This window comes from Variovorax sp. HJSM1_2 (assembly GCF_049316285.1).
In the GTDB taxonomy this organism is placed as follows: domain Bacteria; phylum Pseudomonadota; class Gammaproteobacteria; order Burkholderiales; family Burkholderiaceae_C; genus Rhodoferax_B.
The window spans coordinates 1-114,411 of record NZ_JBMOXA010000008.1 but is presented as its reverse complement, the minus strand read 5'-3'; the positions used below and the strand labels follow the sequence as shown (position 1 = coordinate 114,411).

At 61.5% G+C, this 114,411-nt stretch carries 104 protein-coding genes and 3 tRNA genes (1 of these 107 only partly in view); 38 read left to right on the top strand and 69 right to left on the bottom strand.

Annotated features, from left to right (window positions below; translation table 11 throughout):
* From hisF to ACFQ95_RS11000, 19 genes are all read right to left on the bottom strand, one after another.
* Positions 1 to 451: the 5' portion of an imidazole glycerol phosphate synthase subunit HisF gene (gene hisF / locus ACFQ95_RS11090; protein ID WP_422830931.1), read on the bottom strand. It extends 329 nt beyond the left edge of the window; only the first 451 of its 780 coding nucleotides appear in the window; its start codon is at positions 449 to 451; the stop codon falls past the left edge of the window.
* A 42-nt stretch (positions 452 to 493) separates the two neighbouring features.
* A complete protein-coding gene (locus tag ACFQ95_RS11085) occupies positions 494 to 1,375 on the bottom strand; it encodes a D-hexose-6-phosphate mutarotase (RefSeq protein WP_422830929.1) in 882 nt (293 codons plus the stop codon).
* A gap of 74 nt (positions 1,376 to 1,449) precedes the next feature.
* Entirely contained in the window at positions 1,450 to 2,190 is a 741-nt protein-coding gene (gene hisA / locus ACFQ95_RS11080; protein WP_422830927.1) for a 1-(5-phosphoribosyl)-5-[(5-phosphoribosylamino)methylideneamino]imidazole-4-carboxamide isomerase, read from the bottom strand.
* Between the two features lie 39 nt (positions 2,191 to 2,229).
* Positions 2,230 to 2,901, bottom strand: coding sequence for an imidazole glycerol phosphate synthase subunit HisH (gene hisH / locus ACFQ95_RS11075; protein ID WP_422830926.1), 672 nt, complete (start codon positions 2,899 to 2,901; stop codon positions 2,230 to 2,232).
* Positions 2,902 to 2,946: 45 nt separating this feature from the next.
* Entirely contained in the window at positions 2,947 to 3,552 is a 606-nt protein-coding gene (hisB, locus tag ACFQ95_RS11070) for an imidazoleglycerol-phosphate dehydratase HisB (protein ID WP_422830924.1), read from the bottom strand.
* Positions 3,549 to 4,682: a histidinol-phosphate transaminase gene (gene hisC, locus ACFQ95_RS11065; RefSeq protein WP_422830923.1), complete on the bottom strand. Its 1,134-nt coding sequence runs from the start codon at positions 4,680 to 4,682 to the stop codon at positions 3,549 to 3,551. The genes hisB and hisC overlap by 4 nt, the downstream gene beginning before the upstream one ends.
* A complete protein-coding gene (gene hisD, locus ACFQ95_RS11060; protein WP_422830921.1) occupies positions 4,679 to 6,031 on the bottom strand; it encodes a histidinol dehydrogenase in 1,353 nt (450 codons plus the stop codon). Before hisD ends, hisC begins: the two co-directional genes overlap by 4 nt.
* A gap of 37 nt (positions 6,032 to 6,068) precedes the next feature.
* A complete protein-coding gene (gene hisG, locus ACFQ95_RS11055; RefSeq protein WP_422830919.1) occupies positions 6,069 to 6,731 on the bottom strand; it encodes an ATP phosphoribosyltransferase in 663 nt (220 codons plus the stop codon).
* Positions 6,732 to 6,745: 14 nt separating this feature from the next.
* Positions 6,746 to 8,050: a UDP-N-acetylglucosamine 1-carboxyvinyltransferase gene (gene murA, locus ACFQ95_RS11050; protein WP_422830917.1), complete on the bottom strand. Its 1,305-nt coding sequence runs from the start codon at positions 8,048 to 8,050 to the stop codon at positions 6,746 to 6,748.
* Positions 8,051 to 8,128: 78 nt separating this feature from the next.
* Complete coding sequence (locus ACFQ95_RS11045; protein ID WP_422830915.1) at positions 8,129 to 8,371, bottom strand: BolA family protein; 243 nt, start codon at positions 8,369 to 8,371, stop codon at positions 8,129 to 8,131.
* A gap of 119 nt (positions 8,372 to 8,490) precedes the next feature.
* Positions 8,491 to 9,246, bottom strand: a complete 756-nt coding sequence (locus ACFQ95_RS11040) for an ABC transporter permease (RefSeq protein WP_422830914.1) — start codon at positions 9,244 to 9,246, stop codon at positions 8,491 to 8,493.
* 75 nt (positions 9,247 to 9,321) lie between these two features.
* Positions 9,322 to 10,248, bottom strand: coding sequence for an ABC transporter ATP-binding protein (locus tag ACFQ95_RS11035; RefSeq protein WP_422830913.1), 927 nt, complete (start codon positions 10,246 to 10,248; stop codon positions 9,322 to 9,324).
* A gap of 91 nt (positions 10,249 to 10,339) precedes the next feature.
* Positions 10,340 to 11,476, bottom strand: coding sequence for an alanine--glyoxylate aminotransferase family protein (locus tag ACFQ95_RS11030; RefSeq protein WP_422830912.1), 1,137 nt, complete (start codon positions 11,474 to 11,476; stop codon positions 10,340 to 10,342).
* 127 nt (positions 11,477 to 11,603) lie between these two features.
* The gene (locus ACFQ95_RS11025; RefSeq protein ID WP_422830910.1) at positions 11,604 to 11,876 is read right to left on the bottom strand and encodes an STAS domain-containing protein; all 273 of its coding nucleotides are present in this window, start codon (positions 11,874 to 11,876) and stop codon (positions 11,604 to 11,606) included.
* A gap of 13 nt (positions 11,877 to 11,889) precedes the next feature.
* Entirely contained in the window at positions 11,890 to 12,543 is a 654-nt protein-coding gene (locus ACFQ95_RS11020) for an MlaC/ttg2D family ABC transporter substrate-binding protein (protein WP_422830908.1), read from the bottom strand.
* An 88-nt stretch (positions 12,544 to 12,631) separates the two neighbouring features.
* Positions 12,632 to 13,369 carry an MlaA family lipoprotein gene (locus ACFQ95_RS11015; protein WP_422830906.1) on the bottom strand — a complete coding sequence of 246 codons (738 nt, stop codon included), beginning with the start codon at positions 13,367 to 13,369 and terminating at the stop codon, positions 12,632 to 12,634.
* A 32-nt stretch (positions 13,370 to 13,401) separates the two neighbouring features.
* Positions 13,402 to 13,875, bottom strand: coding sequence for an outer membrane lipid asymmetry maintenance protein MlaD (mlaD, locus tag ACFQ95_RS11010; RefSeq protein WP_422830905.1), 474 nt, complete (start codon positions 13,873 to 13,875; stop codon positions 13,402 to 13,404).
* 36 nt (positions 13,876 to 13,911) lie between these two features.
* Positions 13,912 to 14,694, bottom strand: a complete 783-nt coding sequence (gene mlaE, locus ACFQ95_RS11005) for a lipid asymmetry maintenance ABC transporter permease subunit MlaE (RefSeq protein WP_422830904.1) — start codon at positions 14,692 to 14,694, stop codon at positions 13,912 to 13,914.
* A complete protein-coding gene (locus ACFQ95_RS11000) occupies positions 14,691 to 15,557 on the bottom strand; it encodes an ABC transporter ATP-binding protein (protein ID WP_422830903.1) in 867 nt (288 codons plus the stop codon). Before ACFQ95_RS11000 ends, mlaE begins: the two co-directional genes overlap by 4 nt.
* Before the next feature lie 325 nt (positions 15,558 to 15,882).
* Between ACFQ95_RS11000 and ACFQ95_RS10995 the strand changes: the two genes are divergently transcribed.
* A complete protein-coding gene (locus ACFQ95_RS10995) occupies positions 15,883 to 16,743 on the top strand; it encodes a sulfurtransferase (RefSeq protein ID WP_422831122.1) in 861 nt (286 codons plus the stop codon).
* Between the two features lie 172 nt (positions 16,744 to 16,915).
* On the top strand, positions 16,916 to 17,989 hold the full coding sequence (locus ACFQ95_RS10990; protein WP_422830902.1) for a YeeE/YedE family protein: 1,074 nt from the start codon (positions 16,916 to 16,918) through the stop codon (positions 17,987 to 17,989).
* 69 nt (positions 17,990 to 18,058) lie between these two features.
* Here ACFQ95_RS10990 and ACFQ95_RS10985 read toward each other — a convergent pair whose 3' ends face one another.
* From ACFQ95_RS10985 to ACFQ95_RS10970, 4 genes are read right to left on the bottom strand one after another with little or no spacing between them, the layout of a single operon-like run.
* Positions 18,059 to 19,591 (bottom strand): amidohydrolase family protein, encoded by a 1,533-nt coding sequence (locus ACFQ95_RS10985; protein WP_422830901.1) that lies wholly within the window; start codon positions 19,589 to 19,591, stop codon positions 18,059 to 18,061.
* Complete coding sequence (locus ACFQ95_RS10980) at positions 19,588 to 20,403, bottom strand: ABC transporter ATP-binding protein (protein ID WP_422830900.1); 816 nt, start codon at positions 20,401 to 20,403, stop codon at positions 19,588 to 19,590. The genes ACFQ95_RS10985 and ACFQ95_RS10980 overlap by 4 nt, the downstream gene beginning before the upstream one ends.
* 2 nt (positions 20,404 to 20,405) lie before the next feature.
* Positions 20,406 to 21,335: an ABC transporter permease gene (locus ACFQ95_RS10975; protein ID WP_422830899.1), complete on the bottom strand. Its 930-nt coding sequence runs from the start codon at positions 21,333 to 21,335 to the stop codon at positions 20,406 to 20,408.
* A gap of 40 nt (positions 21,336 to 21,375) precedes the next feature.
* Positions 21,376 to 22,461, bottom strand: a complete 1,086-nt coding sequence (locus ACFQ95_RS10970; RefSeq protein WP_422830898.1) for an ABC transporter substrate-binding protein — start codon at positions 22,459 to 22,461, stop codon at positions 21,376 to 21,378.
* Between the two features lie 604 nt (positions 22,462 to 23,065).
* On the opposite strand from ACFQ95_RS10970, the gene ACFQ95_RS10965 reads away from it, so the two are divergent.
* A complete protein-coding gene (locus ACFQ95_RS10965; protein WP_422830897.1) occupies positions 23,066 to 23,815 on the top strand; it encodes a DUF2971 domain-containing protein in 750 nt (249 codons plus the stop codon).
* Positions 23,816 to 23,916: 101 nt separating this feature from the next.
* On the opposite strand, the gene ACFQ95_RS10960 is transcribed toward ACFQ95_RS10965, so the two are convergent.
* The 14 genes from ACFQ95_RS10960 to ACFQ95_RS10895 all read right to left on the bottom strand — a co-directional run bounded on the left by ACFQ95_RS10960 (position 23,917) and on the right by ACFQ95_RS10895 (position 42,655).
* Positions 23,917 to 25,404 (bottom strand): glutamate synthase subunit beta, encoded by a 1,488-nt coding sequence (locus ACFQ95_RS10960; RefSeq protein WP_422830896.1) that lies wholly within the window; start codon positions 25,402 to 25,404, stop codon positions 23,917 to 23,919.
* 48 nt (positions 25,405 to 25,452) lie between these two features.
* A complete protein-coding gene (locus ACFQ95_RS10955; RefSeq protein ID WP_422830895.1) occupies positions 25,453 to 30,189 on the bottom strand; it encodes a glutamate synthase-related protein in 4,737 nt (1,578 codons plus the stop codon).
* A gap of 181 nt (positions 30,190 to 30,370) precedes the next feature.
* Complete coding sequence (locus ACFQ95_RS10950; protein ID WP_422830894.1) at positions 30,371 to 31,069, bottom strand: transposase; 699 nt, start codon at positions 31,067 to 31,069, stop codon at positions 30,371 to 30,373.
* 184 nt (positions 31,070 to 31,253) lie between these two features.
* A complete protein-coding gene (locus tag ACFQ95_RS10945) occupies positions 31,254 to 32,144 on the bottom strand; it encodes a class I SAM-dependent methyltransferase (RefSeq protein ID WP_422830893.1) in 891 nt (296 codons plus the stop codon).
* Positions 32,141 to 32,743 (bottom strand): DUF1415 domain-containing protein, encoded by a 603-nt coding sequence (locus ACFQ95_RS10940; protein ID WP_422830892.1) that lies wholly within the window; start codon positions 32,741 to 32,743, stop codon positions 32,141 to 32,143. Before ACFQ95_RS10940 ends, ACFQ95_RS10945 begins: the two co-directional genes overlap by 4 nt.
* A 61-nt stretch (positions 32,744 to 32,804) precedes the next feature.
* On the bottom strand, positions 32,805 to 33,977 hold the full coding sequence (locus ACFQ95_RS10935; RefSeq protein ID WP_422830891.1) for a deoxyguanosinetriphosphate triphosphohydrolase: 1,173 nt from the start codon (positions 33,975 to 33,977) through the stop codon (positions 32,805 to 32,807).
* Between the two features lie 65 nt (positions 33,978 to 34,042).
* Positions 34,043 to 35,161 carry a 3-dehydroquinate synthase gene (gene aroB / locus ACFQ95_RS10930; RefSeq protein ID WP_422830890.1) on the bottom strand — a complete coding sequence of 373 codons (1,119 nt, stop codon included), beginning with the start codon at positions 35,159 to 35,161 and terminating at the stop codon, positions 34,043 to 34,045.
* Between the two features lie 91 nt (positions 35,162 to 35,252).
* The gene (locus ACFQ95_RS10925) at positions 35,253 to 35,801 is read right to left on the bottom strand and encodes a shikimate kinase (RefSeq protein WP_422830889.1); all 549 of its coding nucleotides are present in this window, start codon (positions 35,799 to 35,801) and stop codon (positions 35,253 to 35,255) included.
* A gap of 18 nt (positions 35,802 to 35,819) precedes the next feature.
* Positions 35,820 to 37,574 carry a hypothetical protein gene (locus ACFQ95_RS10920; protein WP_422830888.1) on the bottom strand — a complete coding sequence of 585 codons (1,755 nt, stop codon included), beginning with the start codon at positions 37,572 to 37,574 and terminating at the stop codon, positions 35,820 to 35,822.
* 26 nt (positions 37,575 to 37,600) lie between these two features.
* Entirely contained in the window at positions 37,601 to 39,733 is a 2,133-nt protein-coding gene (gene pilQ / locus ACFQ95_RS10915) for a type IV pilus secretin PilQ (RefSeq protein ID WP_422830887.1), read from the bottom strand.
* Positions 39,730 to 40,272: a pilus assembly protein PilP gene (locus ACFQ95_RS10910; RefSeq protein WP_422831120.1), complete on the bottom strand. Its 543-nt coding sequence runs from the start codon at positions 40,270 to 40,272 to the stop codon at positions 39,730 to 39,732. Before ACFQ95_RS10910 ends, pilQ begins: the two co-directional genes overlap by 4 nt.
* Complete coding sequence (locus ACFQ95_RS10905; protein WP_422830886.1) at positions 40,272 to 40,937, bottom strand: type 4a pilus biogenesis protein PilO; 666 nt, start codon at positions 40,935 to 40,937, stop codon at positions 40,272 to 40,274. Before ACFQ95_RS10905 ends, ACFQ95_RS10910 begins: the two co-directional genes overlap by 1 nt.
* A 15-nt stretch (positions 40,938 to 40,952) precedes the next feature.
* On the bottom strand, positions 40,953 to 41,579 hold the full coding sequence (locus ACFQ95_RS10900) for a PilN domain-containing protein (RefSeq protein WP_422830885.1): 627 nt from the start codon (positions 41,577 to 41,579) through the stop codon (positions 40,953 to 40,955).
* Positions 41,576 to 42,655, bottom strand: coding sequence for a pilus assembly protein PilM (locus ACFQ95_RS10895; protein ID WP_422830884.1), 1,080 nt, complete (start codon positions 42,653 to 42,655; stop codon positions 41,576 to 41,578). Before ACFQ95_RS10895 ends, ACFQ95_RS10900 begins: the two co-directional genes overlap by 4 nt.
* A gap of 355 nt (positions 42,656 to 43,010) precedes the next feature.
* Between ACFQ95_RS10895 and ACFQ95_RS10890 the strand changes: the two genes are divergently transcribed.
* Complete coding sequence (locus ACFQ95_RS10890) at positions 43,011 to 45,407, top strand: penicillin-binding protein 1A (protein ID WP_422830883.1); 2,397 nt, start codon at positions 43,011 to 43,013, stop codon at positions 45,405 to 45,407.
* Between the two features lie 26 nt (positions 45,408 to 45,433).
* Here the strand turns inward: ACFQ95_RS10890 and cyaY are convergent, their stop codons facing one another.
* Complete coding sequence (gene cyaY / locus ACFQ95_RS10885) at positions 45,434 to 45,763, bottom strand: iron donor protein CyaY (RefSeq protein WP_422830882.1); 330 nt, start codon at positions 45,761 to 45,763, stop codon at positions 45,434 to 45,436.
* Between the two features lie 11 nt (positions 45,764 to 45,774).
* Here cyaY and lptM point away from each other — a divergent pair, with 11 nt between their 5' ends.
* Positions 45,775 to 46,002: an LPS translocon maturation chaperone LptM gene (gene lptM / locus ACFQ95_RS10880; protein ID WP_422830881.1), complete on the top strand. Its 228-nt coding sequence runs from the start codon at positions 45,775 to 45,777 to the stop codon at positions 46,000 to 46,002.
* A 63-nt stretch (positions 46,003 to 46,065) separates the two neighbouring features.
* Entirely contained in the window at positions 46,066 to 47,343 is a 1,278-nt protein-coding gene (gene lysA, locus ACFQ95_RS10875; protein WP_422830880.1) for a diaminopimelate decarboxylase, read from the top strand.
* A 69-nt stretch (positions 47,344 to 47,412) separates the two neighbouring features.
* On the opposite strand, the gene ACFQ95_RS10870 is transcribed toward lysA, so the two are convergent.
* The 5 genes from ACFQ95_RS10870 to ACFQ95_RS10850 form a co-directional block, all read right to left on the bottom strand.
* On the bottom strand, positions 47,413 to 48,018 hold the full coding sequence (locus ACFQ95_RS10870) for a sulfite oxidase heme-binding subunit YedZ (RefSeq protein WP_422830879.1): 606 nt from the start codon (positions 48,016 to 48,018) through the stop codon (positions 47,413 to 47,415).
* 74 nt (positions 48,019 to 48,092) lie between these two features.
* Positions 48,093 to 49,091: a protein-methionine-sulfoxide reductase catalytic subunit MsrP gene (gene msrP / locus ACFQ95_RS10865; RefSeq protein ID WP_422830878.1), complete on the bottom strand. Its 999-nt coding sequence runs from the start codon at positions 49,089 to 49,091 to the stop codon at positions 48,093 to 48,095.
* A gap of 113 nt (positions 49,092 to 49,204) precedes the next feature.
* Positions 49,205 to 50,542, bottom strand: coding sequence for a c-type cytochrome biogenesis protein CcsB (ccsB, locus tag ACFQ95_RS10860; RefSeq protein WP_422831119.1), 1,338 nt, complete (start codon positions 50,540 to 50,542; stop codon positions 49,205 to 49,207).
* Between the two features lie 53 nt (positions 50,543 to 50,595).
* A complete protein-coding gene (locus ACFQ95_RS10855) occupies positions 50,596 to 52,743 on the bottom strand; it encodes a cytochrome c biogenesis protein ResB (protein ID WP_422830877.1) in 2,148 nt (715 codons plus the stop codon).
* Between the two features lie 152 nt (positions 52,744 to 52,895).
* A complete protein-coding gene (locus tag ACFQ95_RS10850; RefSeq protein ID WP_422830876.1) occupies positions 52,896 to 53,534 on the bottom strand; it encodes a c-type cytochrome in 639 nt (212 codons plus the stop codon).
* Between the two features lie 239 nt (positions 53,535 to 53,773).
* Between ACFQ95_RS10850 and yihA the strand changes: the two genes are divergently transcribed.
* Positions 53,774 to 54,442, top strand: coding sequence for a ribosome biogenesis GTP-binding protein YihA/YsxC (yihA, locus tag ACFQ95_RS10845; protein WP_422831117.1), 669 nt, complete (start codon positions 53,774 to 53,776; stop codon positions 54,440 to 54,442).
* A gap of 76 nt (positions 54,443 to 54,518) precedes the next feature.
* Here the strand turns inward: yihA and ACFQ95_RS10840 are convergent, their stop codons facing one another.
* Both ACFQ95_RS10840 and ACFQ95_RS10835 read right to left on the bottom strand, forming a co-directional pair.
* The gene (locus tag ACFQ95_RS10840; protein WP_422830875.1) at positions 54,519 to 55,397 is read right to left on the bottom strand and encodes a lysophospholipid acyltransferase family protein; all 879 of its coding nucleotides are present in this window, start codon (positions 55,395 to 55,397) and stop codon (positions 54,519 to 54,521) included.
* 26 nt (positions 55,398 to 55,423) lie between these two features.
* Complete coding sequence (locus tag ACFQ95_RS10835) at positions 55,424 to 56,299, bottom strand: lysophospholipid acyltransferase family protein (RefSeq protein ID WP_422830874.1); 876 nt, start codon at positions 56,297 to 56,299, stop codon at positions 55,424 to 55,426.
* A 140-nt stretch (positions 56,300 to 56,439) separates the two neighbouring features.
* Between ACFQ95_RS10835 and metK the strand changes: the two genes are divergently transcribed.
* A complete protein-coding gene (gene metK, locus ACFQ95_RS10830) occupies positions 56,440 to 57,621 on the top strand; it encodes a methionine adenosyltransferase (protein WP_422830873.1) in 1,182 nt (393 codons plus the stop codon).
* Positions 57,622 to 57,831: 210 nt separating this feature from the next.
* Here the strand turns inward: metK and galE are convergent, their stop codons facing one another.
* Positions 57,832 to 58,845 (bottom strand): UDP-glucose 4-epimerase GalE, encoded by a 1,014-nt coding sequence (gene galE, locus ACFQ95_RS10825; protein WP_422830872.1) that lies wholly within the window; start codon positions 58,843 to 58,845, stop codon positions 57,832 to 57,834.
* On the opposite strand from galE, the gene ACFQ95_RS10820 reads away from it, so the two are divergent.
* Entirely contained in the window at positions 58,845 to 59,126 is a 282-nt protein-coding gene (locus ACFQ95_RS10820) for a hypothetical protein (protein WP_422830871.1), read from the top strand. The genes galE and ACFQ95_RS10820 overlap by 1 nt on opposite strands.
* A 370-nt stretch (positions 59,127 to 59,496) precedes the next feature.
* Here ACFQ95_RS10820 and ACFQ95_RS10815 read toward each other — a convergent pair whose 3' ends face one another.
* From ACFQ95_RS10815 to hrcA, 4 genes are all read right to left on the bottom strand, one after another.
* A complete protein-coding gene (locus tag ACFQ95_RS10815) occupies positions 59,497 to 60,651 on the bottom strand; it encodes an alpha-hydroxy acid oxidase (RefSeq protein ID WP_422830870.1) in 1,155 nt (384 codons plus the stop codon).
* Positions 60,648 to 61,331 (bottom strand): Fe2+-dependent dioxygenase, encoded by a 684-nt coding sequence (locus tag ACFQ95_RS10810; RefSeq protein ID WP_422830869.1) that lies wholly within the window; start codon positions 61,329 to 61,331, stop codon positions 60,648 to 60,650. The genes ACFQ95_RS10815 and ACFQ95_RS10810 overlap by 4 nt, the downstream gene beginning before the upstream one ends.
* A 28-nt stretch (positions 61,332 to 61,359) precedes the next feature.
* Entirely contained in the window at positions 61,360 to 63,510 is a 2,151-nt protein-coding gene (locus ACFQ95_RS10805) for a TonB-dependent receptor (protein ID WP_422830868.1), read from the bottom strand.
* Between the two features lie 357 nt (positions 63,511 to 63,867).
* A complete protein-coding gene (gene hrcA / locus ACFQ95_RS10800; protein WP_422830867.1) occupies positions 63,868 to 64,872 on the bottom strand; it encodes a heat-inducible transcriptional repressor HrcA in 1,005 nt (334 codons plus the stop codon).
* A gap of 147 nt (positions 64,873 to 65,019) precedes the next feature.
* On the opposite strand from hrcA, the gene ACFQ95_RS10795 reads away from it, so the two are divergent.
* Genes ACFQ95_RS10795 through rapZ form a run of 3 tightly spaced genes read left to right on the top strand, consistent with a single transcriptional unit; the run spans position 65,020 to position 68,516 of the window.
* A complete protein-coding gene (locus ACFQ95_RS10795; RefSeq protein WP_422830866.1) occupies positions 65,020 to 65,916 on the top strand; it encodes an NAD kinase in 897 nt (298 codons plus the stop codon).
* A 2-nt stretch (positions 65,917 to 65,918) separates the two neighbouring features.
* Complete coding sequence (recN, locus tag ACFQ95_RS10790; protein ID WP_422830865.1) at positions 65,919 to 67,562, top strand: DNA repair protein RecN; 1,644 nt, start codon at positions 65,919 to 65,921, stop codon at positions 67,560 to 67,562.
* A 39-nt stretch (positions 67,563 to 67,601) separates the two neighbouring features.
* The gene (gene rapZ, locus ACFQ95_RS10785) at positions 67,602 to 68,516 is read left to right on the top strand and encodes an RNase adapter RapZ (RefSeq protein ID WP_422830864.1); all 915 of its coding nucleotides are present in this window, start codon (positions 67,602 to 67,604) and stop codon (positions 68,514 to 68,516) included.
* Positions 68,517 to 68,593: 77 nt separating this feature from the next.
* Here the strand turns inward: rapZ and mutY are convergent, their stop codons facing one another.
* From mutY to mutM, 3 genes are all read right to left on the bottom strand, one after another.
* Positions 68,594 to 69,679, bottom strand: coding sequence for an A/G-specific adenine glycosylase (mutY, locus tag ACFQ95_RS10780; protein WP_422830863.1), 1,086 nt, complete (start codon positions 69,677 to 69,679; stop codon positions 68,594 to 68,596).
* Entirely contained in the window at positions 69,676 to 71,679 is a 2,004-nt protein-coding gene (locus ACFQ95_RS10775; RefSeq protein WP_422830862.1) for a dynamin family protein, read from the bottom strand. Before ACFQ95_RS10775 ends, mutY begins: the two co-directional genes overlap by 4 nt.
* A gap of 72 nt (positions 71,680 to 71,751) precedes the next feature.
* The gene (gene mutM / locus ACFQ95_RS10770) at positions 71,752 to 72,567 is read right to left on the bottom strand and encodes a bifunctional DNA-formamidopyrimidine glycosylase/DNA-(apurinic or apyrimidinic site) lyase (protein WP_422830861.1); all 816 of its coding nucleotides are present in this window, start codon (positions 72,565 to 72,567) and stop codon (positions 71,752 to 71,754) included.
* Positions 72,568 to 72,606: 39 nt separating this feature from the next.
* On the opposite strand from mutM, the gene ACFQ95_RS10765 reads away from it, so the two are divergent.
* From ACFQ95_RS10765 to pth, 7 genes are all read left to right on the top strand, one after another.
* Positions 72,607 to 74,343, top strand: coding sequence for a tetratricopeptide repeat protein (locus tag ACFQ95_RS10765; protein ID WP_422830860.1), 1,737 nt, complete (start codon positions 72,607 to 72,609; stop codon positions 74,341 to 74,343).
* Between the two features lie 41 nt (positions 74,344 to 74,384).
* Positions 74,385 to 74,846 carry a lipoprotein insertase outer membrane protein LolB gene (locus ACFQ95_RS10760; protein ID WP_422830859.1) on the top strand — a complete coding sequence of 154 codons (462 nt, stop codon included), beginning with the start codon at positions 74,385 to 74,387 and terminating at the stop codon, positions 74,844 to 74,846.
* A complete protein-coding gene (gene ispE, locus ACFQ95_RS10755; RefSeq protein WP_422830858.1) occupies positions 74,843 to 75,697 on the top strand; it encodes a 4-(cytidine 5'-diphospho)-2-C-methyl-D-erythritol kinase in 855 nt (284 codons plus the stop codon). Before ACFQ95_RS10760 ends, ispE begins: the two co-directional genes overlap by 4 nt.
* Positions 75,698 to 75,729: 32 nt before the next feature.
* Positions 75,730 to 75,806 (top strand) — tRNA-Gln (locus tag ACFQ95_RS10750).
* Between the two features lie 60 nt (positions 75,807 to 75,866).
* Entirely contained in the window at positions 75,867 to 76,832 is a 966-nt protein-coding gene (locus tag ACFQ95_RS10745; RefSeq protein ID WP_422830857.1) for a ribose-phosphate pyrophosphokinase, read from the top strand.
* A 98-nt stretch (positions 76,833 to 76,930) separates the two neighbouring features.
* Positions 76,931 to 77,557: a 50S ribosomal protein L25/general stress protein Ctc gene (locus tag ACFQ95_RS10740; protein ID WP_422830856.1), complete on the top strand. Its 627-nt coding sequence runs from the start codon at positions 76,931 to 76,933 to the stop codon at positions 77,555 to 77,557.
* 90 nt (positions 77,558 to 77,647) lie between these two features.
* Positions 77,648 to 78,310, top strand: coding sequence for an aminoacyl-tRNA hydrolase (gene pth / locus ACFQ95_RS10735; RefSeq protein ID WP_422830855.1), 663 nt, complete (start codon positions 77,648 to 77,650; stop codon positions 78,308 to 78,310).
* Between the two features lie 28 nt (positions 78,311 to 78,338).
* On the opposite strand, the gene ACFQ95_RS10730 is transcribed toward pth, so the two are convergent.
* Positions 78,339 to 78,641: a YfhL family 4Fe-4S dicluster ferredoxin gene (locus ACFQ95_RS10730; RefSeq protein WP_422831115.1), complete on the bottom strand. Its 303-nt coding sequence runs from the start codon at positions 78,639 to 78,641 to the stop codon at positions 78,339 to 78,341.
* Between the two features lie 217 nt (positions 78,642 to 78,858).
* Here ACFQ95_RS10730 and ACFQ95_RS10725 point away from each other — a divergent pair, with 217 nt between their 5' ends.
* From ACFQ95_RS10725 to ACFQ95_RS10695, 7 genes are all read left to right on the top strand, one after another.
* On the top strand, positions 78,859 to 79,809 hold the full coding sequence (locus ACFQ95_RS10725; RefSeq protein WP_422830854.1) for an ABC transporter permease: 951 nt from the start codon (positions 78,859 to 78,861) through the stop codon (positions 79,807 to 79,809).
* Positions 79,769 to 80,677: an ABC transporter permease gene (locus ACFQ95_RS10720; protein WP_422830853.1), complete on the top strand. Its 909-nt coding sequence runs from the start codon at positions 79,769 to 79,771 to the stop codon at positions 80,675 to 80,677. Before ACFQ95_RS10725 ends, ACFQ95_RS10720 begins: the two co-directional genes overlap by 41 nt.
* Positions 80,678 to 80,691: 14 nt before the next feature.
* Positions 80,692 to 81,723: an ABC transporter ATP-binding protein gene (locus ACFQ95_RS10715; protein ID WP_422830852.1), complete on the top strand. Its 1,032-nt coding sequence runs from the start codon at positions 80,692 to 80,694 to the stop codon at positions 81,721 to 81,723.
* Positions 81,720 to 82,571 (top strand): ATP-binding cassette domain-containing protein, encoded by an 852-nt coding sequence (locus ACFQ95_RS10710; protein ID WP_422830851.1) that lies wholly within the window; start codon positions 81,720 to 81,722, stop codon positions 82,569 to 82,571. The genes ACFQ95_RS10715 and ACFQ95_RS10710 overlap by 4 nt, the downstream gene beginning before the upstream one ends.
* Before the next feature lie 51 nt (positions 82,572 to 82,622).
* A complete protein-coding gene (locus ACFQ95_RS10705) occupies positions 82,623 to 84,122 on the top strand; it encodes an ABC transporter substrate-binding protein (protein WP_422830850.1) in 1,500 nt (499 codons plus the stop codon).
* An 83-nt stretch (positions 84,123 to 84,205) separates the two neighbouring features.
* The gene (locus tag ACFQ95_RS10700; protein ID WP_422830849.1) at positions 84,206 to 85,522 is read left to right on the top strand and encodes a tetratricopeptide repeat protein; all 1,317 of its coding nucleotides are present in this window, start codon (positions 84,206 to 84,208) and stop codon (positions 85,520 to 85,522) included.
* A gap of 112 nt (positions 85,523 to 85,634) precedes the next feature.
* Complete coding sequence (locus ACFQ95_RS10695) at positions 85,635 to 86,198, top strand: cysteine dioxygenase (protein WP_422830848.1); 564 nt, start codon at positions 85,635 to 85,637, stop codon at positions 86,196 to 86,198.
* Positions 86,199 to 86,252: 54 nt separating this feature from the next.
* Here the strand turns inward: ACFQ95_RS10695 and ACFQ95_RS10690 are convergent, their stop codons facing one another.
* Positions 86,253 to 86,741 (bottom strand): universal stress protein, encoded by a 489-nt coding sequence (locus ACFQ95_RS10690; RefSeq protein ID WP_422830847.1) that lies wholly within the window; start codon positions 86,739 to 86,741, stop codon positions 86,253 to 86,255.
* Positions 86,742 to 86,831: 90 nt separating this feature from the next.
* On the opposite strand from ACFQ95_RS10690, the gene ACFQ95_RS10685 reads away from it, so the two are divergent.
* On the top strand, positions 86,832 to 87,545 hold the full coding sequence (locus ACFQ95_RS10685) for an alpha/beta fold hydrolase (RefSeq protein WP_422830846.1): 714 nt from the start codon (positions 86,832 to 86,834) through the stop codon (positions 87,543 to 87,545).
* Between the two features lie 58 nt (positions 87,546 to 87,603).
* Here ACFQ95_RS10685 and ACFQ95_RS10680 read toward each other — a convergent pair whose 3' ends face one another.
* The 6 genes from ACFQ95_RS10680 to ACFQ95_RS10655 are packed head-to-tail and all read right to left on the bottom strand — an operon-like array spanning position 87,604 to position 97,781.
* Positions 87,604 to 93,906, bottom strand: a complete 6,303-nt coding sequence (locus ACFQ95_RS10680; RefSeq protein ID WP_422830845.1) for an Hpt domain-containing protein — start codon at positions 93,904 to 93,906, stop codon at positions 87,604 to 87,606.
* A 35-nt stretch (positions 93,907 to 93,941) separates the two neighbouring features.
* Complete coding sequence (locus tag ACFQ95_RS10675) at positions 93,942 to 96,245, bottom strand: methyl-accepting chemotaxis protein (RefSeq protein WP_422830844.1); 2,304 nt, start codon at positions 96,243 to 96,245, stop codon at positions 93,942 to 93,944.
* Between the two features lie 21 nt (positions 96,246 to 96,266).
* Complete coding sequence (locus tag ACFQ95_RS10670; protein ID WP_422830843.1) at positions 96,267 to 96,800, bottom strand: chemotaxis protein CheW; 534 nt, start codon at positions 96,798 to 96,800, stop codon at positions 96,267 to 96,269.
* A 6-nt stretch (positions 96,801 to 96,806) separates the two neighbouring features.
* Positions 96,807 to 97,172 (bottom strand): response regulator, encoded by a 366-nt coding sequence (locus tag ACFQ95_RS10665; protein WP_422830842.1) that lies wholly within the window; start codon positions 97,170 to 97,172, stop codon positions 96,807 to 96,809.
* Entirely contained in the window at positions 97,172 to 97,570 is a 399-nt protein-coding gene (locus tag ACFQ95_RS10660; RefSeq protein ID WP_422830841.1) for a response regulator, read from the bottom strand. The genes ACFQ95_RS10665 and ACFQ95_RS10660 overlap by 1 nt, the downstream gene beginning before the upstream one ends.
* A 58-nt stretch (positions 97,571 to 97,628) precedes the next feature.
* Positions 97,629 to 97,781 (bottom strand): rubredoxin, encoded by a 153-nt coding sequence (locus ACFQ95_RS10655; RefSeq protein ID WP_422831114.1) that lies wholly within the window; start codon positions 97,779 to 97,781, stop codon positions 97,629 to 97,631.
* Between the two features lie 126 nt (positions 97,782 to 97,907).
* Here ACFQ95_RS10655 and thiD point away from each other — a divergent pair, with 126 nt between their 5' ends.
* From thiD to ACFQ95_RS10640, 3 genes are all read left to right on the top strand, one after another.
* The gene (gene thiD / locus ACFQ95_RS10650) at positions 97,908 to 98,852 is read left to right on the top strand and encodes a bifunctional hydroxymethylpyrimidine kinase/phosphomethylpyrimidine kinase (RefSeq protein WP_422830840.1); all 945 of its coding nucleotides are present in this window, start codon (positions 97,908 to 97,910) and stop codon (positions 98,850 to 98,852) included.
* A gap of 28 nt (positions 98,853 to 98,880) precedes the next feature.
* Entirely contained in the window at positions 98,881 to 100,173 is a 1,293-nt protein-coding gene (gene hemL, locus ACFQ95_RS10645) for a glutamate-1-semialdehyde 2,1-aminomutase (RefSeq protein WP_422830839.1), read from the top strand.
* Positions 100,174 to 100,315: 142 nt separating this feature from the next.
* The gene (locus ACFQ95_RS10640; RefSeq protein ID WP_422830838.1) at positions 100,316 to 100,972 is read left to right on the top strand and encodes a glycine zipper 2TM domain-containing protein; all 657 of its coding nucleotides are present in this window, start codon (positions 100,316 to 100,318) and stop codon (positions 100,970 to 100,972) included.
* Between the two features lie 70 nt (positions 100,973 to 101,042).
* Here the strand turns inward: ACFQ95_RS10640 and purH are convergent, their stop codons facing one another.
* The 3 genes from purH to dusB form a co-directional block, all read right to left on the bottom strand.
* Positions 101,043 to 102,644 carry a bifunctional phosphoribosylaminoimidazolecarboxamide formyltransferase/IMP cyclohydrolase gene (gene purH / locus ACFQ95_RS10635; protein WP_422830837.1) on the bottom strand — a complete coding sequence of 534 codons (1,602 nt, stop codon included), beginning with the start codon at positions 102,642 to 102,644 and terminating at the stop codon, positions 101,043 to 101,045.
* Between the two features lie 69 nt (positions 102,645 to 102,713).
* Entirely contained in the window at positions 102,714 to 102,950 is a 237-nt protein-coding gene (locus ACFQ95_RS10630; RefSeq protein ID WP_422830836.1) for a helix-turn-helix domain-containing protein, read from the bottom strand.
* Positions 102,947 to 103,999 carry a tRNA dihydrouridine synthase DusB gene (gene dusB / locus ACFQ95_RS10625; RefSeq protein WP_422830835.1) on the bottom strand — a complete coding sequence of 351 codons (1,053 nt, stop codon included), beginning with the start codon at positions 103,997 to 103,999 and terminating at the stop codon, positions 102,947 to 102,949. Before dusB ends, ACFQ95_RS10630 begins: the two co-directional genes overlap by 4 nt.
* A gap of 193 nt (positions 104,000 to 104,192) precedes the next feature.
* On the opposite strand from dusB, the gene ACFQ95_RS10620 reads away from it, so the two are divergent.
* Positions 104,193 to 104,681 carry a YqaA family protein gene (locus ACFQ95_RS10620; protein ID WP_422830834.1) on the top strand — a complete coding sequence of 163 codons (489 nt, stop codon included), beginning with the start codon at positions 104,193 to 104,195 and terminating at the stop codon, positions 104,679 to 104,681.
* A 6-nt stretch (positions 104,682 to 104,687) separates the two neighbouring features.
* Here the strand turns inward: ACFQ95_RS10620 and ACFQ95_RS10615 are convergent, their stop codons facing one another.
* From ACFQ95_RS10615 to ACFQ95_RS10605, 3 genes are all read right to left on the bottom strand, one after another.
* The gene (locus ACFQ95_RS10615) at positions 104,688 to 105,449 is read right to left on the bottom strand and encodes an RNA pseudouridine synthase (protein WP_422830833.1); all 762 of its coding nucleotides are present in this window, start codon (positions 105,447 to 105,449) and stop codon (positions 104,688 to 104,690) included.
* A 178-nt stretch (positions 105,450 to 105,627) separates the two neighbouring features.
* Positions 105,628 to 105,891: a translation initiation factor IF-1 gene (infA, locus tag ACFQ95_RS10610; RefSeq protein ID WP_422830832.1), complete on the bottom strand. Its 264-nt coding sequence runs from the start codon at positions 105,889 to 105,891 to the stop codon at positions 105,628 to 105,630.
* A gap of 86 nt (positions 105,892 to 105,977) precedes the next feature.
* Positions 105,978 to 106,229: a hypothetical protein gene (locus ACFQ95_RS10605; RefSeq protein ID WP_422830831.1), complete on the bottom strand. Its 252-nt coding sequence runs from the start codon at positions 106,227 to 106,229 to the stop codon at positions 105,978 to 105,980.
* Between the two features lie 361 nt (positions 106,230 to 106,590).
* Between ACFQ95_RS10605 and alkB the strand changes: the two genes are divergently transcribed.
* Complete coding sequence (gene alkB / locus ACFQ95_RS10600; protein ID WP_422830830.1) at positions 106,591 to 107,241, top strand: DNA oxidative demethylase AlkB; 651 nt, start codon at positions 106,591 to 106,593, stop codon at positions 107,239 to 107,241.
* 68 nt (positions 107,242 to 107,309) lie between these two features.
* On the opposite strand, the gene ychF is transcribed toward alkB, so the two are convergent.
* Positions 107,310 to 108,401 (bottom strand): redox-regulated ATPase YchF, encoded by a 1,092-nt coding sequence (gene ychF / locus ACFQ95_RS10595; RefSeq protein WP_422830829.1) that lies wholly within the window; start codon positions 108,399 to 108,401, stop codon positions 107,310 to 107,312.
* Between the two features lie 95 nt (positions 108,402 to 108,496).
* The gene (locus ACFQ95_RS10590; protein ID WP_422830828.1) at positions 108,497 to 109,393 is read right to left on the bottom strand and encodes an MOSC domain-containing protein; all 897 of its coding nucleotides are present in this window, start codon (positions 109,391 to 109,393) and stop codon (positions 108,497 to 108,499) included.
* A gap of 75 nt (positions 109,394 to 109,468) precedes the next feature.
* On the opposite strand from ACFQ95_RS10590, the gene ACFQ95_RS10585 reads away from it, so the two are divergent.
* From ACFQ95_RS10585 to ACFQ95_RS10560, 6 genes are all read left to right on the top strand, one after another.
* Entirely contained in the window at positions 109,469 to 110,608 is a 1,140-nt protein-coding gene (locus ACFQ95_RS10585) for an FAD-dependent monooxygenase (RefSeq protein WP_422830827.1), read from the top strand.
* Between the two features lie 19 nt (positions 110,609 to 110,627).
* Positions 110,628 to 111,353: a DsbC family protein gene (locus tag ACFQ95_RS10580; protein WP_422830826.1), complete on the top strand. Its 726-nt coding sequence runs from the start codon at positions 110,628 to 110,630 to the stop codon at positions 111,351 to 111,353.
* 112 nt (positions 111,354 to 111,465) lie between these two features.
* On the top strand, positions 111,466 to 113,310 hold the full coding sequence (locus ACFQ95_RS10575) for a M61 family metallopeptidase (protein ID WP_422830825.1): 1,845 nt from the start codon (positions 111,466 to 111,468) through the stop codon (positions 113,308 to 113,310).
* 66 nt (positions 113,311 to 113,376) lie between these two features.
* Complete coding sequence (locus ACFQ95_RS10570) at positions 113,377 to 114,156, top strand: enoyl-CoA hydratase (RefSeq protein ID WP_422830824.1); 780 nt, start codon at positions 113,377 to 113,379, stop codon at positions 114,154 to 114,156.
* Positions 114,157 to 114,230: 74 nt separating this feature from the next.
* Positions 114,231 to 114,307 (top strand) — tRNA-Met (locus ACFQ95_RS10565).
* A gap of 28 nt (positions 114,308 to 114,335) precedes the next feature.
* Positions 114,336 to 114,409, top strand: a tRNA-Met gene (locus tag ACFQ95_RS10560).
* Positions 114,410 to 114,411: the final 2 nt, after the last annotated feature.

Below are 114,411 nucleotides of genomic sequence, written 5' to 3'. Positions count from 1 at the left end.
GGCTGTAAACGTCCCAACCCGGGCCACGTGTGGCGGCGTCTTCGGCGCTGCGGCGCTTGGCGTCTATGGCCACCACAATCGCCTGCGCGCCGTATTTGGCGGAGGCGTTGGTGATCACATCGGGGTTGGAGATGGCGGCGGAGTTGAAGCTCACCTTGTCGGCACCCGAGTTGAGCAGCCGACGCACGTCTTCCACCACGCGCACACCACCACCCACGGTCAGCGGAATGAACACCTGCGAGGCCACGGATTCGATGATGTGCAGGATCAGGTCGCGCCCGTCGCTGGTGGCGGTGATGTCCAGAAAGGTCAGCTCGTCGGCACCCTGCTCGTTGTAGCGTGCGGCGATTTCCACCGGGTCGCCCGCGTCGCGCAGTTCCACAAAGTTGACGCCTTTGACGACACGGCCACCGGTCACGTCTAGGCAAGGGATGATGCGTTTGGCAAGCATGGGAAATTCAGAAATTGAAAAAATCAAAAAAAGGCGCGAGGGTCAGACCACGCTGAGTTCTTGCCAGGCGCTCCACTGCTCGCCGGGCTGCAGCCGCACCGGTTGCTCAATGCGCGCGGCCTCGACACACAACATGTGGCGAAAGCCGTCGTCGGGCATGTCGTCGATCTTGGCGCTGAGCACGGCACCTGGGTTCCACACCACGGTCTCGGTGAAGTTGTCGCTCTGCGCCACACGCAGGCTGTGGTTGCCGTCTTGCACTTGCAGCGGCGCTTTGGCGGCGCTGTAAACGCGGTCGGTCTCAGCCGTGAAACGCAGCTCGGCATCCAGCTGTTGGCTGCGCACACTCTGGTCGTTTAGGTGCTTCACGCCATCCCAGAAGCTGGCGTCGCCCAGACCAAGCAAACGGGTTTGCTCGATGGCGGCCACACGCAGATAGGTGTGCAGCGCCAGCGCAAACGGCCAAGGCACCTGGTCGGTGTTGGTGACGGAAAACGTCAGGCGCAGACGGCCGGGCGCGAGCACCACGTCGAGCGCCGCTTCAAACGCAAACGACCAACCACTTTGGCGCGTGGCCTCGGAGTCGCGCAGGGTCATGCGCAGTGTGGCTTCAGGGCGGGCGGCGCTGGCGGCCGATTCGGCTGCCAGTGTCCACGGCAAGCTACGCGCAAAACCATGTTTGAGCAGCGCGCGGCCATCCAGCACACGCTGGTTGAATTGCGGAAAACACACTGGCACACCGCCACGGATGGGGGTTTGCCCGTCGAGCACGGCACGTTCGCTGAGGAACAGCCGCTCCGCGCCATCGGCGGTTTGCCAAGAGAGCACATGGGCGCCCTGCTCGGCCACCAGCAGCTTGTCGCCACCGGGCAGTTCCAAGCTGACGCAAGGCAGGCGGTTGTAGGGTGCGGCGAGTTCTGGCATGGCGGTCAACCCTTGGGTGGTTTTGGCGGTTGGCCGCCGCAGCTGTGCGGCCAGTCCATCACAAAAGAAGCAGATTACTCAGCGAGTTCGTCGGCGCGCAATTGCGCGGCTTCGAAGTCAAGGTCGCCGGAGTAGATGGCGCGTCCGCAGATCACACCTTCAACACCTTCAGGCTCCACAGCACACAGCTTCTCGATGTCGGCAATGTTCGACAGGCCACCCGAGGCGATCACCGGCGTGGTGATGGCTTGCGCCAGACGCACGGTGGCTTCGATGTTGATGCCAGTGAGCATGCCGTCGCGGCCGATGTCGGTGTAGATGAACGACTCGACGCCGTAGTCTTCGAACTTCTTGGCCAGGTCGACCACTTCGTGGCCCGTGAGCTTGCTCCAGCCGTCGGTCGCCACCTTGCCATCCTTGGCATCCAGGCCGACGATGACGTGGCCGCCAAACGCCGTGCAGGCGTCTTGCAGGAAGCCTGGGTTCTTGACCGCAGCCGTGCCGATGATGACGTAGCGCAGGCCGGCGTCGAGGTAACGCTCGATGGTGTCGAGGTCGCGGATGCCGCCACCCAACTGCACATCGATCTCACCGCCGACTTCCTTCAAGATTTGGCGAATCGCCAGCTCGTTCTTGGGCTTGCCCGCGAACGCGCCGTTCAAATCCACCAAGTGCAGACGCCGGGCGCCCTTGTCGACCCAGCTGCGCGCCATGGCCGCAGGGTCTTCACTGAAGATGGTGGATTGATCCATGTCGCCTTGTTTAAGACGTACACACTGGCCGTCTTTCAGGTCAATTGCAGGAATAAGAAGCATGGTGCTGTGGGCAGCGTAAGTGGAGAAAGGTTGAGGAAATCAGGGGTTCCAGTGCAGAAAATTACGGTACAGCGCCAAACCATGGGCGGCGCTCTTTTCTGGGTGGAACTGGGTTGCAAAAATGTTATCGCGTGCGACTGCTGCCGTAAAGACCCCACCGTAATCGGCCAGGCCGGCGCTGTGCGCCACAGCCGTGGGCTGCACGTAGAAGCTGTGCACGAAGTAGAAGTAGGCGTTGTCCGGCACCTCACCCCAAATGGGGTGGCGCTGGCCGCCCGGCGCTTGTTGGCTGACCTGGTTCCAGCCCATTTGCGGCACCTTGAAACGGCTGCCATCGGGCTGCAAGCGGCCTTCGAGTTGAAAGCGGCGCACCTGACCGGGAATCAAGCCCAGGCCTGGCGTATCTTGTTCTTCACTGTGGTCCAGCAGCATCTGCATGCCGACACACACCCCCATCAAGGGCTTGTTGGCGGCGGCCTCCAGCACAGCTTCTTTCAGGCCCGAGGCCTGCAGCTCGAACATGCAGTCGCGCATCGCGCCCTGACCGGGCAGAACGATGCGTTCGGCGCGGCGCACGTCTTCGGGCTTGCTGGTGACGATCACCTCGTACCCCGTGCCTTCGGCGACCGCCATCACGGCCTGCGACACCGAGCGCAGGTTGCCCATGCCGTAGTCGACCACGGCGACGGACTTATTTGCTACCAAAGTCATAGCTTTTTGTGCTGATTGGATCTACTTGAATGCGCAATTTTAGGCTTACAGCGAACCCTTGGTGGACGGGATCACCCCGACCGAGCGCGGGTCAATCTCCAGCGCCGCACGCAAGGCGCGTGCAAACGCCTTGAACACGGTTTCGCATTGGTGGTGGGCGTTCACACCCTTCAGGTTGTCGATGTGCAGCGTGACAAACGCGTGGTTCACAAAGCCCTGGAAGAATTCGTAGGTGAGTTGCGTGTCGAACGCGCCAACCATGCCGCTGGTGAACGGGATATGCATCTCCAGGCCGGGGCGGCCGGAAAAGTCGATCACCACGCGCGACAAGGCTTCGTCTAGCGGCACATAGGCATGGCCGTAGCGGCGAATGCCTTTTTTGTCGCCCACGGCCTTGTAGAACGCCTGGCCCAGGGTGATGCCCACGTCTTCCACCGTGTGGTGGCCGTCGATGTGCAGGTCGCCCGCACACTCGATTTCAAGGTCGATCAAGCCGTGGCGCGCGATCTGGTCCAGCATGTGGTCAAAAAAACCAATGCCGGTGTTGAGTTTGGCCTGGCCGGTGCCGTCCAGGTTGACGCGCACGGTGATCTTGGTCTCGGCGGTGTTGCGCGACACCTCGGCGGTGCGGGGCATGGTGGTCGTGGTCATAGTGAGGTTTGGAGTGCGGCCAACAGTTGTGCGTTCTCGTCGGCACTGCCAACGGTGAGGCGCAGGCAGTTGGCCAGCAATGGGTGCATTGTAGAAACGTTCTTGATCAGGATCTTGTGCGCCTTCAAAGCCGCAAAAACCGCGCCGGCATCGGCCACGCGCACCAGCACCATATTGGCCTGGCTGTCCCAGCAATGTTGAATGCCCGGCATGGCACGCAGCGCGGCAATCAACCGCTCGCGCTCGGCACGCAAGCTGGCGGCCTGCTCGGCAAACACCTGGGCGTGCTCCAGCGCAAACAAAGCGGCTTCACAGTTGAGCACACTGATGTTGTAGGGCGGGCGCACCTTGTCGATCTCGCCCACCAGCGCCGACGGGCCCATGAGATAACCCAGGCGCACACCGGCCAGGCCAAACTTGCTCAGCGTGCGCATCAGCAACACGTGGCCGTTGCGTTCCGGCTCGGCCTGCATATTGGCAATCCAACTGCGGCTGGCGAAAGGCTGGTAGGCCTCGTCCATCACCACCAGACCGCCGATTTGGCCCACGGCATCGATGATGCGCTGCACCACCGCCTGGTCCCACAGCGTGGCCGTGGGGTTGTTCGGGTAGGCAATGTAGGTGATGGCCGGGCGGTGCTTGGTGATGGCGGCCAGCATGGCGGGCTCGTCGAGTTCGAAATCGGCCGTCAGGTCAACGCCCACAAAGTCCAGGCCTTGCAACTGCGCGCTCATGGGGTACATGACAAAGCCCGGCATGGGTGCGAGCATGGTGGCGCGCTGGCCGTCGACAGGCTGGGCACAAGCCAGCGCCAGCAGGCTGATCAACTCGTCCGAGCCATTGCCCAGGATCAGGCTGTGGCCTTCGGGCATGCCGGCGTAGGCGGCGAGTGCGGCCTTCAAGTCGTTTTGCCGCGCACCAGGGTAACGGTTCAACGCCAGTTGGCCCAGGCGCTCACCCAGGGCGGCTTGCAGCGCGGGCGGCAGGCCGAAGGGGTTTTCCATCGCGTCCATCTTCAGCACGCCGGTGGCGGGCTGTACGGCGTAGGCATGCATGGCGCGCACATCGGGGCGGATGCGCTGCAGCGCGCGGGTGCCGCTATTCAGATCGGGAGAGGTCACGCTGTTCATGCCTGGCCTTTCACCACCCGCGCTTCAGGCACGGGGTTCAAACGCAACTCGGCCGCACGGGCGTGGGCTTGCAGGCCTTCGCCATAGGCCAACTCGGCCGCAATCACACCCAGCTTTTGCGCCCCGGCTTCGCTCACTTCGATGAGGCTGCTGCGCTTCTGGAAGTCGTACACGCCCAGCGGCGACGAGAAACGCGCCGTGCCGCTGGTGGGCAGCACGTGGTTCGGGCCGGCGCAATAGTCGCCCAGGCTTTCGCTGGTGTAGGCACCGAGGAAGATGGCGCCGGCGTGTTTGAGCAAAGGCTCCCAGCGGTGCGGGTCGCGGCTGCTGACTTCCAGGTGTTCGGGGGCAATGCGGTTGCTGATGGCGCAGGCCTCTTCCATGTCGCGTGTGAGGATCAAGGCGCCACGCCCGGTGAGCGACTTGGCGATGATTTCGGCGCGTGGCATGGTGGGCAACAGGCGGTTTATCGCCTCTTGCACGGCGTCGATATAGGCCGCGTCGGGGCACAGCAGAATGCTTTGCGCCAACTCGTCGTGCTCGGCCTGGCTGAACAAGTCCATGGCCACCCAGTCGGCGGGTGTGCTGCCGTCGGCCAACACCAGAATCTCGCTTGGGCCGGCAATCATGTCTATGCCCACGGTGCCAAACACGTTTTTCTTGGCGCTGGCCACATAGGCGTTGCCCGGGCCGGTGATCTTGTCCACGCCAGGCACGGTGGCCGTGCCGTAAGCCAAGGCGGCCACGGCCTGCGCGCCACCAATGGTGAAGGCGCGGCTGACACCGGCGACGTAGGCGGCGGCCAGCACCAGCGGATTCTTCTCGCCGCGCGGCGTGGGCACCACCATGATGATTTCGCCCACACCCGCCACATGTGCCGGAATGGCGTTCATCAACACGCTGCTCGGGTAGGCGGCCTTGCCGCCGGGCACATAGATGCCCACACGGTCCAGCGGCGTGACCTTTTGGCCCAGCAGGGTGCCGTCTTCGTCACGGTAGCTCCAGCTTTCGCCCGAGGCTTTTTTTTGCGCCTCGTGGTAGCGGCGCACCCGTGCGGCGGCGGACTGCAGCGCCTCGCGTTGCGCGGCGGGCAGGCCGTCGAACGCGGCCTTGAGTTCCGCGGCGGTGAGCTCCAACGCGCTCACGCTGTCGGCGGCCAGGCCGTCAAAACGCTGGGTGTATTCGAGCACTGCCGCGTCGCCACGTACACGCACGTCGGCCAGGATCTCGGCCACGCGATGCTCAATGGCAGCATCCGCCTCGGCCGACCAATGCAAACGCGCCTTGAATTCAGCATCAAACGTGCTGCTGGCGGTTGACATTCTTGCGGGAGACGCTACCAATTTCATAGTAATTCAGTCCAGGGGACGTTGGTTGAGAAAAAATTCAGGCTTTGCTTTGAGCCGCTTCGCGCGCCGCCACGGCGCCCGAGAACGCGTCAATCAACTCGCGGATCGGCGCCTGCTTGAGCTTGAGCGAGGCCTGGTTCACCACCAGGCGCGAGCTGATGTCCATGATGCGCTCGACTTCCACCAGGTTGTTGGCGCGCAGCGTGTTGCCGGTGGAGACCAGGTCGACGATGGCATCGGACAGCCCGGTCAACGGCGCCAGTTCCATGCTGCCGTAGAGCTTGATCAGGTCGACGTGTACACCCTTGGTGGCGAAGAAGTCGCGCGCAATCGCCACGTATTTGGTGGCCACACGCAGGCGCGCACCCTGGCGCACGGCAAAGGCGTAGTCGAAGTCATTGCGCACGGCCACGCTGATGCGGCACTTGGCGATTTGCAGGTCCAGCGGCTGGTACAGGTTTTGGCTGCCATGCTCAATCAGCGTGTCCTTGCCGGTGATGCCGAGGTCGGCACCGCCGTTTTCCACATAGGTGGGCACGTCGGAAGCGCGCACCAGCACCACACGCACGTCGGCGCGGTTGGTCGGCAAAATCAGCTTGCGCGATTTTTCGGGGTCTTCCAGCACCTCGATGCCGGCGGCCTGCAGCAGCGGCAGGGTTTCGTCGAAGATGCGTCCCTTGGACAGTGCGAGAGTAATCATTTTGTTTTGTCCGTTTACGCGAGTGCAGGGCTGTTCGACACACGCTCGATGTCGGCGCCCACGCCTCGTAATTTCGCTTCCATCTGGTCATAGCCACGATCCAAATGGTAGATGCGGTCGACCATGGTTTCGCCCTCGGCCACCAGGCCGGCGATCACCAGGCTGGCAGACGCGCGCAGGTCGGTGGCCATCACCGTGGCGCCCGAGAGTTTGGTGATGCCTTCTATCACCGCCACCTTGCCATCGGTCTGGATGTGTGCACCCAGGCGTACCAGCTCGTTGACGTGCATGAAACGGTTTTCAAAAATTGTCTCGGTGACCTTGCTGGCACCTTGGGCGATGCAGTTCAGCGTCATGAACTGGGCCTGCATGTCGGTCGGGAAGCCAGGGTATTCGGTGGTGCGAAAGCTCTGCGCCTTCACGTGTTGGTGCGCCGGGCCGGGCGAGGCCACACGGATGCCGTCGGGCAGCGCGGTCACACGCACACCGGCGTCGCGCAGTTTGTCGATCACGGCATCCAGGTGGTCGGCGCGGCCGTGTTGCAGCAGCACGTCGCCACCAGTGGCGGCCACGGCGCACAAAAAGGTGCCGGCCTCGATGCGATCGGCCACCACCTGGTGGGTCGTGCCATGCAGCTTTTCGACGCCGGTGATACGGATGCGGTGGGTGCCGTGGCCTTCGATTTTGGCGCCCATCTTGATCAGCAGCTCGGCCAGATCGACGATTTCCGGCTCTTGGGCGGCGTTTTCCAGAATGGTTTCGCCCTCGGCCAGGGCGGCCGCCATCAAAAAGTTCTCGGTGCCGGTCACGGTCACCATGTCGGTGGTGATATGTGTGCCTTTCAGGCGCGTCCAGCCCTTGGGCAGCTTGGCGATCATGTAGCCGTGCTCAACCACGATCTCGGCGCCCATGGCTTGCAGGCCCTTGATGTGTTGGTCCACCGGGCGCGAGCCAATCGCACAGCCGCCGGGCAGCGACACCGTGGCTTCGCCAAAACGCGCCAGCAGCGGGCCCAGCGCCAGCACCGAGGCGCGCATGGTCTTCACCAGCTCATAAGGGGCCTCGGGCGACGACAGGCCGCCTGCGTTGACCGTGACCGTACCCACATTGTCAGCCCCCCCCTGCTCCACCTGCACCCCCATATTGCGGATCAGCGTGAGCATGGTGGCCACGTCCTGCAGGCGCGGCACATTGGTCAAGGTGACGGGCTCGGCCGTCAGCAGCGTCGCGCACAGCTCTGGCAGCGCAGCATTCTTGGCGCCAGAAATGCGGATCGTGCCCGTCAGGGGGCGTCCGCCGCGAATCAATAATTTGTCCATGAACTCGGGTCGCAAAAAAGGCGAAAAGTCAGCCGGGCGCGCAGCGCTCAGGCAAGTCAGCGTAGAGTCGTCAGAGGACTAGCGCGGCAGTGCCGCCCACTCGGCTGGGGTATAGGTTTTCATCGACAAGGCGTGTACCTCGTCCGTGCGTATTTTCTCACCAAGCGTCGCGTACACCCTTTGGTGGCGCTGGATGGCACGTTTGCCGTCGAATTCGGCCGAGACGATGGTGGCATACCAATGGCGCCCGTCGCCTTCGAGTTCGAGATGCTCGCAGGCCAGGCCGGCACGGATGATGGAGGTGAGTTGGTCAGCAGTCATGGGGAAAGATTCATCGTGAAACACCACGGAACCGGCTTTGCCGGGCCGTTGGTGTTGCCCCCGGTTGGGGGGAAGGCGTTGCGACACGAAGTGCGCGAAGACTGGGGGAGGGCCACGTTTTAGCCTCTGATTTTGTAGCCGATGCGCAGCAGGTGAACGGCAATGCCGGAGACCACCAACAACGCAACACCGACGATGGCCAGGCTCAGCCAGGGCGACACATCGCTCTGGCCGAAGAAGCCGTAGCGGAAGCCGTCAATCATGTAGAACACCGGGTTCAAGTGGCTCACGGTCTGCCAGAACGGCGGCAGCGTGTGAATGGAATAAAACACACCGCTCAGAAACGTCATCGGCATGATCAGGAAGTTTTGGAACGTGGCCATCTGGTCGAACTTTTCGGCCCACAGCCCGGCGATCACGCCCAGCGTGCCCATCAGGGCGGCGCCCAGAATCGCAAACACCAGCGCCCACAGCGGCGCTTCAAAATTCACGCCGGTGAACCACACGGTGGCGAGGAACACGCCCGCCCCCACCAGCACACCCCGCACCACAGAAGAGCCCACATAGGCAATGAACCAGCCCCAGTGCGACAGCGGCGTGAGCAGCACAAACACCAGGCTGCCCATGATCTTGCTCTGGATCAGCGAGGACGAACTGTTGGCAAACGCGTTCTGCAGCACACTCATCATCACCAGGCCGGGCACCAGGAAGGCGGTGTAGGGAATGCTGTTGTAGACCTTGACGTGAGAGTCGAGCACATGGCCGAAGATCAGCAGGTACAACACGGCCGTGAGCACCGGCGCGGCCACGGTCTGGGCGGCGACTTTCCAGAAGCGCAGCACCTCTTTGTAGAACAGGGTTTGCCAGCCGGTCATGCTCGGGCTCCCGTGAGATGGCACGGCGGCAGGGGTTGGGGCAGACAGCGGTTCCATGCGGTTCTCACTAAAAACTCAGGCGCGGCCAGGGGCGGCGGACATGACGTCCAAAAATACGTCTTCGAGGTCGGCCTTGCGGATCTCGACGTCCTGCACCTGCAGGCCGGCTTGGCGCACGGCGGCCAGGTAGTTTTCGATCTCGAGCGCACCATGGGCCGCGAGTTGCACCACACGGCCGGTCACACGCGCGTGTTCGGCCAAGGCCGGCGGCAGGTCGCCATCGACCTTGAAGCGCAGCACATTGCTGGTGGCCGAGCTCAGCAGCTCGCTGGTGCTGGCCAGGGCCACCACCTTGCCGGTCTTGAGCATGGCGATGCGGTTGCACAGCGCCTCGGCTTCTTCGAGGTAGTGGGTGGTCAACAAAATCGTGTGGCCCTGCTTGTTCAGCTTGGCGACGAAGTGCCACAGGGTCTGGCGCAATTCCACGTCGACACCGGCGGTGGGCTCGTCGAGCACGATCACCGGCGGCTTGTGCACCAGCGCCTGGGCCACCAGCACGCGCCGCTTCATGCCGCCCGAAAGCTGGCGCATATTGGCACCGGCCTTGTCGGCCAGGCCGAGGTTTTCCAGCAGTTCGTCTATCCAGGCGTCGTTGTTGCGGATGCCGAAGTAGCCGGACTGGATACGCAGCGCCTCGCGCACGTTGAAAAACGGGTCGAACACCAGTTCTTGCGGCACCACGCCCAGTTGGCGGCGCGCTTCGGCGTAGTCGCTTTGCACGTCCTTGCCATTCACCAACACCCGGCCAGAAGTGGCCCGTGCCAGCCCCGCCAAGATGCTGATCAGCGTGGTTTTGCCGGCGCCGTTGGGCCCCAGCAAACCGAAGAATTCGCCGGGCTGGATGTCGAAACTCACCCCATCCAGCGCTTTGAGGGAGGGGTTCTTGCTGCCGCTGGGGGCGGCAAAGGTCTTGGTGACCGACTGGAAGGAGATGGCTGGCATGGGAGCCCTGGATTTTACGGTGCGCGGGCGAAGCCTGCCGGCAGCGGTGGCAAAGCCACTACTGCGGCGTCTCGGTCACACCAAGGACAGACTATTGTGTGTTCTGGATACGGTCCAGGGCCTCAGCCAGATAGCTGACACTGCGGTCCACATTGGCCAGCTTTTCCAGGCCGAACAGACCGACGCGAAAAGTGTGGAAATCCGGCCCTTCGTCGCATTGCAGCGGCACACCTGCGGCAGTTTGCAGGCCTTGGCCGAGGAATTTCTTGCTCGACTGGATATCGGGATCGGTGGTGTAGCTCACCACCACGCCGGGTGCCTGAAAGCCTGCCGCCGCCACGCTGGGGAAGCCACGGCTGGTGAGCAGTGCGCGTACCTTGTCGCCCAGTTCCTGCTGCTGTTGGCGTACCGCCTCGAAGCCACGCGCCTGGGTTTCCTGCATCACGGTGCGCAGGCGTGCCAGCGCGTCGGTGGGCATGGTGGCGTGGTAGGCATGGCCGCCGCCTTCATAGGTTTCCATGATCTGCAGCCACTTGCGCAAGTCACAGGCGAAGCTGCTGCTGGTGGTTTGCTCTATGCGTTCACGCGCGCGCTCGCTGAGCATCACCATGGCGCAGCAAGGCGAGCCGCTCCAGCCCTTTTGCGGCGCGCTGATCAACACGTCCACCCCGGTGGCGGCCATGTTGACCCAGATGGCGCCAGAGGCAATGCAGTCGAGCACAAACAGGCCGCCCACGGCGTGCACGGCGTCGGACACGGCGCGCAGGTAGTCGTCGGGCAGGATCATGCCGCTGGCGGTTTCCACGTGCGGCGCAAACACCACGGCCGGGCGTTCGGCGGCGATGGTGGCGACCACTTCTTCTATCGGCGCCGGGGCGAAAGGCGCTTGCGCGCCCTCACCTTGGCGGCGCGCCTTGAGCACGATGGACTGGGCCGGTATCTTGCCCATGTCGAAAATCTGCGTCCAGCGGTAGCTGAACCAGCCGTTACGCAGCACCAGCACTTTCTGGTCGCTGGCAAATTGGCGCGCCACGGACTCCATGCCAAACGTGCCGCTGCCCGGCACCAGCACCGCCGACTTGGCGCCATACACCGTCTTCAAGATACGTGAGATGTCGCGCATCACACCCTGGAAGCTCTGCGACATGTGGTTGAGTGCGCGATCGGTGTAGACCACCGAGTATTCGAGCAGGCCTTCGGGGTCGATTTGGGGCAGCAGTCCAGGCATGGCGGTCTCCTTTTGTTATAGGGGCGAAAGGGCAAAAAGCGAGAAAAGCCCTATAGCTTAGAGCAAGCCGTGCTGGCTTGCCTTAGGGAGCCTCTGCATCAATCGACGCGAGGGCTGGCAGCACGGCTTAGCCTTCAGCAGGCAGCAACTCGGCAATGCCGTAAAGCTGAGCCAGCGCCTGGAACTGCGGTGGCGCCTGGTGCACCGAGAAAGCGCGGCCCAAAGAAAGTGCCACACGCCGGCATTCCAGCAGCACCGCCAGGGCCGATGAATCAAACCGCGCAAGAGCGGCGGCGTCCACCACCACGCTGCCATGCGGCTGCGAGCGCAAGCCCTGCAACAGCATACGCAGCGCGGCCTGCGCCTGGGCGTGGGTCAACTCAGTCGGCAGCACCAGCATGATGGGCCTGGCCTCAGCTCTTCTTGGCGTTGCTTTGGTTGCGCGTTTGCAGCGTGGCGATCAGGCCGTCTATGCCTTTGGCGTTGATCTCCGACGCAAACTGGCTGCGGTAGGTTTCCACCAGCCAGACGCCCAGCACGTTCAGGTTGTAGATCTTCCAGCCCAGGCCCTCGCCGGGCGTTTTTTCCAGGCGGTAGTCAAGCTGGATAGGGTCGGGACCGCCACGCACTTCAGAACGCACCAGCACTTCGGTGTCCTCGGGCGCGGCACGCAAAGGCTTGACCACGATCTGGTGGTCACTCACTTGCGCCAGGGCACCAGAATAGGTGCGCACCAGCAAGATCTTGAACTCGTCCTGCAGGCGCTTTTGCTGCTCAGGCGTAGCTTTGCGCCAGGCCGGGCCCACGGCCGACGCCGTCATGCGCTGAAAGTTCACATTGGGCATGATCTTGCTGTCGACCAAGGCCACCACTTTGCTCAGATCACCCGCTTGAATGGCCTTGTCGCTCTTGATGGTCTCCAGCACTTCGCCGGACAAACGCTTGATCATCACGTCGGCCGTTTCGTCGGCAGCGGCAGCGGGCAAAGCCAGTACCAGCGCACTGCTGGCCAGGGCCATGGAGGCGGCTACACGACCCAAAAGCAGGCCTAAAAGTCGTCGGTTCATATCAGTTCTTTCCTTCTAGTCGTGGGCATGCGCCCCTTGCCCCCATTGGAGCACGCCCGGGCGCAACGGTTCCCCGTGCGGCACGGTGTTATGGATTCAAGTCGTAACGCTCTTCGTCAACGGCTTTGCCGCCCACATTGCCGTCGCGAATCGCCGACAGGCGGTATTGCAGATAAACGTCGCGCGAGAAGCTGTACTTGTCGAGTGCCGCCTCATCCAGCAAGTTACCGGTCTTGAGCAGCAGGGCGCGGCGGTCAATGAACAATAACAGGGCCAAGGTGTTCTGAGCGGCGCGGCTGTCGAGTTGCAGCACCGGATTGGCGGCATAGTCGACCGCCAGGGCCGGGGCGTCACGCAGGTTGGCAGGGCCTAGCAAGGGCAGAACCAGATAAGGCCCCGCGGGCACGCCCCAAACACCCAGGGTCTGACCAAAGTCTTCGGTATGGCGTTCGATGCCAGCGTCGGTGGCCAGGTCGACCAAGCCGAGCACACCAAACACCGTGTTCAGGCTGAAACGGGTCAGCGTCTCACCGGCGTTTTTGATCCGCCCCTGCAGGATGTTGTTGACGAAGTTCCAAGGCTCGGAAATGTTCGAGAAGAAGTTGCTGGTGCCAATGCGCACCGGCTCGGGCACATGCTTCACGTAGGCCGTGGCCACGGGGCGCAGCACGGCGTCGTCCACCGACTGGTTGAAGCCGTAGATGCTGCGGTTCATCGGCTCCCAAGGGTCGACGGGATTGGCGTCGGGCCGGGTAGCACATCCGGAAATGGAAGCAAAAATGGCGAATGCGCCCGCCCACGCTGCGTATGTAGTTCTTTTTTTCATATTACTTTGGCTTACGACCAAGTCCGGACCGATTACTTTTTGTTGTCGGGCCCGTCTGCCGCTTTGCTATAGAGAAATTGGCTGATCAGGTTTTCCAGCACCACGGCAGATTGGGTGGTGGAGACGTTGTCACCTGCGGCCAACATTTTCTCTTCAGCGCCGGCTTCAATGCCGACGTATTGTTCACCCAGCAATCCGCTGGTCAGGATTTTCAGTGAGCTGTCTTTGGGGAAAGCATACTGCTTGTCCATATCAAATGTCACTTTGGCTTGAAAACTTTTGTCGTCAAAGCTGATGGACGTGACACGCCCCACCACCACCCCCGAACTCTTGACCGCCGCCTTGGGCTTGAGCGAGCCAATGTTGTCGAACTTGGCGGTGATCTGGTAGCCCGACTTGAAGTTCAGCGACAGCAGATTGGCCGACTGCAAAGCCAGAAACAGCAAAGCCGCCACCCCGAGCAACACAAACAAACCCACCCACACATCATTTTTTGATTGCTGCATGACGCATCCTTCATTCTTTAACTTTAGGTTCTAGTCTCACAGACTGAACATCATGGCGGTGAGCACAAAGTCGAGTGCCAGCACCGCCAGCGACGCCATCACCACCGTGCGCGTGGTGGCGCGCGACACGCCCTCGGGCGTGGGGTTGGCCGCATAACCTTGCAGCAACGCCACAAAGCTCACCGTCACCCCGAACACCAGGCTTTTGATGACGCCGTTGCCAACATCGCGCCAGACATCCACACCGCCTTGCATCTGGCTCCAGAACGCGCCGCTGTCCACACCGATCAACACCACCCCAACAACCCAGCCGCCAATCACCCCCACGGCGCTGAACAGCGCCGAGAGCAGCGGCAGGGTGATCACACCGGCCCAGAAGCGCGGCGCCAGAATACGCTGCACCGGGTCCACGGCCATCATCTCCATGGCGCTGAGTTGCTCGCCGGCCTTCATCAAACCAATGCCGGCAGTCAGCGATGTGCCCGCGCGCCCGGCAAACAGCAAGGCCGAGACCACAGGCCCCAATTCACGCACCAGGCTCAAAGCCACCAGCAGGCCCAGCGCCTCGGCCGAACCATAACGCTGCAGCGTGTAGTAGCCCTGCAAGCCGAGCACAAAGCCAACAAACAGGCCCGACACCATGATGATGGCGAGCGAAAAATTGCCCAGAAAGTGGATCTGGTCGCGCACCAGGCCAAAGCGGCGCAAGGTAGGACCGGCCAAGGCGAACAGCCGGCCAAACAGGCGCGTCGCCTGGCCAATGTCCGCCAGCTTGCTGCGCACGGCAAAGCCAATCGCGGAAGGGCTGAGCCAACTCATGCTTTGCGCCCTTTTTCGGCTACTGCGGTTTTTGCGCCGGGTGGCGCGGGCGGCAGCCCGGCACCAAAATCTTCTGATACCCCAAGCGCCGGGTAATGGAAATGCACCGGCCCATCGGGCAGCGCGTTGACAAACTGGTGCACCAGCGGGTCATCGCTGTGGCGCACGTCCTCGGGTTTGCCTTGAGCCACGATGTGGCCATTGGCAAGCACGATCACGTGGTCGGCAATGCGAAAGGTTTCATCCAGGTCGTGCGAGACCACGATGCTGGTCAGGCCCATGGTGTCGTTCAGGCTGCGGATCAACCGCGCGGCGGTGCCCAAAGAGATAGGGTCGAGGCCAGCAAACGGCTCGTCATACATCACCAAAGCCGGGTCGAGCGCAATCGCCCGGGCCAGCGCTACACGGCGCGCCATGCCGCCAGACACTTCGCTGGGCATCAGGTCGCGCGCGCCGCGCAGGCCCACGGCCTGCAGCTTCATCAGCACGATGTCGCGTATCAGCACCTCGGGCAGGTCGGTGTGTTCGCGCAACGGAAAAGCCACGTTGTCGAACACCGTCATGTCGGTGAACAAGGCGCCAAACTGGAACAACATGCCCATGCGCCGACGCGCCGCAAACAAGGCCGCAGCATCGTTGGCGCGCAGCGGCTGGCCGTCAAACAACACCTGACCGCTGTTCGGCGCCACCTGACCGCCGATCAGCCGCAGCAGCGTGGTTTTGCCGCCACCAGAAGCCCCCATCACCGCCGTCACCTTGCCACGCGGCACGGTCAGGGAAACATCGTCCAGAATCAAACGGGCGCCATACCCGAAGGACACATGCTGAAGTTCGACGAAGGAATCGGTTGGATTGGGGCTCATAAATGAAAAAAGGCCGGAACGGCTCCGGCCTTGCCCCAATGATAAGGGATACGGGCAAACCCCGTGTTTCGTCCGGAATGCGGCGGATGGACCAAGCCCGCCAAACACCACCCAAGGCCATTCTGTAGAAATTCGCGGCATCGATTGGCATACAGCAGCCCAACACCCAAGTTGTTTTTGTATTTTTGGATATGCAAAAACAACCCATCAAAAAACTGGCGCGCTTCACTAGATTTTGTCCATCTCCACTACGTTTAAAGGAATGGGTATGAAGCTGCTGAAGAAACTGCTTTTGACGCTGGCCACAGCGTTCGTGCTGCCCGTGATGGCGGCCCCCAGCGATGTGCTGGTCAGCACCGAATGGCTGGAGAAGAACCTCAACGACCCCAAGCTGCGCTTGATCGAGGTGAGTGTGAACCCGGGTATTTTTGAGCGCGGCCACATTCCCGGCGCATGGAACATCCAGTGGCACACCGATCTGGTCGACCCGGTACGCCGCGACATCGTGAGCCAGCAAAACTTCGAGCAACTGCTGCGCAAGGCCGGGGTATCGAGCGACAGCACGGTAGTGCTCTACGGCGACACCAACAACTGGTTTGCCGCCTGGGGCGCGTGGATTTTTGACATCTACCGCATCCAGAACGTCAAGCTGCTCGACGGCGGCCGCAAGAAGTGGGAAGCCGAAAATCGCCCACTCACCCCCATCGTCAAAGCCGACCCACCGGGCAACATCAAGGTCGGCGCGCCAGACCTCAGCCTGCGCGCACGCCTGGGCGATGTGCTGGCGGTGGCCGAGAAAAAGAGTCCCGACGCCCTGGTCGACATCCGCTCTGCCGACGAATACAGCGGCAAGGTGTTTGCGCCCGCAGGCGTGCAGGAGTTGGCCATTCGCGCCGGCCACGTGCCCGGCGCCGTGAACGTGCCTTGGGGCCAGGCGGTCGCCGCCGATGGCAGCTTCAAATCGGTGGAAGAGCTGAAGAAGATCTACGCCGCCGTGGGCATCGACGGCAGCAAGCCCATCATCACCTACTGCCGCATTGGTGAGCGCTCCAGCCACACCTGGTTTGCGCTGAAGAAACTGCTGGGCTACGACGTGCGCAACTACGACGGTTCCTGGACGGAATACGGCAACGCCGTGGGTGTGCCCGTGGTCAACCTGGCGGGCACGGTGTGGGGCGGCAAATAAAGCGACCCCTCAAGAATCACCAAGGACGAAAAACGTGACAACTGGCGTGGCCTCCCCCGCGCCCTCGGCCAATTGGCTCCTGAATTGGCTCCCGGCAAGCTTGGCGATCCTGGTTGTAGCGGGAGCTTCTTTTTGGAGCCATGCCCTGGGCCAAGACCCTGAATCGGGCAGCTTGTCGCTGTCGCTCTGCTTGGGCTTTTTGTTTGGCGCGGTGCTGCAGCGCTCGCGCTTTTGCTTCTACTGCGTGAGCCGCGACTTCATAGCATCGCGTGATGCACGTGGCCTGCTGGGCGTGCTGGCCGCGCTGGCGCTGGGCACACTGGGCTACCATCTGGTGTTTGGCGTGTTCCTCAGCCAACCCATCGCCCCGCGCCTGCCGCCGGGTGCACACATCGGCCCGGTGAGCTGGGTTTTGGCGGTGGGCGCCCTGGTCTTTGGTGTGGGCATGGCACTGGCCGGGTCGTGTATCAGCGCGCAGTTTTACCGCCTGGGCGAAGGGCTGCTGTCGGCACCGCTGGCACTCATCGGCACGGCGCTGGGTTTTGTTTTGGGATTCTGGTGCTGGAACACTTTGTACCTGGGCACGGTGCAAGAGGCGCCCATCGTCTGGCTGCCGCACCACCTGGGCTATGGCGGCTCGATCGCCGTGCAACTCGCAGCGTTGGCGGGTCTGGGCTTGTTGTTGTGGCGCTGGCATCGCACACCTGCTGCAGCCACATCACCCTCAACCGCATGGTGGCGCCTACGTTGGCCCACCTACGTGGGTGGCTTGTTGGTGGCCGCGATTGGCGTGGGCGCCTACCTGCGCATCGCGCCGCTGGGCGTGACCGCCGAACTCGGCAGCGTGGCACGCACCCTGGCCAACCAGGCCGGTGTGTTGCCCGCGCGGCTCGAAGGGCTGGACAGCTTGCGCGGCTGCGCCACGGTGCTGAAAGTTGCGCTGTGGTCGAACAACGGCATCTTTGTGGTGGCGCTGGTGTTGGGCGCTTTTGCGGCAGCCCTATCGGGCGGTGACTTCAAGTTGCGCGTGCCCACGTGGCGCGAAGCGGCGCGTTCGTTTGGCGGCGGCGTGTTGATGGGCTGGGGCGCCATGGTGGCGCTGGGCTGCACGGTGGGGACGCTGTTGTCCGGCATCATGGCCGCGTCGTTATCGGGCTGGCTGTTTGCGTTGTTCTGCGGTTTGGGGCTGTGGGCTGGCTGGTGGCTGCGGCACCGGGCGCCTTATTTCTCTTCAACGATCTCTTAAGAAAAAGAGGCTTCTTACGCTTGTCCATCTAGCGTAAGAAGCTCTTTTATTGATAGCAAACACGCTCGCTCAGTCACCCGCCACCAAGCGTCGCACGAGGCCACTGGGCTCGGCGTGCGCGCGGTCGTACATGGCGCGGTAGTAAGGCAGCATGCGCAGCGCAGCGGCGTGGCTCTCTTCCATCTGGCCGGAGATGGCCTGCGCCATCTCGCGGATCTCCGCACGGATGGCGCGCGTGTCTATGCGTGTATGCCGGCCGTTTTCCATCACCACTTCGCCGCCCACAATGGTGGTGCGCACTGAGCGGCCGTCTTCGCTGTAGACCAGTTGCCGCTCGATGTTGTTGAACGGCGTGAAGGCCCAGGTGTCGAGGTCGAGCAAGATGATGTCGGCCACGGCGCCCACGCTCAGTTGACCCAAGTCTTTCTCGCGGCGAATGGCGCGCGCGCCGCCGCGTGTCATGGCACGCAGCACTTCGCCGTGGCGCGGCCAGCGGTCGTAATCCGGCGTGCTGAGGTTGTGCACCAGGCCGGCCATCTTGCCAGCTTGCCACACGTTGGCGGTGTCGTCGGTACAGAGTTCATCGGTGCCAATGGCCACGGTAACACCCGCGTCGCGCAGCGCACGGAAAGGCATCACACCGCTGCCCAGCCGCAGGTTGCACACCGGGTTGTGCGCCACCACCGCATCGGCATCGGCCAGCAGTTGGATGTCGGCATCATCTATCCAGATGGCGTGGATGATCTGGCTGCGCTGGTCCAGGATGCCCAGGTCGTGCACGTGGCGCAGCAGCGACTTGCCAAAACGCTCGCGGCCGGTGGCGCGCTGCAGCTTGGTTTCCAGCACGTGGATGTTGAACGGCAAGTCGTGCGCGCGGCTCAACTCGGCCAAGCCGAGGAAGTAATCGTCGGTCACGCGCTGCGGCGCCGAGCACGACACCGCGGCCGCCAGGCGGCCGGCGTTGCCGCCGTGCCAGCGCGCCAGCAGGTGGCCATAAAGCTCCAGCAGTTCTTGCGTCGTCTGGCGCGGCGCGGCTTCCATTTCCTGGCGCAGCGTGGGCGTGAGCAAGTCCTTCAGGAACGGGAACTTGTCGTACTCCACGATGTTGGGCTGGTCGATGGCCACGGTGGCGCGAATGCCCGCATCGGCATAAGCCTGCATCACCGCGTCTATGCTTTCGGGCGTGGCCACGGGCACGTGGTAGGCGTCGTCGTGCACGGTGGTGATGCCACGCTCCAGCATCTCCAGCGCGCCCATCAGCGTGCGCAGGTAGGCGAAGCGGTAGCTGTCGCCCTGCTGCGCCAGCGGCGGCACTTCGTAGAGCATGAAAATCTCTAGCGGGTAGCCGTCGAGCTGGCCCTTCAAGAAGTTGCCCGGCGAGTGAAAGTGCGCGTTCACCAGGCCAGGCATGGCCAACTGCCCAGCCGCGTCGATGGTGCGCACCTCGCCTGCGGGCAACGGCAGGTTCTCGGCAATATTCGGGCCAATGGCGCTGATGCGGCCGTCTTGCACCAGGATGTCGGCACACGGCCACTCGCGGTTTTGGTCGTCCAGGCTCAGGATGCGTGCGTTGCGGATCAGCAATGATTTTTCTACGGTCATACGGCTGCGGCTCCTGCGGCTTCTTGTTCGGCAAATGCACGGTCGACCTCGTCGGCCAGCAGTTCGGCCAACTGGTCGTGTAGGGCGTGGAAGGCCGGGTCGCGCGGATTGCGCGGTCGTTCCAGCTTCACCGGCACAATGGTCTTGATGCGGCCAGGGCGCGCGGTGAACACCACGATGCGGTCGGCCAGGCCAATGGCTTCTTCTATCGAGTGTGTCACCAGCAAGACCGAAGCATGGCTCTGCTGCCACAGGTCGAGCAGATAGTTCTGCATCTTGGCGCGGGTCTGGATGTCGAGCGCGGCAAAGGGCTCGTCCATCATCAGCACCTTGGGGCTCAGCGCCAGCGCACGTGCCATGGCGGCACGCTGGCGCATGCCGCCCGACAATTCGCTGGGCCGCTTCAAGGCAAAGCCGTTCAAGCCGACACGCGCCAGCAGCTCCATGGCGCGCTGCTCACGCTCGGCCTTGGATACGCCCTGCAACTGCAAACCATAAGCCACGTTGTCGCGAATGTTGAGCCACGGAAACAGCGCTGCCTCTTGAAAGATCATGCCGCGCTGCGGACTGGTGCCGCTGATGGGCTCACCAAAGCCCAGCAGCGTGCCCTGCGTGGCCTGCTCCAGCCCGGCCAGCAGATACAGCAAGCTGCTTTTGCCGCAGCCCGAAGGGCCGAGCAGCACGACAAATTCACCAGCCTGCACTTCGAAGTTGATGTCTTGCAAGGCGACGAAGGGTTTGGCGCTGTTGATGTTCCAGGTCTTGCCGAGGTTGCGGCATTCGATCGCAGGAAGGTTCTTGTTGATATCCATGCTTATCTTCCGTTTGCCTTGTCGGCATCGATCCACCACAACATGCGTTGCTGGATCAGCCGCAGGGCCTGGTCAAATAAAAAACCGCTCAGGCCAATCAAGGTCATGGTGAAGAACACCAGGCTGGCGTTGAAGGTGTTGCGCGCCATCATCACAATTTGCCCCAGGCCGCTGCCCACACCTGCAGCCTCGGCGATCAGTACCACCATCCACGCGGCAAACAGGTTGATGCGCAGCGTGACAAACAGCCCCGGCAGAATGGCCGGCAAGATCACCGTGCGAAACACCTGGCGTTTGCTCGCGCCCATGATGCGCGCCACGTGGATGTAGGCCTTGGGCACTTCGTCGATCTGCGCCAGCGTGGCGATCACCATCACAAAGAAAATGGCGATGAACACCATGAAGATCGCCGGCTTGTCGCCAATGCCAAACATGAACACGGCCACCGGCAACCAGGCCACCGGCGAGATTGGCGCAAACATGGTCACGGCTGGCAGCGTGAGCTTGCCGAACACCGTGTTGTAGCGGATGAGCACGCCCACCGCCAGGCTCAGCACAAAGCCGAGCAACAGGCCGACGAACACACGCATAGCCGTCCACAACACCACGCTGAGCACGCCCAGCCAACTGCCACCCTCTCCGCTGGAGCCAATGGTGTTGGCCATGTCGAAGAAGTGCAGTTGCTCGCTCCAGTTGCCTAAAAAGACGTGGGGGGCGGGCATGAGCAACGGGTCGGCCCAGCCCACGGCGGCGGCCAGTTCCCACAGTCCGACGATGGAACCGATGGAGGCCAGGGTCCACAACGCGGCCACGAGTTGGCGACGCAGGTTTTTCAACACCCGCGCTCCGGCCGCCGAGGGTGGTTTTGAAGGAGGCTGGGCCAAGGCGGCACCGACGCGCCCTCCTTCGCTGGCCAGTTGAGCAGAAGACATGGTTTGTTCACTTTCAAACGGGGTGATCAGTGCAAGTCGCTTATGCCGACTTGAGCTTCAGACCGGTAAACATGGCCTGGTTCTCGGCAATTACCTTCTCCAGCGGGCCCCAGTCGAACATCCTGGCGTCGGGCAGCTTCTTCAAGTAGCCCATTTCCTTCATGGACTTGGCGCGCTCCAGAATGAACTGGGTTTGGTTGCGCTGGTCGATCATCACCGGCTGGCGTTGCGAGGCCAGCGTGGCGGCCTCCAGCGTGGTTTTGTAATAGGTGCCCACGGTTTCCTTCAACGCGCCGGCGCGGTCGGTTTCGATCTGCTGCTGGGCGGTGAGCAAGGCCTTGATCACGGCGCGCACCACCTCGGGTTGTTTCTCCAGCAGCGGCGTGCGCACGGCCAACACGCAGTCGGCGTATTGCGGGCCATACAAGTCGGTGCCATCGCTCAACACACTCGCCCCCTTGCGCGCGGCCACGGTTTGCGTGGCGTAGGGTTCAACGGCGCAGATCGCATCCACCGCGCCGCCGATAAAGGCCTGCGCCATTTCGGGCGAGGTGTTGAAGTAGCGGATCTTCACGTCTTTGAACGACAAGCCGGCTTTCTTCAGCCAGTCGTAGGGCAACACTTCCAAGGTGTCTGCCTGGAAGGTGCCCAGCGTTTTGCCCTTCATGTCGGCGGCACTTTTAATGCCGTCGCGCGCCACCACCAGGCAGCCGTTGACACCACCGCCCGCCACCACACGCACGGGTGCGCCCGCGTCGTAGAGCGACAGGAAGTTGGAGTACGGAATCATCGACATGTCGACCGCGCCCACACCAAACAGCGTGACGATGTCGGTGTTGGTGGGCGTGACCACAAACTCCAGATCCACCCCATCGCCCTTCGCCAGTTGGCGCTGCTTGGCGATGAAGATGCCCAGGTTGCACAGCCCTGCACCGTGCGTGGCTTTGATGGTGGTGCGCCCAGCCGCACGCGCGGGCGCAGCGCCCAGCGCGGCCGCCATGCCCATGGGCAAAACAACCATGGCTGCACCTGCGGAAAGCGACTTCAAGAAGCCGCGACGTGCTGCGGGGGAGAGTGTTTGCGCAGCTTGCAGGGCTGCAAAAGCTTGTCCATTACGTTCGCACATACCAATACCTCATTCTTCAAACGGGCCTCAAACTAAAAAGGCCCTGGGTGACTAAGAAGCCACACCAGAATTCGGTAAGGATGTTGCCGCTGCTGCACGAGAGTTGTTCACGCTCCCCGCCGCAGTGGGCATTCGGCCCGCACCGAATTCCCAGAGTGACCCAAGAATTCCGGCACGCCAACCGAAGAAACACAAACGCTGCGCTGATAGAACCCATGCAAACCACATGCCAGTGCTGGAGTGCGGAAAACCTAGCCTTGAATGTGGCTGCGAACCAACGCGCGCACCAAAAGAATGCAGATCACACGGAGGCTCGTACCCGCAAGCACGTCACAAACCAAACTGGGGCGTGTTCACTCATCGCAGCGTGACGCGCCCTCTCTCCTGCGCTACCCGTATCTGTGACCAAGGAGCACCCAGCGAAAAAATGCAGCTTACAGCAGGAGAAGTGAAACATGTTCGGCTCGTTTTTAAGAAAGAAACGAAATCGAATCAAGCCTCATAGCAGTCGCTCACGACATGCTAGTAAACGATCTCACCGCGACGGTTCATCGGGCGACGTAGGCACACATTTTCAGTATGAGGACCTACGCTAGTATTTCGTATGCGCCTGTACTACATGACCCCACTCGATATAGCGGTGAAATACATTCTTCCTGAAAAGCGTATGCGGCTCAGTCAGTTTGCACGCCTAAACGACCCTTTTGAGCTAATGAGCTACAACCAAGGCGGCGCTGAAGAGCGGTACGTATTCAAGATGCTTCGCGACCATTGGGAGAAATCATTGGGAGTCCTCTGCTTTGGCAAGCATTGGAAAAGCCCGGTTATGTGGGCGCATTACGCAAGGTCTCACACCGGCGTTTGCCTTGGTTTCGATGTGCCTGATGAGATGCCAAAGCAGATAATCTACGAGCCAGAGCGCATAAAGTGGGCCGTTGATCTCGCTAAGCCGATCCGAGGTATAGACATCAGCTTGCTCGAAAAAGTGATCACGACCAAATACGCGCAATGGGCCTATGAGGAGGAGTGGAGACTCTTCGGAGAGCTGAAGGATGCAGATCCGTCGAGCGGCGAGTACTACTTGAATTTTGGGCCTGCCTTAACGCTACGGGAAATCATCGTTGGTGCTAGGTGCCAGAACAGCGTCGGATCGTTCAAAAAGCTTGCCGGCGAAGTTGAGAGGACTGTCGAAATCATCAAGGCGCGTCCAGCGTTCGAAACATTCACGATGACCAGACAGATGAAGGTTTCGAAGATTACTGTGCTTCCGAAACAACATTTGCGAGCACCAAGTAACGGCGCATCAGGCCTGTCTAACTTGCTCACGAATTCAGCATCCGACATTGGAAGATGAATGCCTGCCCTTGTGCAGAGCAGCGTCTTTCAACAAATCTAGCCATGAAAAAAGCGCCGAGTGTTTCCACTCGGCGCTTTTCTTTTAGCTAACGCGAAAACTCAGCGTGGCAGATCCGAGTACCCCATCAGGAACTCGTCCACCGCACGCGCGCCTTGGCGGCCTTCGCGGATGGCCCAGACCACCAGGGACTGGCCACGGCGGATGTCGCCAGCGGCGAAGACCTTGGGCACGTTGGTGGTGTAGCCGCCGGTGAAGTCGGTGCTGGCCTTGGCGTTGCCACGCGCATCCTTGTCGATGCCGAAGGCGTCGAGCACGGCAGCCACGGGGCTCACAAAGCCCATGGCCAGCAGCACCAGGTCGGCCTTCATGGTGACTTCGGTGCCGGGGATTTCGACCAGCTTGCCGTCCTTGAACTCCACACGCACGGTCTTCAGGCCGGTGACCTTGCCTTTTTCGCCAATGAACTCCTTGGTGGAGATGGCGAACTCGCGTTCGCAGCCTTCGTCGTGGCTGGAGCTGGTGCGCAGCTTGATCGGCCAGTAGGGCCAGGTCATGGGGCGGTTTTCTTCTTCGGGCGGACGCGGCATCACCTCGAACTGGGTCACGCTCACCGCGCCATGGCGGTTGCTGGTGCCCACGCAGTCGGAGCCGGTGTCGCCGCCACCAATCACGATGACGTTTTTGCCGTCCGCGCGCAGTTGGCCCTTGAGCTTGTCGCCGGCGTTGACCTTGTTTTGCTGGGGCAGGAACTCCATCGCGAAATGGATGCCGTCGAGGTCGCGGCCGGGCACGGGCAGGTCGCGCGACTGCTCGGCGCCGCCGGTCAGCAGGATGGCGTCAAACTCTTTTTGCAGCTGCTCGGGCGTGACGGTTTCCTTGGCCCAGTTGGTGACCTTGGAGCCCTTGCCCAATGGGTCCTTGGCCGCGCCCACCACCACGCCGGTGCGTATGGTCACGCCTTCGGCGACGAGCTGTTCAACACGGCGGTCGATGTGGCTCTTCTCCATCTTGAAGTCGGGAATGCCGTAGCGCAGCAGGCCGCCCACGCGGTCGTTTTTCTCGAACAAGGTGACGTCGTGGCCCACACGCGCCAACTGCTGAGCCGCCGCCATGCCGGCCGGGCCTGCGCCCACCACGGCGACCTTCTTGCCGGTCTTGTGTTTGGCCGGGCGGGCGGTCACCCAGCCCTCTTCCCAGGCGCGGTCGATGATGGCGTGTTCGATGGACTTGATGCCCACGGCGTCGTCGTTCACATTCAGCGTGCAAGCGGCTTCGCAGGGTGCGGGGCAGATGCGGCCGGTGAACTCGGGGAAGTTGTTGGTGCTGTGCAGCACGGCAATCGCGTTCTTCCAGTCATCCTTCTGACCACGGTACACCAGGTCGTTGAAGTCCGGGATGATGTTGTTGACCGGGCAGCCGTTGTTGCAGAACGGCGTGCCGCAGTCCATGCAACGTGCGGCCTGCACCTTGGCCTGCGAATTGTCGAGGCCAACCACAAACTCTTTGTAATGCTTCAAGCGCTCGCCTACAGGCTTGTAGCCTTCTTCGATGCGCTCGTACTCCATGAAGCCAGTGACTTTTCCCATGTTTCTATCCTGTCTAGTTCTATCGTGAGGGCGACGTTTTCTTAGCGCTTATTTGGCTGCGACCGCTTCTTTTTTGCTAGCTGCTTTCGCAGCTGCAGCGGGCGCTGCAACGGCTTTTGGCTCTTTGCGTTCGCTCAGTGCGCGTTTGTATTCGTTAGGGAACACCTTGACGAACTTCAGGCGCGCCTCAGTCCAGTTGTCGAGCAGTTCGCGGGCCCGGCGGCTGCCGGTCCAGCGGTTGTGGTCGCCCAGCAGCTTGCGCAGTTGGGCTTCGTCGGTCTCACCCATGTGCCAGTGGATGGGCTGCACGCCGCTGGCCTTTTGTTCGGCGGCGGTTTGCACTTTTTCGAGCGTGACCATGGCGGGGTTGCAGCGCTTGCTGAACTGGCCGTCTTCGTCGTACACGTAAGCCACACCACCACTCATGCCCGCCGCAAAGTTGCGGCCGGTCTTGCCCAGGATGACGGCGGTGCCGCCGGTCATGTATTCACAACCGTGGTCGCCCGTGCCTTCCACCACCGTGGTGGCACCCGACAGGCGCACCGCAAAACGTTCACCGGCCACGCCGCTGAAGAACGATTCACCGCTGGTGGCGCCGTACATGACGGTGTTGCCAACGATGGTGTTTTGTGTGGAGATGCCACGGAAGTCAATGCTAGGACGCACCACGATACGGCCGCCCGACAAGCCCTTGCCGGTGTAGTCGTTGGCGTCGCCTATCAGGTACAGCGTGATGCCCTTGGCCAGGAACGCGCCGAACGACTGACCACCCGTGCCTTCGAGCTGGATACGGATGGTGTCGTCTGGCAAGCCATCTGGATGCACCTTGGTCAGCGCGCCCGAGAGCATGGCGCCCAGCGAACGGTTGACGTTGCGCGCCACTTCCATGAACTGCACTTTTTCGCCACGCTCTATGGCCGGACGCGAACGCTCGATCAGCACGTTGTCGAGCGACTTGTCGAGACCGTGGTCCTGGTTTTCCACGTGGTAACGCGGCACATCGGCTGGCGCATTGGACAAGGCGAACAGGCGGTTGAAGTCCAGGCCGCTGGCCTTCCAGTGGGCGATGCCTTTGCGCATGTCCAGCAGGTCGGCACGGCCTATCATGTCGTCGAACTTGCGTATGCCCAGCTGGGCCATGATCTGGCGCACTTCTTCGGCGATGAAGAAGAAGAAGTTCACCACGTGCTCGGGCTTGCCCTGGAATTTCTTGCGCAGCACCGGGTCTTGCGTGGCGACACCCACCGGGCAGGTGTTGAGGTGGCACTTGCGCATCATGATGCAGCCTTCAACCACCAGCGGTGCGGTGGCGAAGCCGAATTCATCAGCGCCCAACAACGCGCCAATGGCGACGTCGCGGCCGGTCTTCATCTGGCCATCGGCCTGCACACGCACGCGGCTGCGCAGGCGGTTCAGCACCAGCGTTTGCTGGGTTTCGGCCAGGCCGATTTCCCAGGGGCCGCCCGCGTGTTTGATGGACGACCAAGGCGATGCACCGGTGCCGCCGTCGTGCCCGGCGATCACGATGTGGTCGCTCTTGCACTTGGTGACGCCTGCGGCGATGGTGCCCACGCCTACTTCCGACACCAGCTTGGTACTGATGCTGGCGTGTGGTGCCACGTTCTTCAAGTCGTGGATCAGCTGCGCCAAGTCTTCAATCGAGTAGATGTCGTGGTGCGGTGGCGGCGAGATCAGGCCCACGCCTGGCACCGAGTGGCGCAGCTTGCCGATGTATTCGGTCACCTTGCCACCGGGCAATTGGCCGCCTTCACCGGGTTTGGCACCTTGCGCCATCTTGATCTGGATCTGGTCGGCGCTGGACAGGTACTCGGCCGTCACACCAAAGCGGCCCGATGCCACTTGCTTGATGCGCGAACGCAGCGAGTCACCTTCGTTGAGCGGGTAGTCGGACTCAACCACGTCCTTGCCGATGATGTCGGCCAGGGTCTGGCCCTGCTTGATGGTGATGCCCTTGAACTCCTGGCGGTAGCGGTTCGCGTCTTCACCACCTTCGCCGGTGTTGCTCTTGCCGCCGATGCGGTTCATGGCCACGGCCAGCGTGGTGTGCGCTTCGGTGGAGATCGAGCCCATGGACATGGCGCCGGTGGCAAAACGCTTGACAATTTCCTTGGCGGGTTCAACTTCGTCGACCGAGATAGCCTTGGCCGGGTCGATCTTGAACTCGAACAGGCCACGCAGCGTCATGTGGCGGCGGCTTTGGTCGTTGATCAACTGGGCGTACTCTTTGTACGTGCTCCAGTTGTTGGCGCGTGTGCTGTGTTGCAGCTTGGCGATGGCGTCGGGCGTCCACATGTGTTCTTCGCCGCGCACACGCCAGGCGTATTCACCGCCAGCGTCGAGCATGTTGGCCAGCACCGGGTCTTCGCCAAACGCGGCCTTGTGCATGCGCAGCGCTTCTTCGGCGATCTTGAACACGCCGATACCTTCGACCTTGGAGGCCGTGCCGGTGAAGTACTTGTTCACGGTGTCGGTGTCGAGGCCGATGATCTCGAACAACTGCGCACCGCAGTAGCTCATGTAGGTGCTCACGCCCATCTTGGACATGATCTTAGACAAGCCCTTGCCAATCGCCTTGACGTAGTTGTAGATGGCTTTTTCTGGCGACAGGTCGCCCGGCAGATCCTTGTGCAGGTCGGCCAGGGTTTCCATGGCGAGGTAGGGGTGCACGGCTTCTGCGCCGTAACCGGCGAGCACGGCGAAGTGGTGCACTTCACGCGCGGTGCCGGTTTCCACCACCAGGCCGGTGCTGGTGCGCAGGCCCTTGACCACCAGATGCTGGTGGATGGCGCTGGAGGCCAGCAGTGCCGGAATGGCGACTTGCGAGGCGCTCACGGCACGGTCGCTGATGATCAGGATGTTCTTGCCACCCTTGATCGCGTCCACCGCTTCGGCGCACAACGAGGCCAGCTTGGCTTCTACACCTTCACGGCCCCAGGCTTCGGGGTAGGTGATGTCCAGCGTGTAGCTCTTGAACTTGCCGTGGGTGTGCTTCTCGATGTCGCGCAGCTTGGCCATGTCGGCAAAGTCGAGAATCGGTTGCGACACTTCCAGGCGCATCGGTGGGTTGACCTGGTTGATGTCCAGCAGGTTGGGCTTGGGGCCAACGAACGACACCAGCGACATCACGATGGCCTCGCGGATCGGGTCGATCGGCGGGTTCGTCACCTGCGCGAACATCTGGCGGAAGTAGTTGTACAGCGGCTTGTTCTTGTCGCTGAGCACGGCCAGCGGGCTGTCGTTGCCCATGGAGCCAATGCCTTCTTCACCGGCTTGCGCCATGGGCGAGAGCAGGAACTTCAGATCTTCTTGTGTGTAGCCAAAGACTTGCTGGCGGTCGAGCAGGCTCACCTCGCCTTCGGTGGCGCTGGCGGGTTCACCACCACCAACCACGTCGTCAAGCTTGATGCGCAGGTTGTCGATCCACTGCTTGTAGGGCTTGGTGTTGACGACGTTGGCCTTGAGCTCTTCGTCGTCGATCATGCGGCCTTGTTCCAGGTCGATCAGGAACATCTTGCCGGGCTGCAGGCGCCACTTGCGCACGATGTTGCTCTCGGGCACGGGCAGCACACCGGATTCAGAAGCCATGATGACCAGGTCGTCGTCGGTCACGCAGTAACGCGAGGGGCGCAGGCCGTTGCGGTCCAGCGTGGCGCCGATCTGGCGGCCGTCGGTGAAGACGATGGAGGCTGGGCCGTCCCATGGCTCCATCATGGCGGCGTGGTATTCATAGAACGCGCGGCGACGCTCGTCCATTTGTGTGTGTTGTTCCCACGGCTCGGGGATCATCATCATCACGGCCTGGCTGATGGGGTAACCCGCCATGGTCAGCAGTTCCAGGCAGTTGTCGAACGTGGCCGTATCGGACTGGTTGGCGAAGCTGATGGGGTAGAGCTTTTGCAGGTCGGCCGCCAGCACGGGCGAAGCCATCACGCCTTCGCGCGCCTTCATCCAGTTGTAGTTGCCCTTGACGGTGTTGATTTCACCGTTGTGTGCCACGTAGCGGTATGGGTGCGCCAGTGGCCACTCTGGGAAGGTGTTGGTCGAGAAACGTTGGTGCACCAGGCCGATGGCCGAGACGCAACGTGGGTCTTGCAGGTCGAGGTAGTAGGCACCCACCTGGTCGGCCAGCAGCAAGCCCTTGTAGATCACCGTGCGGCTGGACATGCTGGGCACGTAATACTCTTTGCTGTGCTTGAGCTTGAGGTTCTGGATGTTGGCGCTAGCGGTCTTGCGGATGACGTACAGCTTGCGCTCCAGCGCGTCTTGCACGATGACGTCGTCGCCACGGCCGATGAACACCTGGCGCAGCACCGGCTCGGTCTTGCGCACGTTAGGCGACATGGGCATTTCGCGGTCCACCGGCACATCGCGCCAGCCCAGCAACACCTGGCCTTCGGCCTTGATGGCGCGTTCCATCTCTTGTTCACATGCCAGGCGCGAGGCGTGCTCCTTGGGCAGGAAGATCATGCCCACGCCGTATTCACCGGCAGCCGGCAGCGTGACACCCTGCTTGCCCATTTCTTCACGGTACAAGGCGTCGGGAATCTGGATCAGGATGCCGGCACCGTCGCCCATGAGCTTGTCGGCCCCCACCGCGCCACGGTGGTCGATGTTTTCCAGGATCTTGAGCGCCTGCGTCACGATGTCATGACGTTTCTCGCCCTTGATGTGGGCGACGAAACCCAGACCACAAGCGTCATGCTCGTTGTTGGATGAATACAAACCGTGGTCTTTGAGATGTTGGATCTCGGCAGCCGTCGTCATGGCGCTCTCCTATTGGTATATCGCAGGGATGGCAAGCATAGTGCACTGCAACAAGAATGCCAAGCAGAACAATTAGGGTCAGAAACCAATTAAATGTTGACCAATTTAATTTACATTTAATTAGGGACACATTAAATTCAAGAGCATTTCTCGCAATGTGGACATGCTTGAATGGCCTATTTCAGTCTTGTTTTTTGACCATGGCTGGGCGCCCGGCAGACACTTTGTGTAAACGCCGCTCGGTTTGGGTTTGCAAATCTGCAACGAATTCAGCGTCGCCCAGCGCCCAACCATGGAGCACGGCGTCCATCAAATGCCGGTGTTCGCTGCTGGAAATACCCGCCTGCACCAATTCGGCATACGCCGCTTCGCGCGCAAATGGCGTGTTGCCCAAAGCCCAGTACACCGCATGCGGGCTGAGCCAACGGTCCACGCGCTGGCCTATCCAGTGGCCGTGGCTGGACCACGCGTAGGCCCTGGCCTCTGGCACCAGGCCCGCCCGGATGGGCTCTTGCTCAATGGCCACCATCGCCGGCAGCAAAAATCGCTCGGGCTGCAGCACGGTGGAGCGGTAGCGCCCTTCCCACAAGGTGCCGCTGCGGCCGTGTCGGTCGTTGAAATAACGCACGTAGCGCCGCCCCACCGCCTGCATGAAGCTTGAGAGGCCTTCCACCGAACCGGGCGTGAGCAGCACCTGGAATTGGTCTTGCAGCAGCACATAGGCGTGCACCGCCACGTCGTAACGCTGGCTGTTTTCTTCCAGCAGCGCCAGCAGAAAAACGTAGTCTTCAGACACGGCAAAAATCGCCTGACGGTTATTGCCGCGCTGCACCAGAACGTGCGGCAAACCGGGGATGGTGAGACGGGGAAGCCGAGCCATGTGCACAGTACCTTGGAGTGATGCGCGATATTACTGGCGTTCTGTCCCCTATTCTTCCAAGCAGCGTTTCTGCGCAAATCGTGGCCTCGGGCAGTTGCAAGCCCCAGCTTGAGGTGGCGCATCAAGCACTTGGCGCATGGGCACCGGCTACGGGGCGGGGCCGCGCCGGCGTGGCGCGGCTGGTTTACGCCGCAGCCGCAGGCAAGGGGAAGCGCGTGGCCTGCAAATCGGTTATGCCAAACTCGGCCATCAGGCTGGTCAGGCGTTCGGCGGCGCTGCGCTTTTTCTGGCCGGTGTATTTGGCGACGATCAGCTCGTTTTTCATGCTGTGTTCCCAGCCCACCAGCTCGGTCACGGTCACTTGGTAGCCTGAGGCTTCCAGGTACAGACAGCGCAGCACGTTGGTGATCTGGCTGCCGATTTCACGCGTGTGTATGGGGTGGCGCCACAGCTCGGCCAGCGGTGTGCGCGACAGCTGCAGCGCCTTGTTTTGCCGCAGACACGCCGCCACTTCGGCCTGGCAACACGGCACCAGCACCATGGCGCGCGCACGTTTGGCCAGGCCAAAGGCAATGGCGTCGTCGGTAGCGGTGTCGCAGGCATGCAAGGCCGTGACCACGTCGATCTGCTCGGGCAGTTGCTGCGAATGGGTGGACTCGGCCACGCTCACGTTCAGAAACGCCATGCGTTCAAAGCCCAGCGTGGCGGCCAGCTCTTGTGATTTCAACACCAGCTCGGCACGGCTTTCGATGCCGTAGATCCAGCCCTGGTTCAGCGCCTTGAAAAACAGGTCATAAATGATGAAGCCAAGGTAGGACTTGCCGGCGCCGTGGTCGGCCAGCGTGACGCCTTTTTCTTCCAGCGAAGGTGGCAGTTCCTTGAGCAGCTTCTCGATGAAGTTGAACAGGTGGTAGACCTGCTTGAGTTTGCGCCGCGAGTCTTGGTTGAGCTTGCCGTCGCGCGTCAGGATGTGCAGCGCCTTGAGCAGCTCTATCGACTGGCCCGGGGCGATCTCCGGCGCAATGGCGGCGGCGTCCGTCACGGGCGCTGGGTTTGGTTTTTTCTGTTTGCTCATGGCGATGTTGGTTTATGCGGCACCGCGCCAAGGTCCAGTGCATCCCAGCCACTTTGGCCGAGCTGCTCCAGCGTTTGCATATTGCGCTCGTAGATGGCCTCGGCCTCGGGAAAGGCCTCCACCGCGCGGTCTATGCTGTCTTCACGCAGCAGGTGCAGCGTGGGGTATGGCGCGCGGTTGGTGTAGTTGGCGATGTCGTCGGCGTCGGTGCCGCCGAACTGGTACAGCGGGTGGAAGCTGGCGATCTGGATCTCGCCCTCCAGCTCCATGCGCACCAGCAGATCGTCGGCGCGGCCCAGAAAGTCGTTGAAGTCGAGAAAGTGGCCCAGCATGTCGGGCGCGATCAGCACGGTGGTGTCGCGGACTTCAGCGTCGAGTGCCAGCAGATCGCGCAGTTCTTTGGCCAAGGCTTGCAGCAAGATCTCTTCGGCGTCTTTGCCCGCAGCACGGCACACCGCGTAATGGATTTGCTCTTTCACGTGCACGGCTTTGGCAAACGGGCACAGGTTCAGTCCGATGACGGCACGGGTCAGCCAGTTCTGCATGCGCTGCACCACGAAGGCGTCGGCAGCAGAATCGACAGCGTCGGGGGCGTGCATAAAGTGTTCCGGCAAAGGGCGCGATTTTACCGGCGCGGCCGCTTCCGCGTGCCGCAAGGGCTTACGCCACCAGGCGGCGGCCCGTCAGGCGTTCGTGTTCGGCCAGGGCGAAACGGTCGGTCATGCCGGCGATGTAGTCGGCCACCACACGCGCCACGGCATCTGGCTCACCCTGCACCGCGGCTGCGCGCGCCGCATAACCCCTGGCCATGGCGGCCGGGTTGCCCACATACAGCGCAAACAGCTCCTCCACCACCTGTTTGGCTTGGCTGGTCATGTGCATGACTTGTGCATGCCGGTAGAGGTTGCGCATCAGGAACTGCTTCAGCGGCAGCGCCTGGGCGCGCATTTCGGGGCTGAAGCACAGCAGCGGCGCACAGCGCCGTGCCGCGTCGGCACTCTCGGGCTGCGCCAGTTGCAGGGCCGACCGGGTGGCGGTGATCACGTCGTACACCTGGGCGCTGAGCATGCGGCGGATGCTCTCGAACAATACACGCCGCCCGCTCAGATGGGGAAACTCGGCCAGCGCTTGCCGCCGGTAGTAGTCGAACAACTCGACCTCCTGCAACTGCTCCAGGGTGATCAGGCCCGAGCGCACGCCGTCGTCCACGTCGTGGGCGTTATAGGCAATCTCGTCGGCCAGGTTGCACAGTTGCGCCTCCAGGCTGGGCTGGGTGTGGTCGAGAAAACGCCGGCCCACATCACCCAGCGGGTTGGGCCCGGCCGCATCGGCGGCGGCCTCTAGTGCCACAGCGTTGAGGCGCGAACAATGCTTCAGAATGCCTTCACGGGTTTCAAACGTCAGGTTCAGCCCGTCGTAAGCCGGATAACGCTCTTCCAGGCTGTCCACGGTGCGCAGGCTTTGCAGGTTGTGCTCGAAGCCGCCGTGGCCGCGCATGCAGGCGTTTAACGCGTCCTGGCCGGCATGGCCAAACGGTGTGTGGCCCAGGTCATGCGCCAGCGCAATGGCTTCCACCAGGTCTTCATTCAACTGAAGCGAGCGCGCGATGGAACGACCGAGTTGCGCCACTTCCAGCGAATGGGTGAGCCGTGTGCGAAACAGGTCGCCCTCGTGGTTGAGGAACACCTGTGTTTTGTAGACCAGCCGGCGAAACGCCGTGGAGTGCACGATGCGGTCGCGGTCGCGCTGGTACTCGGTGCGCGTGGGCGCGGAGGATTCAAAGTAGCGGCGCCCTCGGGACTGCGCGGGATCACAGGCGTAGGGGGCGAGCATATTGAATCTCAGATCAGCCGTTTAGGCTTATAAATGTTGCGCGGCAAGCTCTCATAAAAAGAGCACTAAACCGATACACAGCAAGCATCAATCACTTCGCGCACCAGTGCATCGGGGGCGCTGCGCATGGCCGCTTTGCCGGGGCCGTCGATCACCACAAAACGAATTTCACCGGCCTCGGCCTTTTTGTCTACACGCATCAATTCGAGGTAGCGGCCGGCGTTGTCGATGTCGCTGAGCAGCGGGCCCTGCACCGGCAGACCGGCATGGTGGATCAAGCGCATCAGGCGCGCCACCAGCTTGCCATCGATCAAACCCAGCCGCTGTGACAGCGTGGCGGCCATCACCATGCCACAACCCACACCTTCACCATGCAGCCAGGCGCCGTAACCCATGCCTGATTCCACGGCATGGCCAAAGGTGTGGCCAAAGTTGAGAATGGCGCGCAGGCCGCCTTCGCGTTCGTCTTGCGCCACCACCCAGGCCTTGATTTCACAGCTGCGCTTGACCGCATAGGCCAGCGCCGCCACGTCACCGGCGAGCATGGCATCCAGGTTGGCTTCGATCCAGTCGAGGAACGCCATGTCGGCAATCGGGCCGTATTTGATGACCTCGGCCAAGCCGGCACTGAGTTCGCGGCGTGGCAGCGTTTTCAAGCTGCCTAGGTCGCAGACCACCTGATGCGGCTGGTAGAACGCGCCTATCATGTTCTTGCCCAGCGGGTGGTTGATTGCAGTTTTGCCTCCCACGGACGAATCCACCTGCGCCAGCAGCGTGGTGGGCACCTGCACAAACGGCACGCCGCGCATATAGCTCGCGGCGGCAAACCCGGTCATGTCGCCGACCACCCCGCCGCCCAATGCAAACAGCACGGTTTTACGGTCGCAACCCTTTTGCAGCAAGGCGTCAAAAATCAGATTGAGCGTACTCCAGTCTTTGTGGACCTCGCCATCGGGCAGCACCACCGTGTGCACCGCGGCGTAATGCGCGCCCAGGGCTTTTGCCAACTGCGCCGCATAGAGTGGCGCCACGGTGTCGTTGGTGACGATCAGCGCAGCGGCAGCCTTGGGAAGCTGCGCCCAGGTGGCTGCTTGGTCGAGAAGACCGGAGCCGATCAGGATAGGGTAGCTGCGCTCGCCAAGGTCAATGGATACCTGCTCGGTGCGGACGGTGGCGGTGGTCATAACGGGTCAAACCTGCGAAGTAAATGGCGTGAAGATGGCGTCTGCCAAGTGTACGGCGCGAAGCTGACACACATCACCAAGTCATCAGCCGTTAAGCGCTTGCCGGTGGCGGCGCTGGCAGCGGCGGCGCCACATCGGGCAGGCCCAAGGTGGAGATGATGGACCGCACCACCGATGGCACGGAACTGCGCACCGGCTCAATGGTGACGTGCGCCGTCTCCTGGTAGAGCGGGTCGCGCAGGGTGAACAAATCACGCAGGCGCCGAAGTGGGTCTTCCACCTGCAACAACGGGCGGCTCACGTCATGGCGCAAGCGGCGAAACAACTCTTCCGGGGATGACTTGAGGTAGACCACCTGGCAACGGCTGTGCAGCACTTGCCGGTTGGTGGGACGCAACACGGCACCGCCCCCCGTGGCCAACACGCCTGGGCCACCCTGGCTCAGCGCGTCTATGACCTCTTGCTCGATATCGCGAAAACGCGCCTCCCCTTCACGCTCGAAGTACTCACGGATCGAGCAGCCGATACGCTGCTCGATTTCGTGGTCTGAGTCGATAAAGGAGAGTTGCAACCGCCGCGCTAATTGCCGCCCGACCGTGGATTTACCGGAGCCGGGGAGGCCTACTAAACTAATCAGCACAACACCTCATGACCCGACTTAGCTTGGGCTGTTGCAGGCACCTGAGCCGTATGGAGGCACAAGGAACGAACCATTGGTTTGATCGCCGTCAATAAACGTGGTCAGAAACAGACCTTCAGCCATACCCTGGGATCCGGCGACGTTGGTAGTGACACGAACGCGGTAGGCCAACCATGTGGCGAAGCGTTGCGAGTACTCGACCTTAATCAACAAAATCCCGCTCGCATTTGTCGTTGTCACTGCGGGGTCAGCGTAGCGAACCAGCAAGTCACTCTTGCGTGGCTCCAAGGTAGCTTGACCGTTGCTGTCCACACTTCCGTTCACGTTTTCACCTGGATCAACACTTCCATTTCGGTTGGTGTCTTCATTTGCACACCACACTCGTTCCCCTCGGGTGGAGGGAATCGTACTCACAGAAGGGTATGAGTCGATCAAGGAAGTAGGGACAACGCTAAGCCACTGAGTGGAGGGAATCGCCGCACCACTACCATCCCTGAATGGATAGGCGTACTGGCCTTTTCCAAAATGGCTTAAATCAACAGAGATATCTACGGCTGCACCAGACACAGGACGACCAGCAGAATCTGCAACCGTTACCGTAAAGGTCTTGATATAGGTACCGGACCCAGCCTCTAACAAGTTGTCATTGCCGATCGAGATGGCCAGTGCTTGACCAGCAACGGTCAAGGACGCCGTCAACGACGCTGGGCAATCGGTTGCGGAAGTGAAGTCCACGGCCGAGTAACAGGCTCGTACTGTCACACCATTGGTCGGGCTGCTATTTTGTCCTGCAATATATTGAGAGGTGGTACTGCCAGACACATCTGTATAGGATGTCGCTGAGCCGGTGCTCAGCGAAGAACCTACTTTGGGCAATCCAGTCGTAGTGTCATCAAACCGAACACGCACGTTAGGGATGGGATTATTGGATGCGTCAAGAAACAAAAACTTAAGCGTTGACTTGTTGGTCGTAAAGCCTGATGCGTTTACGGAAAGTACGTTGGGCGAAGCCGAAAGAGAAGGCAAGGCACCAGACGGAATAACCGCTGCCGGCACAGCCCCGGCACTCGCAAATACTTGCAACTGATAGTCGGCTGCCTGTACGCCACTGCCAGATGCAGTAACCGTATAAACCCCAGAAGCACTGGGGGCAGTAAAGCTTTTAGTGGCCACACCACTAGACGCAGTGCTCGCCGACTGCCCCTGCAGGGCTGGAATAGATCCACCGAAGGACACAACACTTCCAGCAATAGGATTATTTGAGTAGTCGACCAGGGTTGCAGTTAAAACGACTGCTTGCCCTGGCGTGGGCGCTGAAGGCGTGGCTTGCAATGTAATTTTGCTACCCGCAATACGCACCAGCACTTTTTTTGTTTTGCCGTTGATCGTCACTGTAGCTGTGACATCGCGATCCGCCTTACTGGCGCCAATAGAGATCGTGCCTGAGTAAGAGCCATTGGCGTCTGTAACCGCACCTGATGTAGGCGCAAAGACGGTGTTGTTGTCGGTCGCAACGGCCACAGTCGCACCCACAACAATGTTGTTGTTTGCATTCACTGCAATGACCGTCAACTTCGCTGAATCAGAGCCACTGTTATTAATGGTGCTCTTGTCAGTGGAGATATAAAAGTCACTTACCGAAGAGGTGGTATTTGTAGATCCAGAGCTGCTACCGCTGCCGCTGCTAGGCGTCCCTGGATTCCCCCCCCCTCCTCCGCAGGCCACCAAGGCCGCCGTCAGCATCCCACCCAACAGGTATTTCAAATAACGCATTTTTTCTAGTTTCCTTGAATTTCAGGTCAGCGCACTTGCGCGCGCTCGACAATCATTTTCGGGGTGATAAACACCAGCATTTCTTGTTTGTTCGTGGTGCGGGACTTGTTTCTGAAGAAAACACCCGCGTAAGGGATGTCACCCAAGAAAGGCACCTTGTTTTCGGTGTCTTGTTCGTCCAGCGTGAAGATCCCGCCAATCACCACCGTCCCGCCGTTCTCCACCAGCACCTGGGTCTTGATGTGTTTGGTGTTGATGGCGATACCGGCCACCGTGGTTTCGCCGCGGCTGTCCTTGTTGATGTCCAGATCGAGAATGATGTTGCCCTCGGGGGTGATCTGCGGAGTGACTTCCAATTTCAGGTTGGCTTTACGGAAGGCAATGGAGGTGGCGCCGCTGGAGGTAGCCACCTGGTAGGGGTACTCCGTGCCCTGCTCGATCAGCGCCTTGGTTTGGTCGGCCGTGACGATGCGCGGGCTCGACACCAGCTTGCCCTTGCCGTCAGATTCCAGTGCCGAGATTTCCAGGTTCAGGAATCGGTTCGCCGTGGCGTTGAAGATAGACACGGCAAACGAGGCCACCTCTGCCGTTGCCGAAGTTGCCGGCAGATTCACGAAGTTGCTGGTCGTGTCCACCGTGCCATTGGCACCGCTGGAGGCCACCACGTTGCTGTAGTTGGTACCGAAAGCCACACGGTTATTGCCTGAGAGTTGGTAGCCACCGTCGCCGCCATTCTGCGCACGCAAATCGGCAGAACCCAGTTTGATACCGAGCGATTTGCCAAAAGTGTCTGAGGCCTCGACGATACGTGCCTCGATCAGCACTTGGCGCACCGCCACGTCCAAGCGCTTCACCAGTTCCTGCACGGCAGCCAGTTTGCTGGCGACATCGGTGACAAACAATTGGTTGGTGCGTGGCTCGGGAATGGCGGTGCCGCGGGCGCTCAGGAAACGGCTGCTGCTTGTGCCCGACGAAGTGGTACCGGCGTTGGTAATCTGCGCAGCGATGTCTGCAGCCCGGGCGTAGTTCATCTGGAAGGCCTGGGTTTGCAGCGGCTCCAGGCTCTCCAGCGAAGCTTGGGATTCAAGGTCCTTTTTGGCGCGCGCATCCAGCTCGTCTTTGGGCGCAATCCACAAGACGGTGCCACTCTTCTTCATGCCCAAGCCCTTGGCGTCCATGATGATCTGCAGCGCCTGGTCCCAGGGCACGTCTTTCAAGCGCAACGTGAGCGAGCCCGTCACCGAGTCAGAGGTCACCACGTTGAAGTTGGTGAAGTCGGCAATCACTTGCAGCAACGAGCGCACTTCTATGCTTTGGAAATTGAGCGAGAGTTTCTCACCTCTGAAGCCAGGACCCTGGGTCAACTTGCCCGGATCGGCTTTGAGCTGGCGCACTTCCACCACGAACTGGCCGTCACTCTGGTAAGCGCTGTGCTCCCACTCGCCTTTGGGCTCGATCTGCATACGCACCCGATCGCCGACCTGGGTGGTAGTCACAGACTGCACCGGGGTGCCGAAATCGGTCACATCCAAGCGGCGGCGCAGGCCCTGGGGCAAGGTGCTGTTGAGAAAATCGACGATCAGGCTAGGCCCCTGGCGGCGCACGTCAACACCCACCTGGTTGTTGGCCAAGGCCACAATCACGCGCCCGGCAGCATCCGTGCCCCGGCGGAAGTCGACGTCCTTGATGGGCATGGCATCGGTGTGAACGCCTTCGGCAAAGGTCGGAGCAGCGACCGCTGTTTGCGCCGGTGCGGCCACCGGGTCGAGCACCACCAACAATGCCTTGCCTTGGATCTCGGCCTTGTACGAAGTCGCCTGCTTCAGGTTCAGCACCACACGCGAGCGCTCGCCCACCTGCACCACATTCACGGAGCGCAAGTTGCCCTGGTTGATCTCGACTGCCGAGCGGCCAATACCGTTGGCCACACCCGGAAAATCCAGCGCGATGCGCGCCGGCGACTGGATCGCGACACCCGAGGGCAATGCCGCCAGTGGTTGTGTCAGTTCGATACGGATCACTTCAGCACCACCCTGAAGCGAGCCGGTGACGGATTCAATAACGCTCTGGGCGTATGCAGACACGGACGCAAAAGCCAGGAGACAAGCTGCCAGGGCCTTGTCTCGGGCGCGCCATGCCGTTCGATGTTGATTATTCATTTCGCTCTCTCTTGTAGCACCAAACTCGCCGGACGCTCGATCCAGTCACCCGTGGGGTCCTGTACGATTTCTCTGAGGGTCAGCTCTGATTCATCTATTTTCAGAACCCGCCCATAGTTCAGGCCCAAGTGGTTGCCCACACGCACCTGATACAGCAAGTTGTCCACCCTCACCAATGCCACAGGCTCGCCCGCACGACGCAGGCTTCCGACCATGGTCATGCTGTCCAACGGAAACGCTTCCAGCGACTCTTTGCGCCGCGCCATCTCTGGAGCGATCAGCGCGGTGTTCGACGTCGACTGGGTCGAATCCCGGCGCAACGCCTGGGTCAAGCGCTGACTGCTAAAGGGTTCGATCGCGCCTTCACCGGTGTAGGCCTGGGGCACAAATTTCTTAGGTTCCACGAGCGGTGCAATCCGCGGCTTCACCTGTGCCCGCTGTTCGGCCATCCATTGGCGCAATTCTTCTTCACCCGCGTTGCCGCAAGCTGCCAGCAACAGCGGCAGGCCCAAGGCCAATATCCAAGCTGCGCGGCGCATCATTTCTTCGCCCCCGGGGCTTTTTGCTGTGCCGCGATTTCGTCCTTGTCCAGATAACGGAAGGTCCGTGCGGTCACATCCATGGACAGGGTCCCATCTTTCGCGGGCGCCAACGTCATGTTGTTCAAGGTGACGATGCGCGAGAGATTCGCCACATCGGAGGCAAATGCGCCAATGTCGTGGTAGCGCCCCGTGACCCGCACGGCAATCGGCAACTCGGCGTAATACTCTTTGACCACCACTTGCCCAGGGCGGAACAAGTCAAACTGCAGGCTGCGGCCCAGGCCGGCTTGGTTCACGTCCGACAGGAGCGCTGCCATTTCGGCCTTGCTCGGGAGTTGCTTCTCCAGTTGTGTCACGTATTGCTGCACTTGTTCACGCTGCTGCTTCAAGGCTTCCAGATTGACCGCCTTGGTCATGCGCTGGGTGTACACGCCACGCAACTCGGCTTCTTTATCCCGCGCGACGCGCAGCTCGTCCTCAAACCCGCTGAGCCACAAGTACCACAATGCGGCCACCACAAACAGTGCCACCGCCAGCAACAGCAACGCACGAGGGAGTACCGGCCAAACGGACGGATCAGACGGATTCAAGCCCCGGAATTGGCGCACTACACTTTCTTGTAGCTGCGCAAAATCGATCTTGGTATTTGGTTTCTTGGCCATGATGCGGGGTGCAGACTAAGGCTTGGACGCGGGAGCAGCGACGGCCGCAGCGGAAGCGGCTGCAGCCACCTGCTGCACTTCACTGGTACGCATCAGGCGCACACGCAAGTTGAAACGCGCGACACGGCGTTGGTCACGGGGTGTCAAAGCCACATTGTCAGCCACGATTTCCACCAGATCCGGGCGCGACAGCCAAGGCGTGTTGTTCGCCAGATTGCGCAGCAACTCGGATATCCGTTCGTTTGACTGTGCCTGGCCTTGGATCAGGATGTTCTGGTTCTCTTGCTTGAGACTGGTGAGAAACACACCGTCGGGCAATTGCACCACCAATTCGTTGAGCAAGTGCACTGGCAAATTGCGGTCCGCCTGCAGGTCTTCCACTGCCTTTTGCCGCTCGGTCAAGGCCTTGATTTCGGCCTCCAGTGTGGCGATTTCTTTGATCTGGCCATCCAGCACCGCAATTTCACGCGTCAAAAATGCATTGCGCTCGTTTTGCTCGCTGATCTGGGCGTCGTACCAGAGATATCCCACACCAATGATCAAGGCACCCGCAACGGCCGACAAGCCCAGTGCGGCGTTGAAATTGTCACGCCGCCGCTTGCGCGCTGCCTCGCGATGCGGCAGCAGGTTAATCAGAATCACTGCAAAAACCTCCGCATGGCCAACCCGCAAGAAGTGAGATAGGCCGGCGCCTCGCGCACCATTTTCTTCAGCCGTACATCACCGCCGAGTTCCATGCCTTCAAACGGATTCACCAAGCTGCAGGAGAACGATGAATGCGCCATCACCGCCTCAGCCAAACCCGGCAAAGGCGCGGAGCCACCGGCAAGCATGACGTAGTCCACCTTGTTGTGCGGCGTGCTGGTGAAGAAGAACTGCAGTGCCCGGCCAATTTCTTGCGCCATGCTTTCCACAAAAGGCCGCAACACGGTGTTCTCGTAATCCTCGGGCAACTCGCCGTTGCGCTTCTTGGTCTCGGCCTCGTCCATCGAAAAGCCATATTGGCGCACGATCAACTGCGTCAGCTGCGAGCCACCGAACGCCTGATCGCGGTCGTACAAGACCTCGTCATCACGTATCACTTGCATGCTGGTGGTCAGCGACCCGAGTTCAAACAACGCCACCAAGGCGCCGGCCCCTTTGTTCGGCAAGCGCTCGATCAGCCGCGAAGTCGCCAGCCGCGAGGCATACGACTCGATGTCAAGAATCACCGGGTTTAAGCCGGCTGCTTCAGCCAGACCTTGACGATCCTGCACTTTTTCTTTGCGCGACGCGGCAATCAGCACCTCGACATCACCAGCCGAATTCGCGCTCGGACCAATGACGCAAAAATCCAGGCTCACTTCATCCAGCGAAAACGGAATGTATTGGTTGGCCTCTGACTCCACCTGAACCTCCAACTCCATGTCGGAAAGGCCCGCAGGCAGAATGATTTTCTTGGTGATCACGGCTGAAGGCGGCAATGCCAGCGCCACGTTCTTCGTGCGCGTACCGCTCTTTTTGACCAAGCGCTTGAGCGCGTCGGCCACCTCATCGAATTTGTCGATGTTGCCGTCGGTGATCCAGCCCCGCTCCAATGGTTCCAGAGCGCAGCGTTTCAGCAGCAAGTTGCCCGCCCCGTCATAATCCAATTCAACCAGCTTCAAGCTGGAAGAACTGATGTCGATCCCGACAAGTGGGGCCGACTGGCGTCTGAATAACGACCCCAAAGAGATCAAAACCGTCTCCTGCAATTGAGCACGATGCTACAAAAATTAACACTTCGTGGCATGCTATCAGCAACATTACCCCCGAGCAAAGCTTATTGCCCAAGGTGATCCATGGAACCGTTGTCAAAAGCCTACGCTCTAATGACATATACACGGTCGATTAAAAGGCATGCTCGAACAGCAACTTCAGCAGCCAAGTGCGCAGGCAGCCCGCCAGGCGGCTTCGCGGCCTACAGACGCTTACATTCAGTACAGGCAAAATAGCGCCGCAAAGCGTGACCGACATGCTACCGACAAAAAGCCGCTGATTTCACAGCCGATTCGACTCTGACGGGACATCACTCTCGCTGTCACCCGGAACTCTATGCCATCAAAACCTCCTTCGTCTTCTGAAAACCGCTCCGACCGCCCCGCGAGCACGCGCCCCCTATGGATGGTTTGGCTGCTGCGCCTGACCGCCTGGGGCGCTGGGCTGCTGGTGGCGGGCCTGCTGTCGGTGGCCATGGTCATCGCCATTGCCTTGGCCATGGCTTATCCCAACCTGCCCGATATTTCAGCACTGGAAGATTACCGGCCGAAATTGCCACTGCGCATCTACTCCGCTGAAGGTACCTTGCTCGGTGAATTTGGCGAAGAACGACGCAACCTGATGCCGATCGACGAAATCCCGGCCGTGATGAAAAACGCGGTGCTGGCGATCGAAGACGCGCGCTTCTATGAACATGGTGGCGTGGACTACAAGGGCATGCTGCGCGCGGCGCTGGCCAATCTGGGTCGAGCCAAAAGCCAAGGCGCCTCCACCATCACCATGCAGGTGGCACGCAACGTCTACCTGTCGTCCGAGAAAACCTTCACCCGTAAGATCTACGAGGTATTGCTGACCTTCAAACTGGAGCACTTGCTCAGCAAAGACAAGATTCTGGAAATCTACATGAACCAGATCTTCCTGGGCAACCGGGCTTACGGCTTCGCCGCAGCATCGGAAGCCTACTTTGGCAAACCGCTGAAGGACATCTCCATCGCCGAAGCGGCCATGCTCGCCGGTCTGCCCAAGGCCCCTTCGGCCTACAACCCCATCATCAACCCGAACCGCGCGCGCGCGCGCCAGCTCTACATCATCGAGCGCATGGAAGAAAACGGCTTCATCACCGCCGCACAGGCGGATGCAGCCAAGAAAGAAGAGCTGAAAATCCACACGGCCAACAGCAGCGAACGCATTCACGCCGAATATGTGACCGAAACCGTGCGCCAGCTGATGTTTGCCCAGTATGGCAATGAGACCTATACCCGTGGCCTGAACGTCTACACCACGCTGCAAACCGAAGACCAGACCAGCGCCTACAAATCGCTGCGCAAAGGCATCATGGACTACGAACGGCGGCAGATTTACCGCGGTCCGGAAAAGTTCATCACCCTGCCGCAGAACGCCGCCGACCTGGACGACGCGGTGGACGATGTGCTGGCCGAGCACCCGGACAATGGCGACGTGATGTCGGCCGTGGTGCTCTCGGCAAATGCAAAGAAGATCACCGCCGTGCGTGGCAACGGCGACACGGTGGAAATTGTCGGCGAAGGCCTCAAACCCGCCCAGTCCGGCCTGGCCGACAAGGCGCCCCCCAAGATCAAGATCATCCCCGGTGCCGTGATCCGCGTGGTCAAGACACCCAAAGACACCTGGGAAATCACCCAGCTACCCGAGGTGGAAGGCGCCTTTGTGGCGCTGGACCCGCGCTCCGGCGCCATCAAGGCCCTGGTGGGTGGCTTCGACTTCCAGAAGAACAAATTCAACCACGTGACCCAGGCCTGGCGCCAGCCGGGCTCCAGCTTCAAGCCATTCATCTACTCGGCGGCACTGGAAAAAGGCTTTACACCCGCCACCGTGGTGAATGACGCCCCGCTGTTCTTTGACGCCGGCGTGACGGGCGGCCAGCCCTGGGAACCCAAAAACTACGATGGCAAGTTTGAAGGCCCCATGACGCTGCGCAATGGCTTGGCCAAGTCGAAGAACATGATTTCGATCCGCATACTGCAGTCGATCGGCCCGGCATACGCCCAGCAATGGGCCACACATTTCGGCTTTGACGCCGAGAAACACCCCGCCTACCTGACCATGGCCTTGGGTGCCGGATCGGTCACACCCATGCAAATGGCGGCGGCCTACTCCGTGTTTGCCAATGGTGGCTACCGCGTCAATCCGTGGTTGATCACCAAGGTCACCGACTACAAAGGCAAAACGCTGGCCGAAACCAAGGCACCGGTACTGGACGAGTCACTGCGCACCATCAGCGCGCGCAACTCGTTCATGATGACCAATCTACTGGGCGAAGTCACCTTGCGCGGTACCGCCGCTTCGGCCCAACGCATATTGAAGCGCCCCGATGTGTACGGAAAAACCGGCACCACCAACGACTCGATCGACGCCTGGTTCGGTGGCTACCAGCCAACGCTGGCGGCCGTCGTCTGGATTGGCTACGACACCCCACGCAACCTGGGTGCACGCGAAACCGGCGGCGGCTTGGCCCTGCCGCTGTGGATCAACTTCATGGAAACGGCCTTGAAGGGTGTGCCGGTGGTGCAACCCACGGTACCCGAAGGCGTGGTGCAGGTGGGCGGCGAATGGTTCTACAACGAATACGCGCGCAGCGCCGGCGTGAGCAGCCTGGGCGTTGAGCCCTCAGCTGGTGGCACCGGCGCGGAGGCGCCCACCGCGCCACCAGCCGCCGAGGAACGCAACCGCATCCTCGACCTGTTCAAGAACTGATGTCGGCGCTGGGGCTGGCGCTGGGCTCAGGCCTGAAAAACCAGCGCCTGCCCTGCTTGGGCGCTGGCATCTCGGCTCAGACTGGCAAAAAACTCACCCTGCCCTTTGGTATCTTGCCACTGGCCGTCCACCCACTTGAAGTGATATCCGCCCGATTTCGCCGCAAGCCAGACTTCGTGCAGCGGCTTTTGCAGATTGATGACAATCTGGCTGCGGTTGGAAAATGTCAGCGTCACCATGCCGCCGGTGCGTTGGTTGTCAATGTCGGCATCGCTGCGGTCATTGATGCCATCACAACTTGCCTCTACCGCGTTGAGCAACTGCTCTGCGCGGTCCATAAATTCCGGGTCGGTCATACAATTTCGCCATGTTGAAGTACTGTCAAATTTTAGTGAACACTGTCGCCCTTGCCGGCAGCATGGTGGTTTTATCTGGTTGCGGACAAAAAGGCCCGCTATACCTGCCCACCGAGCCCGCGGCGGCACAGCGTGCGACCCTGCCCGAAACCTTGACGCCGAACGTGCTGAGCAGTTCACCCAAGGCGTCAACTGCGCCAACGGCCGCAACTCCGGCAAAACCCGCATCTGCCCCCTAAGCCCATTTTTGCTGCACCGATCTCGACCGGTGTAGCGCCCTGCAAAACCACAAACGTTTTTTCATGACCACCCCGCAACTCCCCGGCCAACCTTTTATCGCTTACCAAGATGCTGGCCTGCACGCCGAACAAGTGCCACTGGCCGACTTGGCCAAGCAGCACGGCACACCCTTGTTCGTCTATTCCAAGGCGTCCATGTTGTCGGCACTGCAAGCCTACCAACGCGGCTTCGCGGGGCGCAACGCGCTGATTTGTTACGCCATGAAAGCCAACTCCTCGTTAGCCGTGCTGCAGGTGTTTGCGCGCGCAGGTTGCGGGTTCGACATCGTCTCGGGCGGCGAGTTGGCGCGCGCCCTGGCCGCAGGCGCCGACCCGGCCAAGATCATCTTCTCGGGCGTGGGTAAAACCCGCGCTGAAATGCAGCAAGCGCTGCAAGCCGGTATTGCCTGCTTCAACGTGGAAAGCACAGCCGAGCTGGAAGTGCTCAACGAAGTGGCCCTGGCCGCGGGCCAACGCGCCAACATCAGCCTGCGCGTCAACCCCAACGTTGACCCCAAGACACACCCCTACATTTCCACCGGCCTCAAGGGCAACAAGTTCGGCATTGCCCACGAAGAGGCGCTCGCCGCCTACCAGCGCGCTGCCGCACTGCCCGGCTTGAAGGTCGCCGGTATCGACTGCCACATCGGCTCACAAATCACCGAAGAAGCGCCCTACCTCGACGCGATGGACCGCATTCTGGACTTGGTCACGGCCATAGAATCCGCCGGTATTGCCATCCACCACATCGACTTCGGCGGTGGCCTGGGCATCAACTACAACGGCGACACACCACCTGCGGCAGACCAGCTCTGGCAGCGCCTGCTGGCCAAGCTGGATACACGTGGTTTTGGTCAGCGCCAGTTGATGATAGAGCCCGGCCGTTCGCTGGTGGGCAACGCCGGGGTGTGCCTTACCGAAGTGCTGTACCTCAAGCCCGGTGAGCAAAAGAACTTCTGCATCATCGACGCTGCCATGAACGACCTGCCGCGTCCCGCCATGTACCAGGCCTACCACCACATCGCCGCCGTGCAGCCACGGCCTGAGGCGGGTGCGGAATACGACGTGGTCGGCCCGGTCTGCGAAAGCGGCGACTGGATCGGCCGCGACCGCAGCTTGGCGGTACAGCCTGGTGACGTATTGGCGGTGTTTTCGGCAGGCGCCTACTGCATGTCCATGGCCAGCAACTACAACACGCGCAGCCGCCCGGCTGAAGTCCTGGTGGATGGTGCCCAGGTACACGTCATCCGCGCCCGCGAAACCGTGGCCGAACAGTTCCGCCTGGAAAGCCTGCTGCCATAAGCACAAGCGGCCATAAAAAAGCCGAAGATGCTATTCATTGAGTAGCATCTTCGGCTTACCCGGATTGCGTCAAGCCTGCTTTTTGCTTAAAGCCCGGGAAACGCGCCAGCCGAGCAGCACGGCCAGAATGCCAGCGTAGATAAACACTTCATTGAAGTTGTTTTTGCCGGCGCGCATCCAGAAGAAGTGCAGTATGCCCAGCCCGGCGATCACATAAACCGCCTTATGCAACATCTGCCAGCGTTTGGCCCCCAGGGCCTTGATGGCGCGGTTGAACGAGGTCGCCGCCAGCGGCGTGAGCAGCACAAAGCCCAGGAAACCGACCAGGATAAACGGCCGTTTGATGATGTCTTTGACAATGCTCTCAAGCTCAAAGCCCTTGTCAAACCAGCTGTAGCTGATGACGTGCAGCACCACATAGAAATACACAAACAGCCCCAGCATGCGCCGAAAGCGCGCCAGCGCGGGTGTGCCGGTGATCACACGCAAGGGCGTTACGGCCAGCACGATGCACAGGAAGCGCAGCGTCCAGTCGCCGGTGGCGCGGATCAGATACTCGGCCGGATTGGCGCCAAGATTGTCGGTGAAGATGCCATACACCAGCCACGCAAACGGCAACAGGCACAACACAAACACGACGGGCTTGGCCAGCGGGTGCAGCAGTATTTTTTTCATCTTTGATAGAGCGACACGGAGCACCAGGCGCGACCAGTGGCCGCGCTCGAATGGATTGCCGCCCGAGCTTGTGACTAGAAATTGCGCTTGAGGTCCAGGCCGGCGTACAGCTTGCCCACCTGGGCTTCGTAGCCGTTGAACATCAAGGTCTTGCGGCGTTTGGCAAACAAACCGCCGCCGTCACCAATGCGGCGTTCGTCGGACTGGCTCCAGCGTGGATGGTCCACGTTAGGGTTGACGTTGGAATAAAAGCCGTATTCGTTGGCTGCGGCCTTGTTCCAGGCGGTCTTGGGTTCTTTGTCGGTGAAGCGGATCTTGACGATGCTCTTGGCGCTCTTGAAGCCATATTTCCATGGCACGACCAGACGCACCGGCGCGCCGTTCTGGTTGGGCAAGACTTCGCCATACATGCCAAAAGTCAGCAGCGTCAGCGGGTGCATGGCTTCATCCATGCGCAGTCCTTCCACATACGGCCAGTCCAACACCCGCGAGCCCACAAACGGCATGGTCTTGGGGTCGGCCAAGGTGACAAACTCGACAAACTTGGCGCCGCTTTGCGGCTCGACCTTCTTGATCAGTTCGGACAGCGAATAACCCACCCAGGGGATCACCATGGACCAGCCTTCGACACAGCGCAACCGGTAGATGCGTTCTTCTTGCGCGCTGAGTTTGATCAGGTCTTCGAGGTTGAACTTGCCGGGTTTGTTGACCAGGCCTTCGATCTCCACCGTCCAGGGCTTGGTCTTCAGCGTGTGGGCGTTCTGCGCCGGATCGGCCTTGTCGGTGCCGAATTCGTAGAAGTTGTTGTAGGTGCTGGCGTCTTTGTATTCCGTGAGTTTTTCCATGGCCATGGCGCCATCGACCGCGGACTTGGCACCCTTCAGCGCCGGCAGCTTGCCGGGCGCCACGGTTTGCGCCAGCGCTTCACGGCCGGCCCAACTGGCCATGGCGGCGCTGGCTGCGCCTGTGGCCATGAGTTTCATCAACTCGCGCCGACCTTCGTAGACGGTGCGCGGGGTGATTTCGCTGGAGGTGGGATGGATGAAGCCGTTATTGTGGGTTTTGATCAGCATCGCAATGTCCTAAAGTGGTTGCTCAGTTTTTCTGAGCTGCTGAAGTTTGGTCGGCTTGCCACCGCCTTCCCCACACCACCAGCTGCAGATGACGAAGTAGACCCGGTTCCCGCCTACAACGTTCCGTAGCTGTGGAGTCCGCTCAGAAACATATTCACACCCAGGAAGGCAAAACTGGTCACGGCCAAGCCCACCAAAGCCCACCAGGCCGCCACGGTTCCACGCAGGCCCTTCATCAAGCGCATGTGCAGCCAGGCGGCGTAGTTCAGCCAGACGATCAAGGCCCAGGTTTCCTTGGGGTCCCAGCTCCAGTAGCCGCCCCAGGCTTCGGCCGCCCACAGCGCACCGAGCACGGTGGCGATGGTGAAAAACGCAAAACCGACGGCAATCGCCTTGTACATCACGTCGTCCAGCACGTCGAAGCTTGGCAGGCGTGCAGCGATGCGTTGGCGGCCAAACACGATGGCGGCGACGATCAAGGCCGACACTCCAAAGTAAATCGCCCAATAACTGCTGCCCGCCGCTTGCACGTCTTTGCGGAACACCAGCGGCTCGAAGCACAACACAATGCCCAGCACCCACAACGGCGCCAGCTTGTACCAACGCACTTCACCTGCCGTTTGTTTGATGAGGTAGGCAAAGGCCACCATGGCCGAGAGCGCGAACATGCCGTAGCCAATGAAGTTGGCCGGCACGTGCAACTTCATCCACCAGCTTTTGAGCGCAGGAACCAGTGGCTGGATTTCATGCGCTTCACGCACCACCGTGTACCAGAGCAAAAAGCCCACGGCAGCACTCACCACCAGCATGACAAACGCGCCCAGGTCGCGGGTTTTGTAATGCGCCTCAAAGTACAGATAAAACGCCGCCGTCATCCAGGCGAACAGCACAAACACCTCGTACAGATTGCTGACCGGGATGTGACCCACATCGGCGCCAACCAAATAACTCTCGTACCAGCGCACCATGGTGCCGATCAGCGCCATGGCCACGGCCACCCATGCCAGGCGCGAACCGATCACCGCCAGTCCGCCGCTCTTGCGAATTGGCGACAACATGTCGAGCCAGTAGAACGCGGTGCTCATGAAGAACAACACACTCATCCACAAAATGGCCGATTGGCTGGAGAGAAAGTACTTCAGCCAGAACACGTCCTCAGCACGCGCCAGTTGGCCTTGGCCATCCACCTGGTAGGCTGAAATCGCCAACAGCGAGAACGCTGCCACAGCGACCGCCAGCCAGCGCAGCGGCCGCCAGAACCACCCCATGGCGACCATGCTGGGAATGGTGGCGAGCAGGATGCCTTGCTCGTACACATCCATGAATCCACGGTAGCGACTGAAAGCGAACAGGCCACCGGCCAACACCAGCGCCGCAAAAATCCAGTCGAGCGGGCTGCGCCGCGACCAGAAGCCTTCGTTCAAGCTGATGGTAGTCGTGTGGGTCTGCACCGTTGCCTGAGCCGCAACTTGTGGCCGTGAGGTGGAGACGCTGGTAGCGCTGTTCATGTGGCTCCGATCAGTTTGCTCTTGAGCATTTCAAATTCATGGTCGCTGTCGAAGGTTTTGCGGTTGGTCGACAAGGCCATGCTGGCCTGCGTACCGCCGGCATCGGCTGGCGTCAACCAGACCCAGACCCGGCGCTCGCGCACATACAGCATGGCAAAAATGCCCAGTATCAGCAACGCGCAGCCAAGATACACCACATTCTTGCCGGGCGCACGCGACACCTGGAACACACTCGCCTGCACTTGATTAAACGAGCGCAACTCAAATGCCATGGGCGCGGGATACATCTGGATGTCGCTGAGCGACAGCACGGCCTGGGTCATGAAACCCTGGGTTTTCTCGCTGGGTTGCAGGGGGGCGAGACCGGCCTGTTCACGCGTCAGTTGCGTCAATTCGAACAACACGCCGTTGAGGATGCGGATCAGCACCTCGCTGGCCCGGGTGCGCTCGGCCTCGGGCACATTGGCTTCCATGAAATCGGCGATCGCCTGCAGCCCGCCCACGGGCCGGCCGTCCGCTTGCGGGCTGACGGTTTCCACACCGGCGAACAGCGCCAGGGCCCGACCGGCCGAGGCTGCCAGCTGCTGCGCCAGCTCAGGGCGTTTCGGATCCACGGCCTTGGTGGCATAACGTTGCAGCGCCAGGTTGCGCAGACGTTCGTTCTTCAAAGCCGCACGCAGCCGCATAAAGCCCTCAACACCGCCCTCCTCATCGGCCGGCAGGCGCAAATAACGGAAGGTGTCGGACGGGTTTTCACGCAAGCCATACAGGTAGACCGGCACGCCATCTCCGGTATCCACCGGCAGCATGTAGTTATGAAACTCGCGTGCCTGGCCGGCACTGTCACGCAATTTGTAAGTGATGCTGGGGCCGACGTTGTGCATCACCTTGTCGGCATCCGGCTTGTTGGCGGCACCCAGGCGTGCATTGATGGCCGAGCCCAGATTCACCGCCCTGGGGTCGGCGCCGGAGCTGGTCTTGTTGCCGCCCAGGTTTTCCACGTTGATGACACGCAGCGCCGTGTATTCCAGCGTGAGCTGCTCACCCCCCGCGCCGTTGCTGAGCTGGCTGCTGCTGCCAATCACACCCTCGATCTCAAAGGGCTTGCCCTCGCCCTGCATGGGCAGCGCCTGCAGGACAACGGATGAGCCGCCATCGTCAAAACTCGACTGGTAAATCTCCACGCCGCGGTAGCTTGCCGGATGGTTGACCTCTACCCGTGCCGACTGCGTGGCGCCGGTATCACGGTCGTGGATCACGATGTCACTGGCAAACAGCTTGGGCATGCCGGTGGAGTAATACTCGACGACGAACTTCTTCAGCTCTATGGAAAACGGCAGGTCCTGCAGCACCACACCTTCGCCTTGGTTCAGGATGGCGGTACTCGACTGCGCACCTTCCGACACCAGGATATTGCCGCGAAACGTCGGATTGGACGGCGGCAGGCGGTGCTCGGGCTTGACGTCGGCCACCATGCCGCCGCCGTTGTAAACCGACTTGCCACCCAGCCACATTTGCGCGCGTACGATCAAATCGCCGTCGAGCAGGCCGCCAATACACACCAGCACAATGGCGCTGTGCGCCGCGATGTAGCCAAGCTTGTTAGCCGCCCCTGCACGCGCGGCCACCATCCAGCCCGAAGCTTCACCCGCGCCGCCTTTGGACTCACGCTGCTGCAGCTTCACGCGCCAGCCGGCGCCGGCCAGCATGCTGCCGATGCGCTGCGCGGCCGCCTCGGGCGTCTCCGCCGCCAAACTGGCCGTGGCCCGGTGATGGAAAGCGGCCAGGCTTTGCGCCCGGATGTTTTCTTTGTGCGAGCGTAGGTCGGTGATGATCTTTGGCGTGTTGCGCGCAATACACAAGGACGTGCTCACCACCAAAAAACCCAGGATCAACATGAACCACCAGGCGCTGTACACCCCGGTCAGGCCCGTGACTTCAAACACCTGCGTCCAGAATGGGCCAAACTGGTTGATGTAGTTGCCGCGCGGCTCATGCTGCTTGAGCACGGTGCCGATGACCGAGGCAATGCAGATCAGCGTCAGCAAGGAAATCGCAAAACGCATGGATGACAGCAACTCCACCAGCGAACGCCAGGTCTGCGAGCCGGACTTGACGCGAACGCCTTCTGTGGAAACTGTCATGGGAGGGGAACGTGAAGGAACGGTGGAACGAACGTGAAATGAAGGCTCAGGAATCTCTGTTCATACAGAGAAAAGGGCGGGACATCCAGGATGCCCGCCCTTTTAGGATTGAAATTCCGCTCTCGGGTTCAATCCCGCATGTAGAAATATCTTCAGCGCAGGCCGGCAATGTAGTCGGCCACAGCCTTGATTTCGCGGTCGTTCAGCTTGGCAGCCACACCGACCATGACAGCGTTGTTGCCACGGCTGCCATCACGGAACTGGGCCAACTGCTTGCTGGTGTAGTCGGCATGCTGGCCGCTGAGGCGTGGGTATTGCGAAGGCATGCCGGCCCCGTTGGGGCTGTGGCAACCCGCGCAGGCGGGCACCTGGCGGTCGGCAATGCCGCCGCGGTAGATACGCTCGCCCAGGGCGATGCTGTCTTTGTCTTTGGCAAAACCGGCCTTGGGCTTTTGCGCTGCGGCCCAGAAAGCGATGTTGCGCATGTCGTCGTCGCTGAGGTCGGAGGCAAAACCCTTCATCACCGCATCTTTGCGCTTGCCGGCCTTGAACTCCTGCAGTTGCTTCACCAGGTATTCAGGGTGCTGGTAGGCCAGCTTGGGGTTGGCCGGGATACCGGAGTTGCCGTCGGCGCCATGGCAGGCCGCACACACGGCCGTGAACTTGGCCTCGCCTTTGACGAGATCGGGCTTGGCGGGAGTAGCAACAGCAGGCTTTTCATCTGCCGCAAAAGCTGTCGACACAGAAGCAGCAAAAAAGGCTGCAACCAACACTGGAGCGAAAAACTTCATATCGAGGGTTTGGTTTTTGGTTGTTTGTCGGCGCAAAACCGTTCGATTCTACAATGGGGGTACGGTTCTCCTACTGAGGACTTTCCTAGGATTGCATGACTCCCAAAGCCCCGGCTGACGCCCGCCCCTCCACCCGTTCGCCTGCCCGTACAGCGCCTAAAACCCCGGCCAAAACCGGGGCCGGCGCCGCTGCGGCGAAACCGGTGATCAAGTCCGCGACAACAGTGGCGTCCGGCTGGATGCACACCGCGCGTTTTCTGACCACGGCCGCGCAGTTGCACCATCTGCCACCGCTGTCGGCACCGGAGATCGCCTTTGTGGGGCGCTCCAACGCTGGCAAATCGACCTGCATCAACACACTGACGCAGCAAAAGCAACTGGCCTACGCCTCCAAAAAGCCGGGCCGCACACAACACATCAACTTGTTCAGCCTGGGCAAACAAGGCGCCACCGACGCGGTGCTGGCCGACCTGCCCGGTTACGGCTACGCGGCCGTGCCCAAGACCGCCAAAATCCGCTGGCAACAGGTAATGGCCAACTATCTGGTGTCGCGTGAAAACCTCACCGGCATCGTGATGTTGTGTGATCCGCGCCACGGTTTGACCGAGTTGGACGAAATCCTGCTCGACATCATTCGCCCACGCGTTGAAGAAGGCCTGAAGTTTCTGGTGCTGTTGACCAAGGCCGACAAGCTGACCCGCGTCGAAGCCAACAAGGCTTTGTCCATCGCCCGCCTGCAGGCCGGCGGCGGCGAGGTCAAGCTGTTCTCGGCGATGAAGAAACAAGGCATAGACGAAGTGAGCCAGCTGTTGTACAACTGGACACACCCGGATGAAGCCGAAGCCGTGGCCCCGGCAGCCGTTGTGGATGACGTCGAGCCGCCTACACTGGACGAGTCTGAAGATTGATGAAAAATAGGCCTCTTGCGCTTACCAAACAAGCGCAACATGCTTCCAAATCAATAGCAACTCTGACCACGGGTTGCTATTTTTTTCGCTGGTAAACGTCCGCCTCACCCGGCGGGCGACTCTTGAAGCGCTTGTGCACCCAAAAGTATTGCTCGGGCATGGTCTCGATATAGCCTTGCAGGCGTTGGTTCATCAGCGCCGTGTCGGCCTCGGCATCGGCGGTGGGAAAGTCGGTCCAGGCCGGCAAGATGTGGATCTCGTAACCTTCGGGCGTCAAACGTGGCAAGACCGGGATGACGCGTGCGCGGCCCAAGCGGGCGAAACGCGACAGCGAGGGCACCGTCGCCGTGCTCACGCCAAAAAATGGCACGAAGAACGAGTCTTCTGCGCCAAAGTCCATGTCGGGCAGCAGGTAGAACGGGTCGCCCTGGCGCAAGGCCGAGACTATGGGTTTGAAGCCGCTGTGACGATCGATCAGCCGGTTCTCGGCAAAACGTTGCCGGCCCTTGGTGATCCACGCGTCAAACACCTTGTTCTTCTGCACCGCGTAGAGCGTGGTGTAACGGCGCGGCACACGCTGCGAGATGACGGTGGCCGCCGCATCCAAACCCACGAAGTGCGGGCCAAACAGCAGTGTGGGCTCGGTGCCGTGCAACTGCTCCACGGCGCCCACCAGTTTGGTTCGCGCCAACACCACCTCGGGCTTGGCGTGCCAGAGCCAGGCACGGTCGAACCAGGCCTGCGTAAAGCAGATGAAGATTTTTCGCACCAAGGCTTGCTGTTCCTGTGCAGACAGCTGCGGAAAGCATAGCGCCACGTTGACCTGAGCGATGCGGCGGCGCTGTGGAATCAGCTTCAACAACAAAAGCCCCATGCCAAACCCCAGCGCGCGCACCCAGCGCAGCGGCCACAAGGCGACAAAACGCATCAACCCAATGCCGAGATAAGAAAGCATCAACAAGATTCTCTGACCAAGGTTGCTCAGGGGTTCGCGGTTTTGCTGGCGGCCGTTTCCATAGGGGTTACACGCGGCTTTTTGTAGCGCGCATAACTCCACAGATACATGCCGGCGCGCTTCAGGATCAAACGTTCCATGGCGGCATTCATGGCCGCTGCGGCGACTTCATCACCTTGGTCCAAAGGCAATTCGAGCGGCTCCACGTGCACCACGTAGCCCCGGCCCCAGGACAAGCGTTCACTCAGCGCCACCAGCATGGGGGCGCCACTCTGGCGCGCCAGGCGCAAGGCCAGCGTCATGGTGTAGGCCGGACGGCCAAAAAACGGCGCCCACACACCCTGGCCTTCACCTGGCACCTGGTCCGGAAGCAAGCCAACCACCCGGCCCTGGCGCAGGGCTTTCATGATGACACGCACACCGCCGGTGGTGGTGGGCGCAGGCTCCAGCCCAGGGGCCGAGCGCACCTCCTTGAGCAACGTGTCGATCCAGGCGAAACGCGAGGGCCGGTAAAGAATGGTCATGTCGCCATAACGCGGGCTGAAACGTGCTGCCTGCGCCTGGGGCACGGCCTCAAAGCTGCCGACATGCGGCGTCATGAAGATCACACCTTTGCCCTGAGCCAACGCAGCTTCCAGGCGCTCTTCACCGCGCCAGCTTATTTTGGGCACCTTCTGCGCGGCGGGGCGTAGCCACAGCCACGGCAGCTCGGTCACCAACTTGCCGGCCTCGCCAATGGCGCGGCGCACCTGTTTCGCGGGCACACCGGCCTGGCGTGTGTTTTCGCGAAAGCGGCGGCGGTATGTGGGTGAACAGGCAAAAACAATCCAGCCCAGCAGCACCCCCAGTGCGTGCAGCAGGGGCAAAGGCAGATAGGCGCACAAACGAAACAATCGGAGCATGGGGTAAACTTGGGGCGTCGCTGAGTTACTGAACAACTTGCAGGGCGACGTTAAATAAATCTGCTAAAGCGTTCGCCAAGGCTCCAAAGCCAGACGCAACGCATCAGGTCTGTCTTTTTATAACAGTGGAGTTTATTCAAATGGCGAACGACTTTCTCTTTACCTCAGAATCGGTGTCTGAAGGCCATCCCGACAAGGTTGCGGATCAAATTTCAGATGCCATTCTCGACGCAATTTTCAAGCAAGACCCGCGCAGCCGTGTTGCCGCTGAAACACTGACCAACACCGGTCTGGTGGTGTTGGCGGGTGAAATCACCACCAACGCACACGTCGACTACATCCAGGTGGCACGCGACACCATCAAACGCATCGGTTACGACAACACCGAATACGGCATCGACTACAAGGGCTGCGCCGTGATGGTGGCCTACGACAAGCAGTCCAACGATATCGCCCAAGGCGTGGACCACGCCAGCGATGACCACCTCAACATCGGCGCCGGCGACCAGGGCCTGATGTTCGGCTACGCCTGCGACGAAACGCCTGAGTTGATGCCCGCGCCCATCTACTACGCCCACCGCCTGGTCGAGCGCCAAGCCCAGTTGCGCAAGGACGGCCGCCTGCCGTTCCTGCGCCCCGACGCCAAGAGCCAAGTCACGATGCGTTATGTGGATGGCAAGCCACACAGCATAGACACCGTGGTGCTGTCCACGCAACACCACCCCGACCAGTCGGAAACAGCCACCAAGATGAAGGCCAGCTTCAATGAAGCCATCATCGAGGAAATCATCAAGCCAGTGCTGCCCAAGGAATGGCTGAAGGACACCAAGTACCTGATCAACCCCACCGGCCGCTTTGTTATTGGCGGCCCGCAAGGTGACTGCGGTCTGACCGGCCGCAAGATCATCGTCGACACCTATGGCGGCGCTTGCCCGCACGGTGGTGGCGCGTTCTCGGGCAAGGATCCATCCAAGGTTGACCGTTCGGCCGCCTACGCTGCGCGCTACGTGGCGAAGAACATTGTCGCCGCCGGCCTGGCACGCCAGTGCCAGATCCAGGTGGCCTACGCCATTGGTGTGGCCCGTCCGATGAACATCACCGTCTACACCGAAGGCACGGGTGTGATCTCTGACGAAAAGCTGTCGGCTTTGGTCAACGAGCACTTCGACCTGCGCCCCAAGGGCATCATCCAGATGCTGGACCTGCTGCGCCCGATCTACGAAAAGACCGCAGCCTATGGCCACTTCGGCCGCGAAGAGCCCGAATTCACCTGGGAACGCACCGACAAAGCTGCAGCACTGCGTGCTGCAGCCGGCCTGTAAGGCCGCCGCGCGAAAGCGCGGTTGGCGTGTGTGGGCGAAGTTCATATCGCATAGCGATGTGAACGCAGACCAAGGTAGCGACAAGGCAGCTGCTTTGCGCGCTGCAGCCGGCCTGTAAATCAGCACATTGGCCGACACCTGCTGTGTCGGCCAGCAAAAACAAAAGCCCGCCGTGATCCACGGCGGGCTTTTGTTTTTGCTACGCAATTTTCAGCTGGAAGCAAATCCATTCGGATTGCCGCTCTGCCAGCGCCAGGCATCGGCACACATGGCATCCAAGCCACGTTCGGCGCGCCAGCCCAGCAGGCGCAGCGCCTCGCTGGGCTCGGCATAACAGGCGGCCACATCGCCCGCGCGGCGTGGCATCACCTGATAGGGCACAGGCTTGCCGCTGGCTTCGGCGAAGGCCTTCACCATGTCGAGCACGCTGTAGCCATTGCCGGTGCCCAGGTTCACGGTCAGCAGACCACCTTGCTTTTGCAGATACGCCAAGGCCTTCAAGTGGCCATCGGCCAAGTCAACGACGTGAATGTAATCGCGCACGCCGGTACCGTCGGGTGTCTCGTAGTCATCGCCCCATACGTTGAGGCTGCTGCGCAGGCCCACGGCGACCTGGGCCACAAAGGGCAGCAGGTTGTTTGGCACACCACGTGGGTTTTCGCCAATCTTGCCGCTGATGTGGGCCCCTACGGGGTTGAAATAACGCAGTATGCCTATGCGCCAACTGGCATCGCTGCGGTGCAGATCGCGCAAGATATCTTCAATCATCAGCTTGCTGCGGCCATAAGGGTTGGTGGCCGAAAGCGGATGTGCCTCGGTCAGCGGCAGGTATTGCGGCTCACCGTAAACGGTTGCGGAAGAGCTGAACACCAGCGTGTTCACACCCGCAGCGCGCATGGCCTCCAGCAGACGTAGTGTGCCGACCACGTTGTTGTCATAGTAGGCCAAGGGCTGCTCCACCGACTCACCCACCGCCTTTAAGCCGGCGCAGTGGATCACAGCCTTCACGGCGTGTTGGCGCAGCGCGGCTTCCAACGCCACCGGGTCGCGGATGTCGCCCGTCACCAACGTGAGTTTGCGCCCCGAGATCTGCTCCACACGCTGCACAGCTTCCGGCTGACTATTGCAAAAATTATCGAACACCACAACGTCGTGCCCGGCGGCCAACAACTCGACGCAAATGTGTGTACCGATGTAGCCAGCACCTCCGGTGACCATGATCATTGGAAATCTCCCTCGCCTCAAGGCGTTTTGCCAAGCCAGCTTGGGCTGGTGCATTGGCTGGTGAATCGATACGATTTGCTGCATTGCAGCAAATCCATCATAACCAAAACCACGGGACACTTGGCGACGCTGGCGCCGGCGAACTTGTAATAGCTGCGCAACAAATTCAAGGTGCTGAAGGCATGCGCAGCTTACCTCGGAGCTATAGCCCGGCCGCCGCGCTGCCCGATCAGCATCGGCGCGCTTCGGCGGCAAAAGGCGGGCAGGAATGCCGCCTGTAAAAAAGTGGTAGGCCGTGTTGGACTTGAACCAACGACCAAAGGATTATGCTTACCACCTCGGCTTTCGCCGCCCGTTTCCGGTTCGTGGTCTGGACTCTGTCTTGCCTTTCGGCCTTCCCGTCGAGTCTCTACACGTTCTCCAAAATGTTGCGCCTGAAGGTACAACATACGGAGCTTCGCTCGGCGTTGGCATCACGCTTGCGCGCTTTAGCGTTCACCGAATTTGAGAAGTTCTACATCAAGGCAGAGTGAACTTACCTTGTGCAACCCATCTGGCTTTTCCATATGCATCACCATGGGTGACACCTTTAGGAAAATGCCCTTAAGTCCTCTGCTCTAACCAACTGAGCTAACGGCCCACAGCCAAACATTATTGCACGCCTTTATGCGCTTCCAGCCCTGCGGGCGGGTTAAAAAGAACTTCGGGGGTGATATCTGCCAATGTGGCGCAACCCGTCAACGCCATGGCGATCTCCAGTTCGTCACGCAGCAATCGGATCACATGGGCCACACCTTGGGCACCCGCCGTGGCCAAGGCGTGCACCACGGGGCGCCCCACCAATACGGCATCGGCCCCCAGCGCCAGCGCCTTGAGCACATCGGTCCCGCGGCGCACCCCGCCATCCACCAGCACTGGCACCTGGCCGGCCACCGCCCGGGCAATACCCGGCAGCACCGCCGCCGTGCTCACCACCGTGTCCAGCGTGCGCCCACCGTGGTTGGACACCACCACGCCCGCCGCGCCAGAGCGCAGCGCCTGTTGTGCATCTTCAGGATGCATGATCCCTTTTAGAAGCACCGGCAGCGGCGAGGCCGCCACCAACCACTCAATGTCGGCCCAGTTGGGTGCATGCGTCAACAAGCCGTCGAACACCGGGCTCTGTCCCATGGCCAGAGATAGTGGCGCGCGCGGTGGCAAACCGGCCAGGTTGGCGGCGTGTACGTGGGGCGGCATTTTGAAACCACTGCGCCGCTCACGGTCACGCACACCGCTACTGGGCGCATCCACTGTCACAACCAATGCCTCGTAGCCCGCCAACTGCGCACGCCGCACCAGGTCAAGATTGAAGTCGCGGTCGTATTGCAGGTAAAGCTGAAACCACAACGGGCCGCGAAAGGGATCGGCGCGCACCGCATCGGCCAGCACCTCCAGGGGCATGCTGGCCTGGGTGCTCACCACCATGCCAGCGCCCTGGGCGGCGGCGGCATGCACGGTGGCCAGCTCTCCATCGGCATGCGCCAACTGCTGGAAGGCCACCGGTGCCAGAAGAATCGGGTGCGCCATTTCACGCCCCAGCAGCGTGCTGCGGGTGTGCCCACCCGCCAGATTGCGCAATACACGGGGCCACAAGGACAACGCTTGCCAGGCCGCAAGATTGGCGCTCAAGGTGATTTCGTCGCCCGCCCCGCCCTGCAAGTAGGCCCAGATGCGGTCGTCCAGGCGCTGTTGGGCGGCGCGCTCGTAGTCCCCTAGCGTGACCACTTCGGGCGGCACGGGCATCAGCTTGGGTGGCGGCGGCCTCATGTGTCCACCCACTGGCGCAGCAGGTTGTGGTACGTGCCCGTGAGGCCAATCACACCCACGTCCTGCTCACCGACGGTGCTGCGCAGATGGCGCAAATAGTTATCCATGTTGTAGAGCAGTTCGCGCTGCTCGCCGCTGCGCACCATGCTCTGAATCCAGAAGAACGAAGCCAGCCGTGCACCACGCGTGACCGGGTTGACGCGGTGCACGCTGGTGCCGGGATACAGCACCAGGTCACCAGCGGCCAGCTTCACCTCCTGCTGACCCGACAAGGACTGCATGACCAGCTCGCCACCCTCGTATTCGTCAGGTTCAGACAAAAACAAGGTACACGACAAGTCTGTACGCACCCGTCCAGCCCCGCCTGGCAAAAATCGGATCGCGCTGTCTACATGGTTGCCAAAACTGTTCGCCGCCCCGCTGTAGCGGTTGAACATCGGCGGCGAAATGTTTTTCGGCAACGCCGCAGAAAAGAAAACGGGACTGCGTTCCAGTCCCGTCAGCACCAGCCGCTGGAGCAGGCGAACCTCATCGCTTGACTCCAGCAGTTGCTGGTTGTTTTTAGCAAAAGCAGCCTGCGCACCCGAGGTGAGGGAGCCATCAGCCCATGGGGCCTTGGCCATCACCTCGCGGGCTTGTTTCAACTCGTCAGCGCGCAGGATTCCGGGAAGATGCAACATCCCCCAAGTATGCCTTCGTCAGCCGGGATCAGAAACGCGTGCCGATGGTGGCTTGCACCGAACGGCCAGCACCTGCCACGTAGAAACCACGGTACAACTCGGCTGCGTACAGCTTGTTGTCGATGTTCTTCACGTTGAGCTGCAGGTAGGTGTCTTCGGTGAAACGGTACTCGGCCATGGCGTCAAACACGGCGTAACCAGGCGCCTTTGCACCGCGCGTGGCGGTGGAACCATTGATCGAATAGTTTTCCGAGGAGAAGGTCATACCGGCGCCCAGGCGCAGCTTAGGCAGGGCTTGGTAGGTCAACCAGGCACTGCCACTGTGTCGAGGCACCAGACCAAAGGGCTGGCCCACTGTGGCTTGTGCTGCAGTCGAGCTGCCAGCCGCATCAATGTTGGTGTCCCAGATGTAGGCGTAGGAGACATAGGTTTCCCACTTGGGCGAGGGGCGACCCACCACTTCCACTTCCAGACCGGAGCTGTGACGCTTGCCAGACAACAGGTAAGCCTGTCCGGAGAAGTCCAGGTCGGTTGTGCGTTCATTGATCTTCGTCGTGCGGAACAACGCAAAGCGGGTCGAGAGCTTGCCTTCCAACCAGTCGAGCTTGGCACCCAACTCCAGATTGCGGCTCTCTTCAGGCGGCGTGTTCGCTGTTGGCTGTGTCACCGACTGGTAGGTGTCGGCTGAAGTGTTGAACGACGTACCGTAGGAGAAGTGGTAAGAAACGGTCTCCGACGGCTGGAACAACACACCGAAGCGATAGCTGGGCTCGGAGGCCGACATATTGGAACTCGGCGCATTTGGCGTGTTCGGGGAGCGGAAGTCACCATCGATGGAGTCCCAACGCAAACCACCCAGCACCTTCCAGTGCTCGGCCACCTGCGCGAGGTCTTGGGCGTAAATGCCATAAGACTTGGACTTGTAACCACTCGATGGGTTGGCACCAAACACCGGCACGGCGGGCGCAAAGCCGTCGTTTGGCGTTCCGATGGTGGTCGTGCCCTTATTGCCACCCGCCACACTTTGTGTGTAGCGATCGGCTTTTTCGTAGGCGAAATCAATACCCGTCAGCACGGCGTGCTTCATGCCCCAGGCATTGAAGTTATTGCTGTAATCGCTTTGCAGGTAGGTGCCGTCGTATTCGTCTTTGCGTGGTGTGAGGCCGCTACGTGTAATGACGGTGGCATTGGTCCAGGTCGCAGGGGTGCCGGCAAACCGGGTTTGTGTGTTCCAGGTACGGCGCTTGAAGTTACCGGTACGCAACTGGCTGCGCAATTCGCCGCCATCGTCGAAGCGATGCGTGTGCTGCAGGTAGCCGTAGTTGGCCGTACCAATGGAGAAATCGGAAGCAGTGCCGTAGAAGTCACGCGGGTCTATGAGTGACGAGCCAATGGTGGTGTATGGCAGGCCATTTTTAGGCGTATTGTCGTAGTCAAGGTAGTAGTAGCCCACCGTGAATTCGTTGCGCGTGCCCATGCCCCAGGTATAGGCGGGGGCAATACCGTATTTATCCCCCTCCATGCCACGGCCATTGGTGCCGGTTGCCATCACATTCAAGCGCAAGGCAGCATCTTCGCCAGTGACGATATTGAAGTCACCCGTGGAGCGGCGAAAGCCGTCGGTTCCGATGGTGAAGTCCACATCGTTCTGGTTCACGGCAAGCGGCTTCTTGTTCACCTGGTTCACCACGCCACCCGTGGAGCCACGACCGAAGATCATGGAGGCCGAGCCGCGCATCACTTCGATGCGGTCCAGGTTGAAGGTTTCGCGTTCGTACAGCGAAGGATCCTTCATGCCGTCGATCAGCAAGTCGCCCACCTGAGCCACCGAGAAGCCACGGATGAAGATGTCTTGCATCGTGCCGTTTTCAGCGGCCGAGAAGGTCACACCGGCGGTCAAGCGCAGCGCGTCATTCAGGTTGTCGATGCGTTTTTCGTCGAGCAGGCGCTCGGTCACCACGTTGATCGACTGGGGGATGTCGCGAATGTCTTGCGTGCCCTTGCCGATGGTGGTTTTCTTGGTTTGCAGTGCATCCTTGCCTTGCTGCTGCTCGGCCTTTTCCGTCACCGTCACCGTGCTCAGGCTCTTGGTCGCGTCGGCAGATTGCGCCCAACCGCTGACAGATGCAGCCAGCATCAGGGCGCCCATTGGCAGCTTGCCAATGTCAGCCGTGGTCATGCCGGAAGTTGTCGTTTGCGCTGCGCCCGCGGATGGGCGTGCAGCCTTGAAATTCGATTTTTTGCGACTAATGCGCATGTTGTTATGAGCCAATCTGGCCTCCGAAATGAATCCAACCCAAGGTTGAAAAAGCAGAAATGAGTTGGAGCCCCGAGCAATGCGCGCACCTCTTCCCCCACACGAAAATTCGACCGGAATTGTAAATTCGCTACTGCGAATCAATATCATTCGGATACGCAGATTTGTATTTATGCAACAAAATTCATGGGCACGACATACTCTTGCCGCCCACCTGAGCAGAAATATCGGTGCGTAAAGGCTGTTTTAGCCCGGTTCGCCCCATGGCGGGGCCTAGGCTTATTTGCTATGGCTCAGCGCGTTGCTGACCAGCTTGGAAGTGATATCGACAATTTGGATCATGCGGTCGTAAGCCATACGTGTCGGGCCTATCACACCCAGCGTGCCCACCACATGCCCGTCCACGGCGTAAGGCGCACTCACGATGGAGAGTTCTTCAATCGGCACCACTTGGCTCTCGCCGCCAATGTAGATGCGCACACCCGGAGCTTGGCTGGAACTGTCCAGCAAACGCATCAACTGGGTTTTTTGCTCAAACAGATCAAATGCACGGCGCAACTGCCCCATGTCGCTGGCGAAATCGCTCACCGACAACAAATTGCGCTCACCCGAAATGACAACTTCTCCATCACCTTCGGTCAAGGCTTCCGAGCTCACGTGCACAGCCGCTTGCATCAAGGCGGCGATTTCCGAGCGCAGGCCTTCGACCTCGCTCTTGATTCGCTCGCGCACCTGCTCCATCGCCAAGCCGGCGTACTCCGCGTTCAGGTAATTGGAAGCTTCAATGAGTTGCGACTGGGTGAAATCGGTTTCGGTGAACAACACGCGGTTTTGCACGTCGCCATCGGGCGAGACGATGATCACCAGCAGGCGCCGCTCGGACAGACGCAAAAACTCGATGTGCCTAAAGACCGATGTGCGGCGCGGCGCCATCACCACACCAACAAACTGCGAAAGATTCGACAGCAGGTTGGCCGCGTTGGCAATCACCTTCTGCGGCTGCTCGGCCACCAGTTGCGGCGGCTGCAGGGTTTCACGCTGCGTCGTCAGCATGGTGTCGACAAACAGCCTATAACCTTTGGAGGTGGGAATGCGCCCGGCCGAAGTATGCGGGCTGGCAATCAGCCCCAGTTCCTCCAGATCGGACATGACGTTGCGAATGGTGGCCGGCGACAGCTCCAGACCCGAAGCCCGGGACAAGGTGCGCGACCCAATAGGCTGACCGTCCGCGATATAGCGTTCCACCAGCGCTTTGAGCAACAACTTCGCACGATCATCCAGCATCGAATCATTCTACGATTTTGTGGCCCTTGTACGACACCGTATCTCGAAGATTCAGCTTTACGCAAGGTCATGCCGCATGGCCCCGCGGCCTGCATCTTGTCGACGCACGCTCACGCCAAGGCCACAAATTAATGATGTAATTTCAAAATGAACTCTAAATTCCGTCACGTTGCGCTGTTTGGCAAATACCACGCCCCGGGATCGGGCATGGGCACCGCCGCTTCGCGCAAGGCGCTGGAAGAAATTGCAGGCTTTCTCACCGACCAGGGCTGCACCGTGGTGGTGGAACGCGAAACCATACAAAACACCGGCCTGGCGGGTTACCCTGCGATGGACATCGCCACCATTGGCAACGAATGCGACCTCGGCCTGGTGGTCGGTGGCGACGGCACCATGCTGGGCATAGGGCGGCTGCTGGCCCAATACGGCGTGCCGCTGATTGGCATCAACCAGGGGCGGCTGGGCTTCATCACCGACATCCCGATCGAAAGTTACCAGACCGCGCTGGAGTCTATGCTGCAAGGCGCATATGAAGAAGACCACCGCAGCATGATGCACGCGCGGGTGATGCGCCAAGGCGCGTGTGTCTTCGACGCGCGCGCGCTGAACGACGTGGTGGTGAACCGTGGCGCCACATCCGGCATGGTGGAACTGCGCATTGAGGTCGACGGCCTGCCGGTTTCCAACCAGCGCGCCGACGGCTTGATCATCTCCACCCCCACCGGCTCCACTGCCTACGCCTTGTCGGCTGGCGGCCCGCTGATGCACCCGTCCATCCCGGGCTGGGTATTGGTGCCGATTGCGCCGCACACCTTGTCGAACCGGCCGTTCGTGCTGGCCGATGCGGGCGAGATCGTGATTGAACTGGTGGCCGGGCGCGACGCCAGCGCCAACTTTGACATGCAGTCACTGGCTTCACTGCAGTTGGGCGACCGCATTTCGGTGCGCCGCTCGCAGCACCGCGTGCGTTTTCTGCATCCGCGCGGCTGGAGCTACTTCGACACGCTACGTAAAAAACTGCATTGGAACGAGAGAGGCTCCTGAGCATGCCGCTGAAACGCATCACCCTGCGCGACTTTGTGATCGTGCGCGAACTGGAGCTGGACCTGTCGGCCGGCTTCAGTGTGCTCACCGGTGAAACCGGCGCGGGCAAATCCATTCTGATCGACGCACTGCAATTGGCCCTGGGCAGCCGCGCCGACGCCGGCGTGGTGCGCGAAGGCGCCAGCCGGGCCGACATCAGCGTGGAGTTCGACAACACCGATAACATCAACACCTGGCTCAGCGACGCCGGTTTCGACAACTCCGACTCGCTGCTGCTGCGCCGCACCATCGACGCCCAGGGAAAAAGCCGCTCCTGGGTCAACGGCAGCCCGGCCACCGCCGCGCAGTTGCGCGCACTGGGCGACCAGTTGCTCGACATCCACGGCCAGCACGCATGGCAAAGCCTGACCCGCCCGGACACCGTGCGTGGCCTGCTCGACGCCTATGCCGGCGCCAACACCCGCGCGCTGGAAACCGTTTGGGCGGCCTGGCGCACAGCCGTCAAAACACTGGCCGATGCCCGCGCCGCGCAAGACTCGCTGCAACAAGAACAAGAGCGGCTGAACTGGCAGATTGGCGAAGTCGACAAACTCGCGCCAGGGGCAGACGAATGGGATGAGCTCAACACCCAGCACGCCCGGCTGGCCAACGCACAAAACCTGATCGATGCCGTGCAAGCCGCCATAGACGCGCTGGAAAACGACGACAGCGGCGCACTGAGTGGGTTGACGCGCGCGCAACAGGCGCTGCAGACCCAGGCCCACATCGCCCCCGAGTACGCCGAACTGGCCGAGGTCCTGGCCTCCAGCCTGGCGCAGGCCGAAGACGCGGCGCATTCCCTGCACACCAGCCTGCGCCGCACCGAGCTAGACCCCGATCGCTTGGCCGAGCTCGACGATCGCCTGTCGCGCTGGATCTCGCTGGCGCGCCGCTACAAACGCACGCCACAGGAGTTACCCGCGCTGCTGGCAAGCTGGAAGCAAGAGTTGGCAAGGCTGGATGCCGCGACCAACCTCGGAGCACTCGAAGCGGCGGAAAAGAAGGCGCAGAACGCTTACCTCGCGGAAGCCAAGGTATTGAGCAAACTGAGAACCCAAGGCGCGCCGCGACTGGCCAAGGCCATCACCCAAGCCATGCAAGGCCTGGGCATGCAAGGCGGCCGGTTCGAGGTGGAACTGAACAAGATCGAGCCCAGCGCCAGCGGCCAGGAAGAAGTACTGTTTCTGGTGGCCGGGCACGCCGGCAGCACCCCGCGCGCCGTTGGCAAAGTGGCCTCGGGTGGCGAGTTGTCGCGTATCGCCCTGGCCATTGCCGTCACCACCAGCGAGCTGGGCACCGCACAGACGCTGATCTTTGACGAGGTGGACTCCGGCGTTGGCGGTGCCGTGGCCGAAACCGTGGGCCGGCTGATGAAGCAACTGGGCCGTGATCGCCAGGTACTGGCGGTGACCCACCTGCCCCAGGTCGCCGCTTGCGCCGACCATCATTTACTCGTTTCCAAGCAACGCGCAGGCGCCCAAACCGAAAGCCAGGTGGCCGCGGTGGTGGGTGAAGGCCGCGTGGCCGAGATCGCCCGCATGCTGGGCGGAGAGCATTTGTCGAACACCACGCTGGCCCACGCCAAAGAAATGTTGGGATTGTTGTAAAACCCAAAATGCTTTCATCTGCTGTAGTACCCTAGGCCCATGCAACCAGAAATCGTTCTCATCACGGGTATGTCAGGCTCCGGCAAGTCGGTGGCGCTGCACGCATTGGAAGACGCTGGTTTTTACTGCGTTGACAACCTGCCGCCCGAGTTGCTGCTGGAATTCGTCAAACTTGAGCAAACCCGAGGGGCGGGCAAGGTGGCGATTGCCATGGACGTGCGCAGCGCCAAGTCGCTGCCGGTGGTGCCGCAGTATCTGGCCACACTGCGCCAGCATGGTGTGCGGATCAAGTCGCTGTTTCTCGACGCGGCCACCGACACGCTGGTGCGCCGCTATTCCGAAACCCGCCGCCGCCACCCGCTGTCTCAGGCCGACATGCTGAACCAGCAGCGCGCCTTGTTTGAAGCCATTGAACTGGAGCGCGAATTGCTGTCTGAGCTGCGTGAACGCGCACACGTCATCGACACCAGCGCCATTCGTTCATCGCAGTTGCAGGGGTACATCAAATCACTGGTGGCCGCACCCGGCAACCAGCTCACGCTGGTGTTTGAATCGTTTGCCTTCAAACGCGGCATTCCGCTGGATGCCGACTACGTGTTTGACGTGCGTATGTTGCCCAATCCGCACTACGAAGCCGACCTGCGCGACCTGACCGGGCGCGACGAGCCGGTGGCCGAGTTTCTGCGCCAAAGTCGCGACGTGGCGCAGATGTTCAGCCATATTGAAAAGTTTCTCTCACACTGGCTCGATCTGCTGGCACGTGACCACCGCAGTTACGTGACGGTGGGTATTGGCTGCACCGGCGGGCAACACCGTTCGGTTTATCTGGTCGAAGCATTGGCCACACACTTCGGTCGCCGCTGGACCACGCTCAAACGCCACCGCGAACTCGACGGCCGCAGCGCCCTGCAAGGCTTGACCTCGGTCACCAAGTTCGGCAGCACGATCCTCTGAAGCGGCTTCAGGTTTAAAAGAAAAACGGCTGCCAAGCTGTCTGCCAAAGCGACGCCAGCTGCAAACCTGATAGCAAACTAGGTTTGCATGAACTTGCGTATCGGTGCTGGCAAGCCGACCGCAGCCAAGCGCGCAGGCTCCACCCACTCACCCTCAAGACCGGGCGCTGAGGGGTGTGTCCAGCGCACACACACCGGATGCAAATGCAGGTCTTTGTGCGTCAGCACATGCAAAACCGCTGGCAATTCTTCAAGCGCGGCTTCCGGCGAATGCTCCGCAGCCACCAAGGGCAAACGCGCCAGCAGCGCCAGCCTATCCGTGAACACCGGCATGCAAAACAGCCCCGCCCAGACGCCGCTGTCCGGGCGGCGCTCCAGCCATACACGGCCCTCAGCATCGGTGGCCCACAGCAGCCACCATGACTCTGAACTGCGTTTGAGCTTGCGGGTTTTGACCGGATAACGCAGCGCGTTGCCGGCACGATGGCCAGCGCAAATCTCGCGCAGCGGGCACAACAGGCACGACGGGTTGCGCGCCAGGCAGACGGTAGCCCCCAGATCCATCAGGCCCTGGGTGTAACGCGGCATGCTGCGCGGCAGGTCATCGTGCGGCAGCAACTGGGTGGCTTGATTCCACAGCTCGCGCTCGTGTGCGGGCACGGACAAATCGTGCTCATAGGCCAATACCCGTGTGAGCACACGTTTGACGTTGCCGTCCAGAATCGCGGCGCGTTCGCCATAACAAAACGCGGCAATGGCCGCTGCGGTGGAGCGGCCTATGCCGGGCAGGGTTTGCAGACCTTCGGCCGTGGGCGGAAACCTGCCGCCGTGCTCCGCCATCACCTTCTGAGCACACTTCAACAGATTGCGCGCACGGCTGTAATACCCCAGGCCAGCCCACAGCGCCAACACGTCGTCCTGCGGGGCCGCGGCGAGCGTGGCCACATCCGGAAAACGCGCCAGGAATCGCGGAAAGTACTCCAGCACCGCACTCACCTGGGTCTGCTGCAACATGATTTCGGACAGCCACACGCGGTACGGGTCACGCGTGTTCTGCCACGGCAAGCCATGGCGGCCATGGGTTTCCTGCCAGCGCACGACGCGCGCGGCAACGTCCCTGACCCCGACGTCACACGCCGTGGTCGATTCTTCTAAAACGGTCATTGAGATTGGATATCTGTGTCCTGCCAGCCGGTGTTTTGCGCGGCGGCATCAATTTGTTCAGCGCTGAGGCTGTTGTCCTGGTCGCTGGTCGACAAAAAATAAGAGGTCAGCAACTGTAGCCGGGTCTCCAGCTGTCCCAGAACGGCCTCCTGGTTTTCGATTTCCGAGACCCGATTGTCCAGCCCGCCGGCGGCTTGCTGGATGCGGTCTATGGCTTCGAGCCGGCGGCCAAAGGTGGTGCGGCGTTCCTTCAGTTGGGCCTCCAGCTGAGCCGAGGCCGATTTACTCCAGATCTCGATTTCCGCAAACGCCGACTCATAGACCCCTTGCACCCGGGTGTTGAGCGCACGCACCAGCCGGTCCACAAACTCAGTTTGTCCCAGTTTCAGCGTATGGCTCAAGCCCAGATAACGCACGTGGCTGCCTTCGATTTGCGTCAGCTCGCCGTAGAAGCGCTGCAGGTCGGGCTCGGCCGGGGCTTGCAGCGAAAAGCCATATTCGGCATTGAGCTGCGTGAACGTGGCGGCCAGCATGCTTTGGATTTCCTGGCTGTGTGTGCGCGCGCGGTCCAGGCTGGCACGCAGTTGCGCAAACGTGTCGGCATACACACGTTTCACGCCAAGCTTCAAGCCGGGTTTGCGCAGTGCCGCGCCCAGTGCGTGCATTTCGCTTTTCAAGGCGCGGCTGCCCAGCAGCACAAAGGCATCGCCCAGCAGCTTATGTTGCACGGCACGCACGGCCGGCACTTTGGCAGCGCCCACGTCGAACTCGTGTTTTTCCTGCTCTATGCGCTGGCGCATGTTCTTGATCACCGCCGTATTCTTGCCACCCAAGCCCTGCAAATCCAGCTTCTGCTCGGCCAGCTCACGCCGGCGCATGTGGATGATGCGGCTGGTTTCGGTGCGCAAATCGGCGATGCCACGCGCCACCACGGCGCGCAGAATGGCTTGACGTTGACCGACGATGTCTTCGGCCAGCACGGTCTCCAACACCGGCAAGCCGCTGGCGCGCAGCAGACCGTTGTCCGCGCTGACCTTGGCAAGCAAACCCTTTTGTGCCGACACCGCCATCACACGCTGTGGAAGCACCCCCAGCATCGCAGCAGACGAAGCACGCTGCTGCGCAATCTGCGCGGCGATCGCCTCGGGTTGGCTCATCGCGTCCCACAGGGTGTCGATCTTGTTCAACACCACCAGGCGGGCCTCGGAGTCGGCTGGCTCACCGCTGAGGTGTTCACGCCACACCGCCAGATCAGACTTCGTCACCCCGGTATCGGCCGCCAGAATAAACACCACGGCATGCGCCTGGTGGATCAGGTTGACGGTGAGCTCGGGCTCGGCGCCCACGGCGTTCAGGCCGGGGGTGTCCAGAATCACCAAACCCTGTTGCAGCAGCGGATGTGCGATGTTCACCAGCGCGTGGCGCCAACGCGGCACCTGCACCAGGCCGGCAGCGTCCACCAGCGGGTTGTCGTCCGGCAGTTCATCGTGCCAGAAACCCAGCGTGCGCGCCTCTTCCCGGGTCACGTGATCAACCTCGGCCACCATGGCCAAGGCGGTGGCCAACTGGGCCGGGTCATGCACATCCAGCGCCACCTGGGTCCAATGTTCGGGCGTTTGGCGCCACTCGGACAAAGCCCGTGGATCGCGTCGCGAACCTACCGGCAGCAGGCGCAAACAGGCTGGCACGGCCGGGTCATAACCCAGCTCGGTCGGGCACATGGTGGTACGCCCGGCACCAGCGGGCATGATGCGGCGTCCGTAGCTGGCAAAAAAGATGGCGTTGATCAGTTCGGACTTGCCACGCGAAAACTCGGCGACAAATGCCACCAGCACCTTGTCGCTGCGCATCTGCTCGGTAAGCCGGTCCAGGCGTTGCAGCACGCCCGCGTCCAGCAGGTCGTGCTCTTTCATCCAGGCGGACAGCAGCTTCAGACGCAGGGCAAACTCTCGTCGCCACGCGCCGTACTGGCCGAACTGCTCGTTAAATGAAGTAGTCACGGAGAAAATACAGTGCGTGGAGTGCCATTACTGAAAATATAGCATCGCCGCAAAGCATTGGGCATAGGCCTATCACCGTAGCTGGCAGTTGGGGCAGTAGAAAGTGGAGCGCTGCCCCTGCCGCAACGCCACAATGGGTGTGCCGCATTGCCGGCATGGCAAGCCTTTGCGGTCGTAGACCATGGCCTCCAACTGAAAGTAGCCGGTTTCCCCATGGGCATTGGCAAAGTCGCGCAAAGTGCTGCCACCACGCAACACCGCCCGGCCCAACACATCCCGCACAGCGGCATGGAGCTTGGCCGCACGCGGCTTGCTGATGGTGGCCGCAATCGTGGTCGGCCGTATGCCCGCCAGAAACAAGGCTTCGGAAGCATAGATATTGCCCACCCCCACCACCAGCTGCCCCTGCAGCAAGACCTGCTTGATCGCTGTGCGCCGCTGCCTCAGGCCGGTGTGAAAAGCAGCCAGGTCGAAATCGTCACCCAAGGGCTCAACACCCAGGCGGCCGAGCAATTTTTCGGCCTGAATCGAGGTCAAGCTCTCGACATACACCACCGCGCCAAACCGGCGCGGGTCGTGCAAGCGCAGCGTGCCGCGTGTCGTGACCAGATCAAAATGATCATGCCCACCCGGGGCATCCTGGCGCGCCGCAAAATGCAATCGGCCAGACATGCCCAGATGGATCAGCAACACACCGCGGTCGAGCATCAGCAGCAGGTATTTGCCACGTCGGCGCACCTCCAGCACCCTGCGCCCCACCAGATCAGCCGGATCACAGCCCAGCGGCCAACGCAGCGGCTTGCCCAGATGGGCTTCGGTGATCTCTGCCCCCGCAATGCGGTCGGCAAAACTCAGGCGGGTGACTTCAACTTCAGGTAGTTCGGGCATGGCAAGCAGCGGTTATGGGCCTTAGATTATTATGGGTCGATGAAGCGACTTCACCGATTCAAATCTCAGGCCCTGGCGACCATCGCGCTGGCGGCAAGTTTGGCCACACACGCTGCGCCAACCCCGCCAGACGCCGCGCCCGAAAGCTCGGCCCTCACCGCGGAGCTGTTCTACGAATTACTGCTGGGGGAAATCAACCTCAACTCGGGCGACCCGGGCACGGCCTTCGCGCTGATTCTGGACTCGGCCCGTAAATCGGACGACAGCCGGCTATACCAGCGCGCCGTGGAAATTGCGCTCAAAGCCCGCTCGGGCGATGCCGCGCTGCAAGCGGCACGCGCCTGGAAAGAAAGCCAACCAACGTCGCGCGAGGCCAACCGCTACGTCCTGCAAATCCTGATCGCCATCAACCGCGTGGGCGAGACCCTGGAGCCGCTGCGCACCGATCTGGCCTTGGTCAGCAACGTCGAGCGCCCGCTGTCCATGGCGGCGATTCCGCGCACCTTTGCGCGGGTCTCCGACAAAAAGCTGGCCGCCAGCACCGTGGAAGAAGCACTCAAGCCCTATCTCGACAAACCCGCCGAAGGCGCGGTGGCCTGGAGTACGGTGGGTCGCATGCGCCTGTTGGCACAAGACAACTTTGGCGCACTGGAGGCCGCGCGCAAGGGGCAGGAAATAGACCCGACATCCTCTGCTCCGGCCTTTTTGGCGCTGCAGATGATGGGCCCCGACGCGCCATTGGCCGAGAGCATTGTGCAGAAATATGCCGCAGGCAAACCAAGCCCCGAATTTCGCGTGAGTTACGCCCGAAGCCTGGTGGAAGCCCAGCGTTACGCCGAGGCCACCCAGCAGCTGCAACGGTTGACCAAGGAAAGCCCGGACTTCACGGAAGGCTGGCTGATGCTGGGCGCTCTGCAATTGCAAGCCAATCAAGCCGCAGATGCAGAAGTCGCTTTCCAGCGGGCTTTGACGCTGTTGCAAGCCCTGCCGCCAAGTGAGGAACGCTCGCGCGCCCTGGTGCAAAGTTATCTGTCCCTGGCGGAAGTGGCTGAAAAACGCAAAGACTACGCCGCTGCAGAAAAGTGGCTGGCACGGATTGATGACGCCCAGGCCTTGTACGGCGCACAAATTCGACGCGCCTCACTGATGGCCAAGCAAGGGCAATTGGAACAGGGCCGCAAGTTGATCCAGTCGCTACCCGAACGCACACCGGCGGATGTGCGTACCAAGCTGTCGGCTGAGGTGCAGCTGTTGCGCGACAACAAGCAATACCAGGCGGCCTACGACTTGTTGGCCAAGGCGCTGGTGCAGACTCCGCGTGACACCGACCTGATGTACGACCAGGCCATGATCGCCGAGAAGATGGACAAACTCGCAGACATGGAGCGCATCCTGCGCGAGGTGATGCTCATCAAGCCTGACTTTCACCACGCCTACAACGCATTAGGTTATTCGTTGGCCGATCGCAATGTGCGCCTGCCTGAAGCCAAACAGCTGATCCAGAAAGCGCTTGGGTACGCGCCCAACGACCCCTTCATTTCCGACAGCCTGGCCTGGGTCGAGTTCCGCATGGGCAACAAGGCCGAAGCCCTGCGCATTCTCGACGAGGCCTACAAGGCCAAACCCGATGCCGAAATCGCCGCGCACCTGGGCGAAGTGCTCTGGAGCATGGGCCAGACCGAACGCGCTACCGCCATCTGGAGAGAAGGCTTCCTGCTGAACCCCGAAAACGAGAGCCTGCTGGAAACGCTGAAACGGCTACAGGTGAAACTTTGACAGGAATGCGGCGTGCGCTGCACCGGCGCCGAGTGTTGGGCATGGCCTTGGCGCTAGCCGCCACGCTGGCCGGTTGTGCTACCAGCCAGCCTCAGCAGCCGCGCCCGGCCGCCTTCTGGAGCGGCCGCATGTCGTTGCAGGTGGAAGACGCCACGGCGCAATCCTTCACGGCGGCATTTGAACTCAAGGGCGACGCCGGGGCCGGAGAGTTGAAACTGTTCACCCCCTTTGGCGGCACACTGGCCGTACTCGACTGGCAAAACGGCTTGGCCCGCCTCACGGCGAACGGCGAAACGCGGACTTTTGAATCGATGGATGCACTCATCCTGCAAGCAACCGGCAGCGTGATCCCGGTGACCGCCTTGTTCGACTGGCTGAACGGCCAAGACACCGCCGTGCCGGGCTGGAAAGCCGATCTTTCACGTTTATCAGACGGCCGCCTGTCCGCGCGCCGCAGCACACCCACACCGCAGGCCGACCTGCGCATTGTTTTGGACCCATGAAGGCTTTGTACGACGTTCCGGCTCCGGCCAAATTGAATTTGTTTCTGCACATCACCGGTCGCCGCGCTGACGGTTACCACCTGCTGCAATCGGTCTTCATGCTCATCGACTGGTGCGACACCCTGCACTTCGAGTTGCGCCGCGACGGCCAGCTCAGCCGAACCGACCTCACCACACCACTGCCCGCAGACGATTTGATCCTGCGCGCCGCACGCGCGCTCAAGGAATTGACCGGCACACCGCTAGGCGCAGAGATCGCCATTGAAAAAAGCATTCCCGCGCAAGCCGGCATGGGCGGTGGCTCTTCGGACGCGGCCAGTTGCCTGTTGGCACTCAACCGCTTATGGGATTTGCGCTTGCCGATTTCGACGCTGCAAACCCTGGCACTGCGGCTTGGCGCCGACGTTCCATTTTTTTTATCGGGGGGGCATGCTTGGGTCGAGGGAATTGGTGAGACAATAACGCCCGTTGAGTTGCCAGCAGCCGACTTCTTGGTGGTCAAACCACCAGAAGGTCTAGAGACAAAAGCAATTTTTTCAGCATCTAGTTTGAAACGTGATTCTGATAGTGCTATACTCGCAGGCTTTGCTGCTAGGCCTTACGAATTTGGTAAGAATGATTTGCAGCCAGTTGCCGAGACACTTTGTCCTGCTGTTACAAGAGCCATAGGTTGGCTCAATGACAAAGGGTTAAACGGCAGAATGACTGGTTCAGGTAGCGCGGTTTACGCGCATCTTGCAAACATGCCAAGCACAATGGATGCATCTGATGCAGATCCACTGTGGCTAGTTCGTCAGTGCAGCAACATGGAGGTGCACCCATTAGTGGGTTGGGCCTCCAGCGAGAGTTAATCGGTCGTCCGTTCAAAGCGGGCAACCTGTGTAGGGGAGTCGCCAAGTTGGTTAAGGCACCGGATTTTGATTCCGGCATGCGAAGGTTCGAATCCTTCTTCCCCTGCCAAATATGTTTAAACGCGCAGACGTTAAACGTACCGGCAAGTTAATTCATCGCCCAAAGCTCATGCAGCCCACCCACACTGATTTCATGGTTTTCACCGGCAATGCCAATCCAGGCATGGCTGCTGACATTGCTAAACATCTTGGCATTTCTCTAGGCGCCGCCAGCGTCGGCCGTTTTTCCGACGGCGAAGTGACGGTCGAGATCAACCAGAACGTGCGCGCCCGCGACGTTTTTGTGGTGCAGAGCACATGTGCTCCCACGAATGACAACCTGATGGAGCTGCTGATCATGGTGGACGCGCTGAAACGCGCTTCTGCTGAACGCATCAGCGCCGTGATTCCCTACTTTGGTTATGCACGCCAAGACCGCCGCCCACGTTCGGCCCGTGTGCCGATCACGGCCAAGGTTGTGGCCAACATGCTGCAAGCCGTGGGTGTGGACCGTGTGCTGACCATGGACTTGCACGCCGACCAGATCCAAGGTTTCTTCGACATTCCGGTGGACAACATTTATGCGTCCCCCGTTTTGCTGGGCGATCTGCGCCAGCAAAACTACGAAGATCTGATTGTTGTGTCGCCAGACGTTGGTGGCGTGGTGCGTGCACGCGCCCTGGCCAAGCAACTCGGTTGCGACATGGCCATCATCGACAAGCGCCGCCCCAAGGCCAATGTCAGCGAAGTGATGCACGTCATCGGTGAAATCGATGGCCGCAACTGCGTGATCATGGATGACATGATCGACACCGCTGGCACGCTGGTCAAAGCGGCAGAAGTGTTGAAAGAACGCGGCGCCAAAAAAGTTTACGCCTACTGTACGCACCCGATTTTCTCGGGTCCGGCCATCGAGCGTATCGCCAAGGGCTCGGCGCTCGACGAAGTGGTGGTGACCAACACCATCCCTCTGAGCGACGCCGCCGCTGCTTGCAAGAAAATTCGCCAACTGACCGTGGCCCCGCTGATCGGCGAAACGATACAGCGCATTGCCAACGGTGAGTCGGTCATGAGTTTGTTCTCTGATCAAAACTGATCGAGACAATCGTCAGCCTGTGATCACTGCAAAGTGATCGCGGGCTTTTGTCAAACTGGAGTGACATTGGTCGCGATGCACTTCTTCAGGAGTTAACTATGAATTTCGTCGCTTTTGAGCGCAATCTGCAGGGCACGGGTGCGAGCCGCCGTCTCCGCATTTCCGGCCGTACCCCTGGTATCGTTTTTGGTGGTACCAATGAACCCGTCGTTGCGATCGAACTCGATCACAACGCACTGTGGCACGCCATCAAGAAGGAAGCCTTCCACTCCAGCATTCTGGACATGGAACTGAATGGCTCCGTGAGCAAGGTTTTGTTGCGCGACGTGCAAATGCACCCCTACCGCCAACAGATTCTGCACGTTGATTTCCAACGCGTGGACGACAAGACCAAGATGACCGTGAAGGTGCCAGTGCACTACTCCGGTGACGAAGAATCCCCTGCTTTCAAGCTGGACCACTGCCTGATCACGCACGTCGTGACCGAACTGCAAGTGACCTGCTTCCCAGCAGACATCCCTGAATTCATCGCCGTTGACCTGACGACGCTGAAGAAGGGTTCTTCGCTGCACCTGAAGGACATCACGCTGCCCAAGGGCGTCAAGGCTGCCATCAAGGGTGGTGCAGTGAACCCCGTGCTGGTGTCGGTTGTGGCACCCAAGGTTGTGGAAGAAGCTGCTCCAGCAGCCGCTGCCGCTCCAGCCAAGGGCAAGGGCAAGAAGTAATTCTTGCTGTCGCGCTCCGGCGCTACCCTTCAAAAAAGCCCAGCCCTGCTGGGCTTTTTTGTGGGCGATTTCAAACGAGATAATGCAAGCATGATCAAACTCTTTGTCGGCTTGGGCAACCCAGGCCCCGAATACGAAGCCACACGCCACAACGCCGGATTCTGGTGGATAGACGCCGTGGCGCGCGAACTCAAAACCAACTTGCAGCCCGACAAAAGTTACTACGGTTTGGTGGCACGCGTGATGGTGGACGGCGAACCGCGCTGGCTGCTGGAGCCACAAACCTTCATGAATGCGTCTGGCAAGTCGGTCGCCGCGCTGGCGCGCTTCTTCAAGATCCAGCCATCAGAGATTCTGGTGGTGCACGATGAACTGGATGTTGTGCCGGGCCAGGCGAAACTCAAACAAGGCGGCAGCCATGCCGGCCACAATGGCCTGCGCGACATTCACGCGCAACTCGGCAGCCCCGACTACTGGCGCTTGCGCATCGGTGTGGGCCATCCGGGCGTCAAAGAGCAGGTGTTGCATTGGGTGCTGAAAAAGCCGTCACCCGAACACCGTGTTGCTATCGAAGAAACCATGGATCGTTGCCTCAAAGCCCTGCCGGCACTGATGGCGGGCGACATGAACAAGGCGACCATGCTGATCCACACCACCAAACCGGCACGGCCCAAGCCGCCGCGCGCGGAAAAGCCTGCTGTGGCTGGATCAGCCGATGCAGCGGTAGCGCCACCGCCAGCGCCTCAGGCCTGATCGGACAAGGCCGCGCAGCGCGCCCAGGTCAACCGATAGTGGGAGGTGTTGGTGTGCTCACCACCGGGGCTGCGGCCGCTCCGGCCTCAGCCTGCAGGCGCCGATACTTCTGCCAGAGCGTCTCTTTGTCTTCCACAAAGTCGGGGTTCACCGGGATACATGACACCGGGCACACCTGCATACATTGGGGCTCGTCAAAGTGCCCGACACACTCGGTGCATTTGTGCGGGTCGATCTCGTAGATCACCTCGCCCAAATAAATCGCGTCGTTCGGACATTCGGGCTCACACACATCGCAGTTGATGCATTCGTCGGTGATGATCAGCGCCATGACGTCGCCTCCAGGCATGCCGGCAGCCAGGTGCAGGCGTATGTCGGGGTTTGAGTATTCAGTTCGGCGCTCATGCCCCAATTATCGCGGCGATGCGCCATCCACGCGACACCCGCGTTAAAACCCTGTTGACCAAAGTGCTCAACCGCGTCTTCCGCTCATAATCGCGACTTCTCAGTCGGCTCCCGCCTGCGCCCCATTTCATGCGCCCCGTTTCATGAGTCTGTTTTTACTCAAACGCGTCATCACCCTGCTCGCCACCCTCGTCGGCACCTCGCTGGTGGTGTTTGGGGTATTGGAGATCCTTCCCGGCAATGCGGCGCAATTGATGATGGGCCCAGATGCCTCGCCCGACGCCGTGCAGGCCCTCACCGTGCAACTAGGCCTCGACCGCCCTGCCTTCGAGCGTTACGGCCACTGGGTCTACGGCATGCTGCATGGCGACCTGGGCTTGAGCTATGCCTACGGCACGCCGGTGTCTGAATTGATCTTGGAGCGCCTGGCCGTCACCGTGCCCCTGGCACTGATGGCCATGGCACTGACCAGCCTGCTCGCCTTGGCTGCCGGGGTTTACGCCGCCGCCAACCACAACCGCCTGGGCGACATCGGCGTGATGGGCCTCACGCAAATCGGCATCGCCATCCCCAACTTCTGGTTCGCCATTTTGTTGATCCTGCTGTTTTCCGTGCAGTTGCAGTGGTTCGCGGCGGGGGGCTTTCCGGGTTGGGAAGAAGGTCTGGGCGAAGCGGTCAAGGCGCTGATCCTGCCCGCCATTTCTCTGGCACTGGTGCAAGCGGCCATCCTGGCACGCTTCACGCGCTCGGCCGTTTTGGAAGTGCTGCGCGAAGACTTTGTGCGCACCGCACGCGCCAAGGGTTTGTCACGCCGCGCCACGCTGTGGCGCCACGTGTTGCGCAACGCCATGGTGCCGGTGATCACCGTCATGGGCCTGCAGTTCTCAGAGTTGCTCACGGGCACCATCGTGGTCGAGAGTGTTTTTTACCTGCCCGGCCTGGGCCGGTTGATCTTCCAGTCCATCGCCAACCGCGACCTCATCGTGGTGCGCAACTGCGTGATGCTGCTGGCGGCCATGGTGGTCATCGTCAATTTTGTGGTCGACGTGTTGTATGCCGTCATCGACCCGCGCATCAAAGTCCGTGACGCCTAACCCCCTTCCCGCCCCCCGTCCTTCCGCAGCCCGGCCCGGCTTGGTTCAACGCGCCCGCAGCCACCGCAGCCTGGTGCTGGGCGCGTGGCTCACGGCGCTGCTGATCGCGGCCGCCGCGTTGTCGCTGGTGTGGACGCCGTGGTCGCCTTACGAGATGGACCTGGCGCAGAAACTCCGGGCGCCCAGCGCCGCGCATTGGCTGGGCACCGACCCCTTTGGCCGCGACATCGCCTCGCTGCTGCTGGTCGGCGCACGCAGCTCCATTCTGGTCGGGCTGATCGCCGTGGGCATTGGCCTGTGTGTCGGCGCGGCCCTGGGCCTGCTCGCGGCCGCCCGTCGCGGCTGGGTGGAAGAGCTGATCATGCGGCTCAGCGATTTCATGCTGGCTTTCCCGGCCATCCTTTCGGCCATCATGCTGGCGGCGGTGTTTGGCGCGGGCATGGTCAACGCCATCATTGCCATCGGCATTTTCAACATCCCGATTTTTGCGCGCATCACCCGCGCCGCGGCCAACAGTGTTTGGTCGCGCGACTACATCCTGGCCGCGCGCGGCTGCGGCAAGGGGCCGTGGCGCATCACCTGGGAACATGTGTTGCCCAACATCATGCCGGTGCTGATCGTGCAGGCGACCATTCGTTTTGCGATTGCCATCCTGGCCGAAGCCGCCTTGTCGTACCTGGGCCTGGGCACACAACCGCCGCAGCCGTCCTGGGGCCGCATGCTCAGCGAAGCGCAGACGCTGATGTTCCAGGCGCCGATGTTGGCCGTCTATCCCGGCCTGGCGATTGCGCTGGCGGTGCTGGGGCTCAACCTCTTGGGCGACGGGCTGCGCGATGTGCTCGACCCACGCTTGTCTGGTCGACGCTAAAACCGTTGAAAACCATGACCCGCCCCCACCAATCTTCCGCCCCCTTGCTGCTGGTTGAAAACCTGCAGGTTGCACTCCCCACGCCGCACGGCCTGGTGCCCGCCATACGCAACATCCACCTGCGGCTGGAGCGCGGCCAGACGCTGGGCGTGATTGGAGAGTCGGGCTCCGGCAAGTCCATCACCATGCTCGCGTTGATGGGCTTGCTGCCCGAGCAAGCGCAGGTGTCCGGCAGTGTCAAACTCAACGGCCAAGAAATGGTTGGCGCATCAGATGCCACTTTTTGCGGCATCCGTGGCAACCGCGTGGGCATGGTGTTCCAGGACCCGATGAGCGCGCTCAACCCCGTGCAAACCATTGGCCGCCAAGTGGCCGAGCCCTTGCGCCTGCACCGCGGCCTGTCGCGCAACGCCGCCCGCGCCGAGGCCGTGGCACTGCTGACCAGAGTAGGCATTGCCGACGCCGCCCGCCGGGCCGAGGCCTACCCGCACCAATTCTCCGGCGGCCAGCGCCAGCGCATCACCATCGCCATGGCCCTGGCCTGCGGCCCCGACCTGTTGATTGCCGACGAACCCACCACCGCCCTCGACGCCACGCTGCAACTGCAAATCCTGCAACTGCTGCGCGAACTGGTGGCCGAGCGCGGCATGGCGCTGATTTTGATATCGCACGACCTCGGCGTCATCGCACAAAACGTCGACCAGATGTTGGTGATGTATGGCGGCAGCATCGTCGAGCGCGGGCCTACGGCGGCGGTATTCCAGCACATGGCCCACCCGTACACGCGTGGCCTGTTTGCCGCGCGCCCGATGATAGGCTTGCGTGCCGAAGGTCAGCGCCCGCGCCTGCCCACCATAACCGGCCACGTGCCCGAGTTGCAAGACATCCCCCCCGGCTGCCCGTTTGCCGGCCGCTGCGCCTGGACGGAAGCCAGCTGCGCCAGCACGACACCGCCAGCGCTTGCGGTGCCGGTCCACAGCAGCGGTGCAGCCCACACCGCCAGTTGCCAGCCCCACGTGCTGCGCCAGTTGGAGGCGACGGCATGACCAACAACATCACCACCACAACGCCATTGTTGGAAGTGACCGACCTCGCACGCAGCTACCCGCTGCCGCGTGAAAAGCTGTTCCAAGCGCCCAAGCAAATGCAAGCGTTGCGCGGCGTCAGCTTCGCCGTGCACAGCGGCCGCAACGTCGGCATCGTCGGTGAATCGGGCTCGGGCAAGTCCACCCTGGCCCGCCTGGTGATGGCACTCGACCAACCGAGCGCCGGCAGCGTGCGACTGTTGGGCCAAGACCTGCACCAGCTCCCAGCCGCCGCCCTGCGCAGCGCGCGGCGCGACATGCAGATGGTGTTTCAAGACCCCTATAGCTCGCTAGACCCGCGCCAAACCGTGGCGCGTATCGTCGCCGAGCCGCTGGCCGCGCTGGCCCAAATCGGCAGCCGTGCAGAACAGCGCGAGCAAGCCGCCCAAATCCTCACCGCCGTGGGCCTGCGCGCAGGCGACCTGGACAAATATCCGCACGAGTTCTCCGGCGGCCAACGCCAGCGCATTGCCATTGCACGCGCCCTGATCACCCGCCCCAAGCTCATCATTGCCGACGAACCGGTGAGCGCACTCGACGTCTCGGTGCAGGCCCAGGTGCTCAATCTGATGGTGGACTTGCAAGCCAGCTTTGGCGTGACCTACCTGCTCATCAGCCACGATCTGGCGGTGGTGCACCACCTGTGCGATGAAGTGCTGGTGCTGCACCAGGGCCAGGTGGTCGAGCGCGGCAGCCCAAACAACTTGTTTTTGAAGCCGCAGCACCCGGTGACCCAGGCGCTTGTGGCGGCCGTGCCACGGGCATTGCCCGGGTCCAAGACACAACAGGCGGAGATTTCTGCAGGTTAAGTTCAACCCGGTCACAATGCGCGGCAACAAGTAACTGTTGGGATTTTCGACATGCTGCAACGACGCACTCTGATCCGTTCCGCCAGCGCGCTGGCGCTACCCGCCGTGGCTTTGCCAATCACCAGCCTGGCGCAATCGCGCAAGGACAGCATCACGCTGGCCATGACCCTGGAGCCTACCGGCGGCCTCGACCCCACGGCCACGGCCGCGTCGTCGACCTCGGAGATCGTGCACTACAACGTGTTCGAGACGCTGACCAAGATCCAGAGCGATGGCACGGTGGTGCCGCTGTTGGCCGAGAGCTGGGAAGTCTCGCCGGATCTCAAGACCATCACCTTCAAGCTGCGCCGTGGTGTGCGTTTCCACAATGGCGAACCCTTGAATGCGGCCACCGTCAAGTTCGCCTTCGAGCGCGCCGCCGGCGAAAAAAGCACCAACAAGGACAAGCGCACCTTTGCGGCGATGCAAAACATCTCCGCCATAGACGAGAGCACCCTGGTCATCGTCAACAAAGACATAGACCCCGACTTTTTGTTCCTGATGGGCCAAGCCACCGCCATCATCGTCGAGCCCAAAAGCGCCGACAGCAACAGCACCAAACCCGTGGGCACCGGCCCCTACCTGATCCAGAACTGGGCCAAGGGCTCGTCCATCACGCTGGCCAAGTGGGAGGGCTACCGCAACGCCGCAGCGGTGAAGATCAAGCGCGCCACCTTCCGCTTCATCTCCGACCCGGCCGCGCAGATCGCCGCCCTTCTGGCCGGTGACGTGGACGTGTTTCCGCGTGTCACGCCGCGCAGCGTGGCGCAGTTCAAGAGCAACTCGCGCTTTCAATTGCTGGTGGGCGGCTCGCGCGCCAAGACCATTCTGGCCATCAACAACAAAAAGAAGCCGCTGGACGATGTGCGTGTGCGCCGCGCCATTTCTGCCGCCATCGACCGCAAGGCGGTGATAGAAGGCGCGGGCGACGGCTACGGCGTACCGATTGGCAGCCACTACACACCTGGCGCGCCGGGCTACATCGACACCACCGGCATCAACCCGTTCAACCCCGACAAGGCACGTGCCCTGCTCAAGGAAGCCGGCGTCACCACCCCGCTGACGCTCAGCCTGAAGCTGCCACCCCCGCCCTACGCACGCCAGGGTGGCGAGGTAATCGCGGCACAACTGGCCAAAATCGGCATCGTCGCCAAGATAGAAAACGTCGAGTGGGCGCAGTGGATCAGCGGCGTCTACACCAACGCCAACTACGACCTCACCATCATCTCGCACGTCGAGCCGTTCGACCTGGGCAACTACGCCAAGCCGGGCTACTACTGGGGCTACGAGTCGGAGAAGTTCAATACGCTGTTTGCCAAGATCAACAACGCCCCGCGTGTGGCCGACCGCAACAAGCTGCTCGGCGACGCGCAAAAAATGATTGCCGAGGACGCCGTCAATGCCTTCCTGTACCAGCCGCAATGGATCACGCTGGCCAACAAGAACATCAAGGGCTTGTGGAAGGACATGCCGATTTTTGTCAACGACATCTCGGCGCTGTCGTGGAGCTAGGCTCACTACCTAGCTATCAATAAAGAAGCTTCTCACGCTTACCTATTAAGCGTAATAGGCCTATTTTCCTTAAAGATGCCCGCATGCTGCGCGACGCTCTAGGCAACCCCGTCAGCCTGCACCACGCGGACAGCCTGGCGCCGCTGGACGACTTTGTGATGGGCTTCATCGCCAGCGAGGCCCGCGCCGTCAACCTGCTGGCCACCGCCGCGCACGACCACAGCGCCATCGTCCAGGCCTACGCTGCGGCACTGCACATGTTTGCCGAAACCGGCAGCGCTCCGGCCAATGCCCGCCCCTATCTGCAACGGGCGCAGCAGCACAGCCACGATGCCACTTCACGCGAGCAGCGTTTTGTGCAAGCCGTGGCGGCATGGGTGCATGGCGACGTGCCCAGCAGCCTGCGCCTGCTGCAGGAGCAGGTGGCGCAGCATCCGCGCGACCTCGTGGCCTTGAAGCTAGGCCAGTACCACGCCTTCAACCTGGGCGATGCACCAGCCATGCTGCGCCTGGCGCTGGCCGCCGCACCCCACGCGGCGGATGTGCCCTACCTGCACGGCATGCTGGCCTTTGCTTGGGAGCAATGCCACGCCATGGCGCAAGCCGAAGCGGCTGCACGCCACGCCATCCAGCTGAGTGAAAAAGAGCCCTGGGCGCACCACGCCTTGGCGCACGTCATGCTGACCCAAGGGCGCATGCGCGAGGGCCTGGACTTCATGCAAAGCATGGCATCCACGTGGACCGGCTTGAACTCGTTCATGGTCACGCACAACTGGTGGCACGCCGCGCTGTTCGCGATTGAACTTGGGCAAGCCCAAGCCGCGCTTGAGCTTTACGACACCCAGGTGTGGGGTGTGGAGAAAAGTTATTCCCAAGACCAGGCCAACGCCGTGTCGCTGCTCGCACGGCTGGAGTTGGCAGGTGTTGACGTGGGTGTGCGCTGGCAAGACGTGGCCACGTATTTGCTGGCGCGCGGTGCCGAGCACGTGCTGCCATTTCTCGACCTGCACTACCTCTACGGCCTGGCCCGCGCTGGCCGCCCGGAGGCCGCTGCTTTGCTCACCAGCCTGGAAACCCATGCCGAGGCACACCCCGACCAACCTCAGTGGCACCAAACCGCCCTGCCCTGCGCACGCGGCCTGCTGGCTTATGCGCAAGGGGACTTTGCCAACGCGGCACAGGCGCTGGGGCAAGCGTTGCCGCAGTTGGTATTGATTGGCGGCAGCCACGCACAACGCGATCTGTTCGGCCAGTTTCACCTCGACGCCCTCATACGCTCGGACCAATGGGCGGCCGTGCACAACCTGGTGCAGCCCTTGCGCAACAGCCAGCCGGAGTCGCTGCGGTTGGCGCAACTGGTAGCACACACGCAGAACGCCCTGGGATTGCCGAACTGGTAGTTGGACATCGGCCAGCGGTGTTGGTTTTGGTGTCTATAGACACCAACGGGCGCTATAGTCACAGGCCATCGTCCACACAAAATGATGGCGGCTGTACAGGCTGCCGCGCCCCATGACCGCCCTCGACACATTTCTCAGCCAAATTGCTGCACACACCCAACGCGGTGCAGACCCTGCCGATTGCGTGGAAGCCATTGCGCCGCTGATGCTGGCGCTGGTAGAAGGTGCCAACACCTTCCTGCAGCCGCAACACTTTCAAAGCCACCCAGACCACTACGCTCGCAACCTGGTGTACAGCGCGCCTGACGCCAGCATGTCGATCTACACCCTGGTGTGGTCGCCCGGCCAATGGACGCCCGTACACGACCACGGCAGTTGGGGCGTGGTCGGTGTGCTGGAGGGCTTACTGGAAGAGCGCAGCTACGTGCGCATATCGCCCGACCGGGGCAGCGATGAGGGCATAGACCTGGTGCGCGGCGGCATCATCCTGCTGGGGCGCGGCGCCATCACCAGCTTTGTGCCCAACCCCGACCACATCCACATCACCGGCGTGCCAGCGAACCGGCCGCGCGCGGTGAGCCTGCACCTCTATGGACGCACGATGAACGACTTCAACATCTACGACGTGGCAGCGGGCACGCGACGACGCATCAGCGTCGCGCACAACGAAAGCTAGCGGCCGAAGCTACGCCCGGCTTAGGGCCACGGGCGGGCCTTGTTCAGCCTTGCCTCAGTTCTCATCCGCCAGGTCTTGTAATGCCGCCTTATCTGCGGCCTCTAGATCTGCATCGTCGTGTGGCTTGATGATCATCACCGGCACAGGTGCAGCGTGGAGCACTTCGTGCGCCACCGAGCCAAGCAGGGCGCTGCGCAAACTGCCCTTGTCGCGGGCGCCCAGGATCACCATGTCACAGCTGTAGCGCTCCACAATGTCGATGATGGTGTGGGCCGGGTCGCCAATCGCAATCTCGGTCTCGAACGGGATGTCGGCTTCGCGCAGCAGGGCACTGCCTTTGAGCAAGGCATCGCGCGCGGCATCGGTGCTCGCGCGTTCGATCACCCCGGGGTCGGGCCTCATCACCAGTTCATACAAATGCGCTGGCGCCTGCACATTGGCCAACACCATACGCGCCCTCAGGCCTTGGCGCACCAGGCTGATGGCATGGCGCACTGCTTCCAGCGACACATCTGAGCCGTCTACCGGCAATAATATTTTCATGACATTCTCCTAAGAACGTATTTACGATCTCCGTGGGGCCAGCATAGGCCAAAAGAAAAAGTTCAGGAACCTGTACCCCTACAAACACCTATGACCCCTGTTGCGGCCCAATTGATCTTGTTGCCAGGCTTGGCCACCGACGCCGAGATGTGGCAGGCGCAACTCGCCGCCGTGCCACAGAAGTGGAACACCGCGGTGAGCGACGTCCACACCCGCCACCACACCATAGAAGACATGGCCCAAGCCCTGGTGGACGAACACCCCGGCCCGCTGGTGCTGTGTGGCGCCTCGATGGGTGGCATGATCGCCATGGAAGCCGCACGCCACGCGGGCCCACGGCTGCGTGGCCTGGCCTTGTTGGGCACTAGCGCACGCCCCGAAAACGACGCCATGCGCACGCTACGCGAAGGCGTGCTGCCACTTTTTGCACAAGGCCGCGCGCCCGAGGTACTACGCGCCAACGTGCCCTTGGCCTTCGCCCCCGCACAGGCCCGCAACACGGCCCTCACGCAACGCTATATGGACATGGTGCTGCGCGCCGGCGCCAGCCAACTGGTACAGCAGAACCGCGCCATCATGGTGCGGCCCGATGCGCGGCAACATCTGGCCCGTGTGGCCTGCCCGGTGCTGCTGTTGTGTGGCGAGGCCGACAAACTCACACCACCCGAACACACCTACGAGATCGCTGGATGGTTGCCGCAGGCCGAGGTACACATCTTGCCGGGGTGCGGGCATATGCTCACGATGGAACAGCCTTCAGTCGTGAACTCTGCTTTGCTGGAGTGGCTACGGCGGCTGGGCTAGAGATTTCAATTTGCACTGCTGGCCGGGAGTCGCCCGGCCAGGAGCGCCCAAAGACGCCCTAGCCCTCAGTAGCCGCCAACGCAGCCTGCGCCGCATACTGCCGCACCAATTCCAGCAAGGCTTCTTCCGGGTAAGGCTTGCCAAGATAGTGGTTCACGCCCAAGGCACGCGCATGCTCGCGGTGTTTGTCCGCGGTGCGCGAAGAAATCATCACGATGGGCAGATCTTTCAACGCCGCATCATTGCGAATGGTCTGCGCCAAATCAAACCCATCCATGCGCGGCATTTCGATGTCGGACAGCACCAGCGCCGGGCGCTCCTCGCGCAGCCGCTCCAGTGCCTGCACACCATCCGTGGCCAGTGCCACACGATAACCTTCACGCTTGAGCAAACGCTGCGTGACGCGGCGCACAGTGATGGAGTCGTCCACCACCAGCACCAGCGGCACATCGGCGCCCGCGCCCAGGCCTTGCGCCACCACCGACTGCTCGGCCCCAGAGCGCTGTACCGCCTGCCACAAACGTGCACGCGGCCCGTAAACCGTGGCCAGCGCCACCGGGTTGTAGATCAGCACCACGGCACCCGACGCCAGAACCGACATCCCCGCCAAACCAGGCAGGCGCGACAACTGTGGCCCGAGGTTTTTCACCACCACTTCCTGGTTGCCCAACACTTCATCGACGTGCAGGGCAATACGTTGCGCCGCACTGCGCAACACCACCACGGGGCTGTGTTTGCCCTCCTCTTCGGTGCTGAGCGCCGAGGTTTGCAGCAGACTGCCACCCCAGTACAGAGGCACCTGCTCGCCAGCGTAAACCAAAAACTCCTGGCCATAGGCCTGGGCCAGTTCGGCCTGCGGCGTGCGGCGCACGGTTTCCACCAGGTTGGCGGGTACACCAATCGACAAACCGCCCATGCGCAACATCACCACCTGCGTGACCGCCGTGGTCAGCGGCAGCACCATCTTGAAGCGCGTTCCCTTGCCGGTCTCGGTAACGGTTTCAATACGGCCACCTAGCGCCTGCACTTCGGCACGCACCACGTCCATGCCGATGCCGCGCCCAGAAATCTCCGACACCTGGCTGGCGGTGGAGAAACCGGGCAGGAACACCAGATCGGCCACCGCGCCTGGCTCCAGCACCTGACCGGGCGTCACCAGGCCTTGAGCTTCAGCGCGCTGACGAATGCGGTCGAGGTCCAGCCCCGCACCATCGTCACCCACGGTCACCAGGATGTCGTTACCCTCGTGCTGCAGGTCGATCTGTATGCTGCCGGCCGCAGGTTTGCCCGCGGCCTGGCGCACCTCGGGCGCTTCGATGCCGTGGGCCATGGCATTGCGCAGCAGGTGTTCAAAGGCTGGCGCCATGCGGTCCAACACCCCACGGTCCATTTCGATGGCGCCGCCGGTGATGTCGAGCTTGACCTGTTTGCCGGTATCTTTGCTGCCCTGGCGCACCACGGCGTACAAACGTTCGGCAATACCTTCGAACTCGACCATGCGGGTGCGCAGCAGATCGCGCTGCAGCTCACGCGCCTGGCGCGCTTGTGCGGCGAGATCGTCTTCGGCACCTTCAATCGTGCGCTGCAGGTTGCGCTGCACCGTGGCCACGTCGTTGACCGACTCGGCCATCATGCGGGTGAGTTCCTGCACCCGTGTGAAGCGGTCGAATTCCAGCGGGTCGTACGCCTGTTCCGACTCCTTCGCCTGCGCCAGGCGCGACTGCATTTGTGATTCAGCCTGCAGTTCGATCTCGCGCAACTGTTGCCGCAAGCGTTCCAGGTTGCCACTCAGGTCGTTCAAGGAGCCGCGCAGCTGGCCCACACGGGCATCTAGCCGTGTACGCGTGATGATGACCTCGCCGGCCTGGTTGACCATGCGGTCGAGCAGCTGCGAGCGCACCCGCACCGATTGACCGGCAAGCTGGCGCGTGACCTGCGGCAGCGGGGCCGGCAGGGGCGCCGCGGTTTCCAGATCTTCTGCGCCGCGAATGTCGATGGACGCATTGATGGGCAACACCTCCGCGCCACTCACACTTTGCAGGTGGCTGGTGCGCAGCGCGTCCATATTGCCCTGCAACACGTCGAAGTGCGCGAGCAGCGGCTCTATGCTGGCGGCCGTCGGCTCACCGTCGGCGCCCATGTATTCGATCACGGTTTCGAGCCGGTGCGCCAGTTCACCCAGGCGCAATGCGCCAGCCAGCCGGGCACTGCCCTTGAGGGTGTGCAGCGCGCGCAGCACTTCGCTGCGTGCGCCGGCGTTGTCGGGATGGGCACGCCATTGGCGCAATGCCGAGCCCAGCTGCGGCAGCAACTCGGCGGCTTCTTCCTCAAAGATCGGAAACAGATCGGCGTCGATCACATCGACCGCGTCCAGGTCTTCGGCAAAACCATCGGTGGCCGCAGCGGCACGCGCTTCGACCGCCTGGCTCAAACGCGGGGCGACCGGCATGGCGAGCACCGGCGCCAAGACCGGTGCTTCTGCGCCGGCTTCGGCCGTGACCTCAGCTGTCACTTCGGCCGTGGCCTCGGCGTCTTCAAGCTCTGCGATTTCGGGACGGTCTTCAGCGTTCTGGTCCGCGCCCGCAGGAGCAGAATCAGGCCGCGCCGCGTCCTCTGCGCCGCCATCCAGCGTGTCGGCAAAAGTGCTGGCGACGGGCTCGTCGTCCTGCCGTGAATCTTGCTCGGCATCCTGCTGCGATACCGGCTCCTGGGCCAGCAAGGCACGCAGGGCGTCCACCACAGCCGGGTTGGCATCCTTCAAGAATCCTGCAGCAAACTGGTGCAGCAGGCGGCGAATGTCTTCGGCCGCATCGTTGAACACTTGCGCCTGCTGCTCGGTGCCGGAGCCGTCCATCTGCACATGCAACAACGCATCTTCGAGTGCCCGCGCCAAATGCGACAGCGCCTGAAAACCCACCGTGGCGGAACTGCCAGCCAGGGAGTGGGCCAAGGCCACGGCCGTATCCGACAACGGCTGGTGCAACTCCAGTGCCCATTCATTCAGCGATGTCTGCAGCCGGCGCGACCACTCATCGGCTTCATTGAGGAACACGTTGTAGAGCGGAATGCCGATGCGCAATGGGCCTATGGCCTTGATGGCATCGTTGCCCTCTGACTCGGTCTCGACCTCAGGTTCATGTGCCACCGTGGGGCTGGCGGCGGCTTCGATGGCTGGCGCCACGGCATCTTCAAGCAGTTGCTCTGACACTGCGGTGACCGGCTCTTCGATGGCACTTTCTTCTGGCGACACAGGCTCTTCGACGACAGGCGCCTGGAGCAGCTCTGCGGGCGTGGCATTTTCTGCCTCTGCCTCTGCCTCTGCCTCTGCCTCTGCCTCTGCCTCTGCCTCTGCTTCCAAGCTTGGCGCCAATGCTTGGCTCAGGACTTCTTCCGGCACATCAGCGGCACTCGGCTGCGTCGACACATCGGTGTTGGCAAAGGCCGCCAGAAGCTCGGCCTCCGACAATACAGCCGCCGCATCGTCCTCTAAGGACAGGGGCAGCTCCTGGATTTCGGGCGCGGGCTCGACCTCCTCCGGATGGCTCCAGTCGACTCCGGCCAATGCCTCGTCGGCCACGTCCAGCGTGGCTTGCTCAGCGGAACGGTCTTGCAAGCTGTCCAGCGGCATGGACAAGGGTCCGGCCGTACTCGCAGCTTGCGGTATCCGCAGAGGTTCACGCCGCCCGTCAAGACGCAGCGCATCAGCTGCGGAACGGAACGGCTCCGCACGCCAATCCTCGCCGGTGCCAATCGCCAGGTCTTCCACCCACATGGCAAAACCACGCAAGGCATCTTCACAGAGCGAGAGCAAATCTTCACTGGCCGGGCTGGGGCTGGCCAACCAGCTGTTGAGCAACTGCTCCATCGCCCAACCGGCTTCACCAAACTCGCTGAGCCCGACCATGCGCGAGCTGCCCTTGAGTGTGTGGAACGCGCGTCGCAGTACCGTCTGCTCGGCCACATTGGCAGGTGTTTCACGCAGACTGGACACGGCACCAAGCCCGGTTGCCAGCACTTCACGGGCTTCTTCGATGAAGATCTCGCGCAGTTCGGCGCCATCGTCGTCTTCGTCGTCGACCGCAGGCGCGGTACTCACGGCCGGGGACGATTCCAACGGCTTGGGCGGTGCGGCCAGCACCTCTGATGCCGGCGCAAGCGCTACGGGCACAGCCTGGCTTTGCGCTTCAGTCTCAAGCAGTGCAGGCTCTTCAGTCGCCGGTGTCGGCCCCGCATCGAGGTCAAAAGCCAGGTCGTCGGCAACCGCAACCGCAGCCTCATGCTCGGCAGCGGACGCGGCTGGCGCGGGGTGTGCAGGCACTTCGGCCAAGACTTCGGGCAACACTTCGGGCAGAAGCTCGCCGGGCAAGGCAAGTGCTGGTTCGGCCAGGCTTTCAGTAGCAGGCTCGACTGCAGGGGGCACGGTATCGGCAAAATCGTCCACCACAAGCCCGGCGCCTTGCAGGGGTGCGGCTTCTGCAGCGGTGTCGACGGCGGTGGCCTCAGCGGCCTCAGCAGCTGGAGCGGTGACTGGCGCTGGCGCAGGCTCAGCAGCGGCAAAGCTGTCGCCCAGGTCTTCGACCAGTTGCTCGGCGTCGGTAGGTGCGGCATTGCGCCCCATGACCAGCTTGAACTCACCCGCACTTTCATCGTAGACAAACAGCTTGCGCGCCAGCGCCGGCTGGTAGGCCAGCATGTCGATCAGAAAACCCATGGCCCCCAGGCTATTGCCCAGCTTGTCGAAAGTGGCCGCGCGCTGGGCTTCGTCCTGCGCATCGTCGAACATGAAACGGTCCACCGTTTCGCGCATGCGCGCCATGGCCTGCGAGGCCTCGGCCAGACCCAGCACCGACAACACACCCCGCATTTGCGACATCTGCGCCGACACCCGGCCCAATGGGACCTTCTCGCGTGGTGTACGGAAAAACTGGTCCAAGGCCTGCTCTACGTCGCCGAGAGAGCTGCGCAGCTCATCAACCACGCTGCCCATGGTTTGACGGTCGCTGACGCGGTGGTACAGCTCTTCCATCCACGCGTCCAGTGGCTCGGGTTGGCCGCCACGCAGCACACGCTCCAGGCGACCGGCCAGCAGGTTGGCGCGCTCGGCCATGTGGGCGCTGGCCTGATCCAGCTCCTCGTAAGCGGCCTCCAGATACAGCACCGAGGTGGCGACTTCCATGCCCAGCGCCGCAGGGGGCGCCGCGTTGGAGCGCGCGGTGGCATAAACCGCCTGGTTCAACGCATGTGCCAACTCGGCACTCTCGGGATGCAGCTTGGTGAGCGACTCGCCCACCTGGGCGAATTGATCGTGCGCCGTCTTCAGACGATGCAGGTCGCCACCGGCCAGCGCAGACCAGGTTTCGGCCGCCGCCGCCAGGCGTTTGCGGGCCTGGGCCACCAGGGCCGGGTCGAAGCGGCCAAAGCGTTGTTCTTCGTAGTTGGTCGGCACATGGCGGTGCAGGCTGTAGGCCTTGCGCACAGCGGCCAGGGTTGGCGTGTCAGATGTTTCGCTTGGCACGGCCTGCGCCGCGTAGAACAACATGTCCTGCACCAGGCGCGGCGTGAGCTTGGTGTCGCCTTTCGCCAGACCCGCGTATTGGGTCAACACACGCGACGCAATGCGTTTGGCATAAAGGTCGGCCGCGATCAGGCCTTCACCCAGCGCTTCAAAATAAGCCGTGGCCAGCATCCAGAAGGCCCGCACGGGCGCGGCAGTTTGCGCCGACGCCAAGCCCAGGCTCAACTGCGCCAAGTGTTTGGCCGAAACCGGGTCACCGGTTTTGACGATCTTCAGCACCCCTTGGTCAAACTGCGAGCGCACTTCGGGTGCGTAGGCCAGAGGCGGCACCAAGGCCACGCCGCCGACGGCGGCCGCCTTAGATGACACCGACCACAAATCTGCCGGATGCGCCTGCCCGCCACCGGCGAGCACGCGCACGTCGCGGTACTGCGGGAACAGGCCCACGGCCGAAACCGATTTGCCGGCCAGCACACCCTCAAGGAAGTCGATCAACGCAAAGCTTGCAGCCTCAAGGGTAGTCACCGCAGCTTCGGTGCACAGCTCGGGTTGGTTGACGAACCTCTGCGCCACCTCCTCCATGGCACCCAGCATCTGCGCGGGCTCGCGCATGCCGACCATGGACAGCGCCCCCACGGCCATGTGCAGTTGCTGGCGCGCCAACTGCAGATGTGTGCCGTTGGTGATGGCCGTGGCGTCGGCCGACCCGCCTTCGACCTCGCGGACTTGGCGGCGCAGGGCTTTGACGGCGTTGTCCAGCGTCTTGCGCAGTTCGTCCAATACCCAGGCCAAAGGCCCAAGGTCTTGATCGGACGCATGCGCCCCAGCGGTTGGAGCGGCGTGCATGAGTTGATCCATTCGGTACTCTTGAAAGAGTGGGGTCAGCTGATCTTGAACCGGGCCACAGATTGGCGCAATTCCTCGGCCATGTGCGACAACTCGCGCACCTGCTGGGCCGTGGAACGTGTGCCTTCACCGGTTTGCTCCGTCACCGCAAAAATGTGCTGGATGTTGTTGGCCACGATGTTGGCCTTCTCGGCTTCACGCGAGGTGATGGAGGAAATCTGTTCGATCAGCTCGGCCAGTCGGCGCGACACCTGGTCGATCTCCGACAGGGCCGTGCCAGCGGTATCGGACAGTTGCGCGCCGGCCACCACACCCTGCGTGGAGCGGTCCATGGCGGCCACGGCGTCTTGTGTGTCGGTCTGAATGCCCTTCACCAGCGCCGCAATCTGGCGTGTGGCGTCACCCGAGCGTTCGGCCAGGCGCTGCACCTCTTCGGCCACGACCGAGAAGCCGCGTCCGGCTTCACCGGCGGATGCGGCCTGGATGGCGGCGTTCAGCGCCAAGACGTTGGTCTGTTCGGTAATGTCGGAAATCAGCTCGGTGATTTCACCAATCTCTTGCGACGACTCACCCAGGCGTTTGATGCGTTTGGAGGTGTCCTGGATCTGGTCGCGGATGGCGTTCATGCCGCCGATGGCGTTTTGCACGGCCTGCAAACCGGAGTCTGCGGCTTGCAGCGACTGGCGCGCCACCGAAGCCGATTCCTGCGCCTGGGTGGACACCTCGTTGATGCGCGAAGCCATGTCCAGCACCGAACGGCCGGTTTCACGAATCTCGCGCAATTGCTCGGTCGAGGCGGCGAGCAGTTCTGTCGAGGTGTTGTCCACCTGGGCGGTGGTTTGCGCCACCCGGCTGGCGGTGTTTTGCACGCTGCCGACCAGCGCGCGCAGTTCTTCCACGGTGTAGTTCACCGAATCGGCAATCGCGCCAGTGATGTCTTCCGTCACCGTGGCTTCTTGGGTGAGGTCGCCCTCTGCCACCTGCTGCAGTTCGTTCATCAGCCGCAAGATGGCGGCCTGGTTGGCGTCGTTCACACGCTTGGCCTCCAACTGCGCGTGTTCAGCGTGCTGGCGTTGGCCTTCTGCCACCAATTGCCGTTGCTGGCTGCTGCGCAACTGCACCATCGCCAGGCCAGCGCCGCCGGCCAGCACCAGCAGAGCCGACGCCACCATGCCCAGAATCAGCCCCAGGCCAATACCGCTTTGCGAGGACAGTTGGCCCTGCAGCAATTCAAGTTGACGCCGCAGCGGCTCACTCTCGGCAATGATGGAGGACTGCGCTTCACGCGCGGCCACCAAGCCTTGCAGGTTACCCAAAATAGCGCCCGCATCCGTGCGCATTTGCTCGTAGGCCTTCAGCAGCGCATTGAGTTGCTCGCGCATACCCGCATCTCGGGCCGCGCCCAGGCGCAAGTCGGCACTGCCGTCGAGCAGACCGCGGGTGATTTCGCGGAACGCGCTCAAGTCCTTGCCCAGCAAAAACACGGCCTCGGGGCTGCCGCCATCAAGTGTCTGAAATTCGTTCGCCGACTTGGCGATACGTTGCGTCAACATCACCAGTTGGCCGGCGGCCGAAATTTCTATGGCCGGGGCGTTTTGCTGCAGTTTGCTGGCGGACACACTTTCGGCCAGCTCCAGCATCTCAAACGAATGGCGGTTGATGCCTTGCAAAGACGCGCCCACCTGCGTCAACACTTTTTGCTGTGCCATCACCGTGGCGGCATTTTTACCGGCACGGGCCGTCAACGGCTGGATGGCTTCCAGCTCGGTACGGGCAGCGCCTTGTACGGCACTGAGTTTGTCGTCGCCATGGGCCAAGCCTTCGACCGCCTGGTTCAGTGCAGCCGCACTGTCGGCCACATCGGGAAACGCCGCAGGTGTGCCCACCAAGGCTTGAGAAACCGATTTGGCCAGGCGCTGTGATTGCATCAAGGCCTGGCCCGTCGCGGCCAGTTGCTGTGCGGTTTTGCCGGCCTGGTTCAAGGCAAACACCGTCACACCGATCAAGGCCAAAAGCGCCAATGCCAGCAAGGCGCCCAGAATTCGCTGATGCTGGCCCGGCGCACGCCGCCCCAACAAAGGCAGGGTCACCGGTGCGTCTGCGTGGTCAGCGACGCTCGCATCGACAAAACGGCTCTCGCCAAAATCCTGCCCTTTGCCACCGGGCTCTGCCGACAAGGAAAGCGGTCCTTGCAACGAGCCTCGGCCTTGCACCGAGTCCGGCGCCGCACTGGCCCCCAATGGCTGGTCCGTGGCTTCAGAAATACCCATGCTGGGGGCGAATTCGGACTCTGCCTGCTTCTTCTCAAACAGCTGTGTCAGCTTGACAACGACGGACATGGTGCAGCCTTATGGACGTGCCTAAGCACTGATGCTCAGAAAAGGGGGAAATTGCGAAAGGGTTTGCAGATTCAGCTCTTGCCATTGCTGGCCGGCCGTATCGGTATGCTGCAGACCGAGATATGGTTTAGCGCTGTCAACGGCCACCGCCTGCGACGCGGTAAAGGCTTCGGGCCCGCGTAGACCGGACAGGCGGTCCACCAGAATGGCGCAATTCAACTCCAGGCTGCTGTTGAACGTCAGCAAACTGCATTCCGAGCGGTCACGCTCAAGCGCATTCGTCTGCACGGCCAGGCCCATGAAGGCAGCCATGTCGGCCACCCCACAAAGACTGCCACGCAGATTTGAAACCCCCAGGAACCAATCCTGGGTATAGGGCGTGTTTTGCACCGATGTCCACGGAAAAATCTCGCCCGATTGCGCCAAGGGCACCAGGAAGCGCCCCGTGCCAATCTCCACCGCCAGCCACTGCATGGCCTGGCCCTGTGCACGGGCGTTTTGCAGTCGTGCTGCGAGCCGGGTGTGAAGTTCTCTTAAGGCAGCTCGATTCGCCACGGTTGGTTAACCCAGTGCGCTGATCTTGGCCTTCAGCTCGGCGGCATCGACTGGTTTGGTGATGTAGTCGCGGGCGCCTTGGCGCAAGCCCCAGACACGGTCGGTTTCCTGGTTTTTGCTGGTGCACATGATGATGGGCACGTCGGCATATTCCGGGTTGCGGCTGATGGAGCGCGTGAGCTGAAAGCCATTCTGCCCCGGCATCACCACATCCATCAGGATCAGATCAGGCTTTTGCTCGGCCAGCTTCTTGAAAGCGTCTTCCGCATTTTCCGCCGTGCGCACCACCATGCCGCTTTTCTGCAGCATATCGGTCAGGTACATCAGCTCGGTCTTCGAGTCGTCCACGATCAAAACATGGTGGATGGGCATCAAGCAACTCCTTGCGCTGCAGCACCGAACTGTTGTACCGCCTGCAGCAACTGGTCTTTGGTAAAGGGTTTGGTCAAGTAGTCCTGCGAGCCCACCATGCGGCCGCGCGCTTTGTCGAACACACCGTCTTTTGAAGACAGCATGACCACCGGGATTGCGGAAAAAAGGGGGTTGCGCTTGATGATGGCGCAGGTCTGGTAGCCATCCAGCTTGGGCATCAGGATGTCGCAGAAAATCAGTTGCGGGCTGTGGTCGTTGATTTTGGAGAGGGCATCAAAACCATCTTCGGCCAGCAACACCTCGTGACCGCCCTGCTTGAGGAAAATCTCGGCGCTGCGGCGGATGGTGTTGCTGTCATCTACCACCAGGACCTTGAGGGTCAATGCGCTTGTACTCACTAATGCGGCTCCTGAAAGACCTTGCCTCACGCAACCCTGCCGCTGTTACAGCCCAGGGTTAAATCTGCACCATTTCGAAATCGTCTTTGCGTGCGCCGCATTCAGGACACGTCCAGTTCATAGGCACATCGGCCCAGGCCGTGCCCGGTGCGATGCCTTCTTCTGGAGAGCCGGTGGCTTCATCGTAGATCCATCCGCAAATCAAGCACATCCAAGTTTTTGTATCTTTTGTATCAGTCACAGCTTAAGGGGCCTTCGAATAGAATGCAACGATTGTATCGACGCAGCAGTGCCTTCCATAGGCTTGTTCGCCACCTAGCCAGAATCTCTCGGCCCCATGACAACATCCCCCACTGACTTACCCCTTGAAGACGGTGAAGACGACGATCTTGGCAGCCCCGCCTGTGTCATGGTCTTCAATGCCAGCGACCCCAGCGGCGCAGGTGGCCTGTCGGCTGACGTTTCCACCATCGCCTCCGTAGGCGCCCACTGCCTGCCAGTTGTAACAGGTGCCTACGCCCGCGATACCGGCGAGATTTTCGAACACTTTGGTTTTGATGATGAGGCCGTGAGCGAGCAAGCACGCGCGGTTCTGGAAGATATGACCGTGCAGGTCATCAAGGTCGGTTTTGTCGGCGACCCAGAAAACATCAGCGTCATCGCCGAGATCACGGCCGACTACGCCGAGGTACCGGTGGTGGCCTACATGCCCAACCTGTCGTGGTGGGATGAATCCAAGATTGACGAATATCTGGACGCCTTCCGGGAACTGATGTTGCCGCAAACCACGGTGTTGGTTGGGCACCACAGTACGCTGCGCCGCTGGCTGCTGCCGGACTGGGAAGGCGAACGCAACCCCACGCCGCGGGACATCGCCAAGGTGGCCGCCGAAATGGGCGTGGCCTATACCTTGGTCACGGGCATTCCGCTGCCCGAGCAACATGTAGACAACGTTTTGGCCAGCCCGCAAGCCATCATGGCCAGCAGCAAGTTCGAGCTTTTCGAAGCCGTGTTCACCGGGGCTGGCGACACGCTTTCAGCCGCGCTGGCGGCGTTGCTGGCGGGCGGCACCGACCTGGCCGAGGCCACACGCGAAGCGCTGAGCTACCTCGATCGCTGCCTAGACGCGGGCTTTCGCCCCGGCATGGGCCACGTCATCCCCGACCGCATGTTCTGGGCGCAGCCCGACGAAGATGAAGAAGCTGAAGACGACGAGATGGACGAGGAAACCAAGTTGGCCTTGGCCGCACTCGAAGCCACGCCCAGCAATACGCGCCATTGATCCCAAACTCTATTAAATCGCCCCAGACATGCACCAGGACTTGAACGCCGAACTCTTTGCCCGCGCCCAAAAAGTGATTCCCGGTGGCGTGAACTCCCCGGTCCGTGCGTTCAAGGCCGTGGGCGGCACGCCACGCTTCATCCGCCGCGCGGAAGGCGCCTACTTCTGGGACGCTGACAACAAGCGTTACATCGACTACATCGGCTCCTGGGGGCCCATGATCCTGGGCCACGGCCACCCCGCGGTGCTGGAAGCGGTGCAAAAGGCCGCGCTGGACGGCTTCTCGTTCGGCGCGCCCACGGAACGCGAAGTCGAGTTGGCCGAGCAAATCCTGCAGTTGCTGCCGTCTATGGAAATGGTGCGCCTGGTCAGTTCCGGCACCGAGGCCGCCATGAGTGCACTGCGCCTGGCGCGCGGCGCCACGGGCCGCAAACACATCATCAAGTTTGAGGGTTGTTACCACGGCCATGCCGATGCGCTGCTGGTGAAGGCCGGCTCGGGCCTGGCGACGTTTGGCAATCCCACTTCGGCTGGCGTGCCGCCCGAAGTGGTGCAGCACACGCTGGTACTCGAATACAACAACCTGACGCAGTTGGAAGAAGCCTTTGCGCTGCACGGCCACGACATCGCTTGTTTGATGATAGAAGCCATCGCCGGCAACATGAACTTTGTGCGCGCCACGCCGGCCTTTGCCAAGCGCTGCCGTGAACTGTGCACGCAGCACGGCGCGCTGCTGTTGTTCGACGAGGTGATGACAGGCTTCCGTGTTGGCCTGCAAGGCGCGCAAGGTGTGTTGGGCATCAAGCCCGACCTGACCGTGATGGGCAAGGTAATTGGCGGCGGCATGCCGTTGGCGGCCTTTGGTGGCCCGCGCGCGATCATGGAACAACTGGCGCCTATGGGGCCGGTTTATCAGGCCGGCACCTTATCGGGCAACCCGGTGGCCACTGCTTGTGGGCTGGCCACGCTGCGCGAAATCGCCAAACCTGGCTTTTACCAAGCCCTGGGCGCCAAAACCAAACGCCTGGTACAGGGCCTACAAGCGGCAGCCGATGCCGAAGGTGTGCCGTTCTGCACCGAGAGTGAAGGCGGCATGTTTGGCTTCTTCCTGTTGCCCGAGTTGCCGCAGAACTACAGCCAGGTGATGCGCAGCAGCAACCCACGTTTCAACCACCTGTTCCACGGGCTGCTAGACCAGGGTGTGTACATTGCGCCAGCACTCTACGAAGCCGGCTTTGTGAGCGCGGCGCACACCGATGCCGACATCGACGCCACCATTGAAGCCGCACGCGTGGCGTTCAAAACGCTTCCAAAAGAATAGCTGCCTGCGCACTTCAGCATTGCCTGAAGTGTCAATTCAGCCCCCAATGTTTACGCTCCGCACACAGGCAGACAGAGGCTGGATTTGAAAAGGCCGTGTAAAGGTTCAAACTTCCGCTGAACACGCCCCTCTAAACCCCATCATGAAAAAAATCCTTGTGCTGTCAGTTCTGGCCCTTGGCACCGGCCTTGTGTCTGTGGCGTCTGCCCAGGAATATGGGCGGGTGTTGTCTTCGACTGCGGTGGTGCAGCAGGTCGCGGTACCGCGACAGGTGTGCAGCACACAACAGGTCGCCACGCAGTCGGCCCCCTCGGGTGCCGGCGCGCTGCTGGGCGCGATCGCGGGCGGTGTGCTGGGCAATGCGGTGGGCGGAGGCTCGGGGCGCGCGGTGGCAACTGGCCTGGGTGTCGTGGGCGGAGCCCTTCTGGGCAATAGCATCCAGGGCCCTGGCGGTACCCAGTACCAGACGGTGCAAAACTGCGGCACACAAAACGTGTATGAGAACCGCACCATGGGCTACAACGTGGTCTATGAATATGCGGGCAAACAATACACCGTGCAATTGCCTCAAGATCCTGGCCCAAGCATTCCGCTGCAGGTCAGCCCCGCCGTGCAGACCATGCCGGCCCATCAGCCAGTGATGCAGACGGAAGGTGTGTACGCTCCGCCCGTGATTGCACCGGCACCGGCCCCCGTGGGCTGGTACCAGGCGACGCCGTATGCCGCGCCTTTTGTCTCACCCATTGGTGTGTCGCTGAACCTGGGTTACAGCTCGGGCGGTCACGGCCACTGGCGTTAAAGCTGGCGAAGTCTTAACCCAACAAAAAAGGAGCCTAGGCTCCTTTTTTGTTGGTCAACGCCATGGCCGCTTAGTGCCGGAAGTGGCGCACACCCGAGAACACCATGGCCACACCGCGCTGGTTGGCGGCGTCTATGACTTCCTGGTCGCGCATGCTGCCACCGGGTTGGATGACGCAGGTCGCACCGGCGTCCACCACCACGTCCAGGCCGTCGCGGAAGGGGAAAAACGCATCACTCGCCACCACCGTGCCTTGCAGGCTGAGCTTGGCGTGGCTGGCCTTGATGCTGGCGATGCGGGCCGAGTCGAGGCGGCTCATCTGGCCGGCGCCCACACCCATGGTCATGCCGTCCTTACAGAACACAATGGCGTTGCTCTTGACGTACTTGGCCACCTTCCAGGCGAACAACAGGTCTTCCAACTCTTGTGGTGTTGGTTGCTTGAGCGTGACCACCTTCAACTCGCTGGCCGCGAGTTCGCGGTTGTCTGCCGTTTGCAGCAACAGGCCGGAGCCAATGCGTTTGGCGTCCACGGCGTTTCGGCCACGTTGCCAGTCGCTTGTGCCACCGGGCGCAGGCAGGGCAATCTTCAGCAAACGCACATTGGCTTTGGCCTTGAAGATTTCCAACGCTTCAGCGGTGAACTCGGGTGCCATCAGCACTTCGACAAACTGCTTGCTCACCTGCTGTGCGGCTGCACCATCCACCACGCGGTTGAAGGCGATGATGCCGCCGAAGGCGCTGGTCGGGTCGGTCTGGAAGGCCTTGTTGTACGAGGCCAAGGCGTCATCACCCACGGCCACGCCGCAAGGGTTGGCGTGTTTGACGATCACACAGGCTGGCACGTCGAAGCTCTTGACACATTCCCATGCGGCATCGGCGTCGGCGATGTTGTTGTAGCTGAGCTCCTTGCCTTGCAATTGCTCGGCCGTGACCAGCGAACCCGGCGCGGGGTACAGGTCGCGGTAAAACGCGGCTTGCTGGTGTGGGTTTTCGCCGTAGCGCAGGTCTTGCAGCTTGATGAAGCTGCCATTGCTTTGGCCCGGGAAGGCACTGCGTGTGGGCACGTATTCTTCGCTCAGTTTTTCTTCTTCGAACGTGACCGAAGACAGGTAGTCGCTGATGGCCGAGTCGTACTGCGCGATACGGTTGAAGGCAGCGACCGACAGGCTGAAGCGCAGCTTGGCGGACAACTTCTTTTGCGCCTGGAGGTCGGCCAGCACAGCCGGGTATTGCGATGCGTCGGTGACCACACCCACGTCGTTCCAGTTCTTGGCGGCGCTGCGCACCATGGCCGGGCCGCCGATGTCGATGTTTTCAATCGCGTCGGCCAGCGTGCAGCCGGGCTTGGCCACGGTAGCCTCAAACGGGTACAGGTTGACCACCAGCAGGTCGATGGTGTCAATGCCGTGTTCCTGGATGGCGGCCACATGGGCCGGCACATCGCGGCGCGCCAGCAGGCCGCCGTGGATCTTCGGGTGCAGCGTTTTTACACGACCGTCCAGCATTTCAGGAAAGCCGGTGTGCTCGGCCACTTCGGTCACGGGCAAGCCCGCGTCCATCAGCAGCTTGGCGGTGCCGCCGGTGGAAAGCAGCTTGATGCCCAGCGCATGCAGGGCTTGGGCGAACTCGAGTACGCCGGTCTTGTCGGATACGGAAATCAGTGCGTTCATAGTCGTTTTTTGGAGGCTGGGGTAACAGGTGTGGCCAGGGCCGGCTGGTGCAGAAGGCCTGGCGATTTTTTATTTGGCGAGCTTGTGCTCAAGCAACTTCTTGCGCAAGGTGTTGCGGTTCATGCCCAGCCATTCGGCCGCGCGTGACTGGTTCTGGTCGGCATGCGCCATCACCACTTCCAGCAAGGGTTTTTCCATGGCGCGCACCATCATGTCGTACATGCCATTGGGCTCGATGCCATGCAGGTCGGTGAAGTAATCCTCAAGACTCTCTCGTATGCATTCTTGTAGGTGTTTTTTGCTCACGCAGCACTCTCCTCTTGTTCTTCAGCACTGTCGGACGTGGTGCCCGGCAGCGGGGCGGGCATCCGGTCCATCCGGTCGGCCATCGCCTCAAAATAGTTTTTCACCGCGGCCAGTTGTTGACTGGGCTGCTCCAGCACATTCATTTGGCTGCGGAACGCGTCTCCCCCCGGCAGATGCCGGATGTACCAGCCTATGTGTTTGCGCGCGCTGCGCACACCGGTGTAGTCGCCGTAAAGGCTGTAGTGGTCTTCCAGGTGGTCGAGCAGCAGGCGCTGCACTTCCACCACCAAGGGCTGCGCCAGATGCGTGCCCGTGGCCAGGAAGTGCGCCACTTCGCGGAAGATCCACGGCCGCCCTTGCGCGGCGCGGCCTATCATGGCCGCATCCGCGCCGGTTGCGGCCAATACATCACGCACCTTTTCAGCGGTGTTGAGGTCGCCATTGGCGACCACCGGAATGTGTACCGCCGCCTTGACGGCGGCAATGGTGTCGTACTCGGCGTGGCCCTTGTAGCCTTGTTCGCGCGTGCGGCCATGCACGGTGAGCATTTGCACACCCACGTCTTCAAAACGGCGCGCCAGCACCAAGGCATTTTTGTGCGTTTGGCACCAGCCGGTGCGCATCTTCAAGGTCACGGGCACCTGGTGTGGCGCACACACCTCGACCACCGCTTGCGCGATCGCCGTGGCCAGGTCTTCGTCCTGCATCAGCGCCGAGCCAGCCCACTTGTTGCAGACCTTTTTCGCCGGGCAACCCATGTTGATGTCGATGATCTGCGCGCCACGCTCGATGTTGTAGACCGCGGCCTCGGCCATCATTTGCGGCTCGGTACCGGCGATCTGCACCGCAATGGGCGCGGCCTCGCCATCGTGGTTGGCACGGCGCGAGGTTTTCAGCGTGTTCCACAGGTCGCGCCGCGAAGTCACCATTTCGCTGACGGCATAACCTGCCCCCAGCGCCTTGCACAGGCGCCGGAACGGCCTATCCGTCACACCCGCCATGGGGGCGACGAACAAGTTGTTCGGCAGGGAATAAGGGCCAATCTGCATGAGAAATGGAAGGGCAACGCAGCGCAAGCGGCGATCAGGCGGGTCCGTGGGAAGTCTTGGGGGGAAGCCAGCGATTCTAGCTGCTCAAAATTTCAGCAATTGAAATCTACGATGCAAATTCTGGCATCGCCCTCCATCTTGCTTGGATAAGCCCGCGTGAACAACAGCGCGGCTTCCCTATACTGAGCTTCACATGGAGCAATGGATCGAACATCTCATACAACTGCTGGCGCTGCCGCAGTACGGCCTCAGCACCGTTTTTATCGTCTCGTTCATTTCCGCCACCCTGCTGCCACTGGGCTCGGAACCGGTGGTGTTTGGACTGGTGAAACTCAACCCCGAGATGTTCTGGCCCGCCGTTCTGGTGGCCACCGCCGGCAACACCTTGGGCGGCGCGGTCGATTGGTGGATGGGCTATGGCGCGCACCGCGTGGCCGACAAATACAGCCACTCGTCTCACCATACACGCGTGTTGGGCTGGCTGGAGCGCTTGGGGCCCAAAGCTTGTTTGCTCGCCTGGTTACCGCTGGTCGGCGACCCGTTATGCGCCGTGGCCGGTTGGCTGCGCCTGCCGTTCTGGCCATGCCTGTTCTACATGGCCATAGGCAAGTTCTTGCGCTACGTGGTGATGACGGGCTCGCTGGTCTGGGCGTTCCCGGGCATCTTGCAGTTCGGCAATTGAAACGCTCTAAAACCGTTCGTGGCTAGCTAGGTAGCGCCACTGCCCGGCGGCTAGCTGCTGCAGGGCAATACTGCCCACACGGCTGCGTTTGATGCTGCGCACCGGCAGCTCCACCAGTTCACACATCATGGCCACTTGCTGCGGCGCGGGGCCTTTGATGGCAAAACGCAAGCTGCTGCGCTGACCATCTGAACGAGCGCTGCTCACACTCACCCGCACAGCCGGCAAACGGCGGCCCTGTATCGTGAACGGCTGGCCCAGGCGCAGCAGAGCCGCCGGCGAGACCACACCATCGATCTCGACCATGTACTCGTGTTCGACGTACTGCGCGTCTTCAAACAGCTTGCGACCCACTCGGAAATCCTGAGTCCAGATGGCCAGGCCGCAGGCGCCAGCATCGAGCGCAGCCACCACTTGTTGTTGCGCAAAGTGCTTCTTGATGGAGCGCACGCCTGAGCGGTCGTTTTTGAATCGGTTCTCGGCGGTCAGCAGCGCGAATGCACCGTCCTGGCCTTTGCTACGGTGGCCGGCGTGGTTCACCGCATATGCCGGCGGCACATGCAGCAGCAAGGTCATGGGCAGCAGGGCCACCAGAGAGGCGTTGGGGTCGACCACCACGCTTTGCGCATCGGTGACGCGGGCCATAGGCTCTTCGACCAGCACCCCATCCACCGCCACCCAGCCGCCTTCTATGTATTGCTCGGCCACACTGCGGGAGCAGCCCATTTGGTGGGCCAGGCGTTTGGCGAGTCGAACGGGTTCAGTCATGGCAGAAATACAGAAATGGAGACTTGAGGCTTCAGGGATGCGGAGTCTACTCCGCCCCTTTTCTACACTATAAATTCAGTAGCTGATAACGCTAATGAACTCTGCACAGAGAGCCAATTTGGCATAAAAAAACCGCCGCACCTTTTACAAGGCTTGGCGGCTGGGCAGCAGCAGCGGTCTAGTGCCGCGCTTGGTAGCCACCGGTGGGTGGCGGGCTGCGGTGTTCGATGTGGCGGAACTTGATGCGGCCCTTGCTCAGGTCATAGGGCGAGAGCTCGAGCGACACCTTGTCGCCTTCCAGAATACGGATACGGTGCTTGCGCATGCGGCCGGCGGTGTATGCCACCAACACGTGGCCGTTTTCCAGCGTGACGCGGAAACGTGCATCGGGCAACACTTCGGACACCACGCCACTCATTTCAATCAGGTCTTCTTTCGCCATGACAACTCTCTTTCAACAATCAAGATTTAGTGGAAGTGGCGCTTGGGGCGTTAAGCCTGCGGCGCAACCGGAAAAGGAATACAGCGTCAAACCATTGCCAGCCGTGCAGAGGGTTGGCGTTCAGACACCCAGGCAAGACCTTGGTCTTGTGCATAACGCTGGGCCGCTTGGGCCGACAGAAAACGGCCGGTGAAACGCATCACGCGGTCGGTGGTGGCACTGCCACGGCCACTGCGGATGGAAACGCTGGCGGCGTACAGGCCGTCGGCCAGACGCTTGGACAAAGGGGAAACGAGAAACTTGCCGATGCTGATCGGCGCAATGGAATCAAAATTCAATGGAACACAGCCATTGCAGGGCAATGGACTAAGAAGGAAAAAGGCATGTCACATGCCCGAAGCCCCCGGCGTCTGGCGACGCACACACACTGGTGTGCCGAAATGCCGCTTCCAGCCCCAAATGCAGCGGGGGCGAAAAAACAAAGGGGAAACCGAGAAAACGCGCCGTTCGGCAATCAGAACAGAACAGCGCCGGGATTCACGCGATACAGGACAGGACCGAAAGCTCCGCTGCGGGAGCCGCTTGACCCTATAGGGACCAAGCAAATGAAGTAGGGACCGCGATAGATCGATTCTATCACATGCCCCCAAAATGTGCTGATGCTGTGTCGGGTTCAGCGCACACCGCACAATGCACAACATGCAGACGCCCGACCTCTTTGCGGACCAGCCGCTGGATCCACACATCGCCATCGGGGCACAGGCCTTTGTGTTGCCGGGGTGTGCCCTGCCCTACCTTGACGCACTGCTGCCGGCCATAGACGCCATCGTCGAAGCCGCGCCCTGGCGCCAGATGGTGACGCCCGGCGGCTTCACCATGTCGGTGGCGCTCACCAACTGTGGCGCCCTGGGCTGGACCAGCGACCGCCGGGGTTACCGCTACAGCGCTACCGACCCGCAAAGCGGCCAAGCCTGGCCAGCAATGCCCGCCGTGTTTTCCGCGTTGGCGCAACACGCGGCAAATTTGGCCGGCTTCAGCCACTTTCAGCCTGACGCCTGCCTGATCAACCGCTACCGGCCCGGCACCAAGCTGTCCTTGCACCAGGACCGCGACGAACGCGACTACGGCCAGCCCATTGTGTCGGTGTCGCTCGGCATGCCCGCCATCTTTTTGTTTGGCGGCCAAACCCGTGCGGGCAAAAGCACAAAGATCCCGCTAAAGCACGGTGACGTGATGGTCTGGGGCGGCGTAGACCGCTTGCGCTTCCACGGCGTGTTGCCGCTCGAAGACCAGCCGCATCCCCTGCTGGGCGGCCAGCGCATCAACCTGACGTTTCGCAAGGCGGGCTGAACACAGCCGCCAAAGCAAAAGGCGCGGTGTCCGAAAACACCGCGCCTTTTGCTTGAGGCCTGGAAAGCTTAGGAGCTGAACAAGAAGTTCAACACATCACCATCCTTGACCACGTATTCCTTGCCTTCGGCGCGCATCTTGCCCGCGTCCTTGGCGCCCTGCTCACCCTTGAAGCTGATGTAGTCGTCAAACGCAATCGTCTGGGCGCGGATGTAGCCCTTCTCGAAATCGGTGTGGATCACGCCAGCCGCCTGCGGGCCGGTGTCGCCCACATGGATGGTCCAGGCGCGCACTTCCTTGACGCCAGCGGTGAAGTAGGTTTGCAGGCCCAGCAGCGCGTAGGCGGAACGGATCAGGCGGTTCAGGCCCGGCTCGTCCTGGCCCAGTTCCTTCAGGAATTCCAGGCGATCGGCATCGTCCATCTCGGACAACTCGGCTTCAATCTTGGCGCAGATGGCCACCACGGGCGCGTTCTGCGTCGCGGCGTAGGCCTTCAGGCGATCCAGAAACGGGTTGTTCTCGAAACCGTCTTCGCTGACGTTGCCCACGAACATCGCTGGCTTGGCCGTGATGAAGAAGAACTGCTTCAGCAAAGGCAACTCTTCCTTGCTGAATTCAACTGTACGCACAGGTTTGCCCTGGTCCAGCGCCGCCTGGCATTTCTCGAGAATGGCCACCAGCTTGATCGATTCCTTGTCGCCCGAGCGCGCCGTCTTGGTCACGCGGTGCAGCGCCTTCTCGACGGCGGTCAAGTCGGCCAGGCACAACTCGGTCTGTATCACTTCAATGTCGGCGATCGGGTCAACCTTGCCGGCGACGTGGATCACGTTGTCGTCTTCGAAGCAGCGCACCACGTTGACGATGGCGTCGGTTTCGCGGATGTGCGCCAAAAACTTGTTGCCCAGGCCTTCACCCGTGCTGGCGCCGGCCACTAGGCCAGCGATGTCCACAAACTCCACAATCGCCGGCACGATGCGCTCGGGACCAACGATGGCCGCCAATTGATCCAGCCGTGGATCGGGCACTTCCACCACGCCCACATTGGGCTCAATGGTGCAAAACGGGTAGTTTTCGGCCGCGATGCCCGCCTTGGTCAACGCGTTGAACAGTGTCGATTTACCGACGTTGGGCAGGCCCACAATGCCGCACTTCAAACTCATGGCAATCCTCAAAAATCTGGTGCAAGAGTGTATGCGATGGGCCCACCGCCACGCTGCGCCAGGGTTTTGGCGCGTATTTCGGGTGCGGCGGCGGCTTAGTCGAAGCGGTAATCGGCGGCGGCAGCCTGGCCCACGCGCAACTCAAAATCCACGCCATCCAAGACAATCGCATTCATGCCAAAGGCAATGGCGCCGCCCACAATGTCCACCTTGCGGTAGCCCTGCAAGGTGTCCGACACCTCGGGGCTGCTGATGGCGGTAGCCGGGTCGATGTTGGGAATCGGGCAACGCGGACAAGGCTTCACCATCTTCAGCCGCGCATGGCCTTCGGCAGTGGCGATCAGCATTTCGTCCAGACGGTCTTCGTCGTGGGCATCCACGCCAGAAACCACCACATTGGGCCTGAAGCGCTCCATGGCGGCCGGCGCATGGCCGGCCGCGACCAGGCGCTCATTCAAGCCGTCGAGCGAGGCTTCGCTGATCACCAGCACCGGAAAGCCGTCGGCAAATTGGTTGCTGGCTTCAATGCCGCCGGTCCATTTCAGGCTGGACAAACGTTGCTGCTCCGGGTCGAAACGCACCAGGCGCAGCTTGCGTGGCGCCTCCTTGGTCGACAAAAAGTCGCTGAACCATTGCGCCGCCACGGCACCCATGTTGTAGGCACGTACTTCGTCGTCCCACACTTTGACCTGCAGCGGTTCCTCCACCGCATCCAGCGCGATGTGCAGTGCCAGCATGCCGGGTGCACGCAGCACCATCTCGTATTGCCTGATCTGTGGCTGGATCAGCGCCATGCGCGGCAGTTCGCGCTGGCTGACAAAACTGCCGTCTTCGTCCACCAGCATCCAGGCGCGGTCGAACTCCAGGCCGGTTTCGGTCAGCAAGACACTCGGCACCTGCACGCCCGCACACGACTTGATGGGATAGACATACAAGCGGCTGATCTGGGCCGAAACATCGGCTGCGGGCAAGGTGGACTCAGACGTAGACATGGTGAAAAAAACTTCCTTGGGATGCCATCAAATACACAATGCCGCCGATTGTGCCCTGCCTCCTACAATCCCCTCATGGCGCAACCCTTTGATGTATGTATTCGCGGTGCCGGCATTGTGGGCCGGACCCTGGCTTTGCTTTTGGCACGCGAGCGTTTGCGCGTGGCCTTGGTCGACAGCGCGCCTGTCGGCGGCAACACCACGGCCGATGTACGCGCCTATGCGCTCAACCCCGCTTCCCGCACCTTGCTGGAAGACTTGCGTTGCTGGCCCGATGCGCAGCACGCTACCGCCGTGGCCGCCATGCAGGTGTTTGGCGACCAGGGCGGCGAGGTCAACTTCCGCGCAGCTGCAAATGGCGCAGAAGCCTTGGCCTGGGTGGTCGATGTGCCAGCGCTGGAAACCCGCCTCAGCGAAGCCGTGCGTTACCAGCCCATGGTGCAGGTGGTCCAAACACCACAGCCCGCCACCCTCACGGTGATTTGCGAAGGCAAGGCCAGCGCCACGCGGCAGGAGTTGGGCGTGGCCTTCAGCCAGATGCCGTACCACCAGCACGCCGTGGCCGCGCGCGTGACATGTGCGCTGCCGCACGGCCAAGTGGCGCGCCAATGGTTCAGTGATGGCGAAGTGCTGGCTTTGTTGCCTTTGGATGGGCCGCAAGGGAACTCCGTCGCCGTGGTGTGGTCTGTTCAACAGGAACGTGCTCCAGCCTTGCTGGCGCTGCCACCCGAAGAATTCACCCAAGCCTTGGAACAAGCCAGCCACGGCGCGCTCGGCGCCATGCAGTTGCAAGGCGGTCGGGCATCCTGGCCGCTGCAAAACGGCCGGGCCGAGCGTTGGACCGGCCAATACCCCGCCGAAGGCCGCAAGCCGGCTAAAAGCTGGGCCTTGGCCGGTGATGCAGCCCACACCATCCACCCGCTGGCGGGCCAGGGTTTGAATCTGGGATTGGGCGACGCAGCCGAGTTGGCCAGTTTGATACACGACCGCGACTACTGGCGCAGCGTGGGTGATGAAAAACTGCTGCGCCGCTACGAACGCGCGCGCAAAGCCGCCTTGTTGGCGGTGGGCGGCACGTCCGACGGTTTGCAGCAGCTGTTTGCGCAGGATGCAGAGTTGCTGCGCGGATTGCGTAACTGGGGCATGAAGGGTTTTGAGCGCAGTGGTCTGCTCAAAACATGGGTGGCGCGCCAAGCCATGGGCACACATCGTTGAATCAATTGAGAGCATGGACATGAGATTTGCAAAACTGGCAAAACTGGGATTGGCCGCCGTCTTGGCGCTGGCAGGTGTGGCGGCGTTGGCGCAAGAGGCCACCATCCGCAAGAACCTGAATGAACGCATTCCGCAACTGCCCACCATTGCCGAAATCAGCAAGAGTCCCATGGCCGGCCTGTATGAAGTGCGGCTGGAAGACAACGACATCATGTACACCGATGCCGAGGGCAATTTCCTCATCAACGGCCACCTGATCGACACCCGGCTGCGCCGCAACCTCACCGAAGAGCGTGTTGAAAAACTCAGCGCCGTGGCCTTCAGCGCGCTGCCTGTGAAAGACGCCTTCACCATTGTGCGAGGCAACGGCAAACGCAAGGTGGCTGTATTTGAAGACCCGAACTGCGGTTATTGCAAACGCTTTGAGCAAGACATGCAAAAGCTCGACAACGTGACGGTCTATATGTTTCTGTTCCCCATCCTGAGCCCCGACTCGACCGAGAAGGCACGCAACATCTGGTGCGCCAAAGACAAGAGCAAAAGCTGGCAGGACTGGATGGTGCGCGGGCAAACACCGGCCAACGCCACCTGTGACGCGGGCGCGCTGGCGCGCAACATCGAGTTTGGCAAGAAGCACCGCATCACCGGCACACCTACACTGATCTTTGAAGACGGCAAGCGGGTACCGGGCGCCATCCCGTCCGCCGAGGTTGAGAAATACCTGGTCGCGGCGGCAAAAAACTGAATTTCAAGGGCTCCACTCGGAGCCCTTGCTGCATCTGGGCCGGGTGTGCTGGCAATCCCTGAGTCCCACTGCGGCCCCATGCCATGCCAAGTCCTGTATTCTTGGCTGCAACATGAAAAAAAACGGCAGCACCTCCCCCGCCCAACCCGGCATCCAGTACCGCATTGAAGTCGCCGATATCCACGCACACCTGTTCCGCGTCACGCTGACGGTGGAGCAGCCGGCGGCGCTGCAGCGGTTTTCATTACCGGTGTGGATTCCGGGTAGCTACCTGGTCCGCGAGTTCTCCAAGAATCTGCAGAACCTGCAGGCGCGGCAAAGCAGTAAACGCACACTGCCGGTTCAGCAACTGGACAAAAATACCTGGGACGTGGCGGCCAACCCGGCCAAGCCGCTGGTGCTGCGCTATGAGGTCTACGCCCACGACGCCTCGGTGCGTACCGCCTGGCTCGATGCCACGCGTGGTTTCTTCAATGGCACCAGCCTGTGCCTGCGCGTGCACGGCCAGGAAGACACAGCACATGCATTGGAAATCGCTGGCCACGAAAGCCTGGCAGATTGGTCGATTGCCACAGGTTTGACCGCCAGCAACACCACGGCCAAGGGCTTTGGCCACTATATTGCAGCGCACTACGACGAACTGGTCGACTGCCCGGTTGAAATGGGCAAATTCTGGAGCGGCGAATTCACCGCTTGCGGCGTGCCACACCGCTTTGTTGTCGCCGGTGCGCCGCCCTCCTTCGATGGCGCGCGCCTATTGGCCGACACCCAACGCATCTGCGAAGCCGAAATCCGTTTCTGGCGCCAGCGCACCAATGGCAGTGGCGCCAAGACCCTGCCACGCGGCGCCGCACCCCACAAACGTTATGTATTCATGCTGAATGCCGTGGATGACGGTTACGGCGGCCTGGAACACCAAAACTCCACTGCGCTGATCTGCAACCGGCGCGACCTGCCGCGCGTCGCCGCCACGGCGGCCAATGGCAGCACGCCACCCAAGCCTAGCGAAGGCTACATCACCTTGCTGGGCCTGATCAGCCACGAATACTTTCACACCTGGAACGTCAAACGCCTGCGTCCGGCGGACTTCACCCACTACCAATACGACGCCGAGCAATACACGCGGCTGTTGTGGTTCTTCGAAGGTTTCACCAGCTACTACGACGACCTGCTGCTGCGCCGCACCCATCTGCTGGACAACGCGGGCTACCTGCGCCTGCTGAACAAAACCATCAACCAGGTGATGCAGACCCCGGGGCGCAAAGTGCAGTCGGCCGCCGAGTCGAGCATGGACGCCTGGACCAAGTATTACCGCCAGGACGAAAACACGCCCAACATCACGGTCAGCTACTACACCAAGGGCGCGCTGGTGGCGCTGTGTTTTGACCTGACGCTGCGCACAGAGGGCAAAACCACGCTGGACGAGGTGATGCGCGAACTCTGGCAGCGCTGCGCCGGCGGCCCCATGCGCGAAGAAGACTTTGCCGATGCGCTGCAAGCCCTCTCCGGCCGCAGCTACGCCGCCGAAATCGCCGCCTGGGTGCACGGCAAGGCGGAGTTGCCGCTCAAGGATTTGCTCACCAGCCACGGTGTAGGCGTGCACGAAGATCCAGCACAGTTGGCTCAACGGCTGGGTATGCGTGTCAGCGAAAGTGATGGCCTCATCGTCAAGATGGTGTTGCGCGGCGGAGCGGCCGAACAAGCCGGGTTTTCCGCCGGCGACGAATGGCTTGGCCTTGAAACCCCAGAAGGCGGCTGGCGCATGGGCAAGCTCGACGACCTGCTGCTCTACGCCGGCAACACACGTACCGTGATCGCTTTGGTGGCCCGCGACAAACGCTTGCTGCGCCTGCCCTTGAGGCTGCCCGCAGCGGCCAGCACCACCACCTGGCGCCTGTCGGTGGAGAATCCGCGCACCGTGACCGCTTGGCTGGCCGGTGCCACCGACGCGACCTGAGGCGACGCCCAGGGCGGCTACATTCCATCGACTGCTTTTCCACAATCCAAACCACAGGAGACCGGCATGACCTATGAACTCATCACCGTGCGCACCGAGGCCGAAAAAGTCGGCATCGTCACGCTGAACCGCCCCAAGCAACTCAACGCATTGAACGACCAGTTGATGAATGAACTGGGCCAGGCGTTGCGGGCCTTTGATGCCGACCCGGCCATAGGCTGCATCATCCTCACGGGCAGCGAAAAGGCCTTTGCCGCCGGTGCCGACATCAGCGCCATGGCGCAGTACAGCTTTGCCGACGTCTACAAAAACGACTACATCACCAAGAACTGGGAAACCATACGCAGCATCCGCAAGCCGGTGATTGCCGCCGTGAGTGGCTTCGCCCTGGGTGGCGGCTGCGAACTGGCGATGATGTGCGACTTCATCATCGCCGCCGACAACGCCAAGTTCGGCCAACCGGAAATCAAGCTGGGCGTGATTCCTGGCGCTGGCGGCACACAACGCCTGCCGCGCGCCGTGGGTAAATCCAAAGCCATGGACATGGCCCTCACGGGTCGCATGATGGACGCCGTGGAGGCCGAACGTTCCGGCCTGGTCAGCCGTGTGGTGCCACTCGACAAACTGCTGGACGAAGCCCTGGGCGCGGCCCTGCAGATCAGCGACTTCTCGCAACTGGCCGTCATGGCGGCCAAAGAGTCGGTGAACCGGGCGTTTGAAAGCGGCCTGAGCGACGGCGTGATGTTTGAACGCCGCCTGTTCCACGGACTGTTTGCCACCGCCGACCAGAAAGAAGGCATGGACGCCTTCGTCAACAAGCGCAAGGCTGTGTTCAAGCACGCTTGATCAGAGTATTCAGCAAGAGGATCTGGGTAGATGGCCGGTGAAACGGCGAAATACGCTATAATGCGAGGCTTCGTGGTGGTATAGCTCAGTTGGTTAGAGCGCAGCATTCATAATGCTGAAGTCGGTGGTTCAAATCCACCTACCACCACCACTGTTGCAAATTCAAAGTACCAGACACTGGTGGTATAGCTCAGTTGGTTAGAGCGCAGCATTCATAATGCTGAAGTCGGTGGTTCAAATCCACCTACCACCACC

Coding starts and splice junctions, on each gene's coding strand:
- ACFQ95_RS11085 (WP_422830929.1), bottom strand. CDS start 1,375: ATGCCAGAACTCGCCGCACCCTACAACCGCCTGCCTTGCGTCAGCTTG.
- hisA (WP_422830927.1), bottom strand. CDS start 2,190: ATGCTTCTTATTCCTGCAATTGACCTGAAAGACGGCCAGTGTGTACGT.
- hisH (WP_422830926.1), bottom strand. CDS start 2,901: ATGACTTTGGTAGCAAATAAGTCCGTCGCCGTGGTCGACTACGGCATG.
- hisB (WP_422830924.1), bottom strand. CDS start 3,552: ATGACCACGACCACCATGCCCCGCACCGCCGAGGTGTCGCGCAACACC.
- hisC (WP_422830923.1), bottom strand. CDS start 4,682: ATGAACAGCGTGACCTCTCCCGATCTGAATAGCGGCACCCGCGCGCTG.
- hisD (WP_422830921.1), bottom strand. CDS start 6,031: ATGAAATTGGTAGCGTCTCCCGCAAGAATGTCAACCGCCAGCAGCACG.
- hisG (WP_422830919.1), bottom strand. CDS start 6,731: ATGATTACTCTCGCACTGTCCAAGGGACGCATCTTCGACGAAACCCTG.
- murA (WP_422830917.1), bottom strand. CDS start 8,050: ATGGACAAATTATTGATTCGCGGCGGACGCCCCCTGACGGGCACGATC.
- ACFQ95_RS11045 (WP_422830915.1), bottom strand. CDS start 8,371: ATGACTGCTGACCAACTCACCTCCATCATCCGTGCCGGCCTGGCCTGC.
- ACFQ95_RS11040 (WP_422830914.1), bottom strand. CDS start 9,246: ATGACCGGCTGGCAAACCCTGTTCTACAAAGAGGTGCTGCGCTTCTGG.
- ACFQ95_RS11035 (WP_422830913.1), bottom strand. CDS start 10,248: ATGCCAGCCATCTCCTTCCAGTCGGTCACCAAGACCTTTGCCGCCCCC.
- ACFQ95_RS11030 (WP_422830912.1), bottom strand. CDS start 11,476: ATGCCTGGACTGCTGCCCCAAATCGACCCCGAAGGCCTGCTCGAATAC.
- ACFQ95_RS11025 (WP_422830910.1), bottom strand. CDS start 11,876: ATGCTGGTGCTGCCGACTGAGTTGACCCACGCCCAGGCGCAGGCCGCG.
- ACFQ95_RS11020 (WP_422830908.1), bottom strand. CDS start 12,543: ATGAACCGACGACTTTTAGGCCTGCTTTTGGGTCGTGTAGCCGCCTCC.
- ACFQ95_RS11015 (WP_422830906.1), bottom strand. CDS start 13,369: ATGAAAAAAAGAACTACATACGCAGCGTGGGCGGGCGCATTCGCCATT.
- mlaD (WP_422830905.1), bottom strand. CDS start 13,875: ATGCAGCAATCAAAAAATGATGTGTGGGTGGGTTTGTTTGTGTTGCTC.
- mlaE (WP_422830904.1), bottom strand. CDS start 14,694: ATGAGTTGGCTCAGCCCTTCCGCGATTGGCTTTGCCGTGCGCAGCAAG.
- ACFQ95_RS11000 (WP_422830903.1), bottom strand. CDS start 15,557: ATGAGCCCCAATCCAACCGATTCCTTCGTCGAACTTCAGCATGTGTCC.
- ACFQ95_RS10995 (WP_422831122.1), top strand. CDS start 15,883: ATGGCGGCCCCCAGCGATGTGCTGGTCAGCACCGAATGGCTGGAGAAG.
- ACFQ95_RS10985 (WP_422830901.1), bottom strand. CDS start 19,591: ATGACCGTAGAAAAATCATTGCTGATCCGCAACGCACGCATCCTGAGC.
- ACFQ95_RS10980 (WP_422830900.1), bottom strand. CDS start 20,403: ATGGATATCAACAAGAACCTTCCTGCGATCGAATGCCGCAACCTCGGC.
- ACFQ95_RS10975 (WP_422830899.1), bottom strand. CDS start 21,335: ATGTCTTCTGCTCAACTGGCCAGCGAAGGAGGGCGCGTCGGTGCCGCC.
- ACFQ95_RS10970 (WP_422830898.1), bottom strand. CDS start 22,461: ATGTGCGAACGTAATGGACAAGCTTTTGCAGCCCTGCAAGCTGCGCAA.
- ACFQ95_RS10965 (WP_422830897.1), top strand. CDS start 23,066: ATGCGCCTGTACTACATGACCCCACTCGATATAGCGGTGAAATACATT.
- ACFQ95_RS10960 (WP_422830896.1), bottom strand. CDS start 25,404: ATGGGAAAAGTCACTGGCTTCATGGAGTACGAGCGCATCGAAGAAGGC.
- ACFQ95_RS10955 (WP_422830895.1), bottom strand. CDS start 30,189: ATGACGACGGCTGCCGAGATCCAACATCTCAAAGACCACGGTTTGTAT.
- ACFQ95_RS10950 (WP_422830894.1), bottom strand. CDS start 31,069: ATGGCTCGGCTTCCCCGTCTCACCATCCCCGGTTTGCCGCACGTTCTG.
- ACFQ95_RS10945 (WP_422830893.1), bottom strand. CDS start 32,144: ATGAGCAAACAGAAAAAACCAAACCCAGCGCCCGTGACGGACGCCGCC.
- ACFQ95_RS10940 (WP_422830892.1), bottom strand. CDS start 32,743: ATGCACGCCCCCGACGCTGTCGATTCTGCTGCCGACGCCTTCGTGGTG.
- ACFQ95_RS10935 (WP_422830891.1), bottom strand. CDS start 33,977: ATGCTCGCCCCCTACGCCTGTGATCCCGCGCAGTCCCGAGGGCGCCGC.
- aroB (WP_422830890.1), bottom strand. CDS start 35,161: ATGACCACCGCCACCGTCCGCACCGAGCAGGTATCCATTGACCTTGGC.
- ACFQ95_RS10920 (WP_422830888.1), bottom strand. CDS start 37,574: ATGCGTTATTTGAAATACCTGTTGGGTGGGATGCTGACGGCGGCCTTG.
- pilQ (WP_422830887.1), bottom strand. CDS start 39,733: ATGAATAATCAACATCGAACGGCATGGCGCGCCCGAGACAAGGCCCTG.
- ACFQ95_RS10910 (WP_422831120.1), bottom strand. CDS start 40,272: ATGCGCCGCGCAGCTTGGATATTGGCCTTGGGCCTGCCGCTGTTGCTG.
- ACFQ95_RS10905 (WP_422830886.1), bottom strand. CDS start 40,937: ATGGCCAAGAAACCAAATACCAAGATCGATTTTGCGCAGCTACAAGAA.
- ACFQ95_RS10890 (WP_422830883.1), top strand. CDS start 43,011: ATGCCATCAAAACCTCCTTCGTCTTCTGAAAACCGCTCCGACCGCCCC.
- cyaY (WP_422830882.1), bottom strand. CDS start 45,763: ATGACCGACCCGGAATTTATGGACCGCGCAGAGCAGTTGCTCAACGCG.
- lptM (WP_422830881.1), top strand. CDS start 45,775: ATGTTGAAGTACTGTCAAATTTTAGTGAACACTGTCGCCCTTGCCGGC.
- lysA (WP_422830880.1), top strand. CDS start 46,066: ATGACCACCCCGCAACTCCCCGGCCAACCTTTTATCGCTTACCAAGAT.
- ACFQ95_RS10870 (WP_422830879.1), bottom strand. CDS start 48,018: ATGAAAAAAATACTGCTGCACCCGCTGGCCAAGCCCGTCGTGTTTGTG.
- msrP (WP_422830878.1), bottom strand. CDS start 49,091: ATGCTGATCAAAACCCACAATAACGGCTTCATCCATCCCACCTCCAGC.
- ACFQ95_RS10855 (WP_422830877.1), bottom strand. CDS start 52,743: ATGACAGTTTCCACAGAAGGCGTTCGCGTCAAGTCCGGCTCGCAGACC.
- ACFQ95_RS10850 (WP_422830876.1), bottom strand. CDS start 53,534: ATGAAGTTTTTCGCTCCAGTGTTGGTTGCAGCCTTTTTTGCTGCTTCT.
- yihA (WP_422831117.1), top strand. CDS start 53,774: ATGCACACCGCGCGTTTTCTGACCACGGCCGCGCAGTTGCACCATCTG.
- ACFQ95_RS10840 (WP_422830875.1), bottom strand. CDS start 55,397: ATGCTTTCTTATCTCGGCATTGGGTTGATGCGTTTTGTCGCCTTGTGG.
- ACFQ95_RS10835 (WP_422830874.1), bottom strand. CDS start 56,299: ATGCTCCGATTGTTTCGTTTGTGCGCCTATCTGCCTTTGCCCCTGCTG.
- metK (WP_422830873.1), top strand. CDS start 56,440: ATGGCGAACGACTTTCTCTTTACCTCAGAATCGGTGTCTGAAGGCCAT.
- galE (WP_422830872.1), bottom strand. CDS start 58,845: ATGATCATGGTCACCGGAGGTGCTGGCTACATCGGTACACACATTTGC.
- ACFQ95_RS10815 (WP_422830870.1), bottom strand. CDS start 60,651: ATGAGGCCGCCGCCACCCAAGCTGATGCCCGTGCCGCCCGAAGTGGTC.
- ACFQ95_RS10810 (WP_422830869.1), bottom strand. CDS start 61,331: ATGTTGCATCTTCCCGGAATCCTGCGCGCTGACGAGTTGAAACAAGCC.
- ACFQ95_RS10805 (WP_422830868.1), bottom strand. CDS start 63,510: ATGACCACGGCTGACATTGGCAAGCTGCCAATGGGCGCCCTGATGCTG.
- hrcA (WP_422830867.1), bottom strand. CDS start 64,872: ATGCTGGATGATCGTGCGAAGTTGTTGCTCAAAGCGCTGGTGGAACGC.
- ACFQ95_RS10795 (WP_422830866.1), top strand. CDS start 65,020: ATGAACTCTAAATTCCGTCACGTTGCGCTGTTTGGCAAATACCACGCC.
- recN (WP_422830865.1), top strand. CDS start 65,919: ATGCCGCTGAAACGCATCACCCTGCGCGACTTTGTGATCGTGCGCGAA.
- rapZ (WP_422830864.1), top strand. CDS start 67,602: ATGCAACCAGAAATCGTTCTCATCACGGGTATGTCAGGCTCCGGCAAG.
- mutY (WP_422830863.1), bottom strand. CDS start 69,679: ATGACCGTTTTAGAAGAATCGACCACGGCGTGTGACGTCGGGGTCAGG.
- mutM (WP_422830861.1), bottom strand. CDS start 72,567: ATGCCCGAACTACCTGAAGTTGAAGTCACCCGCCTGAGTTTTGCCGAC.
- ACFQ95_RS10765 (WP_422830860.1), top strand. CDS start 72,607: ATGAAGCGACTTCACCGATTCAAATCTCAGGCCCTGGCGACCATCGCG.
- ACFQ95_RS10760 (WP_422830859.1), top strand. CDS start 74,385: ATGGCCTTGGCGCTAGCCGCCACGCTGGCCGGTTGTGCTACCAGCCAG.
- ispE (WP_422830858.1), top strand. CDS start 74,843: ATGAAGGCTTTGTACGACGTTCCGGCTCCGGCCAAATTGAATTTGTTT.
- ACFQ95_RS10745 (WP_422830857.1), top strand. CDS start 75,867: ATGCAGCCCACCCACACTGATTTCATGGTTTTCACCGGCAATGCCAAT.
- ACFQ95_RS10740 (WP_422830856.1), top strand. CDS start 76,931: ATGAATTTCGTCGCTTTTGAGCGCAATCTGCAGGGCACGGGTGCGAGC.
- pth (WP_422830855.1), top strand. CDS start 77,648: ATGATCAAACTCTTTGTCGGCTTGGGCAACCCAGGCCCCGAATACGAA.
- ACFQ95_RS10730 (WP_422831115.1), bottom strand. CDS start 78,641: ATGGCGCTGATCATCACCGACGAATGCATCAACTGCGATGTGTGTGAG.
- ACFQ95_RS10725 (WP_422830854.1), top strand. CDS start 78,859: ATGAGTCTGTTTTTACTCAAACGCGTCATCACCCTGCTCGCCACCCTC.
- ACFQ95_RS10720 (WP_422830853.1), top strand. CDS start 79,769: ATGCCGTCATCGACCCGCGCATCAAAGTCCGTGACGCCTAACCCCCTT.
- ACFQ95_RS10715 (WP_422830852.1), top strand. CDS start 80,692: ATGACCCGCCCCCACCAATCTTCCGCCCCCTTGCTGCTGGTTGAAAAC.
- ACFQ95_RS10710 (WP_422830851.1), top strand. CDS start 81,720: ATGACCAACAACATCACCACCACAACGCCATTGTTGGAAGTGACCGAC.
- ACFQ95_RS10705 (WP_422830850.1), top strand. CDS start 82,623: ATGCTGCAACGACGCACTCTGATCCGTTCCGCCAGCGCGCTGGCGCTA.
- ACFQ95_RS10700 (WP_422830849.1), top strand. CDS start 84,206: ATGCTGCGCGACGCTCTAGGCAACCCCGTCAGCCTGCACCACGCGGAC.
- ACFQ95_RS10695 (WP_422830848.1), top strand. CDS start 85,635: ATGACCGCCCTCGACACATTTCTCAGCCAAATTGCTGCACACACCCAA.
- ACFQ95_RS10690 (WP_422830847.1), bottom strand. CDS start 86,741: ATGAAAATATTATTGCCGGTAGACGGCTCAGATGTGTCGCTGGAAGCA.
- ACFQ95_RS10685 (WP_422830846.1), top strand. CDS start 86,832: ATGACCCCTGTTGCGGCCCAATTGATCTTGTTGCCAGGCTTGGCCACC.
- ACFQ95_RS10680 (WP_422830845.1), bottom strand. CDS start 93,906: ATGCACGCCGCTCCAACCGCTGGGGCGCATGCGTCCGATCAAGACCTT.
- ACFQ95_RS10675 (WP_422830844.1), bottom strand. CDS start 96,245: ATGTCCGTCGTTGTCAAGCTGACACAGCTGTTTGAGAAGAAGCAGGCA.
- ACFQ95_RS10665 (WP_422830842.1), bottom strand. CDS start 97,172: ATGCCCATCCACCATGTTTTGATCGTGGACGACTCGAAGACCGAGCTG.
- ACFQ95_RS10655 (WP_422831114.1), bottom strand. CDS start 97,781: ATGTGCTTGATTTGCGGATGGATCTACGATGAAGCCACCGGCTCTCCA.
- thiD (WP_422830840.1), top strand. CDS start 97,908: ATGACAACATCCCCCACTGACTTACCCCTTGAAGACGGTGAAGACGAC.
- hemL (WP_422830839.1), top strand. CDS start 98,881: ATGCACCAGGACTTGAACGCCGAACTCTTTGCCCGCGCCCAAAAAGTG.
- ACFQ95_RS10640 (WP_422830838.1), top strand. CDS start 100,316: ATGAAAAAAATCCTTGTGCTGTCAGTTCTGGCCCTTGGCACCGGCCTT.
- purH (WP_422830837.1), bottom strand. CDS start 102,644: ATGAACGCACTGATTTCCGTATCCGACAAGACCGGCGTACTCGAGTTC.
- dusB (WP_422830835.1), bottom strand. CDS start 103,999: ATGCAGATTGGCCCTTATTCCCTGCCGAACAACTTGTTCGTCGCCCCC.
- ACFQ95_RS10620 (WP_422830834.1), top strand. CDS start 104,193: ATGGAGCAATGGATCGAACATCTCATACAACTGCTGGCGCTGCCGCAG.
- ACFQ95_RS10615 (WP_422830833.1), bottom strand. CDS start 105,449: ATGACTGAACCCGTTCGACTCGCCAAACGCCTGGCCCACCAAATGGGC.
- infA (WP_422830832.1), bottom strand. CDS start 105,891: ATGGCGAAAGAAGACCTGATTGAAATGAGTGGCGTGGTGTCCGAAGTG.
- alkB (WP_422830830.1), top strand. CDS start 106,591: ATGCAGACGCCCGACCTCTTTGCGGACCAGCCGCTGGATCCACACATC.
- ychF (WP_422830829.1), bottom strand. CDS start 108,401: ATGAGTTTGAAGTGCGGCATTGTGGGCCTGCCCAACGTCGGTAAATCG.
- ACFQ95_RS10590 (WP_422830828.1), bottom strand. CDS start 109,393: ATGTCTACGTCTGAGTCCACCTTGCCCGCAGCCGATGTTTCGGCCCAG.
- ACFQ95_RS10585 (WP_422830827.1), top strand. CDS start 109,469: ATGGCGCAACCCTTTGATGTATGTATTCGCGGTGCCGGCATTGTGGGC.
- ACFQ95_RS10580 (WP_422830826.1), top strand. CDS start 110,628: ATGAGATTTGCAAAACTGGCAAAACTGGGATTGGCCGCCGTCTTGGCG.
- ACFQ95_RS10575 (WP_422830825.1), top strand. CDS start 111,466: ATGAAAAAAAACGGCAGCACCTCCCCCGCCCAACCCGGCATCCAGTAC.
- ACFQ95_RS10570 (WP_422830824.1), top strand. CDS start 113,377: ATGACCTATGAACTCATCACCGTGCGCACCGAGGCCGAAAAAGTCGGC.